This is a genomic window from Pseudomonas sp. 2995-1, assembly GCF_002742505.1.
Lineage (GTDB): Bacteria > Pseudomonadota > Gammaproteobacteria > Pseudomonadales > Pseudomonadaceae > Aquipseudomonas > Aquipseudomonas sivasensis.
Map to the genome: position 1 here is coordinate 173,014 of NZ_LJSA01000332.1, position 111,601 is coordinate 284,614.

The window sequence follows — 111,601 nt, forward strand, 5'->3', positions numbered from 1 at the left end:
CGTTCTGCTTCACCAAGCAGCAAGTACAGGAAACCGTCGACCACCTGACGTCCAAGGGCATTTCCGCCGTTGGCCTGCATGGCGACCTGGAACAGCGCGACCGTGACCAGGTGCTGGCGATGTTCGCCAACCGCAGCACCTCGGTGCTGGTCGCCACCGACGTCGCCGCCCGTGGCCTGGACATTGACGCGCTGGACATGGTGATCAACGTCGAACTGGCCCGCGATTCGGAAATCCATATCCACCGCGTCGGCCGTACCGGTCGTGCGGGCGAGACCGGCATCGCAATCAGCCTGGTGGCGCCGTCCGAAGCGCACCGCGCCCAGGCCATCGAGCAACTGCAGAAGTCGCCGCTGAACTGGGACCAACTGGACAACCTCAAGCCGCAAAGCGGCGGTCCGTTGCTGCCGGTGATGAGCACCCTGTGCATCGCCGCAGGCCGTAAAGACAAAGTACGTCCGGGCGACATCCTCGGCGCACTGACCGGCGAAGCCGGCATCCCGGGCGCCCAGGTCGGCAAGATCGCGATCTTTGACTTCCAGGCCTTTGTGGCTGTTGAGCGCGGAATCGCCAAGCAAGCGTTGCAGCGTTTGAATGACGGCAAGATCAAAGGCCGTTCGTTGCGCGTTCGGATCCTGTAACACCATCTCCGCACCAATGGAGATCCAATGTGGGAGGGGGCTTGCCCCCGATAGCGGAGTGTCAGTCAATATAGATGTGACTGAACCGCCGCTATCGGGGGTAAGCCCCCTCCCACATTAACTGCATTCCAAATCAGAATTTGTATGAGGACACCGTTTTGCGCTCGACCGAAGTTGTGATCATTGGCGCCGGCGCCGCAGGCTTGATGTGCGCGCTGACCGCCGCCGGGCGCGGGCGCAAGGTGATGCTGATCGACCATGCGAACAAGGCCGGCAAGAAGATCCTGATGTCCGGCGGTGGCCGCTGCAATTTCACCAATATGTACACCGAGCCGGCCAACTTCCTCTCGCACAACGCGCACTTCTGCAAATCCGCCCTGGCCCGCTACACCCAGTGGGACTTTATCGGGCTGGTGGCCAAGCACGGCGTGCCGTATCACGAGAAGAAGCTGGGCCAGTTGTTCTGCGATAACAAGTCCAGCGACATCCTCGGCATGCTGCTCGACGAATGCATCCAGACCGGCGTGAGCATGCACTTGGACACGTCGATCCAGGAGATTGCCAAGGTCGACGGCGGCTACCAGTTGCAAACCACGCTGGGTGAGGTGCGCTGCGAATCCTTAGTGATCGCCACCGGCGGCTTGTCGATTCCGACCCTGGGCGCCACCGGTTTTGGTTATCAAGTGGCCAAGCAATTCGGTCACGAACTGCTGCCAACCCGCGCCGGGCTGGTGCCGTTCACCATCACTGATCAGCTCAAGGACTTGTGCGGCGAGTTGTCCGGCACGTCCGTGGACTGCCTGGTCAGCTGCAACGATCAGAGCTTTCGCGAGAACATTCTGTTTACCCACCGTGGCCTGAGCGGTCCGGCGATCTTGCAGATTTCCTCCTATTGGGAATCCGGCGACACCGTGGAAATCAACCTGCTGCCCGACCACGACGCCCACACCTGGCTGCAACAGCAACAGGTCGAGCGCCCCAACAGCGAGCTGAAAACCCTGCTGGGTGAGATCTTCACCAAGAAGATGGCCAACCTGCTGGCGGACACCTGGTTTGCGTCCAAGCCGATGAAGCAGTACACCCACGCCGAAATCGCCGACATCGCGCAGAAGCTGGGGAGCTGGCAGCTGGTGCCAGCGGGCACCGAGGGCTATCGCACCGCCGAGGTGACGCTGGGCGGGGTGGACACGCGGGAAGTGTCGTCCAAAACCATGGAATCGCTGAAAAGCCCTGGCTTGTACTTTATTGGGGAAGTGCTGGACGTGACCGGCCATCTGGGCGGATTTAACTTCCAGTGGGCGTGGGCTTCCGGCTACGCGGCCGCGCAGTTTGTTTGACACCACGCAGTAAAAAATGTGGGAGGGAGCTTGCCCCCGATAGCGGTGCATCAGTCACCGATATTCTGGCTGACACACTGCAATCGGGGGCAAGTCCCCTCCCACATTTTGATTTGAGGGGTGCCTGCGAATAATTTGTTGTCAGATGTGATCACCACCCTTGCCGTGGCGTCACTGATGGCTCAATTTAACGGCATCGTCCCGGAAGACTCACGACTTCATGTCATCGACCTCGTTCAAGCAGTCTATGCGGCGCCTGTGGGCGCTGGATAAATTCAGTTACAGCATTCGGGTATTCATCGCCCTCACCGGCAGCATGGCGCTGTGCTGGTATCAGGATGAAATGACGCTGCTGATCCCGCTGTTCCTGGGGATTATCGCCAGCGCCCTGGCTGAGACCGACGACAGTTGGCAGGGCCGCCTCAATGCCCTGGCAGTAACGCTGGTGTGCTTCAGCATCGCCGCGCTGTCGGTGGAATTGCTGTTCCCTTACCCCTGGATTTTCGCCATCTCCCTGGCTCTGGCGACGTTCGGCCTGACGATGCTCGGGGCGCTGGGCGAACGCTATGGCGCGATTGCGTCGGCCACGTTAATCCTGTCGGTCTACACCATGATCGGCGTGGATCAGCGCGGCGGCGCCGTCAGTGATTTCTGGCATGAGCCGTTGCTGCTGGTGGCCGGTGCGGCCTGGTACGGCGCGTTGTCGGTGCTGTGGCAGGCGCTGTTTTCCAACCAGCCGGTGCAGCAGAGCCTGGCGCGGCTGTTCCGCGAGTTGGGGCGCTACCTCAAGCTCAAGTCGTCGCTGTTTGAACCAATCCGCCAGTTGGATGTGGAGGCGCCCCGCCTGGAACTTGCCCAGCAAAATGGCCGGGTGGTGGCCGCGCTGAATGCCGCGAAAGAAATCATCCTGCACCGCGTGGGCAATGGTCGACCGGGGTCGAAGGTCAGTCGCTACCTCAAGCTGTATTTCCTGGCCCAGGACATCCACGAACGCGCCAGCTCATCCCACTACCCTTACAACGCCCTGGCCGATGCGTTCTTCCACAGCGATGTGCTGTTCCGCTGTCAGCGCTTGCTGCGCCAACAAGGCAAGGCCTGCCAGGCCCTGGCCGAGTCGATCCAACTGCGCCAACCGTTCATCTATGACGACAGCTTCGCCGAAGCCCTGAGCGACCTGAACGCCTCCCTGGAACACTTGCGCATCCAGAGCAACCCGGCCTGGCGCGGCCTGCTGCGTTCGTTGCGCGCCCTGGCGGCCAACCTGTCCACACTTGACCGCCTGCTCGGCGACGCGAGCAACCCCGACGCCCTGGCCGACGCCACCGACAGCAACCTGTTGGACCGCGCGCCGCGCAACCTCAAAGAAATGTGGACGCGCCTGCGCACCCAACTCACGCCGACGTCGCTGCTGTTCCGACACGCGTTGCGCCTGTCACTGGCGCTGACCATCGGCTACGGTACCTTGCATGCCATCCACGCCTCCCAAGGTTATTGGATCATCCTCACCACCCTGTTTGTGTGCCAGCCCAACTACGGTGCGACGCGGCGCAAGCTCGGCCAGCGGATCATCGGCACCGCTATCGGCCTCACCGTGGCCTGGGCGCTGTTCGACCTGTTCCCAAGCCCCTTGGTGCAATCGATGTTCGCCATCGCTGCCGGCCTGGTGTTCTTTATCAACCGCACCACCCGCTACACCCTGGCCACAGCAGCAATCACCCTGATGGTGCTGTTCTGCTTTAACCAGGTGGGGGATGGCTACGGGCTGTTTTTGCCACGGCTGTTCGATACTTTGCTCGGCAGTTTGATCGCCGGCCTGGCCGTGTTCCTGTTCCTGCCGGACTGGCAAGGCCGTCGCCTGAACAAAGTGCTGGCCAACACCCTGACCTGCAACAGCATCTACCTGCGCCAGATCATGCAGCAATACGCCGCCGGCAAAAGCGACGACCTGGCCTATCGCCTGGCCCGCCGCAACGCGCACAACGCCGATGCGGCGCTGTCCACCACGCTGGCGAACATGTTGATGGAGCCGGGGCATTTCCGTAAGGAGGCGGATGTGGGCTTCCGTTTCCTGGTGTTGTCCCACACCTTGCTCAGCTACTTGTCAGGCCTCGGAGCCCACCGCGATACGCCATTGCCGGCTGAGGTGCGCGAGCATCTGATCGACGGCGCGGGTAAAACCCTCGCTGCGAGCATCGATGAAATCGCGACAGGTTTGGCCAACAAGCAACCCATTGCGATCCAGAGCGACGCCGAGGAAGCCCTGGCGGCGGACTTGGAGCAGATGCCGGATGAGATTGATGAAGGGCAGCGATTGGTGCAGACACAGTTGGCCTTGATTTGCCGGCAGTTGGGGCCGTTGCGCACCTTGGCGGCGCACCTGATCAAAGATACCAGCGCGGCTTAGGCCGCTATCGGGGGCAAGCCCCTCCCACACTTGATCGGATTCACACGGTCCGAATGTGGGAGGGGCGGTGCGACGATTCGACTTGCTCCCGATGAGGCCCGCACAGGCACTACATGCCATGGGCCTTCATCAACCGCGCATAACTGCCATCGACCTTCATCTTGGCAATCTCGCGGTCAAAGCTCGCCACGATCTGCGCGTGCTCAGGGTTCTTCAGGCTCACCAGAATATGCAGGCTGTTTTCACTCAGCGGCTGTGGCAGGAACTCCACCGTATTACGCACCCGGGCCGACTCCCGTGCCAGGTAAAAGCGCGCCACATATTCATCCTCCACCGTCAGCCGCACCCGCTGCGCCGCCAGCATGCGCACGGCCATGGCGAAGTTATGCACAGGCACTTTCTGCAACTGCGCATCCCCATCGAACGCCGCTGAATACGCATAACCACGTACCACCGCGATGGGATAGTCGTGCAGTTGCTGCAGGTTCTGAAACTCGATGGGGTCGTCACGGCGCTTGATAAAACGCACGCGGTTGAGCAGGTATTCGCCGGAGAATTGCCCCAAGTGCGTACGCGCGTCGTCGTACCAGGCGTTGACCAGCACGTCATAGCGCCCGTCACCCACGCCCATCAGCGCGCGAGCCCAGGGCACCTGCTCGAAATCGCTGGCATAGCCCGCGCGCGCCAAGGCCGTGCTGACAATATCAGTGGCCAAGCCCCCGTTGATCAGCGTGGCATCGGTAAAGGGCGGCCAGGCATCCGCGACCAGGCGCAGGCGCTGTGCACATGCAGGCGTTGCCAGCAGCAACACTCCAATCAAAGCAACGGCACGAGAGAATCGCGGCATGCTCAAAATCCTTGGCGGACAGGCGGTGGCCTTAGCTCAGGCTGCGCCTGAGGTTCTAACATTAGCTCAGATTACACAAAGAAACGGCCGCCGCCTGCACTCAATAGTGGCAAATTGATTTCATTCACAAAAATAGTTGATTTAGACACTGAAGCCCGTCGCGCCTACTATCCAGAACAGACATTTACGAGAGAACACACCATGACAGTCGATTGGGTCTGCAAACATCACACCGACCTGGGCAAGGAGCAGCTATACGCCATCCTGCGCTTGCGCTGCGAGGTTTTCGTTGTCGAGCAGAAGTGCGTTTATCAGGACATCGACGGGCAGGATCTGACGGGTGATACCCACCACCTGATGGCTTGGAAAGACGATGAACTGATGGCCTACCTGCGCCTGCTGGATCCGGAATCCCAAGGTGGCGATGTGGTTATCGGTCGGGTGATCGTCGCACCGGCGGCACGGGGTACCGGGCTGGGGCACGAGATGATGGAAGAAACTCTCAAGCAGATTGAGGAGACCTGGCCTGAGACGCCGATCTTCCTGTCAGCCCAGGCGCATTTGCAGGGCTATTACGGGCGGTATGGGTTTGTGGTGGCGGGTGAGGAATACCTGGAGGATGACATTCCACATATTGGTATGCGGCGCGCTTAAGGCCGCCATCGGGAGCAAGCCCCCTCCCACAGTTTGAATGTGTGAATACATTCAAACTGTGGGAGGGGGCTTGCTCCCGATAGCGCCAGACCAGCCACCGCCAAACTCAGGGATAACCCAGAACCCGCTTGATCTGGTCGAGATTCACCTCGATCCACCCCCGATCAATCGCGCCCCAGTCGCGAATCCGATAGTGCCCGGCATGGTTGCGGGCGCCGTCTTCCTGTTCGAATTCACACACGATATCCAGGTCAGCCAACGCCGCAATCGTGTCCTGCGCCGTTCGCCGGGGCATACCGGTGACGTCGGTCAGCGCCGGCACACTGCTGGCGAGCCCGCTGTCGATCAGGTACGCCACGTACAGGCGGCGGTAGAAGCTGCTTTTGGTCTTGCTCACATCCATGGTCAGTCGCCTTGTGCGGTCAGGGCTTGCCCTGCAGGTCGCGATACGTGAGGTACACCCGCAGGTCGAATTCCACCTGGTGGTAGCCCGGCATCATGTAATCGCAGAGTTTATAGAACGCCTTGTTGTGGTCCGATTCCTTAAAGTGCGCCAGCTCGTGCACCACGATCATGCGCAAAAATTCCGGAGCGGCGTCCTTGAACAGTGAAGCAATGCGGATCTCTTTCTTGGATTTGAGGTTGCCGCCCTGCACCCGCGAAATCGTGGTGTGCAGCCCGAGGGCGCGGTGGGTCAGATCCAGGCGGTTATCGAACAGCACTTTGTCGATCGCTGGCGCATTGCGCAGGTGTTCCTGCTTCAACGCCAGTGCGTAGGCGTACAGGGCTTTGTCGCTCTGCACCGCATGACGCTCGGGATAACGCTGCTCCAGGTAAGCGCCCAACTGGTCCTTGGCGATCAGTTGACGTACTTGCTCCTGGAGGGCTGCGGGGTAAGCCTGGAGGTATTTCAGCGCGGTCATTGAGGTCTGCAACAGGGTTCGAATGGGCGCCAGTGTAGCGAATTCAGCGCAGGCGGGCGCGTGACCAGTCGACCACTTCGTCGGCCATCAGGGGGTGCGCCGCCCACGGTCCCTGGATAAATGGGCAGCCATGGGCTTTGAGCCACTGAGCTTGCTCCTGGGTTTCCACACCCTCGGCCACCACCAGCACGTCAAAATGCCCGCACAGTTCGATAATGCTGCGTGCCATCGCTGCGTCCCTCACCGACCCCGGCAGGCGCGCGACTAATTGCGGATCGAGTTTGAGGGTGTCGAACTCCAAGTCACGCAGATGCGCCAGGGAACATTGTCCCGAACCAAAGTCATCCAAAGCGATGCGCACCCCGATTCGGCGCAGTAACTTGAGCTGCTTGGTGGCCTCTTCCAAGCTACTCATCAGGCAATCCTCGCCGATTTCCACCTCCAGCTGCCCAACCTGAAGCCCATGTCGCTCCATCACCTGCTGCAACTGGTTAGCCAGGTTGGGCATATTGAACTGGCTGCTACTCAGGCTGACGCTCAGCACCAATTCATCGTCGAAGGTGCTTTGCCACACCTGACGCTGGGCAGCGACCTGTTGATAAATCCACGCGCTCAGCTGGCTGATCAGTCGCGCTTCCTCCAGCAGCGGTAAAAACAGCCCAGGCGGTACATCGCCGACGCTGGGGTGTTGCCAACGCAATAACGCCTCGACACCGCGCAGGCGCCCATCAGCCAGAGAGACCTGAGGCTGGTAGACCAGGGTGAAATCCTTGTTTTGAATGGCCGTACGCACGCTGTCTTCGAGCATCAGCCGCGAGCGCGCGCGGCCGTTCATTTCCTGGTCGTAATAGCGATACTGCTGACGGCCCGCGCGCTTGGCTTCGTACATGGCGATGTCGGCCGCACGCAGCAAACCATTCAGGTCCGAACCGCAGTCCGGGAAGGTAGCAATGCCAATGCTCACGCCGAGCATCACATCCAAACCGTCAACCTGCTGACACACGGAGACTCGTTCGATCAGTTTTTCCGAAATTTTTGCCGCCTGCTCTGGGAACTCCAACTCCAGCAGCGCAGTAAATTCATCACCGCCCATGCGGCCGATAATGTCGTAGGAGCGCAAGCCGCCCTGTAATTGCTCCGAAACCCAGCGTAAAACCCGGTCGCCCGCATCATGGCCCAAAGAATCGTTGACGCGCTTGAAACCGTCGAGGTCCAGGTACAGCAACACCAAGGACTGCTCTGTGCGTTCACTGCGCAACAGCGTGTTCTCCACAGCCTGGTGGAAGCCGCGTCGATTCAGCAGCCCGGTCAGCGGGTCGGTAACGGCTTGGAATTCCAACTGCTGATGCAGGTGGCGCACTTCGGACATATCCAGCACCGTCACCACCATGGCCTTCTGTTCGGTGGGCAGCGGCGCGCATGACAACGCCGCCGGCACCTGCTGGCCACGGCCGGTGCGCAGAAGCGCATCGTGCAGGCGCCAGGTTTCGCCCTTGCGGTAACCGGCGTACATCTGCGAATCCAGCCACGTGGGCACATGGGGCTTTTGCATGAAACTCAGGAATTCCTGGCCCTGTAACTCTTGGATCGGGGCATTGAGCAGGCGCGAGATCGCCGGGTTGGCGTATTCGATCACGCCCTCCTCACTCACCACCAGGATGCCCTCGGCGGCGTTATCCAACACCGAGGCATTAAAGGCCCGGGCTGACTCCAGATCATGGCTCAGGCGCTGCAAGGCCCGGCGAATGCGCTGATGCTCCAGCAACGCCTGGACCTTGGGCTTGAGAATATGCGGGTCGAAGGGTTTGAACAGGTAGTCGATGGCGCCACTGGCATAGCCTTCCAGCACGGCGGCGGGCGACTGGGCGTTGGCACTCAGGAAGATAATAGGGGTCATGCGTGTGCGCTGGTTGCCACGCATCAGGCGGGCGACTTCAAAGCCGTCCATGCCGGGCATCATTACATCCAGCAATACCAGGTCCACTTCATGCTGCAGCAGCACCTCCAGAGCTTCCAACCCGGATTCCGCGGTGACCACCTGCCAGTCATCACGTTGTAGCAGCGCACGCATGCTGATCAGGTTTTCCGGGTAGTCATCGACGACCAGAAGAACCGAACTGCCATCGCCATGAGGTGGAGCGCATTCCATGCTGGGTCTCTTCCTTAGGTCTACTCCGGTCACTTCTGAGAGAAAACGCGGATAAACATTGAGGGCTCACTCTAGCCCTGGATACTGAAAATCAGAAGTGACGTGGATGCCATCATTGCGCCAAAGTTCACTCAGCCGACTAACGGTCAACCTCTACAGCCCACGGTTCATGGGAAACATGGCTTTTTGGCATTCATTTGGCGCCAATAAATTGCCAGTAAATGTTTAACAACAGGCCGGCCACCGCCTATAAAGAACCTGTAAGGCCCACGGGCCAAAGCCTTCACCCCCTGTAAAAGGCCAACGCCATGATCGACCTCTCCACTTGGAACCTGAGCATTCCGGTCGGCTCGCCCCCCGCGACTATCGACACCCCAAAGCTGCTCAGCGGCTTCAACGACCAGTACTTCCAGGCCGAAGGCAGCAACGTGCAGTTCTGGACACCCGTCACCGGCACCCGCACCGAAAACGCCATCTACCCACGCAGTGAGCTGCGCGAAACTTACGCCGACGGGCGCTTGCGTAACTGGACCTACCCCGAAGCCGACAACTTCCTGCGCGCCACCTTGGCCGTGAACCAAGTACCCTCAAGCGGCAAGATCGTCATCGGCCAGATCCACGCCTATGACAGCCAAAAACCGCTGATCAAGCTCGAATACCAGTTCAAGGAAAAGACCCAGACCGGCAACATCGTCGCCAAAGTGCGCATGCGCCCGGATGAAGGTGAAAGCCGCGTGGTCATCGTCGCGTCCAATGTGCCGCTGGAGAAAAGCTTTACCTACGTGATCAACCTCAACAAAGCCGGGCTGCTCAGCGTGTACGCCGCCGACAGTGAATGGAACGAGCGCATTGGCGCAGCGTGGGGCAGCAAGCCGCTGTACTTCAAGGCCGGCGCGTATGTGCAGGACAACAGTGGGGACAGCAAGGAAGGCGCGAAGGTGACGTTTGCGAAGTTGGATATTGATCACGAGTGAGGCGTGACCCAACGTTTTCGCGATATCACGCATAGCCAAATCATCTTGAAAACTGTCAGGCCTCACAGTCGCCAAGATTAACCTATTGGGGGAATCTAACGCCCATAACCGTGGGCCTCCCCCATGGATCTGGAGTCTTGAGATGCGCATCTCAATGAATGACATCCGTAAAAACTTCAATCGACGAAGAAATTCAAAATAGACGTCCGCCTGAGCGATAGCTCCGACGAGACCGATGAAGGAGAAGACCCAAGGTTCGACGATAAAAAAGCAGAGCTGACTTACTATCGCTCAGCAGGCGTGTACCGGACCGTCAACCTCAGGACATAAAGACCATTGAGCCGATCAGCGATAACACAAAGTCATCGAACCCTTTGGATTACTGAGCCCGGCATAAACTCGGCAGGTGTTTTCTGTTGCCCCAAGGATGATTCACTGACATCCCCAGCCTCTTAAACAATGCACCAGCTCCTGCGGTAAGGGCACTTGCTACCGCCGGAAGCCGCTGCGCAGTCCAACCTAAGCGCCCTTGCCACACGCAGTTTTCTGTTCGCTCTCTCGATTGACAGCCAACTAATCCGGCCCTTTTTGAATCGATAGCCCATCCGCTATTAACGACCTGCATCTCCCGCTACCTGGACCATCAAGGCGTGGCTGCCTTATAACAGGTGGAGGGCTGGAATTCGCACTAACATACATAGCAAAAAGTCATAAAAAACTGTTAATTATTACAGGTTTCAAAACCATTATTTCAATCCAAACTAATTATCACAAGATGGAAAAAAGGTTTATGCAGCGAACACGCCATCCTGACAAACCATGGCGCCCACCCCCTAGTTAGAGCAACATTAAATATCACTTACCCGTACAACTTTGTTGTTCGAAAAAACAAGGAGCATTCAAATGAGCGTCATTACCCCTATCATCGAAAGAATAAACGGCTCTACAGCATCGCCAAGCGCTACAGCTCTCGTTGACCGCTCTTTCAGAATCGAAGGCATTGGCTTTCCAAATGGGGAACTAGAGGTACGACTGGGCGCTGCCAGCAGCAAGCCACTGAAAACGATAAAAATCTCAGCGAATGGAATATTTTCAGATAGTGTAATGGCCTCAATCTCAGGCCCTGTTACTTTGACGCTGACTGAAACTGATGCGACCCCGAAACAAGTCTCGATAAATCTTGATATTCAGAAAAAAATCACTGAAAACTTAGCCGATGAAGAATTGAGATTCGCCCTTATTCAAGAATTTGTTACCAATAACAACTTTAAATTCATACACGAGGGCAACATTGAGCGATCTTTCAGCAAATCCATAGAAGCCATGACCAAGACTAACCTTAGAAAACATGTAATTAGTGACATTCAGCGCGAAGCACTCTTCGGGCCTAAAGTCTATGTTTTTAGATCAGAGCAGGCCGTGGCCGCATCGGTAAAAATTTCTTTGCGAGGAACAGATGATGTCCCTCTCAATTTCAACAAAATGAGTTTTTCATATATCGCTGTTGGCCCTTTATCATTCGAATGGTCGGATGGCAAAACCACTACCCCCATAAAAGCAGCAACAGAGGGTTTAGACCGGTTTACCTTCAGCACTTTAAACATGGAGTATATTGTCATAAGGAGCACGCCAACGGCCTCATTCTATTTTGTAGCAGGACACTTTGAAGCGGAGCCTGTATAACGTCCAAAATCAGCTAAATATAACAACCCGTCTCACGACGGGTTGTTATATTGCACAACTACAGGACACCGTAAATTTCATGCCCGCGAGCGAGGCTCCAACGAACATTACGCTTGCTCATCAAAAACCCGCATCGCCACGGGTTTATTCACGCTTGCGGTTCAATTCACCTTAGCGTTCAACTCACCTTTCAGGTAACGCTGGTACATCGCTTCCAGCGAGATCGGCTTGATCTTCGAGCCGTTGCCGGCAGTGCCGAAGGCTTCGTAGCGAGCGATACACACATCACGCATCGCGGTTACGGTGGCGCCGAAGAATTTACGTGGGTCGAACTCGCTCGGGTTGGTGGCCATCAGGCGACGCATTGCGCCGGTGGACGCCAGGCGCAGGTCGGTGTCGATGTTGACCTTGCGCACGCCGTGCTTGATGCCTTCAACGATCTCTTCAACCGGTACACCGTAGGTTTCTTTGATGTCGCCGCCGTACTGGTTGATGATCGCCAGCCACTCTTGCGGGACCGAGGAAGAACCGTGCATCACCAGGTGGGTGTTAGGGATGCGCTTATGGATTTCCTTGATGCGGTCGATGGCCAGCACGTCGCCGGTAGGCGGCTTGGTGAACTTGTAGGCGCCGTGGCTGGTGCCGATGGCGATGGCCAGGGCATCGACCTGGGTCTTCTTGACGAAGTCAGCGGCTTCTTCCGGATCGGTCAGCATTTGGCTGTGATCAAGCACGCCTTCGGCGCCGATGCCGTCTTCTTCGCCGGCCATACCGGTCTCCAGAGAACCCAGGCAGCCCAGTTCGCCTTCAACCGAGACGCCGCAGGCGTGAGCCAGGGCTACGGTTTGCTGGGTTACGCGCACGTTGTATTCGTAGTCGGTTGGGGTCTTGCCGTCTTCGCCGAGGGAGCCGTCCATCATCACCGAGCTGAAGCCCAGTTGGATGGAGCGCTGGCACACGTCAGGGCTGGTGCCGTGGTCCTGGTGCATGCACACCGGGATGTGCGGAAACTCTTCGATTGCGGCGAGGATCAGGTGACGCAGGAATGGAGCACCGGCGTATTTGCGGGCACCGGCCGAAGCCTGGACGATCACTGGGGAGTCGGTCTTGTCAGCGGCTTCCATGATGGCGCGCATCTGCTCAAGGTTGTTGACGTTAAAGGCTGGGACGCCGTAGCCGAACTCGGCTGCGTGGTCCAGCATTTGACGCATGCTGATAAGTGCCATTGTGTTGTCTCTCCCGGTCGAGGGTCGTTAATCGTGCAAGCCTGCCGTAGCGGCGGCTGCTATTCAAGTTATTGCCGGTCAGGTTTTGCATGCCTGGCCTGCTGAATCGTTATTGCAGTGTCCGGCTCGCCATTTGGAACCGAATCAATGTGGGAGGGGGCTTGCTCCCGATAGCGATCTATCAGTCGCTGACTTCGGTGACTGACCCACCGCAATCGGGAGCAAGCCCCCTCCCACATTTGGATCTCAATACATTCGAGACCGTGTTCTGTTTACTGGGCCTTGCAGCCCCGCCCGATCAAATCGTCGGTGGCAACCCAGTAAACCAGGCCTTCCTCACCCTTGGTGTGAAACGCCAACTGGTCGTTGCTGTACAGCACGCCCGAAGCGGCAACGTCCTGTTTAAGGCGGTAAACCTGGTCGGAACCGCCGAGGCGTACATCCACCTCGCTACGGGCCTGGTTGGCAAATCGCCAGTTGACCTCGGCCTTGCTGTCGCAGGTCCAAGTGGTCCACTTATCGGCAGGCTCTGCCTTGTTGAACATGTTCATGCTGCTGCAACCGGCCAGTAGGGCCAGGGCTGCCAGGGCGAAAACGCCTTTCATTGCCAATCCTCGCAGCGGCGCCAGAGGCCGCCGATGCTGTCGGTTAGTTGATCAGACCCGTCAAGGGCAACCCTGTTCCTGACCGTTGGGCGCGGAGTCGTATTTCTCCAGCCGCTCGTTGCCGATGCGCTTGTTGATCACCGGCATGGTCTCGGCTTGCCAGTCAGCCTGGTAGCAGCTCTTTTTCTGCACAGGCAACGGCTTTCCAGCCTCCTGCGCCGCGCTTGGCGTGCTGCCGCAGCCGGCCAGAAGGCCCGCTGCGATCAACAGTGCCAACGACTTGATCATGGGAATGCTCCTTTTCCTGATCACGGGCCTTAGCCTTTGGCTCGGGCTTCCAACACTTCAACGGCGGGCAGCACTTTGCCTTCGACGAATTCAAGGAACGCGCCGCCACCAGTAGAAATGTAGGAGATACGGTCAGCCACACCATATTTATCGATGGCCGCCAGGGTGTCGCCACCGCCGGCGATGGAGAACGCCGAGCTTTCAGCGATGGCATTGGCCAGCACTTTGGTGCCGTTGCCGAACTGGTCAAACTCGAACACGCCGACCGGGCCGTTCCACAGAATGGTCTGGGAGGCTTTCAGCAGTTCGGCGAAGTTGGCTGCGGTTTGCGGCCCGATGTCCAGGATCATGTCGTCGGCAGCCACGTCAGCGATGAGCTTGACGGTGGCGGCGGCGCTTTCAGCGAATTCCTTGGCAACCACCACGTCTACCGGCAACGGCACACTGACCTTGGCAGCGATGGCGCGAGCGGTATCCAGCAGGTCCGGTTCATACAGGGACTTGCCCACCGGGTGGCCGGCTGCGGCCAGGAAGGTGTTGGCAATGCCACCGCCGACGATCAATTGGTTGCAGATCTGGCTGAGGCTGTTGAGCACGTCCAGCTTGGTGGACACCTTGGAGCCAGCCACGATGGCAGCCATCGGCTGGGCCGGTGCGCCGAGGGCCTTGCCCAGTGCATCCAGTTCAGCAGCCAGCAGCGGGCCAGCAGCCGCAACCTTGGCGAACTTGGCCACGCCGTGGGTGGAACCCTCAGCACGGTGAGCCGTACCGAACGCATCCATCACAAATACGTCGCACAGGGCTGCGTATTGCTGGGCCAGTTCGTCACTGTTCTTTTTCTCGCCTTTGTTGAAGCGCACGTTTTCGAACAGCACGATGTCGCCGGCCTTGACGTCAACGCCACCCAAGTAGTCAGACACCAACGGCACTGTGCGGCCCAGGGCCTCACTCAGGTAATCGGCCACAGGCTTGAGGCTGTTTTCTTCCGAGAACTCACCTTCGGTCGGACGACCCAGGTGGGAGCAGACCATTACGGCCGCGCCTTTTTCCAGGGCCAGCTTGATGGTCGGCAGCGAAGCCCGGATTCGCGCATCGCTGGTGACAACACCGTCCTTGACTGGGACGTTGAGGTCTTCGCGAATCAGTACGCGCTTACCTTGCAGATCGAGGTCGGTCATCTTCAACACGGTCATGGGTCGCAGTTCCTGAATTGACTTATTTAAAGGGCAGGTTTTGATGAGGCAACGTGCAGATAGTGTTCTGCAACATCCAGCATGCGGTTGGCAAAACCCCATTCGTTATCGAACCAGGCCAGGATATTCACCAGCCTCGGGCCGGAAACGCGGGTCTGGCTGGCATCGACAATTGCCGAATGCGGGTCATGGTTGAAGTCACAACTGGCGTGGGGCAACTCGGTGTAGGCCAGTAAGCCTTTGAGCGGGCCGCTGGTAGCGGCATCGCGCAGAATCCGGTTGACCTCCACCGCATCGGTGTCGCTGACGGTTTGCATGGTGATGTCCAGGCAAGACACGTTTACCGTCGGCACCCGTACGGCTTTGGCCTGAATTCGCCCGGCAAGTTCCGGCAGCAGGCGTTCGATGCCACGGGCCAGGCCGGTGGACACCGGAATCACTGACTGGAACGCCGAACGCGTACGGCGCAGGTCTTCGTGGTGATAGGCGTCGATTACCGGCTGGTCGTTCATCGCCGAATGGATGGTGGTGATCGATACGTAATCGATGCCAATCGCCTGATCCAACAGGCGCAACAGCGGCACGCTGCAGTTGGTGGTGCAGGAGGCGTTGGACACCAGCAGCTCATGGCCGGTCAGGCAATCCTGGTTGATGCCGTAGACGATGGTGGCGTCGACATCCGCCTCGCTGGCCATTGGCTGGGAAAACAGCACACGCGGCGCGCCGGCGTCGAGAAAACGCTGGCCATCGGCGCGGGTGTTATAGGCACCGGAGCATTCCAACACCAGGTCGACGCCCAGCGCCGCCCAGTCGATGCCCTCGGGGGTGGCACTGCGCAGTACTTTTACGCAGTCGCCTTTGATATGCAGACAATCGCCCTCAACCCGCACTTCGCCAGGGAAGCGGCCGTGGGTGGAGTCAAAGCGTGTCAGGTATTCGATGCTGGCCATGTCGGCCAAATCGTTGATCGCGACAATTTCAAACCCGGCTGCCGCCCCTCGCTCGAACAGAGCACGCAAGACGCAACGACCAATGCGGCCGTAGCCGTTGAGTGCAACTTTGTAGGGACGCGGTTGGGGCATGGGGTTCTCGATCAAGGTTAGTTCGGTGCTGAATGCACTATCGCCATCGCGGGCAAGCCCGCTCCCACATTAGACCGCGATCCAAATGTGGGAGCGGGCTTGCCCGCGATAGCGCCAGTTCAGACAACGCAGACTGACTTAGTCTTCCAGCAGCTCTTCAGCCTGACCCAGGATGTTTTCCAGGGTGAAACCGAACTCTTCGAACAAGGCTGGAGCCGGCGCCGACTCACCGTAGGTGGTCATGCCGATCACGCGGCCTTCCAGGCCCACGTACTTGTACCAGTAGTCGGCGTGAGCCGCTTCGATGGCGATACGCGCGCTGACCTGCAACGGCAGGACCGATTGCTTGTAGCCAGCATCCTGGGCTTCGAACACGCTGGTGCACGGCATGGACACAACGCGCACGTTACGGCCTTGGGCAGTCAGCTTGTCGTAGGCCTGAACGGTCAGGCCCACTTCGGAACCGGTGGAGATCAGGATCAGCTCCGGCTCACCCACGCAATCTTTGAGCACGTAGCCGCCACGGCTGATGTCGGCGATCTGTGCGTCGGTACGCACTTGGTGCTGCAGGTTCTGACGGGAGAAGATCAGCGCCGAAGGGCCGTCTTTACGCTCGATGGCGTGCTTCCATGCCACGGCGGATTCCACCGCGTCGGCTGGGCGCCAGCAATCCAGGTTCGGCGTGGTGCGCAGGCTGGTCAGTTGCTCGACCGGCTGGTGCGTCGGGCCGTCTTCGCCCAGACCGATGGAGTCGTGGGTGTAGACATGGATCACACGCTTCTTCATCAGCGCAGCCATACGTACCGCGTTGCGCGCATATTCCATGAACATCAGGAAGGTTGCGCCGTAAGGCACCAGGCCGCCGTGCAGGGACACGCCGTTCATGATGGCGCTCATGCCGAACTCGCGCACGCCGTAGTACATGTAGTTGCCGCTGGCGTCTTCGGCCGAGACACCTTTGCAACCTTTCCACAGGGTCAGGTTGGAACCGGCCAGGTCAGCCGAACCGCCGAGGAACTCAGGCAGCAGTGGGCCAAAGGCGTTCAGGGTGTTCTGGCTGGCTTTACGGCTGGCGATGGTCTCGCCCTTGGCCGCGACTTCGGCGATGTAGGCCGAGGCTTTTTCCGAGAAGTCGGCAGGCAGGTCGCCAGCGAGGCGGCGAACCAGCTCATTGGCCAGCTCTGGGAATTCGGCGGAGTAGGCAGCAAAACGCTGGTCCCATTCGGCTTCGGCCGCCAGGCCTTTTTCCTTGGCGCTCCACTCGGCGTAGATGTCGGCCGGGATTTCGAACGGGCCGTGGTTCCACTTCAGCGCTTCACGGGTCAAGGCGATTTCCGCGTCACCCAGTGGGGCGCCGTGGCAGTCTTCTTTACCTTGCTTGTTCGGCGAACCGAAGCCGATGGTGGTCTTGCAGCAGATCAGGGTCGGCTGCGCGCTCTTGCGAGCGGTGTCGATGGCAGTCTTGATCTCTTCCGGATCGTGGCCGTCGACATTGCGGATCACCTGCCAGTTGTAGGCTTCGAAACGCTTAGGGGTGTCGTCGGTGAACCATCCTTCGACTTCGCCATCGATGGAGATGCCGTTGTCATCGTAGAAGGCGATCAGCTTGCCCAGGCCCAAGGTACCGGCCAGGGAAGCGACTTCGTGGGAAATGCCTTCCATCATGCAGCCATCACCCAGGAACACGTAGGTGTGGTGATCGACGATGTCGTGGCCAGGACGGTTGAATTGCGCGCCCAGGACTTTTTCAGCCAGTGCGAAACCTACAGCGTTGGCCAGGCCTTGGCCCAGGGGACCGGTGGTGGTCTCGACGCCAGGGGTGTAGCCGAACTCAGGGTGACCCGGAGTGCGGCTATGCAGCTGGCGGAAGCTCTTGAGGTCATCGATGGTGACGTCGTAGCCGGTCAGGTGCAGCAGCGAGTAGATCAGCATCGAGCCGTGGCCGTTGGACAGCACGAAGCGGTCACGGTCGGCGAAGGACGGGTTGCTCGGGTTGTGTTTCAGGTAATCACGCCAAAGTACCTCGGCGATATCCGCCATGCCCATCGGGGCACCGGGATGGCCGCTGTTGGCTTTTTGCACGGCATCCATGCTGAGGGCACGAATGGCGTTGGCACGCTCACGACGGCTGGGCATCGCTGTTCTCCTGAGGATTTTGAAGAGTGAATGATTAAAAGAAACGGAAAAAAGGACCGGCATTTTCCCTCAGCCACCGCCTGCGGGCAATGACAGATAGTCACTTGTGGCTGTTTTTCCTGTGCTTTGCGCAGCAATCGCCTGCATTGACCGCCTACTTGTTCGTCTAAAAGTTATAGCGGCTGCTTATAACCGCCACTTATCGATCAATATCAAAACTTTTTGATATTGACCTTGCGAGGATATCCACCCGTCACTAGACTGCTGCCCTTATGAATCTACCCGTGCCCTCACTGCGTCCCGACGACGGCGATGAACTTGCAGCCTTGTGCAAGGCCGCTGGCGACCCGTTGCGTCTGAACGTCTTGCGCGCACTGGCAAACGATTCCTTCGGCGTCCTGGAACTGGCGCAGATCTTCGCCATTGGCCAGTCCGGCATGAGCCACCATTTGAAGGTGCTGTCCCAGGCCGACCTAGTGGCCACACGCCGCGAAGGCAATGCAATTTTTTACCGCCGCGCCCTGCCCCACACCGACCTGCTCGGCGGCAAGCTGCACGCCTCCCTGCTCGAAGAAGTCGACAACCTGAGCCTGCCAACCGACGTACAGTCGCGTATCGGCCAGGTTCACGGGCAACGCGCAGCGGCGAGTCAGGATTTTTTCGCACGGGTGGCCGAGAAGTTTCGCGCGCAGCAAGACTTGATCGCCGGTCTGCCGCAGTACCGCGACAGCGTGCTGGCGCTATTGGACAAGCTGAGCTTCAGTGATGAGGCGACCGCGTTGGAAGTCGGGCCTGGGGACGGCGGTTTTCTGCCGGAGTTGGCGCGCCGCTTTCTTCAGGTAACCGCGCTGGACAACAGCCCGGCGATGCTCGAACTGGCGCGCCAGTTGTGCGAGCGTGAATCGCTGCGCAATGTGACCCTGCAACTGGCTGACGCTTTGAGCGGCACACAGATCAAAGCCGACTGCGTGGTGCTGAACATGGTCTTGCACCATTTCGCCGCCCCCGCCGACGCGTTAAAGCAAATGGCCGGGTTGCTGCACCCCGGCGGTAGCCTGTTGGTTACGGATTTATGCAGCCACAACCAGAATTGGGCCAGGGAGGCCTGCGGTGATCTCTGGTTGGGTTTTGAACAGGACGATCTGGCCCGTTGGGCCACCGCTGCGGGGCTCGTTCCCGGGGAAAGCCTCTATGTAGGCTTACGTAATGGTTTCCAGATCCAGGTTCGCCATTTTCAGCGACCGGCTGGCGACACTCACCATCGGTAATATCAGGAAAACATCGAGATGAGCGAATACTCCCTTTTCACCTCCGAGTCCGTGTCTGAAGGGCATCCGGACAAAATCGCCGACCAGATTTCTGATGCGGTGCTGGACGCCATCATTGCTGAAGACAAGTTCGCCCGTGTGGCGTGCGAGACTCTGGTGAAAACCGGTGTAGCGATCATCGCTGGCGAAGTGACCACCACCGCCTGGGTTGACCTGGAGCAGATCGTCCGTGACGTGATCACCGACATCGGCTACACCAGCTCAGACGTCGGCTTCGACGGCGCGACCTGCGGCGTGATGAACATCATCGGCAAGCAGTCCCCAGACATCAACCAGGGTGTCGACCGTGCCAAGCCGGAAGACCAGGGTGCCGGCGACCAAGGCCTGATGTTCGGCTATGCCAGCAACGAAACCGACGTGCTGATGCCTGCACCGATCACTTTCTCGCACCAGTTGGTACAGCGCCAGGCAGAAGCCCGCAAATCCGGCCTGCTGCCATGGCTGCGCCCGGACGCCAAGTCCCAGGTGACCTGCCGCTATGAAGGCGGCAAAGTCGTCGGTATCGACGCTGTTGTATTGTCGACCCAGCACAACCCGGACGTGTCCTACGCCGACCTGCGTGAAGGCGTGATGGAGCTGATCGTCAAGCACGTACTGCCGGCCGAGCTGCTGAGCAAAGACACCCAGTTCCACATCAACCCGACTGGCCAGTTCATCATCGGTGGCCCGGTGGGCGACTGTGGCCTGACCGGTCGCAAGATCATCGTCGACAGCTACGGCGGCATGGCTCGTCACGGCGGCGGCGCGTTCTCCGGTAAAGATCCGTCCAAGGTTGACCGTTCGGCCGCTTACGCAGGTCGTTATGTGGCCAAGAACATCGTTGCTGCCGGCTTGGCCGAGCGTTGCGAGATCCAGGTGTCCTACGCCATTGGTGTGGCCCAGCCTACGTCGATCTCGCTGAATACCTTCGGTACCGGCAAGATCAGCGACGACAAGATCGTTAAGCTGGTGCGTGAGATCTTCGACCTGCGCCCTTACGCGATCACCACCATGCTCGACCTGCTGCACCCGATGTACCAGGAAACCGCAGCCTACGGCCACTTCGGCCGCACCCCGGAGCAGAAGACCGTCGGCGACGATACCTTCACCACCTTCACGTGGGAAAAAACCGACCGCGCCAACGACCTGCGCACCGCCGCCGGCCTGTAAGTACGCGTTGCACCCAAAAGCCCTGCCGGGTTCGCCCGGCAGGGTTTTTTATTGCCTGCGCGATCACCTTCACATTTTTTGGATCCAAACCTTGCAGGCCCAATGATGGCCCTCTAGAATCCGCGCCCTCTCGGGCCCTCTACCTTATTTGGATATTGCCCTGCGCCAGCCCGGGATAGACACGCGCGCAGGCAATCGAACATTGAGGTTTTTCATGCGCATCTCCACGCTCGCCCCTGCTGCCCTTCTGCTCAGCCTGTTCGCCCTGCCGGCCCACGCCGCCGATCTGAGCGCACTGAGTGGCGCCCTGAGCTCCCAGTTGGGTGGCGGTAACTCCGGCGACTGCCAGAAGCAAGCCGCGGACCTGCAAACCAAAATCGATGCGGCCGAAGCCAGCAAAGACACCTTCAAAGTGAAGGCCTTCAAAGCGGCGCAAGACCAGATCAACAAAGGTTGTGACAAACTGTCTGAAGCCCAGGCCAAAGCCGATGCCAAGCAGCAAACCCAGGAAGCCAAGGCTGACAAGCCGGATGCCGTGAAAGCCTTGGGCGGTCTGTTCAAGTAAGCAGAAACACCCGGTAAAAAGCCCCGCACTGTCGGGGCTTTTTTGTGGCCGGGAGGTTCATTTAGGCTGGGCACCCTTTCCGAGCAAGGATGCTCATGATGCGTTTACTGATTGCTCTGTCACTCAGCGCGTTGCCCTTTTTGGCATGGGCCGAAGCCTGTACCGATGAGGCCAGAACCCAGGTCGACACCCTGGCCGAACAGGTCCGTCTGTGGGACGACAGCTACCACCGCCTCGGCCAATCACCCGTCCACGATGAACTCTACGACCAAGCCCGCCAGCGCCTGGCCCATTGGCGCCAGTGCTTCCCTCAAACCCTCGCAAAACCTGACAACCCGCTGGCCGGCGCTCGGGGCACCTTCCGGCATCCCGTTGCTCATACTGGCCTGGAAAAACTGCTGGATGAACAGGCCGTCGGTGCCTGGCTCGATAGCCGACAAGACGTGTGGATTCAACCCAAGGTCGACGGGGTTGCAGTGACGCTGGTGTATCGTCAGGGCCGGTTGGAGCAAGTGATCAGCCGCGGCGATGGCGCACTTGGTCAGGACTGGTCAGCTTCCGCCCGCAGGATCCCCGGCATTGTCCAGCAACTGCCGGAGCCCATCGACGTGGTACTGCAAGGCGAGCTCTATTGGCGCTTGGACGACCACGTGCAATCGACCACTGGTGGGCTCAATGCCCGCAGCAAGGTGGCCGGCCTGATGAACCGTCGACAGCTGAGTGACGCCGACGCCGCTGGTATAGGCCTGTTTATCTGGGCCTGGCCGGACGGCCCAAGCGTATTTACCGAGCGCCTGGCCACCCTGGCACGATGGGGTTTCACCGACAGCCTGCGTTACAGCCAGCCCATCCGAACTCTCACCGAAGCCGCGCACTGGCGCATGTATTGGTACAACCACTCACTGCCCTTCGCCAGTGATGGAGTGGTGCTGCACCAAGCATCACGAGCGCCCGGCAAACGCTGGCAAGTCAGCGCCCCCTACTGGGCGGTCGCCTGGAAGTACCCCACTTCCAAGGCGTTGGCTCTGGTACGCAAGGTGCAGTTCAAGATCGGCCGCACGGGGCGCATCACCCCCATTCTGGAGTTGGAGCCGGTGCGGCTGGACGATCGGCAGATCCGCCGGGTCAGCGTCGGCTCCTTGAAACACTGGCAAGCGCTGGATATTCGCCCTGGCGACCAAGTATCCATCAGCCTGGCGGGCCAGGTGATCCCTCGGTTGGACCACGTGATCCTGCGCAATCCCACGCGGATCGACCTGCCAGTGCCCGACCCGCGAGACTTTCACGCCCTGAGTTGCTGGCAACTGGACCCAGGCTGCGAAGAACAGTTGCTCGCACGCCTGACCTGGCTGAGCAGCAACCAGGGCCTGGCGTTACCGCACATGGGGCGCGAGACGTGGAACGTATTGATCCAGGCCGGTCTAATCGCAGGCTTTCTCGATTGGTTAACCCTGGATGCGGCAGAGCTTGCTAACATTGATGGCTTGGGTGAGCGCAGCCGCACCCGACTGCTCGACAGCCTTCACAGCGCTCGGCAACGACCCTTTGCACAATGGCTAAAAGCCTTGGGTGTGCCGCCTGCGGCCCGCAGCAACCTGGAAGGAAACTGGCAGACACTGGTTGCCAGAGACACCCAGGCCTGGTTGGAGATCGATGGCATAGGTCCGGCTCGTGCAGCGCAACTGAGCGCTTTTTTTCGCGACCCGCAGGTACAGTCCTTAGCTGAAACATTACGTGTGGCCGGAATAGACGGGTTTTGAACGCGCCCCCAGCCACCTTTAAACCACCGCAGAATTCACCCTGCCCTTTGCGAATCTGGAGCCCCACATGAAATTCCTCGCCCCTTTTGCCCTGCTGACCGTCGCAAGCTTCATGGCCACGCCGCTGCTGGCCGCCGAAGAAGCCACCCAACTCACCGGCTGCGCCGCTAAGCGCCAAGCCATCAGTACCCAGATCGAACAAGCCAAGGCCCATGGCAACAGCGACCAACAAGCCGGCCTGGAAAAAGCCCTGAGCGAAGTCACCGCCAATTGCACCGACGCCTCGCTGCGCAAGGAGCGGGAAAACAAGGTGCTCGACGCCAAGCACGACGTCAGCCGCCGTCAGGCGGACCTCGACAAGGCAATGAAAAAGGGCGACGCGGAGAAGATCAACAAGCGTAAGGACAAACTTGCCGAGTCCCGCAAGGAACTGCAGGACGCCGTGGAAGAACTTGACCAGTAAAACCGGTCAGTGGTCCCGAAACTGTTTATGGCAGGCACTGCAGGCATCTTCGACTTTCTGTACGGCAGGGGAAAGGTTACTGGCCTTGTAGGGCTGCACTTGGCTGGCGATCACCAATTCACCGGTGGCCGCCTCCAGGTCGCGGGCCAACTGCTGGAATTGCGCTTGTTTTTGCCACACGTCATCCTTGGCGCTGGTGTGATCTTCCTCGCGCACGCTCGGAAAGTGTTTCCAAGGTTCATGGGACAACGCATCGAGCTTGACCGCGCCCTCAGCGAACTTCGCCCCGTCGAACGCAATGCGTCCGCGCAACATGCCGCCCAGGTCTTCACCGGTCTTGAGCATCTGCTTGAAGATCGCCTTGCGCTGGCCCAAGGGCGAATTCGGATCGACACCGCCGCAGGCAGACACTGCCAGGCAGGCCAACAATACAACCGTCAATTTTTTTAAAGTCATGGTGGCTCAGGGTCACGGGAAACGGCGGCCAGTATCCTCGCCCCACCCGCAAAGACCAATAGCCCTATTAATAATAAGGGTTGCCCAACGGCGCTACGGCGCGGGCAACCGTTTCAGGAATTACATGTATGAGTCTCACATTGAAACCCTGGAGCCGCCGCCTGGCATGGGCTCTGCCGATGATTGCGCTGCTGGCCGGCTGCGACGCGGGCAAGGACACCGGCAAAGACACGGCCAAAGATGAAGTTGCCAAACCCCACGCCGTCGCCACCTATGTAAACGCACCTTGGGAAGCACTGCCGGCGGTGTCCGACAGCGACCTGCTGGCCGGCTTTGAGTCATGGCGCAGTGCTTGCCAACGCCTGAAGGCCGACCCTGTATGGGGCGCGACCTGCGCGGCAGCGGCCAGCGTGCCGGGCAATGCTGTGGCGGTGCGAGGCTTTCTCAAGGAGCGTCTGGATGTGTTCGGCTTGCGCTCGTCCGAGAACACCCCTAACGGTTTAATCACCGGCTACTACGAACCGGTCTACCCCGGCAGCCTGACCAAGACTGCCACCGCCCACGTGCCGGTGTATGGCGTGCCGGATGACCTGATCATCGTCAACCTGGAAAGCATTTATCCTGAACTGAAAGGCAAGCGCCTGCGCGGTCGTCTTGAAGGTCGCGTGCTCAAGCCTTATGACGATGCCAGCGCCATCAACGGCCAAGGCTCCACAGCTAAGCCGATCGCCTGGCTGACCAACCCGATGGACCTGCAATTTCTGCAAATCCAGGGTTCAGGCCGCATTCAATTGAAAGACGGGCGCCAACTGCGCGTCGGTTACGGCGACCAGAACGGCTATCCCTACCGCCCTATCGGCCGCTGGCTGGTGGAGCAAGGCGAGTTGAAAAAAGAAGACGTGACCATGGGCGCCATCAGCGCCTGGGCGAAGGCGCACCCGGAGCGAATCCCGGAACTGCTGGCGAGCAACCCCAGCTACGTGTTCTTCAGTGCTCGCCCCGACAGCAACGAAGGCCCACGTGGCTCGCTGAACGTGCCGTTGACCGCCGGCTACAGCGTGGCGGTGGATCGCAAAGTCATCCCGCTGGGCAGCCTGCTGTGGCTGTCGACGACAAAGCCCGATGGTTCGCCGATCGTTCGACCGGTCGCGGCCCAGGACACCGGCGGTGCAATTACCGGTGAGGTGCGTGCGGATTTGTTCTGGGGCACCGGCGATGCGGCAGGTGAGCTGGCGGGGAACATGAAGCAGCAAGGGCAAATCTGGATGCTATGGCCCAAGGGCGCAGCGTTGCCGCAGGTGCCGGAGATACTCTAGATCAACTGTGGGGGCGGTTGGACTTGCCGCCCCTCACAAGTGGATCTGCGTCACGGCTCAGATCGAGACAAAGAAGAAACTCGCAATCAACGCCATGCCCACGAACCACACCAGTGAACGCAGGATCGCCCAGTCGGCCACGTAGCAAATGATGTACAAGAGGCGGCTGGTGATAAACAGCACGGCCAGTACATTGATGGTCACCAGTTCGGCCGTACCCGCCAGGTGCGCGATAATCACCGCCGCCGCAAATGCCGGGGTGACTTCAAAGCTGTTGAGCTGGGCGTTGTGGGCGCGCCGAGCGAACCCATCGAGAGTCTCCAGAAAAGCGCGAGGGTCATGGTTCTGCCGAGGCCCGAACTTGCCCTGACTGAACTTGGCCAACCCTGTGCACAGGTAAGGCAAGAAAATTGCGATCAACACACACCAGAAAGCTACCGTCATCACTGATTCCTTTTTAGTTTTCTATTTTTAATTTGAAACAGAAATTAGAGTTTTAGCACCAATTCTGGCAAGCCGCACCCACCGCTATGAGCCGCCACACGCCAAAAGGTTCTACCGGTGTTTTGCGCCCTGCCTGCAACCTCAGGCCGTTGTGGCGGTCCATCCACCCACTCATGACTGATCTTTCCCACTCCAAGGACCCCGGATGCTTGAACTTGTCGCCGCCTTCATTTGCCTCACCACCCTGCTCACCTATGTGAACTTCCGTTTTATCGGACTGCCGCCCACCATCGGTGTGATGGTCACGGCCCTGCTGTTTTCCCTGATCCTGCAAGGCTTGAGCGTGCTCGGCTACCCAGGCCTTGAGGAGCGTATCCAGCAACTGATCGGCCAGATCGACTTCGGCGACTTGCTGATGAACTGGATGCTGTCATTCCTGCTGTTCGCCGGCGCTTTGCACGTCAACCTCAACGATCTGCGCAGCTACCGCTGGCCCATCGGCCTGCTGGCAACCTTCGGCGTGTTGATCGCCACCGTAGTGATCGGCAGTCTGGCGTACTACATTTTTGCCCTGTTCGGCTGGCACGTGAGCTTCCTCTACTGCTTGCTGTTCGGCGCACTCATCTCACCCACGGACCCGATTGCGGTACTCGGTGTATTGCGAACCGCCAATGCGTCGAAACCGCTGAAAACCACCATCGTCGGCGAGTCGCTGTTCAACGACGGTACAGCGGTGGTGGTATTTACCGTGCTGCTGGGCATCGCACAATTGGGCGAGACGCCTACCGTGGGCGCCACAGCCATGTTGTTTGTCCATGAAGCCGTTGGCGGCGTGGCGTTCGGGGGGCTGATCGGCTATCTGGTCTACCTGATGATCAAGAGCATCGAACAGCACCAGATCGAAGTCATGCTGACCCTCGCCCTGGTGATCGGCGGCTCAGCGATGGCCACCGAGCTGCACGTCTCCGCCCCGATTGCGATGGTGGTGGCCGGGCTGATCATCGGTAACCTCGGGCGCAAGCTGGCGATGAACGACATGACCCGTCGCTACCTGGACGGTTTCTGGGAATTGCTCGACGACATGCTCAACGCTCTGCTGTTTGCGCTGATCGGCATGGAATTGCTGCTGTTGCCGTTCAATTGGCTGCACGTATTCGCGGCCAGTTTGCTGGCAGTGGCGATCCTGCTCTCACGCCTGCTAACTGTGGCCCCGGCGATCCTGCTGCTGCGCCGCTGGCGTACCGTGCCGCGCGGCACCATCCGTATCCTCACCTGGGGCGGCTTGCGCGGCGGGGTTTCGGTGGCACTGGCGCTGGCCCTGCCACTGGGGCCGGAGCGCGATCTGCTGCTGAGCATCACCTACATCGTGGTGCTGTCGTCGATCCTGCTGCAGGGTTTGAGCATCGGCAAACTGGTCAAACGCGTGACCCGGGACGACCCCCAGGCCACGCCTGACGCTCACTGATCCTTGTCGATAGGTTGCGGATGCCTTGGGTCCGCAGCCTTCTTACCCGGCAAGCTGCCTTCACTGCGAATCTGCGCATGGCTGATCAAGGCAAAGATAAAGCTGCCACCGATGATATTGCCGGCCAGAGTCGGGCCGGCAAACACCAGCCAGAAATCCTTCCACGGCAACTCGCCGGCGAATACCAGATAAGACACTTCCGCAGACCCCACCACGATATGGGTGAAATCCCCCAGCGCCATCAGGTAGGTGATCAGGATAATGATCCACATCTTGGCGCTTTCCATCGACGGGATCATCCACACCATGGTGGCGATCATCCAGCCGGAGACGATGCCTTTGGCAAACATCTGGCCGGTGTCGTTCTCCATGATCTTGCGCCCGATTTCCAGGAAGGCCTGGTCGGTCTTTGTGTCGAAGATCGGCAAGTGCAGCATCACATACGCCACCAACAGGGTGCCGCAAAGATTACCCACCAGCACCACCGACCACAGCCGTAACAGGCGCCCGGCATTGCCAAAGGTCGGCTTGCTCATCACCGGCAGCACCGCGGTCAGGGTGTTTTCGGTGAACAGTTGCTGCCGCGCAAGGATTACCGCGAGGAAGCCCGCGCAGTAGCCGAAGCTGGCAATCACCTTGAAGGCTTCACCCTCGGGAAGACGTGAATTGAGCAGTCCCATGGCCATCAGCGACAGGCCCATGGTCAGTCCGGCCGCCAGTGCCGACCACCACAAAGCGGCAACACTGCGCTCCAGCTCCTGATCTCCCTGGGTGCGGATAATTTCATGCAGGACCGCAGCGCGGGGCGGCTGGTTGTCGTCGACGTCCTGTTGCTCTTCCTGGGATAAGTTGGGGGTCTTGCCGTCTTGTTGCGTGGCCATGGCGATACCTGAACGGGGGGGCGGTGTTCAGGTACGACCTATGGCCGATCAATAGCGTTCACTGGTCCGACGCAGGATTATTCGCTGACGCCGTCGTCCTGGAACTGGTCTTTGACGTACTTGATCTCGGTACGCCCGTGAGGCGCCGGCAATCCGTCTTCGCCGAGGTTGACGAAGACCATTTTCTCAACCGTGAGGATGCTCTTGCGGGTGATCTTGTTGCGCACTTCACAGGTCAAGGTGATGGAGGTGCGGCCGAACTCGGTGGCGGTGATGCCCAGTTCGATGATGTCGCCCTGGCGCGAGGCACTGACGAAGTTGATTTCGGAGATGTACTTGGTCACCACCCGTTGGTTGCCCAGTTGGACAATGGCGTAGATGGCTGCTTCTTCGTCGATCCAGCGCAGCAGGCTGCCACCGAACAGGGTGCCGTTGGGGTTGAGGTCTTCAGGTTTTACCCATTTGCGGGTGTGGAAGTTCATGGTCACTCCAAAGCGTCTTGCCGAATGATGGGCGACATCATGGCAGAGCCCAGGCCCAAGCTCTATGAGCCATTGCCTATCAAGCCCATGAACGATCTTCATGCCGCCGACAGAAAGGCTTGGGAAGTCTGGCGCACACGGCTATAATCGCCCCCGTTTCAAAACGGTCATCTTCGATTGATACCGTTCTCCCGCCACCTGTCCGAGGGGCGCTGCAGCAGGCTAGGCCTGTCAGGCTCGGATGGGGCGTTGTCCGGCCTGATTCCCCTGGCCTGATACTAAACGCACAACGGCGCCCATTCGCACACTACGAATGGAGGCTCTTCATGAGCGCTGTCAACACGCCTGCAGATTTCACCGACTACAAAGTCGCCGACATGTCCCTCGCTGCCTGGGGCCGTCGCGAAACCTTTATCGCCGAATCCGAAATGCCAGCCCTGATGGGTCTGCGCCGCAAGTACGCCGCTGAGCAACCACTCAAAGGCGCGAAGATCCTCGGCTGCATCCACATGACCATCCAGACTGCCGTGCTGATCGAAACCCTGGTTGCCCTGGGTGCCGAAGTACGCTGGTCGTCCTGCAATATCTTCTCGACTCAAGACCAGGCCGCCGCAGCTATCGCCGCTGCCGGTATCGCGGTTTATGCCTGGAAAGGCGAGACCGAAGAAGAGTACGAGTGGTGCCTGGAACAAACCATCCTCAAAGATGGCGCGCCTTGGGACGCCAACATGATCCTCGACGACGGCGGCGACCTGACCGAGCTGCTGCACAAGAAATACCCGGCGATCCTGGACCGTGTCCACGGCGTCACCGAAGAAACCACCACCGGCGTACACCGCCTGCTGGACATGCTGGCCAAGGGAGAGCTGAAGATCCCGGCCATCAACGTCAACGACTCGGTGACCAAGAGCAAGAACGACAACAAGTACGGCTGCCGTCACAGCCTGAACGACGCCATCAAGCGCGGCACCGACCACCTGCTGTCGGGCAAGCAAGCCCTGGTGATCGGCTACGGTGACGTGGGTAAGGGTTCGTCCCAGTCCCTGCGCCAGGAAGGCATGATCGTTAAGGTCTCCGAAGTCGACCCGATCTGCGCCATGCAAGCCTGCATGGACGGTTTCGAAGTGGTTTCGCCGTTCATCGACGGCGTCAATGACGGCACCGAAGCGAGCATCGACAAAGCCCTGCTGGGCAAGATCGACCTGATCGTGACCACCACCGGTAACGTGAATGTTTGCGACGCGAACATGCTCAAAGCCCTGAAGAAGCGCGCCGTTGTCTGCAACATCGGTCACTTCGACAACGAGATCGACACCGCTTTCATGCGCAAGAACTGGGCATGGGAAGAAGTGAAGCCGCAGGTACACAAGGTTCACCGTACCGGCGCTGGCGATTTCGACCCGCAGAACGATGACTACCTGATCCTGCTGGCTGAAGGCCGTCTGGTTAACCTGGGCAACGCAACCGGCCACCCGAGCCGCATCATGGATGGTTCATTTGCCAACCAGGTACTGGCCCAGATCTTCCTGTTCGGCCAGAAGTACGCCGACCTGTCGCCAGCCCAGAAAGCCGAGCGCCTGACCGTGGAAGTACTGCCGAAGAAACTCGACGAAGAAGTGGCCCTGGAAATGGTCCGCGGCTTCGGCGGCGTAGTGACACAACTGACCAAGACCCAGGCCGACTACATCGGCGTGACCGTCGAAGGCCCGTTCAAGCCGCACGCTTACCGCTACTGATTTGCCTGTGCCCGCTCTCTATCTTAAGGGGAGCGGGCTTTATGTGGGAGCGGGCTTGCTCGCGAATGCGGTGTTTCAGTCAACTTATTCTTCACTGACATACCGCATTCGCGAGCAAGCCCGCTCCCACATTGACGGTGTACACACTCCGGCTTCTGAGTTTCAAAGGGTATGACCATGTCCCAAGACCGTCGCTACAGCTTCGAGTTCTTTCCCACCAAGACCGATGCTGGGCATGAAAAACTGATGGCGACTGCCAAACAGTTGGCAAGCTACAACCCCGACTTCTTCTCCTGCACCTACGGCGCTGGCGGCTCGACCCGTGATCGCACGATCAACACCGTGTTGCAGCTGGAAAGCGAAGTCAAAGTTCCCGCCGCGCCGCACTTGTCGTGCGTGGGCGACAGCAAGGACGACCTGCGCGGCCTGCTGACCCAATACAAACAAGCCGGCATTCAGCGCATCGTCGCCCTGCGCGGCGACTTGCCCTCCGGCATGGGCATGGCCAGCGGTGAGCTGCGCTACGCCAATGACCTGGTGAGCTTCATCCGTGAAGAAAGCGGCGATCACTTCCATATCGAAGTGGCGGCTTATCCGGAGATGCATCCTCAGGCGCGCAATTTCGAAGACGATCTGCAGAACTTCGTACGCAAGGCCAACGCTGGCGCCGACAGCGCGATCACTCAGTACTTCTTCAACGCCGACAGCTACTTCTATTTCGTCGAGCGCGTACGGGCCATGGGTGTGAACATCCCGATCGTGCCGGGCATCATGCCGATCACCAACTACAGCAAGCTGGCACGTTTCTCGGACGCCTGCGGTGCCGAAATCCCACGCTGGGTGCGCAAGCAACTGGAAGCCTATGGCGACGACGTCAAGAGCATCCAGGCGTTCGGCGAACAGGTCATCAGCGAAATGTGTGAACGTTTGTTACAAGGTGGCGCGCCGGGGTTGCACTTCTATACCCTGAACCAGGCTGAGCCGAGCCTCGCTATCTGGAACAACCTTAAACTGCCACGCTAAGCCGGTTTAATAGCAGTTCCCGGCCCTCGTTATCACGGGGGCTTTTTTCGTCTACATGTCCCCGGAAAGGAAGCCAGCAGTAAATGAATACAGCGTCCCCGACTCCTCGCCCCCAGCTGATTTACCTGGTATTCGGCGCCGAGACCTACCATCAGGAAGCCGTATTCAGCATCGCCAGTGCCGTTGCCCAACTGGGCGGGCCTCAGGACATGCCGTTAGACATCCAAGTGTTCAGCGACAACCCGGCCCCGTACCGTGGCTTGCCAGTACAGGTCCACACATTGGACAGCGCCACGCGACAACGCTGGAGCGAACCCCACGGCTACCATTTCCGTACCAAACATGTGCTGTTGCGTCAGGTGCTGGAAACGGCGGAACTGGCGCTGCTGATCGACACCGATACATTTTTCCACGACTCGCCCATGGCATTGTTCGAGCGCGTAACACCGGGCACCGTGCTGTGCAACGCCTTCCAGGCCAAGTATGGCGACAACCGCGAAAGCGTACTGTATGAAGCCCTGGCCAAATACCTGGCCGACAAAGGCCTCGCCGACGATGATATGTGGCTGCTCAACTCAGGCGTGATGGGCTTGACCCGGCAGGACGCGCACATTCTGGACCGTTCGATCGAGTTGATGGATGAGCTGTTCCCCATGGCTCACGGCGCCTACACCCTCGAAGAGTTCTGCCTGTCAGTAGCCGCGTACCGCACGCTCAACGTGCGCCAGTGCCCGGACCTGATCCATCACTATTGGAGCCGCAAGCAGTTGTTCCGGGCCAAGGTCAAGGCGTGGGTAACCAAGCATGCCGCCGACCCTCTCTGCACCCAGGCCCTGGCCGATACACGCAAGGTCTCCGCCCACCTGCCCCGCCCACCACGCTTGCAGCGCCTGATGTACAAACTGATCACCCTGGCGCTGCCCAAGCGCAAGCAGCAGTTCATCCGTGAGATTCTCTACGGCTGCTACGAGCACGAAAATGAATTCGACAAGGCCTGCGGCCCAGTTTGGTGGGAAAAAGCCCTCCAAAACCAGGAAGAACGCCAGAAATGCCCGGTGGACGCACACCAACTCGAACACTGGTTCGCCAACCCCGTGGTGCGCCTGATTCTGGGGGAGCGACGCGCAGCCATCTATGAACACCTGATGACCTCGCCCACAAAATAGAGCGGCCCGCAGAAGCTTAAGCCAGAGCTTCTCTTTAACGCACGGGCGTCGTAACCTCAGGGCATGCCTGTCATTCTGAAGCTGTTGATCGCCGCGTTTTTCACTTGCCTGAGCCTGGCCGCTTACGGCGAGAAACTGCGCATTGTCACCGAGCCCTGGGCGCCTTATGTGTATGAAGAAGACGGCGCCATGCACGGGCTGGATTACGAAACGACGGTGATCGTATTCCAGCGCCTGGGGGTCGAAGTGCAATGGCAGTTCCTGCCCTGGAAGCGCTGTCTGGCCATGCTTGATCAAGGCCATGCCGATGGCGCGCTGGATATTTTCCACAGCCACGACCGCGACGCCCTGCTGCTGTACCCCAGCGAACCGCTGTCGGAAGTGGAGTTCGTAATGTTCTACGCCAACGACCGTCCGCATCCGGTCCAAAGCCTCGACGACTTGCGTGGCCTCACAGTCGGCACGTCGCCAGGCTACCTGTACGGATTACCCTTCAGCGACTCCACCTTATTCAACCGCGAGCCGGCCCCCAGCCATGAAGCCAACTTCGGCAAATTATTGCTGGGGCGCATCGACCTTGTGATCACCGACCGCCGGGTTGGCCAGCACGTGATCAAGACACTGGGCCTGGAAGGCAAGGTCAGCCAGGCCCCCGTTGTCGTCAGCCGCCAGCAGCAGTACCTCGCCGTACGTCGTGGCGCAGGCATGGACCTGCTGGTGCAACGCTTTGCCGCAGAGCTCAAACGCTTCAAACAGGAGCCGGCCTACACGGCATTGAGCGCCAAATATGGTGGATTCGAAGCGATTACGGCGTCCGGACACACCGTTGAGCAGCAGGAAAGCGGCGCACCGTGATTGCTCTGCTATACTCCGGCCTTCCCGCCAGGCTTACGCCCGGCCGCTGAGGTCTTGAAAAAGGCACCCAACCCCGCTACTGCGCAGCTTTCAGCCCGCGCGAGCCGGTGGAGTGCCCGCCAGACGCAGCAGGACCGGACGGGATTGCGCTCCCCTAAGCGCCATTCACGCCCGGCAAGATTATCCCTTTGGGCCAAGCCCTAACTAAAACAGGATTACTCATGTCCTTTGCTTCCCTCGGTCTCTCCGAGGCTTTAGTCCGCGCCATCGAGGCAGCGGGCTATACCGAGCCTACTCCGGTGCAACAGCGGGCCATTCCCGCCGTGTTGCAAGGTCGCGACCTGATGGTTGCGGCTCAGACAGGTACTGGTAAAACCGGCGGCTTCGCCCTCCCGATTCTGGAGCGGTTGTTCCCCAACGGTCACCCGGACAAATCCCAGCGTCACGGCCCGCGCCAACCACGCGTACTGGTTCTGACCCCTACCCGCGAACTCGCCGCCCAAGTGCACGACAGCTTCAAGCTGTATGCCCGCGACTTGAAGTTCGTCAGCGCCTGCATCTTCGGCGGCGTCGGCATGAACCCACAGGTTCAGGCCATGTCCCGTGGTGTTGACGTGCTGGTGGCATGCCCTGGTCGCTTGCTCGACCTGTGCGGCCAAGGCAGCGTCGATTTGTCCCACGTGGAAATCCTCGTGCTGGACGAAGCCGACCGCATGCTCGACATGGGCTTTGTCCATGACGTGAAAAAAGTCCTCGCCCGCCTGCCGGCCAAACGTCAGAACCTGCTGTTCTCGGCAACGTTCTCCCAAGACATCACCGCCCTGGCCGGCAAGCTGCTGCACAACCCGGAGCGCATCGAAGTCACGCCGCCGAACACCACGGTCGAGCGTATCGAGCAACGCGTCTTCCGCTTGGCCGCCAGCCACAAGCGCTCGCTGCTGGCCCACCTGATCACCCACGGTGCGTGGGAGCAGGTGCTGGTGTTCACCCGTACCAAACACGGCGCCAACCGCCTGGCTGAATACCTGGACAAGCACGGCCTCACCGCCGTCGCCATCCACGGGAACAAGAGCCAGAACGCGCGCACCAAAGCCCTGGCTGACTTCAAGGCTGGCAGCGTACGCATCCTAGTAGCGACCGATATCGCCGCACGCGGCCTGGATATCGACCAGTTGCCACACGTGGTCAACTTCGAGCTGCCAAACGTCGATGAAGACTATGTGCACCGTATCGGCCGTACTGGCCGTGCCGGTCGTTCGGGTGAAGCCATTTCCCTGGTTGCACCGGACGAAGAAAAACTGCTGAAAAGCATCGAGCGCATGACCAAGCAGAAAATCGCCGACGGCGACCTGATGGGCTTTGATGCCAGCGCTGTAGAGGCCGAAAAGCCTGAAGTCCGCGAACGTCCTGACGTGCGTAACCCACGCAACCCACGCGGTCCGAAGGGCGATGGCCCGAACGGCGGCGGTGGTGGCGGCGGTCGTCGCGACAAAGGCAAAGACAAAGGCGGCAAGGAAAAAGCGCCAACCAACGGCCGTGGCGAACGCCCAGCCCGCGAGCAGAAGCCTCGTGAAGGTACCCCAGCCCGTGAACAGCGTCAGCCGAGCCAACCGCCGCGCGCTGCAGCCGACCGTGCCCCGGACGAGTTCCTCGACGACGACGTGGATAACTTCGGTAACCGCGTCGACTACGTGCCACAGGCCAAACCGGCCCAAGGCCGTGGCCGTCGTCCAGGTGCTCCAGCACAGGGCGCGGGCGCAGGCACTGGCGCACCCCGTGGCGGCCAGCCACAGGGCGCGCGCCAGAACGGTCCGCGCAACAGCAGCGGCGGCACCACCGGCACCCCGCCTGCCAAACGCAGCGGCCCGCGTAGCGGTGCACCGCGAGACGGCCAGGCCCGCCGCGAAGATTCGCGCAGCAACAACCGCCGCCCAGCCCGTGACGACCAGCCTCGTTCGTCCGAGCCAGCCGTGCAAAACCCGCGCGGTGGCCCAGCGCCGAAGATCATCCACAAGGAGTCGAAAGCTGACCGCTTCCCGACACCTGAGCAGTTGGATCAACTGCCAGGCCGTCCTCGTGGTGAAAAACCAGCGCTGCTGACTCGCAACCGCTGAGTTTCAAAGCTCCATAAAAAATGCCCCGCCTCTTTCGAGACGGGGCATTTTTTTGGACTCAACAAAAACGAATGAGCCCTGCTGTGGGCAGAAATTACTTCTGCTTAACACCTTCCAGCGAGATGTCCAGGTTAACAGTCTGCGAAGACGGGCCTGGGCCTTTGATGCCGAAGTCGTTCAGGTCCAGCGTAGTGGTGGCGTTGAAGCCCGCACGCTCGCCGCCCCATGGATCCTTGCCTTCACCGTTGAAGGTAGCCTTGAAGGTCACAGGCTTGGTCACGCCGTGGAACGTCAGGTCGCCGGTCACGTCAGCAGTTTTTTCGCCGGTGGATTTAACAGCGGTAGATACGAACTTGGCGTCAGCAAACTTGGCAACGTCCAGGAAATCCTTGCTGGCGATGTGCTTGTCACGCTCAGCGTGGTTGGACCACAGGCTGGCGGTTTTCACGTCGACGGCGATTTTGCTGGCCTCAGGCTTGGCGGAATCCCAGCTGAACGTACCATCCCAGTCCTTGAAGGTACCGTGGATGAAGCTGTAGCCCAGGTGGCTGATTTTCCAGTCGATGAAGGCGTGTTGGCCTTCCTTGTCGATTTTGTAGTCAGCGGCCATCACCTGACCTGCAGACAGCAGCGCTGTACCGATTGCCAGAGCGGCGAGGGTCTTCTTCAACATGCTTTATATTCCTTGTGAGTCGAGGTTGAACATCAGGCTTTGCGCCCCAGCATTCGCGTGAGGGTCGCATCACGATCGATAAAGTGGTGTTTCAACGCAGCCACGCCGTGCAAGCCGGCGAAAACCACGAGCACCCAGGCCAGGTACAAATGCACCAAGCCCGCGTTGTCTGCCTGGTCCGGTAGACCGGAAACCACGGCAGGAATTTCAAACAGGCCAAACACCGGGATACCGACACCATCAGCGGTGGAAATCAGGTATCCGGCAATCATCACGGCAAACAGCCCGAGATAAAGGAACGCGTGGCCGAACGCGGCACCGATGCGGGTCAAGCGGCTGTAACTGGCCAACGGCGGTGGTGGCGGGCTGATCAGGCGCCAGACGATACGCACCAGCATGATGGCGAACAGCGTGATGCCAATGCTCTTGTGCAGGTCCGGCGCGTCTTTGCGCCAGGCGCTGTAGTAGTCGAGCCCAACCATCCACAAACCCAGGGCGAACAGACCGAACACAACCAGGGCCACACCCCAGTGCAAAATCATACTGACCCAGCCATAACGGGCCGGTGAGTTACGTAGCTGCATGTACTTAATCCCGTAAGAGCTGCGCCCAAGACTAGCGATTTACCTATCGAATTAAAGCGGAAAATTTTGCTTTGAAATATCGAGAAATACGATCTAGAGCGTATGCACAATAAGTTAACCAAGGATTAAGGACTATCCCTAACAAACGTGACAGTCCGTCCCGCGTTTACTCCGAATTCCCCACAATGGCTTGTGACCCAGGCCTCCATTGCATAGGCTTGCGCGATTGTTTCGCCTGCGCCGCTCGCAGGACCGCTTCGAGGAGATCACCGATGGGCTTGAACAACCAGTGGATGCAACGCGACCTCGCCGTGCTGTGGCATCCCTGCACCCAGATGAAAGACCACCAGCAGCTGCCGCTGATCCCGATCAAGCGCGGGGAAGGCGTCTGGCTGGAAGACTTCGAAGGCAAGCGCTACCTCGACGCTGTCAGCTCCTGGTGGGTCAACGTGTTCGGCCACGCCAACCCACGCATCAACCAACGCATCAAGGACCAGGTCGACCAACTGGAACACGTGATCCTCGCCGGCTTCAGCCACCAGCCGGTGATCGAACTGTCCGAACGCCTGGTCGCGATGACCCCCGAAGGCCTGACCCGCTGCTTCTATGCCGATAACGGTTCGTCGTGCATCGAAGTTGCGCTGAAGATGAGCTTCCACTATTGGCTCAACCGCGGTTTGCCGAACAAAAAGCGCTTCGTCACCCTGACCAACAGTTACCACGGCGAAACCATCGCCGCGATGTCAGTGGGCGACGTGCCGCTGTTTACCGAAACCTACAAGGCGCTGCTGCTCGACACCATTAAGGTGCCAAGCCCGGACTGCTACCTGCGCCCCGAGGGCATGAGCTGGGAAGAGCACTCGCGCACTATGTTCCTGGCCATGGAACAGACCCTGGCCGACAACCATGACACCGTCGCCGCCGTGATCGTCGAGCCGCTGATCCAGGGCGCTGGCGGCATGCGCATGTACCACCCGGTGTATCTGAAGCTGCTGCGCGACGCCTGCGACCGCTACGGCGTGCACCTGATCCACGACGAAATCGCCGTGGGCTTCGGCCGTACCGGCACGATGTTCGCCTGTGAACAGGCCGGCATCCGTCCGGACTTCCTGTGCTTGTCCAAGGCCCTCACCGGCGGTTACCTGCCGTTGGCGGCGGTGGTCACCACAGATGATGTCTACGACGCCTTCTACGACGACTACCCGACCCTGCGCGCGTTCCTGCATTCCCATAGCTACACCGGCAACCCGCTGGCGTGCGCGGCGGCCCTGGCGACCCTGGATATATTCGAAGAAGACAACGTCATCGAAAACAACAAGGCCCTGGCCCAGCGTATGGCAACCGCCACTGCCCACCTGGTCGATCATCCCCATGTGTCGGAAGTGCGCCAGACCGGCATGGTATTGGCCATCGAAATGGTCCAGGACAAGGCCACCAAAACCGCCTATCCGTGGCAGGAGCGCCGTGGTTTGAAGGTGTTCGAGCATGCCCTGGAACGTGGTGCGCTGCTGCGGCCATTGGGCAGCGTGGTGTATTTCCTGCCGCCGTATGTGATTACGCCGGAGCAGATCGACTTCCTCGCCACCGTTGCCAGCGAAGGCATCGATATCGCGACCAATAGCAAGGTCAGCGTCGCCGTGCCAAAAGACTTCCACCCAGGCTTTCGCGACCCGGGCTGATGGTTCCTACCTAAATTCTTCAGAGAACAGACATGAGACTGTCCCGCTTTTTCACCGACACCCCGCTGAGCCTCGGTGACCATGAACTGCCAGAAGCCCAGGCGCATTACATCAGCCGAGTGCTACGCATGGTCGAGGGCGACGCCGTGCAATTGTTCGACGGCTCCGGCCTGGAGTTTCGCGGCACATTGCTGGAGGTCGGGAAAAAACGCGTCACCGTACAACTCACCGAAAGCTTCACGGGCCAGACCGAATCGCCGCTGCACATCCACCTTGGCCAGGGCCTGTCCCGGGGCGAGCGCATGGATTGGGCAATCCAGAAAGCCACTGAACTGGGGGTCAACGAAATCACCCCGATTTTCAGCGACCGCTGCGAAGTGCGACTCAAGGACGAACGCGCTGACAAACGCCTGCTGCACTGGCGCCAGGTGGCGATCAGTGCGTGCGAGCAATGCGGGCGTTCGACGGTGCCGGTGATTCACCCACCGCTGTTGCTGGCGGACTGGCTGAAGCAGGTCGAGGCGGATCTGAAGCTGGTGCTGCACCCGGTGGCAGAGCCGATGGTCAGCCATGCCAAGCCTGCGAGCCTGGCGTTTCTGATCGGGCCGGAAGGCGGGTTGACTGACAATGAAGTCGACACCGCCCAAGCGGCCGGCTTCCATGCCGCCCGTCTCGGCCCACGGGTGCTACGTACCGAGACCGCGCCAGTGGTAGCGCTGGCCGTCGCCCAACAACTCTGGGGCGACTTCTAGCCCACAGCTGCAAAAACGATCGTAATGCGGGAGGGACTTGCTCCCTCCCACATTTAGATTCGGTTACCCCTTCTTACTCCACCGGATCACTCACCGGCTTGGCAATAATCGCCTTCAACTCGCTGGTCATCGGGAATTCCAGGTTCAAGCCCTTGGGCGGAATCGGCTGTTCAAACCAGCGCTGGTAAATCCCGTTGATCTCCCCCGAGCGGTACAGGTCGCCGAGGGTCTCGTTGACCACCGCAAGAAACTGCGGATCGTCCTTGCGCACCATGCAGCTGTAGATCTCCCGCGACTGCTCCTCGCCCACCACCACCCATTTGTGCGGGTCCTTGGCTTTGGCGCGTTCGCCGTAGAGGAGCGCGTCGTCCATATAAAACGCCACGGCGCGGCCCGTCTCCAGCATCTTGAACGCTTCGCCATGATCCTTTGCGCTGATCACGAACATATTGGTTTTGTGCTCGGCGTTGTAGCTCTTGAGAAAACGTTCGTTGGTGGTGCCGGCGGTGGTCACTACGTTCTTGCCGGCAAGGTCGGTGAATCCTTTGATGCCGCTGTCTTTAGCCGTCAGCAACTGGCCTTTCACATAAATAAACCCATAGGAAAATGCCACCTGTTTCTGGCGCTCAGCGGTCACTCCGGTGGAACCGCATTCCAAGTCAACGGTGCCGTTCTGCACCAGCGGAATTCGCGTCTGGGACGTCACGAGGTTGTACTTCACCTTGAGGTCGGCCACTCCGGTTTTCTGCTGGATGCGCTCGACAATCTTGCTCGACAGGTCCACCGAATAACCCATGGGTTTGCCGCTGTGATCCCCCACATAGGAAAACGGCACCGACGCATCGCGATAGCCCAGGGTGATGGACTTGGCGTTGGCGATCTTGCTCAACGTGCCGTTCAGCGCCGGTTCATTTGCCTGAACCTGAGCCCCAAACAACAGCCCCACGGTACAACCGGTCAACAGGATTTTTTTCATTGTTCTACTCCGTTGGTTATTTACGTACAGCGATGACACTGATTTCCACCAACACACTCGGTCGCGCCAGCTCCGCCTGCAGGGTGGTTCGCGTGGGCGCCATCCCCGGCGACAGCCACGCCGACCACACCTCGTTCATCGGCGCAAAACCGGTGCCGATGTCTTTGAGGTAAATGGTCGCATTGAGCAGATGGTCCTTGTCGCTGCCCGCCTGGGCCAGCAACCCGTCGATTTTGGCCAGCACTTCGCGGGTTTGTGTCGCGACATCCTGACCGTCGCCCGGTACCTGACCCGACAAGAACACCAAGTCCTTGAAAGTCACGGCACCAGAAAGACGCTCGTTACTGCTGATTCGATTGATGGTCATGGTTACATCCTCAAGCGGCGCGGGGCGTCAGGCCCTGCATATCAATGGAAAGGGCGTGCCGACCGATCAGCTCGGCCAACAGTTGGCCGCTGCCGCATGCCAGGGTAAACCCCAGGGCGCCATGGCCCAGGTTCAGCCACAGGTTGCGATAAACGCTGGCGCCAATCAGCGGCACACCGGTAGGCGTGGCCGGGCGCATGCCGGCCCATTCGACCGCACGGGCATAGTCGCCGCCCAGAGGGAACGTCTCGACCGCCTGGCGCTTGATCAGGGCCAGACGCTTGGGCTCCAGGCCCGCGTCGAAACCGACGATATCCACCATCGCCGCCACCCGCAGTTGTTCGCCGATGCGCGCGTAGACGATCTTGCGGTCGTAGTCGGTGATGCTCACATTCGGCGCCTGGTGCTGCGGGCCAATCGGCACGCTCAGGCTGTAGCCCTTCAGCGGATACAGCGGCAGCGAAAGCCCCGGCAACCCCAACTCGGCGCTGCGATACCCCGCGGCCAATACCAGGTGCTGGACCGGCATCACTTCATCCGCCAATTCGATGGCTTGTACCGCGCCGTCCGCGTGACGAATCCCGGTCACCTTGCGCCCCAGCAAAAATCGGCAGCGCCCAGAGGCCTCAAGCCGCGCCGCCAATCGTTGGCAGAACGCGTGACAGTCCGCGACTTCCTCGTTCGGCGTGTAGATGCCGCCGACAAACCCATCGCCCGCCAGCGCAGGCTCCAGCCGCGCGCAATCGGCGGCGGACCATACCTGCTGCTGCAAAATATCCGTGACCTTGCTGCGCGCATGCGCGAATGAACGGCTATCGCGGAAAGTCACCAGCTTGCCATTGCGCCGCCAGTCGAAACCGTCCAGGTGGTCATCCTCGCGCCATTGCTGCAACGTGCGTTGGCTCAAGGAGGCCAAGCGCAGCAGGTGCTCCGCATTACGCTTATTCACCGAACCTCGGCATGCGCCGATAAACGCCGCCATCCAACGCCATTGCTGGGGATCGAGGCGTGGGCGCAATTTCAACGGAGAGTCACCGCGCACCAGCCAGCCCAGCGCTTGCAGCGGCACTCCGGCATCAGCCAACGGCGCGACATAGCGGTAGGACAGTTGCCCGCCGTTGGCGAAACTGGTTTCGCTGCCCAGTCGGTCGCGAGCGTCGATTACCGTCACTTCATGGCCGGCACGCACCAGCGCATACGCACTTGCCAAGCCAATGACTCCACCGCCAATGATGCAAACCTGCCTGGCCATCCCCGCCCCCTCGCCATCGATTAAGTAGGCTCAAGCGTAGGGGCAGGTGACAGGCCGCCGACAATGAATAAAGATGGCTCACCTATAAACAAAGGTTATGGACTTGCCATGCGCCTGCGTCATATCGAAATCTTCCAGGCAATCCGCCAGACCGGCTCCGTCAGCGCCGCCGCGCAATTGCTGCACGTGTCGCAGCCGGCGGTAACCAAAGTGTTGCAGCACGCAGAGCTGCAACTGGGCTTCCCACTGTTCCTGCGCGTACGCGGCAAGTTGCAGCCCACGCCGGAAGCACTGGCGCTGGAGAGTGAAGTGGAGAAAGTCACCGCGAGCCTGCAAGGGGTGCGGCGTCTGGCCAAGAGCTTGCGTCGTGCGCCGGGGCAAAGTGTGCGCATCGGCGCAACCCCCGCGCTGGCGCTGTCGCTGCTGCCGCCGGCGATTCTGGATTGGAAGCGCGATTACCCGGACATGGCCTGTGAACTGTCCAGCGACCACAGCCGCGAACTGGTGCAAAAGTTGTTGATGCGCGAGATTGATCTGGCGCTGACGCTCAACTTCTCCGGCCATCCAGGGCTGACCACCCAGGTGTTGGCCAACGGTGTGCTGGTGGCGTTGGCGTCCAAAGGCTATTGGCCGGAGACTGAGCTGCATCAGCCCCTGCCATTGGCCGACTTGGCGGGCGCGCCGCTGATTGGCCTGTCCAGCGCCGACCCGCTGGCGGCAAAACTCGACAGCTACCTGGAGAATGTCGACCCTGCGCCCCGGGTGACGATCTCGGTGCAAACCTATTCGCTGGCGCGCGCGATGGTGGAGTCCGGCGCGGGGTTAACGGTGATCGACCCGTTCACCGCGCTGGGCGCCTCGACGGACACCACTTGCATCCGCACGCTCACCCCGCCGCTGCCGATCACCCTGTATGCCCTGACCCGCGCCGACGGACCGCCGCCGCATATGCTGGCCAATCTGTTGGAGATCTTGGGTAAGCGGTCATGCGAGTTGTTGGGACGCCTCTAAAGACATCGCCCCTCTCACATTCAAAGCACGTAATGCATGATCGCCACAAAGTGCAGCAGGCTGCCGCCGATCACAAACAGATGCCAGATCCCATGGGAATGCCGCAGGCGGTCCTCCAGGGCAAAAAAGATAATGCCCACGGTGTACAACACCCCGCCCGCCGCCAGCCAGGTAAACCCCGCCGTCCCCAGCGCGGCGATCAGCGGCTTGACTGCCACCAGCACGATCCAACCCATCACCGCATAAATCACAATGGACAGGATGCGCGCCTCAGAGCGCGGCTTGATCTCTTGCAGGATGCCAATCACCGCCAGCCCCCACACGATGCCGAACAGCGTCCAGCCCCACGGGCCGCGCAGGGTCACCAGGCAAAACGGCGTGTAGCTGCCGGCGATCAACAGGTAGATCGAAAAGTGATCGACCTTCTGCATGATCTCTTTTCGCCGACCTTGCACGCTGTGGTACACGGTCGACGCGCTGTACAGCACCATCAGCGTAAAGCCATAAATCGCCACGCTGACGATCTTCCAGGGGCTGCCATCCAGGCTCGCCACCACCAACATCCACACAGCGCCAATACACGCCGCGACTGCACCGAGCAAATGGCTCCAGGCGTTGAATCGTTCCCCGTGGTACATGTGTCACCGACCTCCTGTAACCGTTAACAGCTGGCGGCAAGCCTCCCGCCTTGGGCATAAGAGTGCAAGCGTCGCATGACGTTCCGGCGACGCCGCGCGGTTTTGCGGGCACAATCGACGGCATTCGAACAAGAGCCCACGGCCATGCTGATCGACGAAGAATTCACCCTCAAAAAGCTGGAAATCTTCCTGGCGTTCATGCGCACCGGCAACCTGGCCCGTGCCGCTGCCGAACTGCAAACCAGCAATGTCAGCGTGCACCGCGCCATCCACTCGCTGGAAAATGCACTGCGCTGCCCGCTGTTCAAACACGAGGGCCGCAACCTCACCCCGCTGGAAAGCGCCTACGTCCTCGAAGAACGCGCACAGAAACTGGTGGCCGATGTGGTCGACAGCGTGCGCCTGACCCGCGAAGCCGCCGGCTTCTCGGCCGAGCGCTTCAAGTTGGGCTCGCTGTATTCGCTGACGGTCAAGACCGTGCCGCAACTGATCATGGGCCTGAAGATTCGTCGCAGCGAGCTCAATATCGACCTGATCCTGGGCTCCAACTTCGACCTGCTCTACAAGCTCAAGAACATGGAAGTGGACGCGATCCTGATCTCCCTCGATGAACAGGCCAACGACCCCGACTGCGAGCAGATCGCGCTGTTCTCCGACGACATCTTCCTCGCCACTCCAGCGGATTCACCCTTCGACCGTGATCACGAAATCGACCTGGCCGACGTGCGCGACGCGACCTTCATCACCCTCACCCAAGGCTTCGCCACCCACCAGGATGGCAACCGAGTGTTCAAGCAAGCGGGGTTCGAGCCGAAGGTGGCGATGCAGGTCAATGACATCTTCACGCTGTTGAGCATGGTCAGCTCAGGCGTGGGCTATGCGTTGTTGCCGGGACGGATTGCGGCGGTGTATGAAAACCGCGTGAAGCTGATACCGCTGCAAGCCAGGTATCGGTTGCAGCAGCAGATTGGCGTGGTGTTTCTGAAAGCCAAGGAACGTGACCCAAATTTGCTGGCGTTGTTGGCGGAGTGTCGGATGTACGCCAATCGGCAGGCTTGAGATAGCCATCGGGGGCAAGCCCCCTCCCACACTTGAATGTGTTCGCAATTCAAAATGTGGGAGCGGGCTTGCCCCCGATGAGGCCCAACCAGACAACACAACTTCCGAAGCTAGCCAACCAACCCACGCACAATGAAGTACAGCAGCGAAGGCCCAAGCAAACACCCAAGCCCGGTGTGGAACGTGGCCGTCAATGCACCATAAGGCACCAACCGTCGGTCCGTTGCCGCCAGCCCAGCCGTCACGCCGCTCACGGTGCCGGCCAAGCCACCAAACACCATCGCCGAACGCGGGTTATCCAAGCCCATCCAACGCGCCGCCACCGGTGTACCGACCATCACCAGGATCGCCTTGATCAACCCGGTCGCAATGGACAGCGCCATCACATCCGAGGTCGCGCCAATCGCCGCACCGGTCACCGGGCCGACGATGTAGGTCACGGCACCCGCGCCGATGGTGGTCATGCTGATCGCGTCGCGATAGCCAAACACCCAGGCCATGCTGGCGCCGACGATAAACGGCAGGATCGTGCCCAGCAGCAGCGCAATCACACCGATCATCCCGGCCTTGCGCGCTTCGGTGGCTTGCACCTCAAACGCCGTGGCAACGATGGCGAAGTCGCGCAGCATCGCGCCGCCCATGAGGCCGATACCGGAGAACAGCGCCAGGTCCGCCAGGCCTTTTTGCCCGCCGGTAATGGTGCCGCCGACCCAGGCCAGGATCAGGCCGATGACGATGGCAATCGCCGAGCCATGGATACGCCCGAACGTCAGGCGCTTGGACAGCACCACAGAAATCCACATCACCACGCCAACAAAGGCAAACGCGGTGATCAGGCCGTTATGTTCCAAACCTTTTTCGATGAGGTCCCACATATCAGCGACCTCCCGCAGGCACGATCAACGGCTCTTCGGCGGGCAGAGGCTCGCCCTTGTGGGTACGGCTGATCAAGGCAATGGTGCAACCACAGACCACCACCGAACCAATGGCCGCCAGCACCGCGACCGGGCCGCCGTGCAAGGCGGTCACGACGTTTTGTTGCGCGGCCATCGCCACCACCACGGGGATATACATCGCGCCCCAAAAGCCGACGCCCATCTCGCATTCCTTGGTCATGCCGCCGCGTTTTTGCATCCACAGGCGGGCGCAGATCAGCAGGATCATGGCGATGCCCACCCCGCCCACGTTGGATTTGACGCCAAGCAACACGCCGAGCATGTCGCCCATGATCACACCTGCAAGCGTGCAGATCGCCAGCAATGCCACACCGTAAATAATCATTGTTGTTGTCCTCGAAGTGCTCGATCGAAATTGTTGTTTTTGTGATTCGACAGCCTTGGGTAGTGCTTTATCGGTGGCGGCGCTCCTCCTCTTCCAGCAGGGCCTGCAAGGTATCCAGGCGTGCGCCTTCACAGGCGATCACCGTGCCTTGTTCGAACACGCGGCGTGACAGGCCGGTGAGCACGGCGCCCGGGGGCAGTTCGATTTGCAGGCGCACGCCGCGCTCATAGGCGCTTTGCACGGTGCCGCGCCAGTCGACAACGCGGCACATGTTGAAGGCCAGGTCGTCGCAAAGGTGTTCGGGGTTGTGGATCGGCCGCGCGCGGGTGCTGCTCAGGTAGGTGATGCGCGGCGCATTGAGCGGGACAAAAGCCTGGGCCAGGGCCTCGGCCGGTTGCTCCAGCAGCGCGCAATGGGACGGCACACTGACGGCCAGGCGTTTGGCGATGCCGTTGCCCTTGATGCGCGCGGCAACACGCTTCATGGCCTCGTCGCTGCCGGCGATCACGCTCTGGTTATCGGCGTTGATATTGGCCAGGTATACCGGGGTTTCGGGGCTGTGGATGTCGGCGAGGATGTTTTCGACGGTGGATAACTCCACGCCGATGATCGCGGTCATGCCGTAGCCGTGTGGATAAGCGCTTTGCATCAGTTGGCCGCGCAGGCTCACAAGCTTTACCGCATCGGGAAAATCCAGCGCACCAGCGATGACCGCAGCCGGATAGGCACCGATGGACAGGCCCGCCACGTAATCCGGGGTGCGATCCAACAGACGGGCGTGGGCAACGCCGGCAATCAACAGACACAGTTGCACGGCGCGGGTACTGGCCAGGGCTTGCGCGGAATCGAGCAGGCGCACGTCTTCGCCCAGGGCATCGCTGGCTTCGGCCAGGATGTCGGCAGGCAGCGCCTGGAGCATGCCCATGCGCTGAGCACCCTGCCCCGGAAACACCAGCAGGCTGCTCATGCCACAACCTGCCAGGGGTCGATTACAAGGTGCGCACCGCTGGTGGTTTTGAGTAATACGCGGCGGGATGGCCCGGCCCACTCGCGCAACGCGACGGCGCCGAACGGGGTTTGCAATTGCAGGTCTACGCTGCACGCCGCCTTATCCAGTCGTTCCAGAAGAGCCCGCGCGTCATTGCGATCCAGCGGCTCAGGCGCGCGCAGAATCAAATCCAGATCACTCTCAGCATGCAGCGCCTCAATGCCGGTCGCCAATTCAAAACCCGCACTGCCGCTGACGCCCCAGCTTGTCTGGGCCAGCACCGGGCGCAACTGCTGCAATGCGTGCAACGCAGGTAAATCCCGCGTCGAGATCACGGCGCGCAACGCCTCCGGCACCACACGCCGACGCACCGCTGCAATCGGCATCACGGCGGCAAAACGCTGTTCGCGCAAACGTCCACGCACGCCGACCGCCACCTGGCCCGGCTCGGCGAGCGCGCGACGCACCACTACCGGGTGACCGGCGCTGATCGCGTCCACCGCCCAGGCCGGTGCGTCGATGGGCAGATGCGCCGGGCTCATGCCCCAGAGCAGGTCGTGCGCGTTCACCATTGCTCCCGCAACAACTCGCGCACGTGGCTGGAAGCGGTGCGATTAGTGGCGCCGAGGCGTCCGCTCAAATCGGGTGTGCCAATGTCCTTGATGGCACTCACCAGACATTCACTGACCCGCACCACATCGTCCGCTGTCGGTTGTTCAATCTGGCTCACCGACAAGGTCTCCCACAGCAATCCGAGGCTGGCATAGCTGTCGATGTCATAGGCCATGGGCGGCACGCTGGCGGCCAGGGCTTCCAGCTCTTCGACACTGCGCAGGGTCACCCGCGCAGCCGAGGCCTTGCCCATGGCGTGCACCATCACACCAGGATCGCGCAAGGCGATCAGGCGGTTGGCTTGGTAACCGTGGGCCAGGAACGCACCGGACATGGCCTTGCCCACCAGCAGCGCAATCACCGGGTGGCCGGCGAGGCGAGCGCGGGCATAGCTGTCGGCGGCAGCGGCCAGGGCCTGATGGATGCCGAGGGCCTCTTCGCGACGGCCGTAGGCTTGGCTGGGCACATCGACGATGGCGATGATCGGGCGCTTGTCGCCGCGGGCGATGGCTTCATCGACGGCCTTGGCCAGGCCCCAGCCTTCGAGCAGGCCGACTTCGCCATTGCGCGCCCGAGGGAAGCGGTTTTGCGCGTCAGTCACCACGGCGACAAAGCGCACCTTTTGCTCACCCAATACACCGTCGGCAACCCTCAGCGACGCGGGCAAACCGTCTACAGGTGGAGCGCCGGCGCTCAATGCGTTGAACCACTGCAAACCTCTCATGAGCGTTCTCCTTGATACAGCTCGCGCACCGTCGCCGGGTCGATTTGCGGTACGGCGTCCAGCTCGGCCAAGCGTGTGAGGTAATAATCAGCCTGGCGACTGCGTTGTTGGGCGGGCACGCCTTGCTGCAGCAACGCGCTGACCGTCTGTTGGATCTGCGCCACATCGTCGGCCACGTAACGGTCGGCCAGGCCGCTGTTGAAACGTTGCTCGCCACCCGTGAGGCTCCAGATAAAGGGACGGTCGCGGGAGTCGTATTCTTCCAACCCGGCTTCCTGTTCGATCACCTGCGGACCATTGAGGCCCAGGCGCGCTTCGCGGGTCACGACGAGGTAGCTGCACAGCCCGGCCGCGATGGACATGCCGCCGAAACAGCCAACGCTGCCCGCCACCACGCCGATCACCGGCTGGTACTGGCGCAGGTCGACAATCGCCGCGTGTATATCGGCAATTGCTGCCAGGCCGAGGTTGGCTTCCTGCAAGCGCACGCCGCCAGTTTCCAGGAGCAGCACCGCGCGGGTCGGGATGCCCTTGCGGTTGTCCTCAGCTGCCAACTCCAGGGCGCCAGCGATTTTCGCGCCGCCCACTTCACCGAGGCTGCCGCCCTGGAAGTTGCCCTCAATGGCTGCAATCACCACAGGCAAGTCGCCGATGCTGCCCTTGGCGATCACCACCCCGTCATCGGCCTGGGGCACCACACCTTGGCGGCTGAGCCAGGGCGACATGACCCGCTGGAACGGGTCGATCAGTTCGCGAAAGGTGCCGGCATCCAATAAGGCCTTGGCCCGCTGCCGCGCACCCAGTTCCACGAAGCTGTGTTTAGCGAGCAAGTCAGTCATGGCCGATCTCCTCGAAACCCTGCTCCAGGCGCAAACGCACCACGCCGGGGGTGGCGCCGAAGTCGTGGATATCAATGTTCAGGGCGGGTGGTGTCTGCTCTTGGAAGATGCGTTCGAACAGGTGCTGCCAGCGTTGTTCGGCGCCATTCACCGAGGTCTGTACTTGAATGGTCAACGTGCCGGCCGTGCCCGGTTCCAGCAGCACTTCCAAGTCGCCCGAGCCGACGCAACCCACCAGCGCACGGCCTTTTGGCGGCTGCCCGGCGGGGAATTCAAAGGATAAGGTTTCCATCACAACGCTCCGTCGAGGCGGTCGATAAACAGGCAGGCGGCCAACAGGTCGGCGGCGCCACCGGGGGAGGCATTCAGGGCCAGCAGTTGGTGGTCCAGCTCATGCAGTTGGCGGCGCCCGGCGAGGCTAGCGCTGCCGCCAGCATCGAGCACGGCCTGAGCGCCGCGCTGCATGGCATGCAGGCCTTGCAGGCCGGCGCGATAGAGCACGCAGGTGTCGGCCAGATCGGTCATGATCGCGAGCAAGGCGTCCAGGCGTGCGTTCTGTTCGCCGGCGTTTTGGCGGCGACTTTTGTGCAGTTGCGGCAGGCCGCGCTGCATCACCGAGGGGAAGCCAAGCTGCGCTTCTTCACGGGCACCGCGCGCGCCGTAGCGTTGCGCGACCTGGGCGCCGTGGCTCAGTGGCTGTGGGGCGTAGCGGTCGTTGAGCAGGGCTAATCTGGCCGCTTTCAGCGTTATAGCGCGGGGCTCCAAGGCTGCCGCAGCAGTGAGCAAGCCGAGCGCCCAGATCGCGCCGCGATGGGTATTCACACCCTGAGTGGTGGTGAGCATCGCTTGCTCACCCTCACGGCCAATACGACCGAGGGCTTCGCGCAGAGGCAAGCCGACCTCACCGATTTCAATCGCCGCTTCGGCCATTTCCTTGAACATCGGCCATAACGACAGCGCCGAGGCGTGCATCAGCCCCAGGTGCAAATCACTGTGGGCGCCGTTGCCGCGACGGTCCACCAGGGCGGGTTTAGGCGACAGGTCGGCTTCATCGATCAGCGCATCGACGGCCATATCCGCCAGGCGATCCGCAAGACTGAGTTCATGCAGTTTGAGAGCGCGCATTTACCAGCTCCTGAATTTGGCGGGCGGGTTGTACAGGCCACCGGACCACTCCACCAGGTCGGCCACGCTCTTGGCGGCCAACAGCTCGCGGGTGGCGTCGGTGCGGCGGATGCCCAAGTCTTCGGGCAAGGCGATCAGGCCTTCGCGGCGCATGCGCGCGGTGTCCTTCGGGTTGTGGCGCAGGCCGATGGCGGTCACCCCGGCGACGGCGGCGATCATCGCCTGGCGTTCTTCCAGGGAGCGCGCCTTGTACAGGTAGGCAATGCCTTCTTCGGTGAGCAGGTGGGTGACGTCGTCACCGTAAATCATGATCGGCGCCAGGGGCATGCCGCTTTTGCGTGCCACTTCCACGGCGTCGAGGGTGTCGACGAAGGTGGGTTTGCCGCCTTCCTGGAAGGTCTCGACCATCTGCACCACGAGCTTTTTGCCGCGCTCCAGCAGCGCGACCGGCGCATCGTCGTGACGCATATCCAACCACGCCGGCGTGCCATGGCGGCGACCGCGCGGGTCGTGGCCCATGTTCGGCGCCCCTCCGAAACCGGCGAGGCGGCCACGGGTCACGGTGCTGGAGTGGCCGTCGCCGTCGACTTGCAGGGTGGCGCCGATAAACAGGTCCACTGCGTACTGGCCGGCCAATTGGCAGAACATGCGGTTGGAGCGCATCGAACCGTCGCGGCCGGTGAAGAACACATCCGGGCGGGCGGCGATGTAGTTCTCCATGCCCAGTTCGGTGCCAAAGCAATGCACGCTTTCCACCCAACCGCTTTCGATGGCGGGGATCAGCGTGGGGTGCGGGTTGAGGGTCCAGTTGCGGCAGATCTTGCCCTTAAGTCCCAGGGATTCGCCGTAGGTGGGCAGGATCAATTCGATGGCGGCGGTGTTGAAACCGATACCGTGGTTGAGCGATTGCACATTGTGTTTTTCGTAGATGCCACGGATCGCCATCATCGCCATCAACACATGCACCGGTTTGATATGGCGCGGGTCGCGGGTGAACAGCGGCTCGATGTAGAACGGCTTGTCGGCCACCACCACAAAATCCACCCAACTGGCAGGAATGTCGACGCGAGGCAAATCGGTGACGTCATCCACCAACTGGTTGACCTGCACGATCACGATGCCATCGCTGAACGCGGCGGGTTCGATCAGCGCCGGAGTGTCTTCGGTGCTGGCGCCGGTGTAGATATTGCCGGCGCGGTCGGCCATGAAACCGGCGGAGAGCACCACGTTGGGGATCAGGTCCACCACCAGCCGTGCATAGAGTTCGATGTAGGTGTGGATCGCGCCGATTTCCAGCAGGCCGTCTTCCAGCAACTGGCTGATGCGCAGGGATTGGGTGCCGGCGAAGGAGAAATCCAGCTTGCGGGCGATGCCCTTTTCAAACAGGTCCAGGTGCTCGGACCGCCCGACACTGGGCATGATCATGTGCAAATCGTGAAGCTTGGCCGGGTCGGCCTTGGCCAGCGAGCGCGAGAGGAAGTCGGCTTGCTTCTGGTTGTTGCCTTCCAGCACCACGCGGTCGCCGGGGAGGATCAGCGCCTCAAGCGCCTCGACAATCTTGTCGCTGGGCAGCACCGCGCCGTCTGCGTACTTTTTGACCAGCCCGAGCCGCCGCTGCTTCTCGTCGCGCCGCCGCGTCCAGCGCGAGTCGGGGGTTATTGTTGTTGTCATGGTCGCTCCACGAGGTTAGCTGTCGTGAGGCTTACCTTAGGAGTGAATCCGTGAGCCATCAATCAAGCTTAGCGATGGATCGTTACGGTTAGAGTAATGGAACACCTGCAAACACTGACCTGAGCCCAAAGAAGATCAACATGTGGGAGGGGGCTTGCTCCCGATGGCGGTGGGTCAGCTAAGTGATGTTTCAACTGACACTCAGCCATCGGGGGCAAGCCCCCTCCCACATTTGCTCACTGGTGTCTGTGAGAGTGCGGTCCCAAAAAGGGACTGATCAGTCCCTGCTTGGGACCTTTTCCAGCGAAGGGCTGACCTGTTCCAGCGCCCGATCCACCAACAACTGCCCCAACTCGGCCATTTGCTGGATCCCGAGCAAGATGGCGCGCTGGGAAGTGTCCAGGTCGAAGGCCAGGTTGCAGGTGAGTGCGTTGAGGGAGGACAGGGTTTCGCTGGCGTTGAACAGCAGGGTTTCGGTGTTTTGGTGGGGGTTTACGGTGAAGAGGTTTGCGGGAGGATTGGGGGTAGGTTTGACCATGATTTACAACGCCGATATGTGATGGAGGCTGCGCTCTTTCGCTTGCACGCGAATTGAGGTGGCAGCGGTGCGCCGGTGTGCAAGACCGGGCATATCGGACCCCGGCAGACCCCGAAGGATCTCCCACGCACAGCCGCCATAACAAATACAGCAGGCATAAAAAACACCCGTTGAATGGCTATGGGCGTTGGTGCGCCGAAGACTAGGCGCGCGGACTGCACGCGACAAGTTCATGCACGGCCCAAAATCTTGCAGGAAAAATCCGAAGCCAGCAGGCCTACAACCTCATGTCGATGCTCACAGCCCCCAAAGCTTCAAGCGGGTAGCTGCGGTACTCATAAACCTCCCCACGGACAATGAGGTGGATGACTCCATCCACCTGGTTCACTTGCACATCAGGCTCTTTGGTTTTTAGAAATGGATGTGCCGAGACCAGTGACGTGAGTATTTCGCGATCATTACGCAGGTCCTTATGCACGTAGTACCTGTAGGAAAAGCCCACCGTCGCGCCGCCCCGCCCGTCACGCGCACCATAAATTGAGCTGCCATTGCCCAAGGAGTGTTTCAAAACCACTTCGTCCAGGTCAGGCGTACCGGATGACATGAACCAATTGCCCCCGATGTATATCAGGCAGGCCACCAGAAGACAGTTACGCAGGACCGGCAAGAGCCCCTTAGTAGCCCTGAGAAATTGCATACTCAATCCCCCTCTTTATCCAATATTGATCTCGGGGATCATCGCCAAAAGGGTCACCGCCCCACCATGATCCAAACTCCGGCGTGGTGGTTTTTGCGAATGTTTGAGCGACGCCTGCTGCCCGCAACAGAACAGGCTCGGGAATGCCGAGTTCCGTACCTGTCGCACCATAATTGAAATTACCAAAAAGCTTCGTACTGACGCCCTCGCTTCTTGTAGTTCCATGGACCGGCTGCACGAACCTGGGAATAAAACCACGAATAGGCGAATGCCGAACCGGGCTTGAGATGAGTGCCCTTGCACTTGGCTGTCGCCATGTTTTCAAGTATTGAAACACCAGGCGGCATTAACGGTACGATCATTTTCGGGGCCTTGGTGGCAGTGAGGAGCGTAGAACTTAGCCACCGCGCTCAGGCCTGGAAACCCGATAAATCCAAATGCAGAACTCGCCGACAATAACCGCACTCCATTCCTACAAGATGTTCAGGTTGTTGCTCGGAACCTGTCTCTCTAGCCTTTTTTCGTCCAAGCCCACCACGGGCGACCATCGTGAATCCGAACTCTAAACCCAATCTGCGTATGCACAACCCACCTCACCCAGGCGAAATTCTGCTTGAGGATGTAGTCCCGGCCCTCGGTATTGCTATCACCGAAATGGCCAGGCGCCTTGGCTTCGCCCGCGATACTTTTTCAAGGATCTTGCATGGCCACGCCCCCGTAAGCCCGGACCTTGCCGTCCGGTTGGAGCGAGTCGGCGTAAGTACTGCGCAGTTATGGTTATCGATGCAAAGCGCCTACGACTTGTGGCAGGCCGAGCATCGGGAGCAGCCGATGCTTGAGCCGTTTGCGCGGATTGATTAAGGAAAAATCCGACCGGACGCTCAACGTGCCATGACGTTAACCACCACATGCAAAATGAACGCAGGCCCGTAACAAGGTTTCCCCTGTTCATCCTCGATTCTCCAGACTGAAGCCACCGTACAAGTCTCCCTGGGTGCTGCAAATTCCACACTGATATGCACCGGCTGGCCCGGCAGCGTATCGGCAATCGGGAGCTCGCTGTGCAGGCTGCGCAGATGAATATCCATCACTACCTCCAACTGGCCTTGTGGATCTGCGCGGCGGGCAATAACGTATTCCCCATCAACACGCACCAGTCGTCGCCCGCGCCAGGGTCGTGTGCCCAGGTTCTGAATCTCCCAGGTTTTCTGAAAAACTTCCCCCGGCAACACGACGGTTTGATCAGGCGTCGTGACATCGGCATTGAACACCGCAACGTCCTCCGGATCATCAATACCTGCAGCCCGATTGGTGGTAGCCATTGAGCACGCATTACCGGGCGCACCTGTCAGGTCAGCGAAGTAGCGAAACAGCAGCAAGGGAGAAACCTGCAATGCCTTCGCCAGCTTGATCAGCGTGCGCACCGACGGGTCCCTGGAAGCTCCAGCCGATAGACCGTACAGGTAGGTTCTGGAAATTCCCGCCTCCTTGGCCAGCGCAGTCAGGGGCTTGCCCAACTCTCGGCTGCGCCGTGCAACCAGCGACCTGAGGGTATCTCGCGTTCTTATATTCATACGAAGTTTGCGGTTCCCATTTTTAGGTGAACGTCATTTCTTTGTCCGCCAAAAAAGACAACCTGTCCGCCGCCACGTGTCTTGAACCATGCACACTCGCCGCCTGCTGGCGAAGTTGTGAAGGACATGGATGGGGCCCTTTTAGTCAGTCATATCCAGTGTCGTAGTTTCTCGCCTGCTTGCGAACCCAGTGTTTGTTGCATTCCTTTACATCTACCTTTGGATATAGCCATGAACCACATCAAAGCGTGCTGTAAATCCGTTGCTCAAACAGGCTTTGGCACCCTGCAAATATCAGAAGCGATGCTGCTGGATTACAAAAAAATCGTTGAGGGATACTCCGCAATATCGCCAGCCACCAAGGCCTCGTTTTCCTTCGCGAAAGACACCGATGGATTTTTCCCCTTTGGCGCTGAGTACTCGAGCCTTGAGGATCAGCCAGACCTGTGTGAGCGATTTTGTTACTGGCCTGCGCATTCATCAAAACGAAGAGCGTTTGAATTCACACGAAGTGAATTTTTTGCCGCCGTTAATGCTTTTGAACAACAGATCAGCGAGCTTGCCCAAGAATTGATGGACGGAATTTGCGCGGAGTTTGGAGCCACTTCGTTGAACTCTTTGCGTGCAACGTTCTATCTGCAACTGTGTGTCTATGGAGCTAATTCCGGGTCGGGTCAGCGCCAGTTTGCTCAGGACCCTCATGAGGATGGTCATCTGTTGTCATTTATCAAGCCGACTCGTGATGGCCTCGTCCTGGTTCGAGGCAGCTCGCTGGAGCCGGTACGCCTCTTGGAGAACGAGGTTGCAATCTTGGCCGGATCGTTACTGACTGACCTCTCAGACTATGCAATTCCCGCTGCATACCACGCGGTTCTGACTCCTCGGAGACCAATGCCACGCAGCTCTCTCATTTACTTCGTCAACCCTGATGCAGAGCAGGAACTGAGAGGCTTTTTCCGCCACCAGCCGATCGACTTGAAAAGCGCCGCCAACGCGCGCCATACCGGTTTCGGTAATCAACCCCTTCAATTGAACTGATACCCAGGCGGTCGAGCACTTCATGACTCCAGACCTCAACGTCTTTTATCTCGAAGGTCTTCTACTGGGCATCGGACTGTTCGCCGCTCCTGGACCGAAGGACACCCTGGTTATTCGCCAGGGTGTCAGTCGCAGCCCTGTCTGGGGTGTGGTGGCGGTATGCGTGTTCGCCGATATCATCCTCATCGCTCTTGGGGTCATGGGCTTGGGCTCGTTGCTCGGCAGCAAGCCAGGTTTGGTGGCGTTACTGCTGCTGTCGGGAGCGGCCTATCTGTTGTGGTTTGGCTGGCAGCGGTTATTGGCTTGTGTGCGTAACCAGTCGATGCCAGATACTCAAAGCAACCTCACCTCACAGCGCGGATTACTGCGCACGGCGGTGATACTTGGATTCGCCAATCCGTATGCTTGGCTGGATACCGTGGTGCTAATTGGCTCTATTGGTGCGGCAAAGCCCGTCAGCCAACAAGCGTTCTTTGCCGGCGGAGCAATGACCGCGTCGCTGGTATGGTTTGTGGTTTTGGCGTTGGGATGCCAAAGGTTGACGGGGCTATTTCGTTCGGCAAAGGTCTGGCGTTTGTTGGACGCCGGCGTGGTGATTTTGATGGTGTACCTCGCGGGTATGCTGATTGCTGATTTTCATCTGCTGCAGCGTCTCTGAACGGGAAAGCGCCCTCACCACAGGGGCCTTTCATTTCTCATGGAGAATGCGCCACTCAGGCCAACCCGGACTCCACCAGCAGCGCCTCAAGTCCCATCAAATCCGGCACCTTCGCCACATGCTCCCCCACCTGCACCGCTGCCAGTTCCAGCGGGCACAGCGGCACGTCCACATAGCTCAACTCGCTATCGAGCTTGTACGACCGCGGAATACCCTGGATCACCAGCGCAATAAACTTCAACGTCGTCCGCCCGCCCAGCGCATTCAACACCACGATCCGCGAGCGTTCGCCGGTCACGCTGGCCTCGCCGCACACGGCTTCGAAACTGATCAACGGAATCTGCCGATCCCGCCACGTCACTTGCCGCAAATACCACGGCGGTGCGTCGCTGGCCGGTTCGCCGCGTTGGAAGTCGATCAACTCGGCGATGGCGACGTTGGGCAGTACCAGGTGACGGTCGGCCAGGGGCAGCAGCAGGCCGGTGAGTTGGCTGGTGCGGTGGTCAAGCATGGGACTTGCTCCAATAGGCGATGCTTTCCAGCAGCACCGACTCTTGATACGGCTTGCCGAGGTATTCGTTGACGCCGATCGCCATGGCGCGGTCGCGGTGTTTCTGGCCAGTGCGGGAGGTGATCATGATGATCGGCAGGCGCATCAAGCGCGGGTCGTTGCGCACTTGCGTGGCCACTTCAAAGCCGTCCATGCGCGGCATTTCGATGTCGAGCAGCATCAAGTCCGGGGTGTGTTCTTCAAGCACAGCCAGGGCGTCGATGCCGTCTTTGGCAGTGAGCACGTTCATGCCGTTGCGCTCCAGCAGCCGGCTGGTGACTTTGCGCACGGTAACCGAGTCGTCCACTACCAGCACCAGCAAGGGGCGTTTTTTCAGCGGGTCGTTGAGGATCAGTGGCGCATCCACCGACTGCGCCGGCAAGGCCGGTTGGCGGGCGCGGATATGCGCCAGCAAGTCGATAATCAGCACCACGCGGCCGTCGCCGAGGATGGTCGCGCCGGACAAGCCTTGCACCCCCGCGAACTGCGGCCCCAGGCCCTTGACCACGATTTCCCGCGTGCCGGCCATGGCATCCACATGCACCGCCACACGCCGCTCATTGCACTGCACCAAGAGCACCGGCACCGGCTGGTACTGGCCCAGCAGTTTCGGACGGGCCACGGTATGCAGCAGGTCGCCGAGGTAAAACAGTTCGTAGCGCTGGCCTGCGTATTCATAACGCGGCGGATCTTGCTGGTAGTGCCCCGCCAGCTCATGGGGCAGCACACGCACCAGCCCTTCGATGGTGTTGAGCGGGATTGCGTATTGGTCGTCGGCGCACTGCACCATCAGCGCGCGGTTGACCGACACGGTGAACGGCAGACGAATCCGAAAATGCACGCCCTCGCCCGGCGTCGACTCAATGAACATCGAGCCGCCGAGCTGGCGCACTTCTTCATGCACCACGTCCATGCCCACGCCACGCCCGGAAATCTGCGTGATCTTTTCCGCAGTGGAAAACCCCGGCTGCAAGATGAACTGCAACACGTCGCGGTCGCTGATCTCTTGATGAGGGGCGAGCAACCCGCGCTTGATCGCCTTGCGCCGCACCGCTTCTAGGGGCACGCCGGCGCCGTCGTCGCGCATGTCGAAAACGATATCGCCGCCTTCGTGGGTCAGGTCCAGGGTGATGCGGCCCTTTTCCGGCTTACCGGCCAGCAGCCGCACATCGCGGGACTCCAGGCCATGGTCAACGGCGTTGCGCAGCATGTGCTCCAAGGGCGCCGCCATGCGTTCAAGCACGTTGCGGTCCATCTCACCCTCGGCATTGCCGACGATGAATTCCACGTCCTTGCCCAACTCGCCCGCCACCTGGCGCACGATGCGTTTGAGGCGCGGCAACATACGCTCGAACGGCACCATGCGCGTGCGCATCAGGCCTTCCTGCAACTCGGTGTTGATGCGTGCCTGTTGCTGCAACAGGTCGTGCGCATCCTCGTTGCGACGGTCGAGGGTGTCCTTCAGGTCGAGCAGGTCGGAGGCGGATTCGGACAACGCGCGGGACAGTTGCTGCAACTGCGAATGGCGGTCCATCTCCAACGGATCGAAGTCTTCGTAGCCCAGGCGTTCGGCCTCGGCCTGTTGGCGGCTGAGGATGCGACCTTGGGTTTCGGTGTCGAGGCGGCGCAGTTGATCACGCATTCGCTCAATGGTGGTTTCCACCTCGTTCAACGCAATGCGCGCGTCGTTGACCTGCTGTTCGATGCGGCCACGGAAGATCGAGGTTTCACCCGCCAGGTTGACCAGATCGTCCAGCAGGTCGGCGGAGATTTTCACCATGTCGGCGGTAGGATCAGCGACCGCTTCGGCCTTGCCTGCGGGCAACGCCACCGGCACCACTGGCTCTACGCTGGGGTGCACCAGGCTTTTGATGCGTTCGATGAGCTTGTCCACTGAGCCCACCGGCATCCCATCCGTCACGGCGTCGATCATCTGCGCCAGGCGGTCATGGCAGCCTTGCAGCAGCGCGAACAGCTCAGCCGACGGCGCGAGCAAACCGGCGGACAGCCCTTCGTACAGAAACTCAAGCTCATGGGCCAAGTCACCAATCGGCCCGATCTCGACCATGCGCGCGCCGCCCTTTAGGGTGTGCAGGTCGCGCAACAGGGTTTCGACTTCCTGGCGATTGTTCGGCTCGGCCTGCCAGCGCAGCAACGCGCTGCCCGAGCTGTCGAGAATGTCGGCCGCTTCTTCGAGGAAGATATCCAGCAATTCCGGGTCGGCGCCCGCCGTTTCAGGCGCTGGCGCCTGGGTCGCGGGCGTACTGCTCTGTCGCAGCTCACGAAGCTTGGCAACCAGCTCGACGCTGTCGCTCAAGGGCTGGTGGTGGTGCAGTTCTTCCAGCTGCAAGGCCAGGTGTTCATGGCTGGCCATCAGCACTTGAGACAACTCGGCGCTGTAGCTGTAGCGACGGTCAACCAGGCCTTCGTAAAAGCATTCCAACTCATAGGCCAGATCGCCCACCGGGCCGATTTCAGCCATGCGCGCGCCGCCCTTGAGGGTGTGCAGGTCGCGCTGCAACGAGGACAACGGTGCAGCGTTTTCGGGTTCCAGCAGCCAGCGCTTGAGGGACTGCCCGGCGCTGTCGAGAATGTCCACGGCTTCTTCGAGGAAGATCTCGACGATCTCATCGTCCATCGCCGTTTCATGCTCCAACTGCGCGGTGGCGGCACCGAGTTCAGCGATGCTTAGGGCGCGGTTACCGTCACTTTTGATCAGGCCGGTGGCGGACGGGTCCAGGGCTCCGTCCAGCAATTCGCGCAGGGCCTCGACCCGTGCCGGGGCCAGGCTGATTTCCTGCCCGGCGGCCAGTTGGTCAAGCATGTTGATCAGCGCTTCATGGGCCTGTTCGGCCTCCCGGAAAAACCGCTCGCTGACGGCCAGACTGCTCTCTTCCACCGCGCCATAGAGGTCGAGCAAGGCTTCGCACAGTTCGTCGATAGGATGCAGGTCGGCGATGTGTGCCCCTTCTCCCAGCGTGGTCAGTTCATCCAGCAACGCCGTGAGCTCCTGGCGCTCGCCAGGGTGCTGTTGCCAACGACGCAGCAGGCTTTCGGCGTCGAGCAGGATATCCATGCCCTGGGCCAGGAAGTTGGCGATCAGTTGCGGGTCACGCTTGATGCGCAAGCCGGTGTTGGGCGCGTCGAGCAGCGTTGCCAACTGATGGTCAAGCAGGGCTTGGGTGCGGCCAATCAAGTCGGCCGCGCCCCTGATCGGCACCAGAGGGTCGCGATCCAGTTGGCGTAAGCCACGCTGGAACAGAGCTTCGGCTTCCAGCAGTAACTCCACCTCGTCCAGGTCCAGCGGCAGACGATGGGCCTTGTATTCGCGTGTCAGGTGATCCAGTGGGCGCACCAGCTCGGCAATCGGCAACACGCCGGCCATGTACGCACTGCCCTTGAGAGTGTGCAACGCGCGTTGCAGCTCATCGCTGACCTGCAGCGGCACATGCTCGGCGGCCTGTTGCAGGAAGTGGTTGAGGCTGTCCAGATGGCTCTGGGCTTCGTTGCGGAAAATTTCCAGCAGCATCGGGTCGTGGGGTTCGCCAGCAGATAGGGCGCCGCCGCTGGCATAGGCGTGGGCGCGAGCGGCCAAGGCGTCGACCTCGTCGCGTTGGTGTTGGTCGTCCGTCGCAAAGTCGGAGATCAACTCCGGCAGCAGGGCCACGGCGTCATCCAGCACCTGCTGGATCTCGGGGCCTAGGGCCACACTGCGTTCCAGCACACGGTTCAGCAGGTTTTCAACAGCCCAGGCCAACTCGGCCAGGACCAGGGCGCGCACCATGCGGCCACTGCCTTTCAACGTGTGGAAAGCGCGGCGCATTTCGCCTTGGGCGGTTTTGTCCGCGCTGTTGGGCAGGTGGCGGTGCAGCACTTCGAGAACTTCGTCAGTCTCTTCAAGGAAGACTTCGCGTAGTTCATCGTCGATAGGCGCTTCATCGGCTGGCGGCGGCAGCAGACTACCGGGGCGTTGCAGGGCCGGCGGGTTGAGGCGCGAGGTAGGGTTGGCCAGTGCGTCAAACTGCGACTGACTGGGCGTGACCTCGCTCGACAACGCACCATCGGGGGCGACCAACGCCTGGCGCCAGGGTTTCTCGGCGGGCAGATAGCCCAGCGTCGCCAGGCTTTGGGTGGCCAGTTCCAATACCCGCTCGCCAGCAGCGTCGGGGTCCTGGAGCATGCGTTCGAGGTAGTACTCCAAGCTGCTGATCACATCGGCAAAATGCTCCAGTTGCGCCTCTGCCGGCGGGCCTTCGTTGACCATCAACTGCTCATCGACGTAGTCGGTGCAGCCGCGCATCAGGCTCGCTGCACGCGGTAGCGGAATCATCGCCAACGCGCCACGCACCTGGCTCAGCAACTCCGGCAGCGATTCCAGGCGCTGACGGTCCCAGTCGGCTTCCATGCAGTCGATCACCAGCTCTTTAGCCTGCTTCAGGCACTGGCAGCACTCACGGATCACCAACTGGTGAATCTGGGTTAGGTCGGTAGTGGGCAGGCGGCTTTCTTCGCGGCTTTCCGGCTCGACGGTGCCGGCCATTCCCGCCAAGGTGGCTTCGACGTAGAGCAGCGCGCCAGCGACATCCATCAGCACGGCGTCGTTGGGTTCGCGTTGGCCTTGGGCCAGGCTCAGTACTACCGCAAGCTGGTCGATGATGACTTTGCGCGGCTGACCGAACCCCAGCACCGCCAAGGTATCGGCGATCTGCCGCAGCGGCGCCAGCAGCGCATCAAGGTCGCTGGTGTGTTGGCGGTCGCTGCGCACGAACAGGTCGAGGCGTTCCTTGACCCGCACCAGTTCCTCGCACAACGCACCGAGCACTGAGCCCATGGCATTGCGGTCCGGCCCGGCCAGGCGGGCGCGCTCGGCGTCGACCACCGTGCTGTCGGGCAAGGCTTCATCCAGGCCGTAGCGCTCTTTCAGGCTTTGCATGCGCGGCGTTGGCCGGGTGACTTTAGCGACGTAGAACAACAGGCTCTTGAGCAACTCATCCGGCGCAGATTGGTTGATGCCGCCTATGCCCTGGGCGAGCAGGCGCTTGAGTTGTTTGTCACTGGCCTTGAGCAAGCTGCGCAAAGCCGGGCTGTTGGCGACCACACCGGTGAGCATGCCCTCGACCAGCGCCGAAGCCACTTGCCACAACGGCAACAACGGCGCGCCCTGGCAGAGGGCTTCGAGGCGTGCGAACACCCGCGCCATGTCTTCCAGATTGCTTGGGCCGTGGTCTTCACGCAGCAACCCGGCCAACGCCTGTTGCAGCAACTGGTGCCATTGACGCAGTTGCTCATGCAGCTCAGGCGGCGCGCGCTGGGTCAGGGTTTCATCGGGCAGCGGCGCGATCGACAGCAATTGTGGGCTGAACAGGCTGGTTTCCGAGAGCAGGCTTTCACCCCGTGCGCTGCGTAGGTCGTTGAGCAGCGGCAGCACCACCAACGGCAGATCGCGGCGTGCGCTGTGCACGCGGTCGAGGTACAGCGGCAGTTGGCCGAGGGCCTGTTGCAGAAGACGGATGCTTTCATCGCGCTGACTGACCCGCCCGGCCTTCAGCGCAAGGGCCAGTTCTTCGATCTCTTCGGCCAGCAGCGCTGCGCCGTAGAACTCGACCATTTGCAGCGCACCATGCACCTGGTGAATACCGGCCAGGCATTGGCTGATCACGTCATCGTCATGGGTTTCGACAAACGCATCCAGCGCCGAACGGGCCTGTTTCAGGGTTTCGGCAATGTCGCCCTTGACCCATTCGAGGGCCACGTAGTCGTGCCGATCAACCATAACTGCTCCGCTTAGAATTCGTGGGTTGCCTGGATCTCCAGACAGATGGAGATCACATGTGGGAGGGGCGGTGCGACGATTCGACTTGCCCCCTCCCACACTTTGACTGCATTTCAATCATCAACCTGTTTGGCCGCAGGCAAGGTGAAACCCGAGACCGACCTGCGCAACTGGCTCGCCATCTTCGCCAAATTGCCGATGCTTTCGGCAGTGGCGGTGGAACCCGACGACGTCTGCGTAGTGATTTGCTGGATCACGTTCATGGTCAGGGAGATCTGCCCTGCCGACGACGTCTGTTGCTGCGCCGCATTGGAGATGCTCTGGATCAGCGCCGCCAAGGTCTTCGATACGCCTTCGATCTCTTCCAATGCCACGCCCGCGTCTTGGGCCAGCCGTGCACCGCGCACCACTTCGGTGGTGGTCTGTTCCATGGAGATGACCGCCTCGTTGGTGTCGGTCTGGATCGCCCGCACCAGGGTTTCGATCTGCCGCGTGGCAGCCGATGAGCGCTCGGCCAGTCGCTGCACTTCATCGGCCACCACCGCAAAACCGCGCCCGGCATCCCCGGCCATGCTCGCCTGGATGGCGGCGTTGAGGGCGAGGATGTTGGTCTGGTCGGCGATGTCGTCAATCAGGCTGACGATGTCGCCAATCTCCTGGGACGATTCACCCAAACGCTTAATGCGCTTGGCGGTGTCCTGGATCTGTTCGCGGATGTTGTCCATGCCGTGGATGGTGTTGTGCACCACCTCGTTGCCCTTGTTGGCGATCTCTACCGAGCGCTCCGCCACTGCCGAAGATTCGGCGGCGTTGGCCGACACTTGGTCGATGGATTGGGCCATCTGGTTGATCGCGGTGGAGGCTTCGGCGATCTGCTGGGCCTGATGCTCGGAGGCCTGGGCCAGGTGCATGGCAGTGGCCTGGGTGTCTTGCACAGCACCGGCGACCTGGCCGGCGGTGAGGTTGATCGTCGCGACCAAATCGCGCAGTTGGTCCACGGAATAGTTGATCGAGTCGGCGATGGTGCCGGTGAAGTCTTCGGTCACCGAAGCCGTCACAGTGAGGTCACCGTCGGCCAGGTCTTCGATTTCATCCAGCAAGCGCATGATCGCGTTTTGGTTGCGCTCGTTCTTCTCGGCAGTCTCGTGCAGTTGACGGTTGGTCTCACGCACCATCACCAAGCCAATCAGGATGATCGAGGCCAGCGCCAACAGACCCAGCACATAACCGCCGATGGTGTCGAAACTGCGCCCGCTGGCGAGGTTTTCGAACCCGATAGCCAAGTGCGAGGCTTCATCAAGCAGGGTTTGCGACAGGTTGAAAATATTGCTCGCCGAGGCGCGCACCTGGAACAGCTGCGGCGAGGTTTCGAGGATTTCATCCACGGAGCCAGAGACAAACTCGAACAGCTCGGCAATGTCCGCCAGTCGCGCGCGGGCATCGTGGTCTTCGACTTGGGTGATGCGCAGCCCAGGGTTGCCGTTGAGCATGCCATTGAGGACCTGACCAAAGCGGGCGGCATCACGGCCAAAGGTGTCGGCGGCCTGCGCGGCGGTTTCGTCGCCGGCCAGCACGGTGTTGACCGCACCCAAGATACGTTCGGCCAGCAGCGACTGGCGTTGGGCCAAGGCCACCTGGCTGGCCGGGGCGCCACGTTGCAGCAGGATGTCGACGACCTTCTCCGACTCCATCTGCAATTGCGGCACGGTTTCAGCGAGGGTCGCAGCCACTTGGTGCAGGGACAGTACGGTCTGCTCGCTGGCGAGGATCGCGTCGGTGTTTTTCAGCAGCGCTTCCCAATCGGTCTGCACAGCACGCATCTCGGCACGGACCGCACTGGGGGCCGCGGGCAAGCCGGTTTGCGGGTCACCTTTTTTCAGGTAGCCCCAGCGCTGGGCAAAATCGTTTCGCGCATCTCCCAACAGCTTGAAAGCAGCGGCCTTGCCGGCGGCGGCTTCGGTGGCGTTCTTGGCAATGCGTTGGGACAGCACGCGCAGTTCACCGGCGTGGCCGATGTACTGTTTGTCGTAGGTAGACTGGGTGTTGAGGTACGCGAAGTTGGCGAACAGCAGCATGATGAACACGATCAGTGCGATAAACAGCACGATGATCTGTGAACGGCTGCGCGAGCCGGCCTGGGGTTTAGGCGTGGTAGCGGTGGTCATGCGGCGACATCCATGAAGCCTGGGGCCTGGGCCAGGGCGAAGGGGCTGAAGACCTGCCACAGCGGATCACCCTCGAAGTGACCCTGGATAAACGGCGCGCCAGGGCTGGTGTTCGCCAGCAAGGCGTCTTGTGCAAAATGCTGCATCCCCACCACCTCATCCACCAGCAGCCCGACAAACAGATCGTTGTATTCCACCACCAGCACACGCCGTTGCTTGCGCGCCTTGGACAGCGCAAGGCCGAGGAAGCCACCCAGGTCCATCACCGGCAGCAGGCGCCCGCGCAGGTTAGCAACCCCTTTGACCCAAGCCTTGACCCCAGGCATTAAAGTGCAACGTGGTTCATGCAGGACTTCGGCTACTTCGCCCATGGGCGCCACATACCAATGTTGCCCCAGGCGAAAGCCGATACCGCTCCAGCGTTGCAGGCGGGTTTCCTGGGACGGCAGGTCGGCGGCCAGCAGGCGGCAGCGGCGGTCGATGTCCAGCAGCAGCTCAAAGGCGGTTTGCGACTCGGTCATGATGGCGTGCCGTCAGCCGGCCAACACCTTGTTCAGGGTGGCGATCAAGGTTTCTTCGTCCACAGGCTTGGTCAGGTAGTCCTTTGCACCCTGGCGCGCGCCCCAGATCTTGTCGGTTTCCTGATCCTTGGTGGTGATGATGATGATCGGGATGCCGTTGGTTTCCGGCTCCTTGGACAGTTGGCGAGTAGCCTGGAAGCCATTGAGGCCAGGCATCACGATGTCCATCAGCACTGCGTCGGGCTTTTCCTGGCGAGCCAGGGCCACGCCGTCCGCACCGTTCTCGGCCTTGAGGACTTGGTGGCCGTGCTTTTCCAGCATGCCGGTGAGTTTGTACATTTCGGTCGGCGAATCGTCGACGATCAGAACACGTGCCATGGTTTTCCCCACTACATTGGTCGGCGCCGGCCCTCGTGGGGCGGCGTCAGTGTGCTTGTTCTACTGCGGCGAACCCCGGCACATAGGCCTTGATTGCACCCAGCAGTTCTTCCTTGCTGAAAGGCTTGGTCAAAAACTGATCGACACCCACGATGCGCCCCTTGGCCTTGTCGAACAGACCGTCCTTGGAGGACAACATGATCACCGGAATCGACTTGAACGCCGGGTTGTTCTTCACCAGGGCGCAGGTCTGATAACCATCCAGGCGCGGCATCATGATGTCTACAAAGATAATGTGCGGGTGATGATCAACAATCCGCGCCAGGGCATCGAAACCGTCGATGGCCGTAATGACCTCGCACCCCGAGTTCTTCAACAGCGTCTCGGCGGTGCGGCGGATCGTTTTCGAATCGTCGATCACCATCACTCTCAAGGCGTTGGAATGCTGTTCCATATCTGCTCTACCATCGCCACAGCGAGTCGGTTTTCGGTGTGTACTGCCTGATGTTGCACAGGATGATCGCCGCAGGCCTTGGATTTCAAGGGCTGCTGCGCTGTGGCAGTCTTTTTAGCACAGTCTCGGAGAGCAATCTATCGAGGCACCCGCCAGGTGGTTTTTCCTTGACCCACAACAGCCGCAGCGCCACTCTGACGCCACTTTTATGCGCCCAATTTGCTAGAGGAAATCCCCCATGAGCGTTCGCGTCGGCATTGTCATGGACCCTATCGCCAGCATTTCCTATAAAAAGGACAGCTCGCTGGCCATGCTTCTGGCCGCCCAGGCCCGCGGCTGGACCCTGTTCTATATGGAGCAGCGCGATCTGTACCAGGGCGACGGCGAGGCCCGCGCGCGCATGCGCCCGCTGCAGGTGTTCGCCAACCCGGAAAAATGGTTCGAGCTTTCGGACGAAATCGACAGCCCCCTGAGCGACCTGGACGTGATCCTGATGCGCAAGGATCCGCCGTTCGACATGGAATTCGTCTACTCCACCTATCTGCTGGAGCAGGCCGAGCGCGCCGGCGTTCTGATCGTCAACAAGCCGCAAAGTCTGCGCGACTGCAATGAAAAGCTGTTCGCCACGCTGTTCCCGCAGTGCACACCCCCGACCGTGGTCAGCCGCCGCGCCGATGTGCTGCGTGAATTCGCCGCCAAACACGGCGATGTGATCCTCAAGCCGTTGGACGGCATGGGCGGTACGTCGATCTTCCGTCACCGCGCTGGCGACCCGAACCTGTCGGTGATCCTGGAAACCCTGACCGCCCTGGGCACCCAGCAGATCATGGGCCAGGCTTACCTGCCAGCGATCAAGGACGGCGACAAGCGCATTCTGATGATCGACGGCGAACCGGTGGACTACTGCCTCGCGCGTATCCCGGCGGCAGGCGAGACCCGAGGCAACCTGGCGGCAGGTGGGCGCGGCGAAGCACGGCCTTTATCGGATAAGGATCGCTGGATAGCTAGCCAAGTTGGCCCGACCTTGCGGGAAAAAGGCCTGCTGTTTGTAGGCCTTGACGTAATTGGTGAAAATCTCACCGAAATCAACGTCACCAGCCCGACCTGTATTCGCGAGATAGACAATGCATTTGGCACGAACATCGGCGAAATGCTGATGGCCGCCATTGAGCGCAAGCTCGCAGCCAAGTGATATAGAACAGCCGGACACACACCAACATTGCGTTATCATGCGCCACCTGTGAAACGCGCGATGTTGGTTCTTTTGTCATGACACTCCCGTCCGATCTGCCCCCCGAACTCTCCCACAGCGGCGTGCGCCCGGCTGATCGGCTCGGATTTACCCTGTTTCTGGCTGCCTTGATTCATTTGGCCTTGCTCCTTGGCGTGGGCTTCACCATGGTCGAACCCAAGCAGATCACCAAGACCCTGGAAATCACCCTGGCCACGTTCAAGAGTGAAAAGAAGCCCGAGAAGGCAGATTTTCTAGCCCAGGACAATCAACAGGGCAGCGGTACTCTCGACAAGAAAGCCATCCCCAAGACCACCGAACTGGCGCCGTTCCAGGACAACAAGGTCAATAAAGTCACGCCACCTCCTGCGCCGAAGCCCGAGGTCAAGCAGGCTACGCCCAAGCCTACGGTGGCCACCATCGCACCCAAACCGCAAAAAGCCCCGGTCCAACGCGAAAAGACCAAGACCGAGCCGCAGCCGGAGCCCGTCAAACCGGCGCCTACCTTCGACAGCTCGACCCTGTCCGACGAAATCTCCAGCCTGGAAGCCGAACTGGCTAACGAACAGCAGTTGTACGCCAAGCGCCCACGCATCTACCGCTTGAATGCCGCCTCGACCATGCGCGACAAAGGTGCCTGGTATAAAGACGAGTGGCGTAAGAAGGTCGAGCGCATCGGTAACCTCAACTACCCGGAAGAAGCGCGGCGCCAGCAGATCTACGGCAACTTGCGTCTATTGGTATCGATCAACCGCGACGGCACCTTATATGAAGTGCAGGTGTTGGAGTCCTCCGGCCAACCACTGCTGGACCAGGCCGCCCAACGCATCGTGCGCCTGGCCGCGCCCTTTGCCCCGTTTACCGGCGACCTGAATGACGTGGACCGCCTGGAAATCATCCGTACCTGGAAGTTTGCCAAGGGCGATCGGCTCTCCAGCAACTGATCAGACATGTCCTGCCACAGGTAACTCCAGCTTGTCAGTTCGCCCCTCCAACGCCACACTAGCGGACATGAAAAATGTCAGCCCGACCTACCTCAAGCACCAATTCCTGATCGCCATGCCCCATATGGCCGACCCGAACTTTGCGCAGACCTTGACCTACATCGTCGAGCACACGGCCAATGGTGCCATGGGGTTGGTGGTGAACCGCCCGCAAGCGCTGAACCTGGCCGATATCCTTGAGCAACTGCGTCCGGAGATCGATCCGCCGGCCCGTTGCCAATCGGTGCCGATCTACATCGGCGGGCCGGTACAAACTGATCGCGGCTTTGTGCTGCACCCGACCGGGCCGACGTTCCAGGCCACGGTGGACCTGGACGGTGTGTCGCTGTCCACCTCCCAGGACGTGTTGTTCGCCATCGCCGACGGTGTAGGCCCAGAGCAAAGCGTGATCACCTTGGGGTACGCCGGTTGGGAAGCAGGGCAACTGGAGGCCGAACTGGCCAGCAATGCCTGGCTGACCTGCCCCTTCGACGCCGACATCCTGTTCAACACGGCCAGTGAACTGCGCCTGGAAGCGGCCGCCGCCAAGTTGCGGGTCAACCTCAGCCTGCTGACCAGCCAGGCGGGGCACGCCTGATGGCCTTGCGTCTGATCCTCGGTTTTGACTACGGCACCAAACAGATCGGCGTAGCGGTCGGCCAGGTGATCACCGGCCAGGCCCGCGAGTTGTGCACCCTCAAGGCCCAGAACGGCATACCGGACTGGAATCAGGTCGAAGCCCTGATCAAGGAATGGAAGCCCGACGCGGTGGTGGTCGGCCTGCCCCTGAACATGGACGGCACCCCGAGCGAAATGTGCCTGCGCGCCGAAAAATTCGCCCGTCGCCTCAATGGTCGTTACAACATCCCCTTCTATACCCACGATGAACGCCTGACCACCTTTGAAGCCAAGGGTGAACGCCGCGACCGTGGCGGCCAGAAGGGCAGTTACCGCGACAACCCCGTAGACGCCATCGCCGCCGCCTTGCTGTTGCAGGGCTGGCTGGACGAAAACACCGCTTTATTTGAATCCTGACTGACGCGGCTTGCCGCGTCTTCTTACGTTTGAGCCCGGAACTTGCCTACAGCAAGGCCTTGAAGGAGCCACCATGAGCCTGCCCAATCCCGCCGAACTGATCAGCCAGATGGCATTACGCCTCAAAGCGCACCTGGAGCACCGCGGAATCAGCGAACCGCGCTTTATCGGCATTCGCACCGGCGGTGTGTGGGTCGCTCAGGCGTTACTGGACGAACTGGGCAGCGACTCGCCACTGGGCACCCTCGACGTGTCCTTCTACCGTGATGACTTCAGCCAGAACGGCCTGCACCCGCAAGTGCAGCCCTCGGCCCTGCCGTTCGAAGTCGAAGGCCAGCACCTGGTGTTGATCGACGACGTGCTGATGAGCGGCCGTACCATCCGCGCAGCCATGAACGAACTGTTCGACTACGGCCGCCCGGCCAGCATCACGCTGGTCTGCCTGCTGGATCTGGACGCCGGAGAGTTGCCTATCAGCCCGGATGTGGTTGGCGCGACCCTGTCGCTGCAAGCCCAGCAACGGGTAAAATTGTCCGGTCCAACGCCGCTCGAACTCGAACTGCAAGACCTCGCCCTTTAAACCGCCTTGTAAAGAGTCCCCGCGATGACGCCTCTAGATGCCAAGCGCCCGCTGCAGCTCAATGCTCAGGGCCAGTTGCAACACTTTTTGTCCCTCGACGGTTTGCCCCGCGAACTGCTCACCGAAATCCTCGACACCGCCGACTCATTCCTCGAAGTCGGTGGCCGGGCGGTGAAGAAAGTCCCGTTGCTGCGCGGCAAAACCATCTGCAACGTGTTCTTCGAAAACTCCACCCGCACTCGCACCACCTTTGAGCTGGCGGCCCAGCGTCTGTCGGCCGACGTGATCACGCTGAACGTGTCTACTTCGTCGGCGAGCAAGGGCGAAACCCTGCTCGACACCCTGCGTAACCTGGAAGCAATGGCCGCCGATATGTTCGTGGTGCGCCACGGCGACTCCGGCGCCGCGCATTTCATCGCCGAGCACGTGTGCCCGCAGGTAGCGATCATCAACGGCGGCGACGGCCGTCACGCCCACCCGACCCAAGGCATGCTCGACATGCTCACCATCCGTCGGCACAAGGGCAGCTTTGAAAACCTATCGGTGGCCATCGTCGGCGACATCCTGCACTCGCGGGTAGCACGCTCGAACATGCTGGCCCTGAAAACCCTGGGTTGCCCGGACATCCGCGTGATCGCGCCGAAAACCCTGCTCCCCATCGGCATTGAGCAGTACGGCGTGAAGGTCTACACCGACATGGCCGAAGGCCTCAAGGATGTAGACGTGGTGATCATGTTGCGCCTGCAACGCGAGCGTATGTCCGGTGGTTTGCTGCCGAGCGAGGGTGAGTTCTACCGCTTGTTCGGCCTGACCACCGCGCGCCTGGCCGGCGCCAAACCGGATGCCATCGTGATGCACCCGGGCCCGATCAACCGAGGGGTGGAGATTGAGTCGGCGGTGGCCGATGGCAACCAGTCGGTAATTCTCAACCAGGTGACCTACGGCATCGCCGTGCGCATGGCGGTGTTGTCCATGGCCATGAGCGGGCAAACCGCGCAACGTCAATTCGAGCAGGAGAACGCCCAGTGAAGCTCAGCATTCTTGGCGCTCGCGTTATCGACCCGGCCAGTGGCCTGGATCAAGTCACCGATCTTCATCTGGAAGCCGGCAAGATCATCGCCATCGGCGCCGCCCCCAGCGATTTCAGCCCCAGCCAGACCATCGACGCCAAAGGCCTGGTGGCCGCGCCTGGGCTGGTGGACCTGAACGTCGCCCTGCGCGAGCCGGGTTACAGCCGTAAAGGCAGCATCGCCAGCGAAACCCGCGCCGCTGCGGCCGGTGGCGTGACCAGCTTGTGCTGCCCACCGCACACCAAGCCGATCCTCGATACGTCGGCCGTGACCGAGCTGATCCTCGACCGTGCCCGCGAAGCTGGCAATTGCAAAGTGTTCCCCATCGGCGCCCTGAGCAAAGGTCTGGAAGGCGAACAACTCGCCGAATTGATCGCCCTGCGCGACGCTGGTTGCGTGGCCTTCGGCAACGGTCTGGAGAGCTTTCGCAGTACCCGCACCTTGTGCCGCGCCTTGGAATACGCGGCCACCTTCGATCTGACGGTGATCTTCCACTCCCAGGACCGCGACCTGGCCGAAGGCGGCTTGGCCCATGAAGGCGCCGTCGCCAGTTTCCTCGGCCTGCCGGGTATTCCGGAAACCGCCGAAACCGTCGCTCTCGCCCGTGACCTGCTGCTGGTGGAACAAAGCGGCGTACGCGCGCACTTCAGCCAACTCACCAGTGCCCGGGGCGTGGCCCTGATTGCACAGGCCCAGGCTCGCGGTCTGCCGGTGACTGCGGATGTGGCGCTGTACCAATTGATCCTCACGGATGAAGCGCTGATCGACTTCTCCAGCCTGTACCACGTGCAACCGCCCCTGCGCACCCTGGCCGACCGTGACGGTTTGCGTGCCGCGGTCAAATCCGGTGTGGTTTCGGCGATTTCCAGCCACCACCAGCCCCACGAGCGCGATGCCAAGCTCGCACCGTTTGGCGCGACCGAGCCGGGGATCAGCAGTGTGGAGCTGTTGCTGCCACTGGCGATGACGCTGGTGGAGGATGGCCTGCTCGACTTGCCGACGCTGCTCCAGCGCCTGAGCGCCGGCCCGGCCGAAGCCTTGCGCCTGCCGGCCGGCAACTTGGCCGTGGGTGCCGCAGCGGATCTGGTGCTGTTTGACACGGCCAGCTCCACGGTTGCCGGGGAGCACTGGCTGTCCAAGGGTGAAAACTGCCCGTTCATCGGCCATAGCCTGCCGGCGAGCGTGCGCTACACCTTGGTGGATGGGCGCATCAGCTACCAGGCCTAAAGCGGGCACGCAAAAAAAGTGGGAGGGGGCTTGCCCCCGATTGCAGTGGGTCAGCAATAAATGAGCTGACTGATCCACCGCTATCGGGGACAAGCCCCCTCCCACATTTAGTTCTCTATAGAGCCAGAGAAATCAGCGTCCCCCGTTGCGCTCTGCATTGCGGATCGAAACCTGGGTATTCAACGTCCAGAAGTCATACAGCACCCCCACCAGGAACAAGCCACCGGTCAGCAGGTAGATCAGGCCGGTGATCCATTTGCCCTGGTACATGCGGTGCACGCCGAACACCCCCAGAAACGCCAACAGAATCCACGCCACGTTGTATTCGATGGGACCGGCGGTAAAGCGCAGGTCGGCTTCACGGTCCATGGCCGGGATCAGGAACAGGTCGATCAGCCAGCCGATACCCAGCAGGCCAAGGGTAAAAAACCAGATCGTCCCGGTGACAGGTTTGCCGTAATAAAAACGATGCGCGCCGGTAAACCCGAAAATCCAGAGCAGGTAACCGATCACCTTGCTGTGGGTGTCTTGTTGCGGCCCAACCTGTTGATAGGTGTTCATGACGTACCTCTTTTGCTTCGATAGATAAATTTTTTCATTTTCTTTGTGACTTTTTTACGGGCGCCCGACGTACGGCAAATGGTATCTTCACTGCCCTGAAAGCCTTATGCCACCTGACTTGTGTAGGACAATTGCGGCGAATCGTCGCGTATTTCCTGATTTTGACGTCAAGGTTCAGTCGACAAACGGCCTGAGAACGACACAAAAAGCTGTTATAAAGTTGCGCGCAAACCCATAAGAGCCACGCCTAATGCGACCATTTTTAAAGACATGGCTAACCATTTGCCTATTAATGCCATTGGCCGCCCACGCCACCAATCGTGAGCAACGACTTCCGAACGTTAACGGTTTCACCCCTAAAGTCCACAGCACGCCAAGCACTGCCAAATCGGTAAAGCCGACCGTCAGCCGCCCGACTCAATTGAGCAAGGCGCACGGTAAAGCAGTTCCCGGCCTCGTGGCAGTCAACACCAAGCAAAGCAGCAACGTCCTCAGCCGCGCCGTAAACGTGCTCGGTACACCTTATCGTTGGGGCGGCAGCAGCCCAAGTAAAGGGTTCGACTGCAGCGGCCTGGTGAAATATGCGTTCAACGACGTAGCCGCCGTGGATCTGCCGCGCACTTCCAATGCCATGGCCGCCGGCCACGGGCAGAAGGTTGATCGCAAGGACCTGAAACCAGGTGATCTGCTGTTCTTCAAATTGAAGAGCCGCCAGGTCAATCACGTTGCCATCTACTTGGGCAATGACCGTTTTATCCACGCACCGCGTCGTGGCAAGTCGGTCAGCATCGACACGTTGAAAAAGCCGTTTTGGGACAAGAACTACGTGATTGCCAAGCGGGTTCTGCCGAAAGAGCAGAACACCTTGCGAGTGGTTCAACGCTGATTTCAAGCTGAAATGCAGTCGTCAATGTGAGAGGGGGCTTGCTCCCGATAGCGGTGGATCAGTCAGTTTATCTGTACCTGACCTACTGCAATCGGGAGCAAGCCCCCTCCCACGTTTGGATCTCCTTATATATTCCGATCTTAGATATCCCCAGGCGCCCTCGCCTTCTCCAGCGCCTCTTCCCGGCTGATCACGCCCTGCGTGACCAACGCTTTCAAACTCATATCCAATGTCTTCATCCCCAACGCCCCGCCGGTCTGGATGGCAGAGACCATCTGCGCCACCTTGTCCTCACGAATCAGATTACGAATGGCTGGCGTGCCCAACATGATTTCATGGGCCGCCACGCGCCCGCCGCCGAGCTTCTTCACCAGCACCTGTGACACCACCGCCTGCAACGACTCCGACAACATTGAGCGGACCATGGCCTTTTCGCCGGCCGGGAACACGTCGACCAGCCGATCCACGGTCTTTGCCGCGGAGGTAGTGTGCAAGGTGCCAAATACCAGATGCCCGGTTTCAGCCGCCGTCAGGGCCAGGCGGATGGTTTCCAGGTCACGCAGTTCGCCCACCAGGATCACATCGGGGTCTTCACGCAGCGCCGAACGCAGGGCTACCGAAAAACTGTGGGTGTCGCGGTGCACCTGGCGCTGGTTGATCAGCGCGATTTTCGGCCTGTGGATAAATTCGATGGGGTCTTCCAGCGTAAGGATGTGCTGGCGCCGATGCTGATTGAGGTAATCGATCATTGCCGCCAGAGTGGTGGACTTGCCGGAGCCAGTGGGTCCGGTCACCAGCACCAGGCCACGTGGCAATTGGGCGATGCGTTGGAACACCGCCCCGAGACCCAGGCTATCCAGGCTCTGGACTTCGGCCGGAATAGTACGAAACACCGCGCCCATGCCGCGATCCTGTTGGAATACGTTGGCCCGGAAGCGCGCTACACCCGGCAGCTCGAAGGCAAAATCCGTTTCAAGAGATGTTTCGAAATCCTTTTGCTGGTATTGATTGAGCAAAGGGCTCAATAAATCCGCGACTTGCGGGGCAGAAAGCACCGGCCAATCCATCGGCCAGACTTCGCCATCGATTCGCCACATCGGCGCCAGCCCCGCCGACAGGTGCAGGTCGGAGGCGCCACGGCGCACGCCGGCCACCAGTAATTCAGTGATATCCATAGGGCTTTCCATTTCCAGTAGAATGCCGCGGACTCCATATCCACGGGCGCATCTTGAATGTCGACGATAGCAGACAACATCGGCCTGGTTAGCCAGCGCATCCGCGCCGCAGCCGACGCCGTGCAACGTGACGCAAGCAGCATCCACCTGCTGGCCGTGAGCAAGACCAAACCCGCCCAAGCAGTGCGCGAAGCCTATGCCGCCGGGCAGCTCGAATTCGGCGAAAACTATCTGCAGGAAGCCCTGGGCAAACAGGCTGAATTAACCGACCTGCCCTTGAGTTGGCACTTCATCGGCCCCATTCAATCGAACAAGACGCGCGCTATCGCCGAGAACTTCGCTTGGGTGCATTCCGTGGACCGCCTCAAAATTGCACAACGCCTGTCCGAACAACGCCCGGCCGACCTGCCGCCGCTGAACATCTGTATCCAGGTCAATGTCAGCGGCGAAGCCAGCAAGTCCGGCTGCACGCCCGCCGACTTGCCGGCCCTGGCCAATGCCATCAGTGCCCTGCCGCGCTTGACGCTGCGTGGCCTGATGGCAATCCCCGAGCCGACTGAAGATCGGACCGAGCAAGATGCAGCGTTCGCTACCGTTCGCGACCTGCAAAACAGCCTGAACCTGCCGCTCGACACGCTTTCCATGGGCATGAGCCACGACCTTGAGTCGGCCATCGCCCAAGGCGCCACCTGGGTGCGGATCGGTACCGCCCTGTTTGGCGCCCGTGATTACGGCCAGCCGTGAAATGGCTGACCTCCCTCTGAATAAGGACCTGTCATGAGCAACACGCGTATTGCCTTTATCGGCGCCGGTAACATGGCGGCCAGCCTGATCGGCGGCCTACGGGCCAAGGGCCTGGACGCCGCGCAGATCCGCGCCAGCGACCCGGGCGCCGACACCCGTGCGCGCGTCAGCGCCGAGCACGGTATCGACACCTTTGCCGACAATGCCGAGGCCATCCAAGGCGTCGACGTGATCGTGCTGGCGGTCAAGCCACAAGCCATGAAGGCCGTGTGCGAAAGCCTGCGCCCAAATCTGCAACCGCATCAGTTGGTGGTGTCCATCGCTGCCGGCATAACCTGCGCCAGCATGAAGAAGTGGCTGGGGGCCCAGCCCATCGTGCGTTGCATGCCCAACACTCCGGCTCTGCTGCGCCAAGGCGTCAGCGGTTTGTATGCCACCGCCGAGGTCAGCACCGAACAACGTGACCAGGCCCAAGAGCTGCTGTCCGCCGTGGGCATTGCTCTGTGGCTGGATCAGGAACAACAACTGGACGCGGTCACCGCCGTCTCCGGCAGCGGCCCGGCGTACTTCTTCCTGCTGATTGAAGCCATGACCGCCGCCGGCGTGAAACTCGGCCTGCCACGGGAAGTCGCTGAGCAACTGTCCGAGCAGACCGCCTTGGGCGCCGCGAAGATGGCCGTGTCCAGCGATGCGGATGCCGCCGAGCTGCGCCGTCGCGTGACCTCACCAGGCGGCACGACGCAGGCCGCCATTGAATCGTTCCAGGCCGGGGGCTTTGAAGCCCTGGTGGAAAAAGCATTGGGTGCCGCTGCGCACCGATCGGCCGAAATGGCCGAACAACTGGGCAACTAAGGAGCCAATATGATTGGTTTGAACACCGCAGCCGTCTACGTGCTGCAAACCCTCGGCAGCCTCTACCTGCTGATCGTGCTGTTGCGTTTCGTGTTGCAACTGGTACGTGCCAACTTCTACAACCCGCTCTGCCAGTTCATCGTCAAGGCGACCCAGCCGCTGCTCAAGCCGTTGCGCCGGGTGATCCCGAGCCTGTTCGGCCTGGATATGTCGTCGCTGGTGCTGGCGATCCTGGTGCAGTTGGCCTTGATGGCGCTGACACTGCTGCTGACGTACGGCACCACCGGCAATTTCATACAGTTGCTGATTTGGGCAATCATCGGCGTGACCGCGCTGTTCCTGAAGATTTTCTTCTTCGCCTTGATCATCAGCGTGATCCTGTCCTGGGTCGCCCCGGGTAGCCACAACCCTGGCGCCGAACTGGTGAACCAGATCTGCGAGCCCGCCCTGGCGCCATTCCGCCGCATGCTGCCGAACCTGGGCGGCCTGGATATCTCGCCGATCCTGGCATTCATGGTGCTCAAGCTGCTGGACATGCTGGTGATCAACAACCTGGCCACCATGACCGGGATGCCTGAGATTCTGCGCCTGCTGATCTGACGCAAACAAATGAGGGAGGGGCTTGCTCCCTCCCTCCCTCATTTCGCAGCGCGCAGGCCTTTGCTTGCCGCTGGGTGCAGTGGTCTTTAGACTTACGCCTCATTTAAACGAGAGCAGGGTCGATGCCAGCTGCCTTCCCCCCCGATTCTGTTGGTCTGGTCGTGCCCCAAGTGGCGCACTTCAGCGAACCCCTGGCCCTGGCCTGCGGCCGTTCTCTGCCCGCCTACGACCTGATCTACGAAACCTATGGCCAACTGAACGCCACGGCGAGCAACGCCGTGCTGATCTGCCACGCCTTGTCCGGTCATCACCACGCAGCAGGCTTCCACAGTGCCGACGAGCGCAAGCCCGGCTGGTGGGACAGCTGTATCGGTCCCGGCAAGCCCATCGACACCAACAAATTCTTCGTGGTCAGCCTGAACAACCTCGGCGGCTGCAACGGCTCCACTGGCCCCAGCAGTATCAACCCGGAAACCGGCAAGCCGTTCGGCGCCGACTTCCCGGTGCTGACCGTGGAAGACTGGGTACACAGCCAAGCGCGTCTTGCCGATTTGTTGGGCATCAACCAGTGGGCCGCCGTGATCGGTGGCAGCCTGGGCGGGATGCAGGCACTGCAATGGACCATCACCTACCCTGATCGCGTACGCCATTGTCTGGCCATCGCCTCGGCCCCCAAGTTGTCGGCGCAAAACATCGCCTTCAACGAAGTGGCGCGCCAGGCGATCCTCACCGACCCCGAGTTCCACGGCGGTTCGTTCCAGGAAGTGGGCGTGATTCCCAAGCGCGGCTTGATGCTGGCGCGGATGGTCGGGCATATCACCTACCTGTCCGATGACTCCATGGGCGAAAAATTCGGCCGTGGCCTCAAGAGCGAGAAGCTCAACTACGATTTCCACAGCGTCGAATTCCAGGTCGAAAGCTACCTGCGTTATCAGGGCGAGGAGTTCTCCGGGCGTTTCGATGCCAACACCTATCTGCTGATGACCAAGGCCCTGGACTATTTCGACCCGGCGGCCAACCACGACGATGACCTGGCGAAAACCTTCGAAGGCGCCACGGCCAAGTTCTGCGTGATGTCGTTCACCACCGACTGGCGCTTCTCCCCGGCCCGCTCCCGCGAGCTGGTGGATGCACTGATGGCCGCACGCAAAGACGTGTGCTACCTGGAGATCGATGCGCCGCAAGGCCACGACGCCTTCCTGATTCCGATCCCGCGTTACTTGCAGGCGTTCGGCAATTACATGAACCGGATTACAGTGTGAGAACGCCATGAGAGCCGACCTGGAAATCATCCAAGAATGGATCCCCGCCGGCAGCCGCGTGCTTGACCTGGGCTGCGGCGATGGCGAACTGCTGAGCTGGCTGCGCGACAACAAGCAAGTCACCGGCTATGGCCTGGAAAACGACCCGGACAACATCGCCCAGTGCGTGGCCAAGGGCATCAACGTGATCGAGCAGGACTTGGACAAGGGCCTGGGTAACTTTGCCAGCAACAGCTTCGACATCGTGGTGATGACCCAAGCCCTGCAAGCGGTGCACTACCCTGACCGCATCCTCGACGAAATGCTGCGCGTGGGTCGCCAGTGCATCATCACCTTCCCTAACTTCGGCCACTGGCGCTGCCGCTGGTACCTGGCGACCAAGGGTCGCATGCCGGTGTCGGATTTCCTGCCTTACACCTGGTACAACACGCCGAACATCCACTTCTGCACCTTCGAAGACTTCGAAGCGCTGTGTGGCGAGCGTGAAGCCAAAGTGATTAACCGACTTGCCGTCGATCAACAGCACCGTCACGGCTGGGCGAGTAAACTATGGCCCAACCTGTTGGGCGAAATCGGTATCTACCGGGTCAGCAGTCCTGGCCTGACCGACCACAAAATTGCCGTCTAATCATTTTCCAGAGGGGCGCTCATGAGTCGCTTGGCTATTTTTCTACTGACCGCTTGCCTGGGTGCCAACGCCTTGGCAGCCGACGCTATCGATGCAAATCGCAAGAAAGACTTCGGCGATATCACCGTTCACTACAACACCTTCACCTCCAGCTTCCTGCAACCGGAAACCGCCCAGAAAGTCGGCGTGGTACGCAGTAAGGAAAAGGGCTTGATCAATGTGACCGTGATCAAGGGCGTGACCCCCGTGGCCGCACAAGTAACGGGCACCATCAAGGATCTGGGCGGCAAGAGCGAGATCCTCACCTTCAAGCAAATCAACGAAAAAGGCGGGATCAATTATCTCGCGCCCTACGCCGTGACCCAGCGGGAATACAAGACGTTTACCATCAACGTTGAAACCGGCGGCAAAGCCCATAGCTTCCAATTCAACCAGGAACTGTTTCCGGCGGAATGATGAACCTTACCCAGCTCGTACTCGCCAGCCATAACGCCGGCAAACTCAAAGAACTGCAGGCCATGCTCGGCGACTCCGTGCAACTGCGCTCGATTGGCGAGTTCAGCCAGGTCGAGCCGGAAGAGACAGGCCTGTCGTTCGTCGAGAACGCCATCCTCAAGGCGCGCAATGCCGCACGTATCTCGGGCCTTCCGGCGCTGGCGGATGACTCTGGCCTGGCGGTGGATTTTCTCGGCGGAGCCCCTGGTATCTATTCGGCGCGCTACGCCGATGGCAAAGGTGACGCGGCCAACAACGCCAAGTTGCTGGACGCCCTCAAGGACGTGCCGGACGCCGAACGCGGCGCGCAGTTCGTCTGCGTGCTGGCCCTGGTGCGCCATGCGGACGACCCGTTGCCGATCCTTTGCGAAGGCCTGTGGCACGGGCGCATCCTGCATGCGGCCAGCGGTGAGCATGGTTTTGGCTATGACCCGCTGTTCTGGGTGCCAGAGCGCAATGTCTCCAGCGCCGAACTGAGCCCGGCCGACAAGAACCAGATCAGCCACCGCGCCCGCGCAATGGATTTGCTGCGCCAACGCCTGAGCCTGAAATGACCCACGACACGCAGGCGCTGCCGCTGATCCACGGCGGCGCGCAAACACCTCGGGCGGCCTTGCCCGTGCTGCCGCCCCTGGCGCTGTATATCCACATCCCGTGGTGCGTACGTAAATGCCCGTATTGCGACTTCAACTCTCACACCGCAAGCAAAGTGCTGCCGGAAGAAGAGTACGTGGACGCACTGTTGGCCGACCTCGATCAGGACCTGCATGCCGTTTACGGCCGGGAACTGAGTTCGATCTTCTTCGGCGGTGGCACCCCAAGCCTGTTCAGCGCTGCAGCACTGGGTCGCCTGCTCAAAGGCGTGGAAGCGCGCATCCCGTTTGCCGGCGATATCGAGATCACCCTGGAAGCCAACCCCGGCACGTTCGAACAAGAGAAGTTCGTGGCGTACCGCAAGCTGGGGATCAACCGCCTGTCCATCGGTATCCAGAGCTTCCAGCAGGAAAAACTTCAGGCCCTGGGCCGTATCCACAATGGCGACGAAGCTGTACGCGCTGCCGGGATGGCGCGCCAGGCCGGATTTGATAACTTCAACTTGGACCTGATGCACGGTTTGCCCGATCAGTCCCTGGACGACGCCCTCAGCGACCTGCGCCAGGCCATCGCGCTCAAACCCACGCATTTGTCCTGGTATCAATTGACCCTGGAACCCAACACGGTGTTCTGGAACCAGCCGCCGGCGCTGCCAGAAGACGACACCCTCTGGGACATCCAGGAAGCAGGCCAGGCACTGCTGGCCGAGCACGGTTACGCCCAATACGAAGTGTCAGCCTATGCCCAACCGGGCCGCCCGGCGCGGCATAACCTGAATTACTGGAGCTTCGGCGACTTTATCGGCATCGGCGCCGGCGCCCACGGCAAGCTCAGCCATCCGGACGGGCGCATCGTGCGCACCTGGAAGACCCGCGCGCCAAAGGACTACCTGAACCCGGCCAAAAGCTTCCAGGCTGGGGCGAAGGAGCTGACCAATGACGAGCTACCTTTCGAGTTTCTGATGAACGCTCTGCGCCTCACCGACGGCGTCGACGCCAGGCTCTACGCCGAGCGCACGGGCCTCGACCTGGCGAGCCTTGACGAGGCACGTCGCGAGGCAGAACAAAGTGGCTTAATGCAGGTCGAACCGTCACGCCTGGCGGCCACTGATCGCGGGCAACTCTTTCTCAATGACCTGTTGCAGAAGTTTTTGAGCTGACGCTCTAAGGAATTCGAATGGATTTGGTACTCGACCTGCTCGCCACCGTATCCCGCTGGAGCCGCAGCAACCTGTCGGAAATCTCCCTAGCGCTCGTGGGCTGTTTGCTGGTGCTGTTCGGCGCAGATATCAAGGGCTGGGTCGAAGCACGCCTGGGCAGCATCGCCGGCGCCTTGCGCGTCCCGCTGATGGCATTGGTGTGCATGGTCGGCAGCGGCGCTGCATTGATCTACGCCACACCGTGGATTGTGCGGGGCTTGAGCCAGTTCAATAACTACAGCCTGGCGCCGGTGTTGGTGGTGGTGCTGGTGTTGATTGGCGTCGTCGCCGATCGCCGCTGACCTCAAATCCAACACAAAACAACTGTGGGAGGGGGCTTGCCCCCGATAGCGGTGGATCAGTCACTTTGATGTCGACTGATCCACCGCTATCGGGGGCAAGCCCCCTCCCACATTGAATTGCATTTCAAGCCAGTGGCGAGTTACGCCAACTTCTCAAACTTCAAATCCCAAACCCCATGCCCCAACCGCTCGCCGCGACGTTCGAACTTGGTGATCGGACGCTCAGCCGGGCGCGGCACGCATTTGCCATCTTCGGCCAGGTTGCGGTAGCCAGGGGCAACGTCCATTACTTCCAGCATGTATTCGGCATACGGCTCCCAGTCGGTGGCCATGTGCAGGATGCCGCCAACCTTGAGCTTGCTGCGCACCAGTTCCGCGAAGGAAGCCTGAACGATGCGGCGTTTGTGGTGGCGGGATTTATGCCATGGGTCCGGGAAGAACAGCATCAGGCGGTCAAGGCTGTTGTCGGCGATGCAACGGTTAAGCACTTCAATCGCGTCGCAGTCGTAGACCCGCAGGTTAGTCAGGCCTTGAGTCAGGACGCCGTTAAGCAGTGCGCCGACACCTGGGCGGTGTACTTCCACGCCAATGAAGTCCTGGTCCGGCGCGGCAGCGGCCATTTCCAGCAGGGAGTGGCCCATGCCGAAGCCGATTTCCAGTGAGCGCGGGGCCGAACGGCCAAACACTTGGTCGTAGTCCACGGGCGCATCGGCCAAGGGCAATACGAACAGTGGCGTGCCCTGCTCCAGACCCTTTTGCTGCCCTTCGGTCATACGACCGGCGCGCATCACAAAGCTCTTGATGCGGCGATGCTTGGACTCGTCGCCTGCTTCTTCCACGGTGTTCGGCGTTTCGTTTGATTCAGTCATCAATGGCTCTTACTTGATCAGACCATCCAGCGGCGAAGAGGCGCTGGCGTAGAGTTTTTTCGGCATGCGCCCGGCGAGGTAAGCCAGGCGGCCTGCGACGATGGCGTGTTTCATGGCTTCGGCCATCATGATCGGTTGCTGAGCATGGGCGATGGCGGAGTTCATCAGCACAGCGTCGCAACCCAGCTCCATGGCGATGGTCGCGTCGGAGGCAGTGCCTACGCCCGCATCCACCAGTACGGGGATCTTGGCTTCTTCGAGGATGATCTGCAGGTTGTACGGATTGCAGATACCCAGGCCGGAACCGATCAGACCGGCCAGCGGCATCACGGCGATGCAGCCGATTTCCGCCAATTGACGGGCGATGATCGGGTCATCACTGGTGTAGACCATCACGTCGAAGCCTTCCTTGACCAGCGTCTCAGCGGCCTTGAGGGTTTCGATCACGTTGGGGAACAGGGTTTTTTGGTCGGCCAGCACTTCCAGCTTCACCAGGTTGTGACCATCAAGCAGCTCACGGGCCAGGCGGCAGGTGCGCACGGCTTCAATGGCGTCATAGCAACCGGCTGTGTTCGGCAAGAAGGTGTAGCGATCCGGCGACAGCACTTCGAGCAGGTTCGGCTCGCCCTCGATCTGACCGAGGTTGGTGCGGCGTACGGCGAAGGTCACGATTTCAGCGCCCGAGGCTTCGATGGCCAGGCGGGTTTCTTCCATGTCGCGATACTTGCCGGTGCCGACCAGCAAGCGGGACTGGTAGGTACGACCGGCCAGGACGAAGGGCTTGTCGCTACGAACGATGCTCATGGGAAATCCTCGAAATGGGGTGAGGTTCTGCAGAATTCGGGCAGGCGACTAGCCGCCGCCGATGGCGTGGACCACTTCAACCTGATCACCTTCGGTGAGCGCAGTCTCGGCGTGGAGGCTACGCGGAACGATATCCAGGTTGAGCTCCACTGCGACGCGACGCCCGGTCAGGTCCAGACGGGTCAGCAGGGCCGAAACGGTTTCACCGTCGGGCAGTTCAAAGGATTCGCCGTTCAACAGAATGCGCATGCCGCGGGCCGCCATCGTTTTTAGGGGCCAGCATTCTAGCTTGATTGGCGTTGCCGGCCCAAGTCCCTTGGTCAGACGACCTGCAAGCGCCAGGCAAACAAACCGAGGAAGAACCAGCCGAGCAAGAACGCCAGGCCACCGAACGGGGTGATGATGCCGAGCTTGCTGATACCGGTCATGGTCAGCGCGTAGAGGCTGCCGGAAAACAGCAGGATACCGATGACAAACGAGATACCGGCCCAAGTCACCAGGCGGCCGGGAAGATGGGCGGCCAGCAACGCCACGCCGAACAGCGCCAGTGTGTGCACCAGTTGGTAGGTCACTCCGGTATGGAAGATCGCCAGGTACTCGGCGCTCAGACGGTTTTTCAGGCCGTGGGCGGCAAACGCGCCCAAGGCCACACCGGTGAAGCCGAAAAACGCGGCCAGCATCAGAAAGCTACGCAGCATAGGGAACTCCAGTCAGACTCATCGGGCAGGGTCTGTATAATGGCCCGCTCAACGGGTTCGGCCAAGCCATCTCTATGCTGCGTCTCCTATTCAAACGCTTTCTCAACGTCGTGAAATGGTTTGCCATCGGCAGTGTTTTGCTGGTGCTGCTGTTTCGTGTCGTCCCGCCGCCCTTCACCGCCCTGATGGTGGAGCGCAAGGTCGAATCCTGGTTCGACGGCGAACCCATTGACCTGCAGCGCACCTGGGTGCCGTGGGACGAGATCTCCGATGAGCTCAAAGTGGCGGTGATGGCCGGTGAAGACCAGCGCTTCCCGCAGCATTGGGGCTTTGATTTCGGCGCGATCCAGGCGGCGATCCTGCACAACGAGCGCGGCGGTTCGATTCGCGGCGCCAGTACGTTGAGTCAGCAGGTGTCGAAGAATCTGTTCCTGTGGGCTGGCCGCAGTTATTTGCGCAAAGGGCTGGAGGCCTGGTTTACCGGGTTGATCGAGGTGCTGTGGCCCAAGCAGCGGATTCTTGAGGTGTACCTCAATAGCGTGGAATGGGATGAAGGCGTATTCGGCGCGGAGGCGGCGGCGCGGCATCACTTCGGCGTAAGCGCCAAAGACTTGTCCCGGCAGCAGGCCAGCTATTTAGCGGCGGTGTTGCCTAACCCACGGGTATGGAGTGCCAGCCACCCGACCGCTTATGTGGCGCGGCGGGCGGCGTGGATTCGCCAGCAGATGAGCCAGCTAGGCGGAGATGGTTATCTGGTGGAACTGAACAACTCGCGCAAAGCGCCTTGGTCCGACTGATACAACACAAAAAAATGTGGGAGGACGCTTGCTCCCGATAGCGTTGGATCAGTCATTTTAATGTCGACTGACACTCTGCTATCGGGGGCAAGCCCCCTCCCACATTTTTAAGCGGCGCTTTTAAGCGGCGATCGACAACTTCAGCTTGTTCATCGCGCTTTTCTCAAGCTGACGAATTCGCTCGGCCGACACGTTGTACTTCTGCGCCAAGTCGTGCAGCGTGGCTTTTTCTTCCGCCAGCCAGCGCTGGTAGAGGATGTCACGACTGCGGTCGTCCAACACTTCCAGCGCTTCGTGCAGGTTGTGGTTGGAATTGTCGCTCCAGTCGGCGTCTTCCAGTTGACGCGCCGGGTCGTACCGGTGGTCTTCCAGATAGTTGGCCGGCGATTGGAAGGCGCTGTCATCGTCCGCTTCGGCGGCCGGATCGAAGGCCATGTCATGGCCGGTCAGGCGACTTTCCATTTCGCGCACTTCACGGGGCTCCACACCGAGGCTTTCGGCCACGCGGTGGACTTCCTCGTTGTTCAGCCACGCCAGGCGTTTTTTCTGGCTACGCAGGTTGAAGAACAGTTTGCGCTGGGCCTTGGTGGTCGCGACTTTCACAATGCGCCAGTTGCGCAGGATGAACTCGTGGATTTCCGCCTTGATCCAGTGCACGGCAAACGACACCAGGCGCACGCCCATCTCAGGGTTGAAGCGCTTTACAGCCTTCATCAGGCCGACGTTGCCTTCCTGAATCAGGTCAGCCTGGGCCAACCCGTAGCCGCTATAGCTACGGGCGATATGTACGACAAAACGCAGGTGGGCGAGCACCATCTGCCGAGCCGCCCCCAAATCCTGCTCATAGTAGAGACTCTCGGCCAGTTCACGCTCCTGCTCGGGCGTCAGCAATGGAATGCTGTTGACCGTGTGCACATAGGCTTCCAGGTTCGCACCAGGGACCAAGGCATAAGCAGGTTGCAAAGAAGTGGTCATACGAAAAAACCTCCGACTCACATAACTCGTGCAGTTCAGCACTGCGAAAATTGACCGGGAACCGTAGGACAAGTTCCCTAAACCACTGATACGGTCAATACAAACGAAACCACATTAATCTGACATTAACTACTTCGGTGCCAGCTCACGTAAATGCCGTGCGACCGCAATCCAGGCACCGATATAACCCAACAATACCGCGCCAAGCAAGAGCGACAGACCATCGGCCACCGGTACCCCGGCCAGGGCAAAATCACTGCCGTACAAGCCGGCAAGCCCAACGACTGCATCGTTCAGCCAGTTCAGGCCGAACGCCAGCACGCCCCAGGACAAAATCCCCGCACCCAGGCCATAAAGCGCGCCCATGTACAGAAAAGGCCGACGCACATAGCTGTCCGTGCCGCCGACCAGTTTAATCACTTCTATCTCGATGCGACGGTTTTCAATATGAAGACGAATGGTATTACCTATCACCAAAAGTAATGCAGACACCAACAGCACCGTCAGGCCGAACACAAAACGGTCGCCAAGCTTGAGGATCGCCGCCAGGCGCTCTACCCAGACTAGATCAAGTTGCGCCTGTTGCACCTTCGGCATCTCTGCGAGTTTTTGCCGCAGGGCTTCAAGGGCCGGCTTGTCGACTTCATTCGGGGTCACCAGCACGACGCCTGGCAGTGGGTTCTGCGGCAGCTCTTTAAGCGCCTCGCCCAGGCCGGACTGCTGTTGGAACTCCTCAAGGGCCTGGTCGCGGCTAACGTACTCGGCGTCCGCGACGCCCGGCATATTCTTGATATCGTCCCGTAGCGCTTCGCCTTCCTTGGTACTGGCATCCAGGTTCAAGTACAGCGAAATCTGCGCCGCACGCTGCCAGGAACCGCCCAAACGCTCCACATTATTAAGCAGCAGCGACAAGCCCATCGGCAGGCTCAAGGCCACAGCCATCACCAGGCAGGTGAAAAAGCTGCCGATCGGCTGTTTGCCCAGACGGCGCAAGCTGTCCAGCAGGCTGGCGCGGTGGCTTTCGATCCAGGCGCGCAGCAAGGTGCTGAAGTCCGGGCCGTCGTCATCGTCGTGTTTTTTCTTTTTCGGTTGCGGGTCGGCCGGTTTTGGCGCAACGCGCTCGGAAACCTTAGGGCTACGTGTGGCACTCATACGCCAGCCTCCCCGTCACCGATCAGGCGACCGCGCTGCAGGGTCAGCATGCGGTGGCGCATGCGGGCGATCAACGCCAGGTCGTGGCTGGCGATCAATACGCTGGTGCCCAGGCGGTTGATGTCTTCGAACACCCCCATGATCTCGGCCGCCAGACGCGGGTCGAGGTTACCGGTAGGTTCGTCCGCCAGCAGCAAGGCCGGGCGATGGACGATGGCGCGGGCGATGCCGACGCGCTGCTGCTGACCAGTCGAGAGATCGCCGGGGTAGAGGTCGGTCTTGTCCGACAGCGCCACGCGCTCCAGGGCCGAGTCCACACGCTTGACGATTTCGGCCTTGGACAACCCAAGAATCTGCAGCGGCAGCGCAATGTTGTTGAACACCGTGCGATCGAACAGTAACTGGTGGTTCTGGAACACTACGCCGATCTGGCGGCGCAGGAACGGGATCTGCGCATTACTGATGGTGGCCAGGTCCTGGCCGGCGAGCAGTAACTTGCCGGTAGTCGGGCGTTCCATGGCCAGCAGCAGGCGCAACAGCGTACTTTTGCCGGCCCCCGAGTGACCGGTGACAAACAAGAACTCGCCGCGACGCACTCGAAAGCTCAGCTCATGCAAGCCGACATGCCCGTTGGCATAGCGTTTACCGACCTGTTCGAATCGAATCATGAACGCTCCCGCTCGGCAAACAGTGCCTGTACAAAGGGTTCGGCTTCAAAGGTGCGCAGGTCGTCGATGCCTTCACCGACGCCGATATAACGAATCGGCAACCCGAACTGCTTGGCCAGGGCGAAGATCACACCGCCTTTGGCCGTGCCGTCGAGCTTAGTCAACGCGAGGCCGGTCAGTTGGACCGTCTGGTTGAATTGTTTGGCCTGGCTGATAGCGTTCTGGCCGGTACCAGCGTCCAGCACCAGCAGCACTTCGTGCGGCGCGTCAGCGTCGAGCTTGCCGATAACGCGGCGGACTTTCTTCAGCTCTTCCATTAGGTTGTCTTTGGTGTGCAGACGACCAGCGGTATCGGCGATCAGCACATCGATGTTACGAGCCTTGGCGGCTTGCACGGCGTCGAAGATCACCGAGGCGGAATCGGCACCCGTGTGCTGGGCGATCACCGGAATCTTGTTGCGCTCACCCCAGACCTGCAATTGCTCAACGGCAGCGGCGCGGAAGGTGTCGCCGGCAGCGAGCATGACTTTCTTGCCTTCCGATTGCAGTTTCTTGGCCAATTTGCCGATGGTGGTGGTCTTGCCGGCGCCGTTGACGCCCACTACCAGGATCACGAACGGCTTGTTCGGGGTGATCACCAGCGGCGCTTCCACGGGTTTGAGCATCGCAGCCAGTTCGGCCTGCAAGGATTTGTAGAGTGCATCGGCATCGGTCAGCTGCTTGCGCGCGACCTTTTGGGTCAGGCTCTGGATGATCACCGCGGTGGCTTCGACGCCCACGTCGGCGGTCAGCAGACGGGTTTCAATGTCTTCCAGCAGTTCGTCATCAATGACCTTCTTGCCCAGGAACAGGCTGGCCATGCCTTCGCCGATGCTGGCGCTGGTCTTGCTCAGGCCTTGCTTGAGACGAGCGAAGAAGCCGGTCTTGCTTGTTTCGGCGGGTGGGGCGATCGGCTCTGGCTCGACAACCTCGATAACTTGGGCAGGCTCAGCGGCCACAACAGGCGCATGAACCGGGACTTCCACGGCAAGTGGCGCTTCGGCAACCACCTCGACCGTCTCAACCACCGCAGGAATCGGCGGGGCCACGTGCTCAGCCTGTATGTCTTCGACCAACGCCACGGGCTCTTCGGCCACTGGCAATTCAGGCCACGGCTTGTGCTCAGGCTCAGGCTCAGGCTCGGCCTCAACCACTGGCTGCAACACCGGCTCAGCCATCGGCAACACCACCGGCGCAGGCACTTCGGCAACCGGCTCGGCTTCTACTATAGGTTCGGGGATCGGTTCAGCTTGAACCTGTGGCTGTTCGACAACGGTTTCCTGCGGCTTTTTGCGCAGCCATCCGAACAGGCCTTTCTTCTCGCCAGCCGCAGCTGGGGTCTTCTTGTCGTCGTTGGAACCAAACATGGAGACGGCTATCTCAAGGTAGCGAAGTGCCAGAGCGGCACGTCGGTAAATAAAATTCGATGCGTAACAGACTGTTTTTTAGCCAGCTCGTTCATGCGCAACATTTTGTAAGGCCTAAATAGGGCCTCAACAAGACTGCCGCAGTGGCCGTCCGTATATTCGACCAGTATCCTAGCACCTCCTCGCCCGCTGACGCTAAGACCAAGCGGGCAGCCCAACAGGTTTAAAAACGAATGAATGCTCTAGCCCGCCGCGCCGCAGGCCTGCTGTTCAGCACAGTTTGTCTGCCTCTTACAGCCTTGGCTGCCGACCCACAACCCACCCATGAATTCACCCTGGACAACGGCCTCAAGGTCGTCGTGCGCGAAGATCATCGCGCCCCGGTGGTGGTTTCCCAGGTTTGGTACAAAGTGGGTTCGAGCTACGAAACCCCGGGCCAGACTGGTTTGTCCCACGCCTTGGAACACATGATGTTCAAGGGCAGCGCCAAAGTCGGCCCCGGCGAAGCCTCGCTGATCCTGCGCGACCTGGGTGCCGAAGAAAACGCGTTCACCAGCGATGACTACACCGCTTATTACCAAGTCCTGGCCCGTGACCGCCTGGGCGTGGCCTTCGAACTTGAAGCCGACCGCATGGCAAGCCTGCGTCTACCGGCCGACGAGTTCAGCCGCGAAATCGAGGTTATTAAAGAAGAACGTCGCCTGCGCACCGACGACAACCCGATGTCCAAGGCCTACGAGCGCTTCAAGGCCATGGCCTTCCCGGCCAGCGGCTACCACACGCCGACCATCGGCTGGATGGCCGATCTGGACCGCATGAAGGTCGAAGAACTGCGCCACTGGTACCAATCCTGGTACGTGCCGAACAACGCCACCCTGGTGGTAGTCGGCGACGTAACTCCGGACGAGGTGAAGAACCTGGCCCAACGCTACTTTGGCCCGATCCCTAAGCGTGACGTACCGCCCGCGAAGATCCCGATGGAGCTGGCTGAACCCGGCGAGCGCCTGCTGACGATGCACGTGCAGACCCAATTGCCGAGCGTGATGCTCGGTTTCAACGTTCCTGGCCTGGCGACTGCCGAAGATAAACGCTCGGTGCAAGCCCTGCGCCTGATTTCGGCCCTGTTGGATGGCGGCTACAGTGCGCGCATCTCGGAGCAGTTGGAACGCGGTGAAGAGCTGGTTTCGGCCGCCTCCACCAATTACGACGCTTATACCCGCGGCGACACCCTGTTCATGCTGTCGGCCACCCCAAACCAGCAGAAGAAAAAGACCGTTGCCCAAGCCGAAGCCGGCCTGTGGCGACTGCTCGAAGAACTCAAAGCCAAGCCGCCAACCGCCGAAGAACTGGAACGCATCCGCGCTCAGGTCATTGCCGGCCTGGTCTATCAGCGTGACTCCATCACCAGCCAGGCCACGGCCATCGGCTCCCTGGAAACTGTCGGCCTGTCCTGGAAGCTGATGGACAGTGAACTCGCCGACCTGCAAAGCGTGACGCCTGAAGATATCCAGAAGGCCGCGCGTACTTATTTCACCCGCGAGCGTCTGAGCGTCGCCCATGTTCTGCCTGAGGAGACTGCTCATGAGTGATCGCAAAAGCCTGATCCTGCCTGGCCTGATCGCCGTTACCCTGATCGCGGCGAGCGCCGTGTATTTCCTGCGCCCAAGTGAATCGGTCGCGAGCCCGGCGCTTGAAAAAGCCCAGTCAGCCAACAAACTGCAATCCTTGGCGGAGTTGGACGGCAAGGCACCCACCAACCGCAAGCTCGACGTGCAAACCTGGACCACCGCCGAAGGCGCCAAGGTGCTGTTTGTTGAGGCGCATGAACTGCCGATGTTCGACATGCGCATCCTGTTCGCCGCCGGCAGCAGCCAGGATGGCGATGTGCAGGGCCTGGCGTTGATGACCAACGCCATGCTCAACGAAGGCATACCGGGCAAGGACGTCAGCCAGATCGCCAGTGGTTTTGAAGGCCTGGGCGCCGACTTCGGCAATGGCGCTTACCGCGACATGGCACTGGTATCCCTGCGCAGCCTGAGTGCCAGCGATAAACGCGACGCCGCCCTGGCGCTGTTTGACGACGTGATCGGCAAGCCGACCTTTCCGGCCGACTCCCTGGCCCGCATCAAGAATCAGATCCTCGCCGGCTTCGAATATCAGAAGCAAAACCCCGGCAAACTCGCCAGCCTGGAGCTGTTCAAGCGCTTGTACGGCGATCACCCTTATGCGCACCCGAGCGAAGGCACACCTGAAAGCGTGCCGAAAATTAACCTGGCGCAGTTGCAGGCGTTCCACGCCAAGGCGTACGCCGCCGGTAATGCGGTGATTGCGGTGGTAGGCGACCTGACCCGCGCCGAAGCTGAAGCCATGACCGCAAAGGTGTCCGCATCGCTGCCTAAAGGCCCGGCCCTGGCGAAGATTGCCCAGCCGACTGAACCAAAGGCCGGCCTGAGCCATATCGAGTTCCCATCCAAGCAGACTCACTTGCTGTTCGCCCAACTCGGCATCGACCGCGCCGACCCGGACTACGCGGCCTTGTCCCTGGGTAACCAGATCCTCGGCGGCGGTGGTTTCGGCACCCGTTTGATGAGCGAAGTACGTGAAAAGCGTGGCCTGACCTACGGTGTTTACTCCGGTTTCTCACCGATGCAGGTACGCGGTCCGTTCATGATCAACCTGCAGACACGCGCCGAAATGAGTGGCGGCACCCTGCGCCTGGTCGAAGACGTCGTGGCCGATTACCTCAAGAACGGTCCGACGCAAAAAGAGCTGGATGACGCCAAGCGCGAGCTGGCCGGCAGCTTCCCGCTGTCTACCGCCAGCAACGCCGATATCGTCGGTCAGCTGGGCGCCATGGGTTTCTATAACCTGCCGCTGAGCTATCTGGAAGATTTCATGAAACAATCCCAGGCCCTGACCGTAGAGCAGGTCAAGGCTGCAATGAATAAACACTTGAGCGCCGATAAGATGGTCATCGTGACCGCCGGCCCGACGATTGCGCAAAAGCCACTACCGCCCCCCACTGATAAACCCGCCGAGCAGCCGCTCGGGGTTCCGGAGCATTAATGGCCAGTTCATCTCGCCCGAAAAAACCTGTCCACAACGTACACAACGGTGTGGGCCAACTGCGCATCATTGGCGGTGAATGGGGCAGCCGCAAGCTGAGCTTCCCCGATGTCGTGGGCCTGCGCCCAACGCCGGATCGCGTGCGTGAAACCCTGTTCAACTGGCTCGCGCCGTATATCGCGGGCGCTAAGGTCTTGGACCCGTTCGCCGGCAGTGGCGCACTGTTCCTGGAGGCGTTGTCCCGTGGCGCGTCTCAGGCACAGGCGCTGGATGCCAGCAATGTGGCGGTCTCCAGCCTCAAGGAACACCTGGGCACCCTGCGTTGCACCAATGGCCAGGTACAAACTGCCGATGCTCTGCGCTACCTGGAAACCCAGGCGGCCAGCGAGTACGACGTAGTGTTCCTCGACCCGCCGTTTAACCAGAACCTCTTGCCGACCGTGTGCACGCTGCTGGAAGAACGCCAATGGCTGGCGCCCGACGCTTGGATCTACACTGAAAGCGAGACTGCGCCATCCTCCTTGGGACTGCCGGGCGCGTGGCGACTGCACCGGGAGCAGAAATCCGGGCGGGTGTATTACGCGTTGTGGCATCGGTTGCTCGAGAACTGAGAGCAATCCAGCTTTTGTGGTGAACGGGCTGGCCCCGCGCGGGGCTGCGGAGCGGCCCCAATAAAAACACCGCGCACCATCAGCTAGAACTCGGTCGCTTGGTCTGGGGCCGCTCCGCAGCCCCGCGCGGGGCCAGCCCGCTCACCACAGAAGCCTGCTCACCACAGCAAACGCGCTTGCCACAGAGATCTGCATGACCCCTTCCTCTGAAAAATTCACCCCCGCCTTCGGCCTCGGCAACCCTCACCTGCAAACCCTGTGGGGGCCGCTGTGGCGCCCTACCACCCATATCGAACGCCAACGCGAACGCCTGTGGCTGGAAGACGGCGACTTTCTCGACCTCGACTGGCATGGCCCGCATGACGCGCAGGCGCCGTTGGTGCTGGTGCTGCATGGGCTGACCGGCTCGTCCAATTCCCCCTATGTAGCCGGCCTGCAAAAAGTCCTCGCAGCGCAAGGCTGGGCCAGTGCGGCCTTGAACTGGCGTGGTTGCTCGGGCGAGCCCAACCTGTTGGCCCGCAGCTATCACTCGGGCGCCAGCGAAGACCTGGCCGCCGCCATTGCGCATCTACGCGCCAAGCGGCCGCTGGCGCCGCTGTATGCGGTGGGTTATTCGCTGGGTGGCAATGTGCTGCTTAAGCACCTGGGGGAAACCGGCGAGGCATCCGGGCTGCAAGGCGCGGCGGCGGTGTCGGTGCCGTTTCGCCTGGACCAGTGTGCGGACCGCATCGGGATAGGCTTCTCGCGCGTTTACCAGAAGCACTTCATGCGCGAGATGCTCGCGTATATCCGCGTCAAGCAGCGTCAGTTTTTGCAGGATGGTCGGGAGGACGGGTTGAAAACCCTGGATGCGCTCGGCTCACTGGAGAAGATGCGTACCTTCTGGGACTTCGATGGCCGGGTCACGGCGCCGCTGCACGGTTTTTTGAGTGCCGAGGACTATTACCGCCGCGCGTCGAGTCGCTACTACCTGGGTGCTATACGCACGCCGACGTTGATTATCCAGGCTGCCGACGACCCGTTCGTATTCGCCCACAGCTTGCCCGAGGCCAGCGAGCTGTCGGCGTGCACCGAGTTTGAGCTGACGGCCAAAGGTGGGCACGTGGGCTTCGTCGATGGCTCACTGAAACGCCCCAGCTACTACCTGGAGCGGCGTATTCCCCAATGGTTACTGTCAAAACACGGTTAAACATGTGGGAGGGGGCTCGCCCCCGATTGCGGTGGAACAGTCAATAATGTGTCGACTGATACTCCGTAATCGAGGACAAGCCCCCTCCCACATTTGGATTGGGTTTACACGACCGGTAAATCAGTCGCCAGTCGCAATTGCCCGCGCAGGATCGGTAATCCACTCGCTCCACGACCCCGCATACAACTTGCCCAACGGATAACCCGCCAGACTCAGGGCGAACAGGTTGTGGCAGGCCGTCACACCCGAGCCGCAGTACGCCACCAGATCTTCCGGCGAGCGGCCTTGCAACTGCGCGGCGAAGCGTTGCCTGAGTTGGTCGGCCGGCAGGAAACGTCCATCGCTGCCCAGGTTTTCGTTGAACGCCGCACATTGCGCACCGGGGATATGCCCGGCAATCGGATCAATAGGTTCAACGTCACCGCGAAAACGCGCTTGGGCACGGGCATCGATCAAGGTCAGGCCGGGTTGGCCCAAGCGTTTTTGCAGGTGTTCGGCGTCCAGCAACAGATGATTGTCCGGCGTACCCGCGAAGGTGCCAGGCTCTGTCACCGGCGCGTCCAGGCTCAACGGGAAACCAGCTACATGCCAGGCCTTGAGGCCGCCATCCAGGATAAACACGCCATCGCGCTTGCCCAGCCAGGCCAGCAGCCACCAGGCGCGGGCGGCAAATGCGCCGGGGCCGTCGTCATAGAGCACCACGTCGGTAGTGGCATGGATGCCCCAGGCCCGCAATTGCTCGGCAAAAGTGTCCGCCGCCGGCAATGGGTGGCGACCGGTCACTCCCTTGATTACCGGGCCGCTGAGATGGCGTTCCAGGTCGGCATATTGCGCGCCGTCGATATGCCCTTCGGCGTAGCTGCAAAGTCCGTAATCCGGGTCTTCCAGGGCAAAACGACAGTCCAGGATCACCAGCCCGGTCGACTTCTGGCGCTCGGCCAATTGCTGGGGACTGATCAGTTGGGCAAGCGGCATGACGAACTCCTACGAATGCAGTGGGAAAGGCCTACTTCACTTCTTCCAGTGCCTGGTTCAGCGGCACGTAAAACTCTTTGAACAGCGCATCCACGTCCTCTTTCGCCTGAGGCGTGACAAAACCGGCCTCCAGCACCAGCACCTGATACACCCCGCGCTTGATGGCTTCGGCACTCAAATGGGCAGAATTTTCATTGGTGGTGCACAGAAAACGCACCCACGAGGTGAGGATGATCCAGGCGTTGAGGGTCAGTGCTTCGGTTTGAACAGGGTCCATATTGAGGATGCCAGCGTCGACGAACCCCCGGTAGATCGCATTGCCTTGGGTCAGGCAACGCTGGGAAAAGCGCCGATAACCGGTGGCGAGCTCGGGATCGCTCTCCAGCAGATGTTCAAGGTCGCGATGCAGGAAGCGATAGCGCCACATCCCGGCCAGCAGGGCCTGCAGGTAGAAACGTTTGTCTTGAACCGTCGCGGCGCGCCCCTGTGGCGGACGCAGAAAACTGTCTACCAGCGCTTCGTATTCACGGAACAGCACGGCGATGATCGCCTGCTTGTTGGGGAAGTGGTAGTACAGGTTGCCCGGCGAAATTTCCATATGGGCTGCGATATGGTTGGTGCTGATACTGCGCTCACCCTGCTGGTTAAAAAGCTCCAGGCTGGTTTGCACAATGCGCTCGCTGGTCTTTACTCGTGGTGCCATAGGGGAATCAGCTTCTATACACGTGATGGCGCATCTTACGACCTATCCTTGCCAGGATAAATCTGCATGTTGCCGCAATGTTATTTGACAATTTAGAGCAATGACTCTAAAAATCCAGACAGACCAATAACAATCGGTGCTGCGCCATGTCTGCCAACGCTGCCTACCTGCAAGATTCCCAGGTGCTGGATCAGCTCCAGGGCCTGTTCGACGCTCAACGTCGCGCCTACGCCGCCAACCCCATGCCGCCGGCAGCACAACGCCAGCAATGGCTCAAGGCCCTGCGCGACCTGCTCAGCGACGAGCGTCAGGCGCTGATCAACGCAATCAGCCAGGACTTCAGCCACCGCAGCGCCGACGAGACCCTTTTCGCCGAATTGATGCCAAGCCTGCATGGCATTCACTACGCCAGCAAACACCTCAAAGGTTGGATGAAACCTTCCCGCCGTGCTGTAGGCATTGCCTTTCAACCGGCCTCAGCCAAGGTCATTTACCAACCGCTGGGCGTGGTCGGGGTGATCGTGCCGTGGAACTACCCGCTGTACCTGGCCATTGGGCCGTTAGTCGGCGCGTTGGCGGCAGGTAACCGGGTGATGCTCAAGCTCAGCGAGTCCACTCCCGCCACCGGCGAATTACTCAAAACCCTGTTGGCGAAAATCTTCCCCGAGGATCTGGTGTGCGTGGTGTTGGGTGAAGCCGACGTGGGCATGGCGTTTTCCAAGCTGCGCTTCGACCACCTGCTGTTCACCGGCGCCACCAGTATCGGCAAACACGTGATGCGCGCAGCGGCCGAGCACCTCACGCCGGTCACCCTGGAGCTGGGCGGCAAGTCGCCAGCCATCGTTTCCGCCGATGTACCGCTCAAGGACGCCGCCGAACGCATCGCCTTCGGCAAAGCATTGAATGCCGGGCAAACCTGTGTGGCGCCGGATTACGTGCTGGTGCCGGAAGACCGTGTCGAGGGCTTCGTCGAGGCTTACAGCAAAGCCGTTCGCGGATTTTATCCGACCCTGGCAGACAACCCGGACTACACCGCAATCATCAATGAACGGCAATTGGCTCGGCTCAACAGCTACGTCAAGGACGCCACCGATAAAGGCGCGACGCTGATTCCGCTGTACGAGCAAGGCCAGGCGCGCCGCATGGCCCACAGCCTGCTGCTGGATGTCAGCGACGACATGACTGTGATGCAGGACGAGATCTTCGGCCCAGTGCTGCCGATCGTGCCGTATCGCGGTATCGACCAGGCGTTTGCCTACATCAACCAACGCCCTCGCCCGCTTGCTCTGTATTACTTCGGCTACGACAAGGGCGAACAGAACAGAGTGCTGCACGAGACCCATTCCGGCGGCGTGTGCCTGAACGACACCCTGCTGCACGTGGCCCAGGACGACATGCCATTTGGCGGCATCGGCCCTTCGGGCATGGGCCATTACCACGGGCATGAAGGTTTCCTGACCTTCAGCAAGGCTAAGGGTGTGCTGGTGAAGCAGCGCCTGAACGCCGCTAAGTTGATCTACCCGCCTTATGGCAAGGCTATTCAGAAGCTGATCCAGAAGCTGTTCGTTCGCTGACACCGCCACCCACGGGATAACAATAACAATGAACCCTAGCCTGACTGATTCACCCACGCTGTCGCGGCGCGGCGTCTTGAAAATAGGCCTGTGCGCCAGCGCCTTCCTCGCCACCGCCGGGCTTGGCGCCAGCCTCAGCGGCTGTTCCAGCAGCACACCGGCCAGCGGCTTTGCCCTGTTGCGCAGCAGCGATCTGCCGTTTTTACGCGCGGTCATTCCGGTATTGCTGGAAGGTGTAGCCAGCGCCCAGGAAGTTGCCAACGGCGTTGAAGACACTCTGAAAAAACTCGATTTCAGCCTGCAGCGCCTGTCGCCCGAGATGTTCAAGCTCACCCAGCAGCTGTTCGACGTATTGGGCATGGCCATCACCCGAGGTCCGTTGACCGGTATCTGGGGCAGTTGGGAGAACGCCAGCACAGAGCAGATCCACAACTTCCTGCACCGCTGGGAAAACAGCTACCTGAACCTGCTGCGCATGGGCCAGGGCTCATTGCTCAAGCTGGTGATCATGGCCTGGTACTTCCAGCCCGCATCCTGGGCCCATTGCGGCTATCCCGGCCCGCCGAAGATCTGATCCGCATCCCCTCAACAATAAAAACAAGAGACGATCCTGATGCCCGTACCCGATCTGTTCCGCGAAGGCCTGGCCCGTGGCTGGAAAACCCACAACGGCGCCGCCCTCGACAATGACCTGACGCTGGAAGCCGACATCGCCATCATCGGCAGCGGCGCCGGTGGCGGCACCACGGCCGAGATCCTCAGCGCTGCCGGCTATAAAGTGCTGCTGATCGAGGAAGGCCCACTCAAGACCAGCAGCGATTTCAAGTTGCTGGAGGACGAGGCCTACACCAGCCTGTATCAGGAAGGCATCGGCCGCATGAGCAAGGACGGCGCGATTACTATCCTGCAGGGTCGGGCAGTGGGCGGCACCACGTTGATCAACTGGACCTCCAGCTTCCGCACCCCGGACGCCACCCTCTCTCACTGGGCCAGTGAATACGCGGTCAAAGGCCACAGCAGCGCCGAGATGGCGCCGTGGTTCGAAAAAATGGAACAACGCCTGGGCATCGCGCCTTGGGCCATGCCGCCGAACGCCAACAATGACGTGATCCGCAAAGGCTGCGAAAAACTTGGCTACAGCTGGCATGTGATCCCGCGCAATGTGCGTGGCTGTTTCAACCTGGGCTATTGCGGCATGGGTTGCCCGGTCAATGCCAAGCAATCGATGCTGGTGACCACCATACCGTCCACCCTGGAGAAAGGCGGCGAGTTGCTCTACCTGGCCCGCGCCGAACACCTCAAATACAGCGGCGACACCATCAGCAGCCTGGAATGCGTGGCCATGGATGAGCGCTGCGTATCGCCGACCGGGCGCAAGATCACAGTCAAGGCAAAACACTACGTGCTGTCGGGCGGCGGTATCAACAGCCCGGCGTTGCTGATGCGCTCGGACGCACCCGACCCGCACTCGCGCTTGGGCAAGCGCACCTTTTTGCACCTTGTGAATTTCTCCGCCGGGTTGTTCGACGAGGTGATCAACCCATTCTACGGTGCACCGCAGTCGATCTACTCCGATCACTTCCAATGGCAGGACGGCACGACCGGCAAAATGTCCTACAAGCTGGAAGCGCCGCCCTTACACCCAGGATTGGCCAGCACGCTGTTCGGCGGCTACGGCACCGGGAATGCGCTGGACATGAGCCAATTGCCGAATACTCACGCCATGCTCGCCCTTTTGCGCGACGGTTTTCACCCCGACAGCCCTGGTGGAACGGTAGATTTGCGCGGCGACGGCACTCCCGTTCTCGATTATCAAGTTTCACCCTACGCCTGGGACGGCCTGCGCCGGGCCTTTCACAGCATGGCCGAAATTCAGTTTGCAGCGGGCGCCAAGTCGGTCAAGCCGCTGCATCACGATGCGCGTTACGTAAACACCTTGGCGCAAGCCCGCGAACTGATTGACGGTTTGAACCTGGAACTGCATCGCACGACCCTGGGCAGCGCCCATGTGATGGGCGGTTGTGCGATGGGCGAAGACCCGAAAAACGCCGTGACCGACAGCCTGGGTCGCCATCACCAATTACGTAATCTGTCGATCCACGATGGCTCGTTATTCCCCACCAGCATTGGGGCCAACCCCCAATTGTCGGTGTACGGATTGACCGCCCAACTGGCCACAGCATTGGCCGAACGTCTGAAAACAGCATGAAAAAACGCTCGATCAGCGGCATGTATCTACATAAGTCGACTTGGCCGACCGGGATGGCTGCGATACCATCCGGTTCCCCAACGGACTCCGCCAGGACGACGCGATGAACCGAGTGTTGTACCCAGGAACCTTCGACCCGATTACCAAAGGCCATGGCGATCTGGTCGAACGCGCCTCTCGCTTGTTCGACCATGTGATCATCGCGGTCGCGGCCAGCCCCAAGAAAAACCCGCTGTTTCCCCTGGAACAGCGCGTGGAGCTGGCGCGTGAGGTCACCAAGCACCTGCCTAACGTCGAAGTCGTGGGCTTTTCGACGCTGCTGGCGCACTTCGCCAAAGAGCAGAACGCCAATGTGTTCCTGCGCGGCCTACGTGCGGTATCGGACTTCGAATACGAATTCCAACTGGCCAACATGAACCGCCAACTGGCGCCGGACGTTGAGAGCCTGTTCCTCACGCCTTCGGAACGTTATTCGTTCATTTCCTCGACTTTAGTCCGTGAAATCGCTGCTTTGGGCGGAGATATCACCAAGTTCGTGCACCCTGCCGTGGCGGACGCGCTGACGCTGCGCTTCAAGAAGTAGCCGAGGTTTGCCGGTTTACCTGTAGTGAGCGGGCTTGCCCCGCGCCGGGCTGAGAAGCCCCCAATAAGAGCACTGCGTAGCTTTAGGTGAACCCCGGTCGCCTGGATTGGGGCCGCTTCGCAGCCCAGCGAGGGGCAAGCCCGCTCACCACAAAAATCAAAAGCCACAAGTCAGACCGGCTCGCACTGCGGGCGCCAATGCGGCACAATTGCGCGCATTAGTTTTCAGATGCCCTGGCTGACAGCCCTGGCAGGAGTTTCCATGTCCCTGATCATCACCGACGATTGCATCAATTGCGACGTCTGCGAACCCGAGTGCCCGAACGCTGCCATTTCCCAAGGTGAGGAGATCTACGTGATCGATCCGAACCTGTGCACCCAGTGTGTCGGCCACTATGACGAACCTCAGTGCCAACAGGTGTGCCCGGTGGATTGCATTCCGCTGGATGAGGCGCGTCCGGAGACTGAAGAGGAACTGATGGAGAAGTACCGGAAGATTACCGGTAAGGCCTGAGGTTCTTCAGCGCCTGTCAGGGCCTTATCGGGGGCAAGCCCCCTCCCACACTTGTAATGCATTTCAAATGTGGGAGGGGGCTTGCCCCCGATGGTTATATCCGCCATCACACAACAATCAGCTCTGGCACTTGGGGCAAAACACACTCGCCCGCTGCCCCAGCACCACGTTGCGCAGCTCAGTCCCACAGACCTTGCACGCCTCGCCACCCCGGCCGTAGACGAACAACTCCTGCTGGAAATACCCCGGCTGCCCGTCCCCGCCGATAAAGTCCCGCAACGTGGTGCCGCCCCGCTCAATGGCAGCCGCCAGCACGCGTTTGATCTCAATCGCCAGCTTCAAATACCGCCCGCGTGAAATACCACCCGCCTCACGACGCGGATCAATCCCCGCCGCAAACAGCGCTTCCGTCGCATAGATATTGCCCACGCCCACCACCACCGCGTTGTCCATGATGAACGGCTTAACCGCCATCGACCGCCTGCGGGACAGTTGAAACAAGCGCTCGCCATCAAACAGGTCCGTCAACGGCTCCGGCCCCAGACGGATCAGCAACTCATGGTTGTGCGGATCCTGGCTCCAGAGCATCGCGCCAAAGCGCCGTGGGTCGGTGTAGCGCAGGGCCATGCCCGATTCCAGCTCGATATCCACATGCTCATGCTTGGCCGCTGGCATACCGACTTCCACCAGGCGCAAATTGCCTGACATGCCCAAGTGGCTGATCAAGGTGCCCACCTCGGCATTGATCAACAGGTACTTGGCCCGCCGCTCTACCAGCACGATGCGCTGCCCGGACAGGCGCACGTCCAAGTCTTCCGGGATTGGCCAGCGCAGGCGCCGCTCACGTACCACTACGCGGCTGACGCGCTGGCCTTCCAGGTGCGGCGCAATCCCGCGCCGGGTGGTTTCGACTTCTGGTAACTCGGGCATGTGTACCTCTTGAAGGGGGGAGTCAGTGCGCGCCCAGTTCGCGGATCGACAACTTCATACTCTCGAAGTCGTAATCCGACAGGCCCACGTAGTCCAGCACCAGAGGGCCGATGGCGTTCCACTCATGGTCAACCGACTGGTTGCCCAGCACCCGGTAGGACGAACAGATGTGCTCGGCCATCTTCAGGATTGCCAGCAGGTTCTTCACCTGCGGGTTGCGCGACGACTCATCGCTGAAAACCGCCAGGGCGTTGTGGTGGTTGGCGATGGCATCGGTCACATGTTCCGGCAGGCGCCAGGACTTGGCGGTGTAGTAGCCAACCACCGCATGGTTGGTGTTGAACGCATTGTTCTCGGTGTCGACCACGCGGCAGTCAGGGCCGGCATTGGCGTAGGCCTGCTCCAGCACGGTCATATAGTTGGGGAAGCGCTTGAGCATCAACGGCACCCCGCAATCGTGGAACAAGCCCAAGGCATAGGCCTCGTCTACGGTCTGGGAACCCGTGCGCTTGGCCAGTGTGAGGCAGGTCATGGCCACATCCTGGGCGGTGTCCCAGAAGCGGTTGAGGGTGACGATGGTGTCGTCGCTCATCTCGCCCCTGATCGACTGCGCGTTGATCAGGTTGATGATCGACCGGCTGCCCAACAGGTTCACTGCGCGCTGGATCGAGGCAATCTTGTTGCTCAGGCCGTAATACGGTGAGTTGACAATCTTCAGCAACGCGCCGGACAGGCCGGGATCCTGGGAGATCAACCGTGCGATCACTTCCAGGTCCGGGTCAGGCATGTACTGCTCCATTTGCAAATCCACCATGATTTGCGGTTGGGGCGGTACGCTGATGCCTTGCAGGGCCTGCTGGATCTGTTCGGCGGAAAGCTCTTGGGACATAAGTACACACTCTGGGCTAGGCGAGGATTCTACCCCCTAAGCAAAGCTGACCGACACCTCAAAAACCGGATGGAGCCGGACCAAATTTGGGTGCTGGCCACATGTCCGGCGGCGCCGCGATTTCCTACGCAACAAGGTATACTCCCGCTCTTTTTTCCGGAGCGACGTCATGTCCCTGCCAAGCCTGCGTCTCAAAGCCAACGCCGATCGTCGTTTGCGCAACGGCCACCTGTGGGTCTACAGCAACGAAATCGATGTGGCCGCCACACCTCTTCACGGCTTCCAGGCAGGCGACCAGGCTATCCTGGAAGCGGCCGGCGGCAAGACCCTGGGCATCGTGGCCATGAGCCCGAATAACCTGATCTGCGCACGCCTGCTGTCGCGCGACATCAAGTTGCCGCTGGACAAGTCGCTGCTGGTGCACCGCATCAACGTTGCCCTGTCCCTGCGTGATCGCCTGTTCGACAAGCCGTTCTACCGCCTGGTCTACGGCGATTCCGACCTGCTGCCGGGCCTGGTAGTCGACCGTTTCGGCGACATCCTGGTGGTGCAGATCGCTTCGGCGACCATGGAAGCCCATAAGGAAGACGTGATCGCCGCACTGACCCAAGTGCTCAAGCCGAGCGGCATCCTGTTCAAGAACGACTCCGCCGCGCGCGACGCCGAAGGCCTCAACCGCTACGTCGAAACCGTGTTCGGCCTGGTGCCTGAGTGGGTCGCGCTGGAAGAAAACGGCGTGAAATTCGAAGCCCCAGTGATCCAAGGCCAGAAAACCGGCTGGTTCTATGACCACCGCATGAACCGCGCACGCCTGGCCCCATACGCCAAAGGCAAACGCGTACTCGACCTGTACAGCTACATCGGCGGCTGGGGCGTGCAAGCAGCAGCCTTTGGCGCCAGTGAAGTGTTCTGCGTCGACGCTTCCGCCTTCGCCCTCGACGGCGTAGAGCGCAACGCTGCGCTGAACGGCGTTGCCGAAAAAATGACCTGCATCGAAGGCGACGTCTTCGAAGCGCTGAAAGAACTGAAAGCCAGCGAAGAGCGTTTCGACGTGATCGTCGCCGACCCACCGGCCTTCATCAAACGCAAAAAAGACATGAAGAACGGCGAAGGCGCCTACCGCCGCCTGAACGAGCAAGCCATGCGTCTGCTCAGCAAGGACGGCATCCTGGTCAGCGCCTCGTGCTCCATGCACCTGCCGGAAGACGACCTGCAGAACATTCTGCTGACCAGCGCCCGTCATCTGGACCGCAATATCCAGATGCTTGAGCGTGGCGGCCAGGGTCCGGATCACCCGGTGCACCCGGCAATTGTCGAGACGCGGTACATCAAGAGCATTACGTGCCGGTTGTTGCCGAATAGCTAACAGGCAAGCACAGATAAAAATGTGGGAGGGGGCTTGCTCCCGATAGCCGTGTGTCAGCCAGCTAATAGGGGGCTGACACTACGCAATCGGGGGCAAGCCCCCTCCCACATTTGTTTTGTGGTTGCCGTGAAAACTTTTCCTACCCAAGCAAGCCACGTCTACTCAGGAAATTTCTCTCAACGCTTTTGATTGAATTCCACTTTTCGCAGACTAGTATCGGTTTCTGGTTTTACTCCGGAAAACAAAAACAATGTCTGGGCCGTCTCTCTCCCGCTTCATCCTAATCACCTGCATTTCCCTGATCAGCTTCTTCCCGATCAATATCCTGCTGCCCTCTTTTCCCGCCCTGTCTGCCCAGTTCGATACGCCCAGCGCAGACATCGCACTGTCCATCAGCCTGTTCACTTTGGTGTTTTCGATCTCCCAACTGGTCACTGGCCCGCTGTCGGATAAATGGGGCCGCAAGGAAGTGCTGCTCGGCTGCATCACGCTGTCGATCCTCGGGGCGATAGGCTGCGCAATGGCCCCGGATTACCTGACGTTCCTGCTGTTTCGCACGGTGCAGGCCATGGGCTGCGGCTTCTTCGTGTTGGGCCATGCACTGGTGGAAGACCTGTTCGATGAACAGGACCGAGCCCGGGTACGCCTCTATTACATGACCCTGAGCGGCTCGTTTGTCGCCCTAGCGCCACTGATCGGCTCCTGGCTGCAAACCACCTTCGACTGGCAAGGGAGCTTCTATGGGTTTGCGCTCATGGCATTGGGCATGTTGATCCATGCGTTCTGCATTCTGCCTTCCCAGGCTGCCAGCCCGCACCGCGTACCCGTTTCGATCCCGGGCACGCTCAAAGCAGTCGCCGCCAATCGCGACTTTCTGCGCTATTGGTGGATCGCCGCCCTGGTGTTTGCCTGCTATTTCGCCTTGATCAGCGTGACACCGCTGATTTTCATGGATGCGCTGAAGCTGTCCGAGTACCAATATGCGTTGGTGCTGATGGTGTATGGCGTGGCCTACCTGCTCGGGGGCGTCGCAGCCTCGCACCTGCAAAAACGCATGACGCTGTCCCGGCAAATCAACATCGGTCTCGGACTACTGCTCGTTGCTGGCGCACTGTTAACCCTGATCGTGAGCCTGAAAGCCATCAGCACCGTGACCTTGCTCATCCCAATGCTGATCAGCGCCCTGGCCGTCACCCTGGTTCGGCCTGCTGCGATTTCCGCAGCGATGCTGTTGTTCTCAAGCAGTGCGGGCACCGCCGCATCGGCCGGGAACAGCATCATGTTTCTCACGGCGGCCATCAGCAGCGCCGCACTGGCCCAGGCCGGCGATTATCTGCTCATCACCATCGCCATCGGGTTCCTTGTGCTCAGCCTGTGGGGGCTGATGACCAACAGCCGTGCGGGCCGCTAAGGCTCCCGAATCACCGGCGTAAGCAGCATATCGCTGGTCTGCAACTGCAAATAACGGGGTTTGACCAGCGAAACCTTTCCTTCGCGGATATCGTGGATCAGCGTCTCCGTGTCGACATAACCGTCCGGCAGCTGCGTCCACAACAACGGACCACGATCGTCCCATTCGCCCTTCTCATCCAGCACGAAAATGCGTGGCGGCTTGGAGTCGTGACGATAACTGGTGCTCGGCATTGCCAGCACTTCGGGTTGGCCATCCTGATCCAGGTCGACCGCCCACAGCACGCAACCCAACTCGCAAGGGGAGTCCGTGCTCAGGCTGAGCTCGGCAAATTGCTCGCTACCTTTGGGCTCCGGGCCGATCCATTCCAGTTCGGGCTTGGGCCGCTCCGCCTGTTCCTTTGCATAGCGCTCGGTGAAACTCAGCGCCGTGTCGTCCATCCGCTCACGCAAGGCGCGGCGTGAATCCGGGTCCAGAATGCGTTCCTGATCCAAGTCGACCTGCAACTTTGCAAACGCCTCCTCGCCTGCTTTCTCCAGGCCAAACCGCAAGTAGTCCGCATCGAACGCTTCAGCCTTGGTGCGCCCGTCGAGCAAACGCCGGACCTGATCGTCGACGCTCAAACGTACCGGATCGAGGATCGGCGTATTGACCAACACCACCAGCCCACAAAACAGCAACGCCAGGGCCGGGTTGGTCACCCGCAAGTTGGCGAGCCAGATCGGCGAACGCAACACCACCGCCCAAACGGCCGCCAGGCCATACAAGCCACACAATAGCGCCGCCGCCAGCGCAATGAAGCGTTGTGGCGACAAGGCATATTGCTCCACCCGCAGCCAGCTCGAATAAAACGCGATGGCGGCGAGAATCGGCAGACACAGCAGGCTCAACTCGATAAAACGCGTTAACCATTTGGGGTACGGCCGAGGCTGAATACCCTCCTGAAAAACACCGTTGAGCAAGAACAGCTGCGCACCTGCCAGCACCAGCAGAATGGGCGTTGAATAACCCGTCGCCCAAATTCGTTGGAGCCCGGTGAACGGTAAAGTCAGGGTAAACAGCAGACTGATCAGGGCGATCAACGGCAACAACAAGCCACAGGCGCTGAACAGCATGCCGCGCATCTGGCCGATGACTTTCTCGCTGCGCGCCGCCAGGTACATGCCCAGGGCGAACACCAACGGCAAGCTGATGCACAGGAATCGCTGGCTCCAGAAGTGATGCTCAAAAAATTCGATGCCCAGCATCAGGAACAGTCGGCCCCATAGCTTGAGCAACAACATGAACACCCCCACCAGGATCAGGGCGTACAGCACGATGAACACGCTGTTCCAGGCCTGCTGAAACAGGTCCTCATAACGCCAGCGCTGCCCTTTTTCGGCGGGCCAGGCGAACAGAAACGTGGCACAGACATAACTCAACAACATCACGCTGATAAACCAGGAATTGATCGCCCAACGGCTATTGCCGACATGGTCGAGGCCGTAACAGACCCACAGCGTCATGCCGCCCATCAACAGGGTGAACGCCAGCGTAGGTAGCAGCGACCGCCACCGCAGGGCTTTTTCCCCCAGCAACTGCAAGGTGGTACCGCCGACCAACACAACGGTGTAGGTGACAAAAAACAGAGTTTCGCTCAAGCGATAGAGCTGATCGGAGTAATTGAAGACGATTCCTTGGATCAGACCGATCAGCAGGTAAAACCCAAGAAAACGATGGATACCGGGCATTCCAATTCCTTTGGAGGGGGGTGGGGGGCAAAGGGTCGCTAGTCTAAACAAAGCCCACGGACATGAGTATTGCCCCGTTCCCTCCAGCCGCCAGCGGTGTAGAATCGGCCCTATTCATCGCCAGTCATCCCCCGGCGGGTTTATGAGCTCAAGGCCAATGCGCACGGCGATCCCGTCACGTTTGCGGCAACTTCCGGACACCAGGGCCATTTTTCGGGTGTTCCAGACGTCACTAGAAGCTCACTCCCCTTTGATACCGATTAGCCGCCCGGAGTGCTCCAATGCCTGATTACCGCTCGAAAACATCCACCCACGGCCGCAACATGGCCGGCGCGCGCGCACTGTGGCGTGCCACGGGGATGAAAGATGACGACTTCAAGAAGCCGATCATCGCGATTGCCAACTCTTTTACCCAGTTCGTACCGGGCCACGTCCACCTCAAGGACCTGGGCCAACTGGTCGCCCGCGAGATCGAACGCGCTGGCGGCGTAGCAAAAGAATTCAACACCATCGCCGTGGATGACGGCATCGCCATGGGCCATGACGGCATGCTGTACTCGCTGCCAAGCCGCGAGATCATCGCCGACTCCGTGGAGTACATGGTCAACGCCCACTGCGCCGACGCCATCGTCTGCATCTCCAACTGCGACAAGATCACCCCCGGCATGCTGATGGCCTCCCTGCGCCTGAACATCCCGGTGATCTTCGTCTCCGGCGGCCCGATGGAAGCCGGCAAGACCAAGCTCGCCTCCCATGGCCTGGACCTGGTCGACGCCATGGTCATCGCCGCCGATTCCAGCGCTTCTGACGAGAAGGTTGCGGAATACGAGCGCAGCGCCTGTCCGACCTGCGGTTCGTGCTCCGGCATGTTTACCGCCAACTCGATGAACTGCCTGGTCGAAGCCCTGGGCCTGGCGTTGCCGGGCAACGGTTCGACCCTGGCGACCCACAGCGACCGCGAGCAGCTGTTCCTGCAGGCCGGCCGCACCATCGTCGAGCTGTGCAAGCGTTACTACACCGAGAACGATGACTCGGTATTGCCGCGCAACATCGCCAACTTCAAGGCGTTCGAAAACGCCATGACCCTGGACATCGCCATGGGCGGTTCCACCAATACCATCCTGCACTTGCTGGCCGCCGCCCAGGAAGCCGAGATCGATTTCGACCTGCGCGACATCGACCGCCTGTCCCGTCACGTGCCGCAACTGTGCAAAGTCGCGCCGAACATCCAGAAGTACCACATGGAAGACGTGCACCGCGCCGGCGGGATCTTCTCGATCTTAGGCTCTCTGGCCCGTGGCGGCCTGCTGCACACTGACCTGCCGACCGTGCACAGCAAGTCCCTCGCCGAAGGCATCGCCAAGTGGGACATCACCCAGACTGACGATGAAGCCGTGCATACCTTCTTCAAGGCCGGCCCGGCGGGCATCCCGACTCAGACTGCGTTCAGCCAGTCGACCCGTTGGGACACCCTGGACGACGATCGTGAAAACGGCTGCATCCGCAGTGTCGAACACGCCTACTCCCAAGAAGGCGGCCTGGCCGTGCTCTACGGCAACATCGCCCTCGATGGCTGTGTGGTGAAAACCGCCGGTGTGGATGAGTCCATCCACGTCTTCGAAGGTCGCGCCAAGATCTACGAAAGCCAGGACAGCTCGGTTCGCGGCATCCTCGCCGACGAAGTGAAAGAAGGCGACATCGTGATCATCCGCTACGAAGGCCCGAAAGGCGGCCCGGGTATGCAGGAGATGCTCTACCCGACGTCCTACCTGAAATCCAAAGGCCTGGGCAAAGCCTGCGCCCTGCTGACCGACGGCCGCTTCTCCGGCGGCACCTCGGGCCTGTCCATCGGCCATGCTTCGCCAGAAGCCGCTGCCGGTGGCGCGATTGGCCTGGTGCAGGATGGCGACAAGGTGCTGATCGACATTCCGAACCGTTCGATCAACCTGTTGATCAGCGATGAAGAACTGGCTGCACGCCGCGTCGAGCAGGACAAGAAAGGCTGGAAGCCAGTGGAGAAGCGTCCGCGCAAAGTCACCACGGCGCTGAAGGCTTACGCCCTGCTGGCCACCAGCGCCGATAAGGGTGCTGTGCGTAACAAGGCGATGCTCGACGGCCTGTAAGCCTCGCCCCTATAAAAATGCCCCGCCAAGTGCGGGGCATTTTTTTGCCTGGAGCAATTCTCCAAAACACTGAGGATCACAATGTGGGAGGGGGCTTGCTCCCGATATAGATGGGTCAGTCAACACATGCACCGACTGGCACCCTGCTATCGGGAGCAAGCCCCCTCCCACATTTACCGGCGTAGAGCCGTGGTTATTGAATCTCATCCGGCTTGACGATCACCCAGTTCTTATCCGCCGTCACCGGCAACCCTTCCTTGGCCTGCGCCGCAGCATGCTTGGCCATCATGCCGTTGAGTTGGGTCATGTATTTGTCTTTGCGGTTGATCCACAGGTGCACGCCGCCCTTGGCGACGTCTACATCGTGGAACAGCATGTAACCGTCGCTGGTCGGCGTGTCGCCGCCGACGATCACCGGTTTTTTCCATTCGTCGATGTAGGTGAGAATCGCCGCGTGTTTACCGGCCATCCAGGTCGCCGGGGTCCACAGGTAGGGGGTCAGCTCCAGGCCGAGGTTGGCTTTCTCATCGTATTTGCCGGCGGTGATCTGCTTGCGGGCGGTGGTCAGCTCGCCGGTCTTGCGGTCCTTGAGCAGGGTGGTCACGCCGATGACGTTTTCAGGTTTGACGTTGTAGCCGTACTTCGGATCCGCCGCGACCATGCGCACCAGTTCCTCGGAAGCGGCCGTCATCACGTACACCTCGATGCCGTTTTCCATCAGCTTGTTGTACAGCTCGGTCTGGCCGGTGAAGACTTTCGGCGGCTGCACCTCGGACTTCTTCACCACGTCGCCTTCGAAATAGCTGACCGGCACGGGCTTGCCGGACGCCATCAGCTCATCCACCTGAACCTTGAGTTCCTTGAGGGTGAAGCCGGAAAACACCTGGGCGACCCAGGGGTAGCAGACCATGTCGTCCACTTCGCACAGTCGATAGTAGTAACTGAACAGGCTTTCCTTATGGTCGGCCGTGTCTTTGAACGGCATCAGCTTGAGCGAAGGATCAAGGCTGTCGCGGGTGATCAGGCCCTTGTTTTCCATGTAGGGCAGCAGGGACTCTTCGAGGTCGTAGCGGTAGCTGGTGTTGTCCATGTCGAACACCGCGTAGTTACCCTTGTTGGCGTTGGCGGCGATCATGTCGTTCAGTTGCTTGGCCGCAGGTGCGGGCCAGTGTTTCAACTCCGTGGCGGCAAACGCCTGGCTGGCGAGTCCCAGGCAAAGTGCGGCGGATACCAGTAGTTTCGGCGCGAGCTTCATAGACGTTGTCTCCCTGAGTGAAAGACATCGACGCTAACAAATCCTCGTGACAGTTCCCATGTTGAGCGCGACCGCGCGCGTCCTGATCCCGCCAACGGCATACGCCTGAGCGTCAAAGGCTTATTCCAAAAACGACAGTCACCATTCCATATTGGTATTAAATCAATATATTTCAAGCTGTTAGGATTTCCGGTTCGCAATCGCAGGCTCACGCGATTGGCTGCCTTCTCAACGGAGCTTCAATGAATCTGCCCCTGATTCTCAACTTACTCGTGTTCGTGGCCCTGCTATTGGGCCTGGCACAAACCCGTCGCACAAACTGGAGCCTCGCCAAGAAGGTTCTGTTTGCCCTGGTCCTGGGCGTGGCGTTTGGTGTGGCGCTGCACAGCATTTACGGTGCCGGCAACCCGGTGCTCAAGGCCTCCATCGGCTGGTTCGACCTAGTCGGTAACGGCTACGTGCAGTTGCTGCAAATGATCGTGATCCCGCTGGTATTTGCCTCGATCCTCAGCGCTGTGGCGCGCCTGCATAACGCAGCGTCCTTGGGCAAGATCAGCTTCCTGACCATCGGCACGCTGCTGTTCACCACCGCGATTGCGGCATTGATCGGTATCGGTTTGACCAACCTGTTCGGCCTCACCGCCGAGGGCCTGGTGGCCGGCACCCAGGAAATGGCGCGCCTGCAAGTGATCCAGAGTGATTACGCAGGTAAGGTCGCCGACCTGAACATCCCTCAATTGCTGCTCTCGTTTGTGCCGTCAAACCCGTTTGCCGACTTGGCCCGCGCCAAGCCAACGTCAATCATCAGCGTGGTGATCTTCGCTGCATTCCTGGGGGTTGCCGCGCTGCAACTGCTCAAGGATTACGTGGAAAAAGGCCAGAAAGTGCTCAACGCCATCGACACCCTGCAAGCCTGGGTGATGCGTCTGGTGCGCCTGGTGATGAAACTGACCCCGTACGGCGTATTGGCGCTGATGACCAAAGTGGTCGCCGGTTCCAACCTGCAAGACATCATCAAGCTCGGCAGTTTCGTGCTGGTGTCGTACCTGGCCCTGGGCCTGATGTTCGTGGTGCATGGCCTGCTGCTGTCGCTGGCCGGGATCAACCCGCTGCGCTTCTTCCGCAAGGTCTGGCCAGTGCTGACGTTTGCCTTCACCAGCCGTTCCAGCGCGGCGGCTATCCCGCTGAGCATTGAGGCGCAGACTCGCCGCCTTGGCATTCCGCAATCCATCGCCGGTTTCGCTGCTTCGTTCGGCGCGACCATCGGCCAGAACGGTTGCGCCGGCCTCTACCCGGCCATGTTGGCGGTGATGGTGGCGCCGACCGTGGGCATCAACCCGTTGGACCCGCTATGGATCGCGACCCTGGTGGCGATTGTGACCCTGAGTTCGGCCGGTGTTGCTGGCGTGGGTGGCGGTGCGACGTTTGCCGCGCTGATCGTGCTGCCGGCCATGGGCTTGCCGGTCTCACTGGTGGCGCTGCTGATTTCCGTGGAGCCGCTGATCGACATGGGCCGTACGGCGTTGAACGTGAATGGTTCGATGACGGCAGGGGCAATTACCAGCCAGATCATGGGGCAGACGGACAAGGCGTTGTTGGATGCAGATGAGCATGCGGAGTTAGCGCAGGCCTGATAGACCGTCATCGGGGGCAAGCCCCCTCCCACATTTGGAATGCACTTCAATGTGGGAGGGGGCTTGCCCCCGATGCTTTTAGACTTTTTCCCAGACTTCGAAGTTGTAAGCCGGCTTATCACCTTC

112 protein-coding genes and 1 riboswitch (2 of these 113 running past the window's edge) are annotated in these 111,601 nt (G+C 60.4%); of the genes, 56 read left to right on the forward strand and 56 right to left on the reverse strand.

Annotated features, from left to right (window positions below):
• The 3 genes from dbpA to yccS all read left to right on the forward strand — a co-directional run.
• A protein-coding gene (gene dbpA, locus AOA61_RS09740; protein WP_233897098.1) for an ATP-dependent RNA helicase DbpA crosses the window boundary here: on the forward strand, positions 1–641 show its 3' end. It extends 697 nt beyond the left edge of the window; only the last 641 of its 1,338 coding nucleotides appear in the window; its start codon lies beyond the left edge, outside the window; its stop codon occupies positions 639–641.
• Between the two features lie 158 nt (positions 642–799).
• Positions 800–1,978, forward strand: coding sequence for an NAD(P)/FAD-dependent oxidoreductase (locus tag AOA61_RS09745; protein ID WP_099601672.1), 1,179 nt, complete (start codon positions 800–802; stop codon positions 1,976–1,978).
• A 220-nt stretch (positions 1,979–2,198) separates the two neighbouring features.
• Positions 2,199–4,382 (forward strand): YccS family putative transporter, encoded by a 2,184-nt coding sequence (gene yccS, locus AOA61_RS09750; protein WP_099601673.1) that lies wholly within the window; start codon positions 2,199–2,201, stop codon positions 4,380–4,382.
• A gap of 109 nt (positions 4,383–4,491) precedes the next feature.
• Here the strand turns inward: yccS and AOA61_RS09755 are convergent, their stop codons facing one another.
• Complete coding sequence (locus AOA61_RS09755) at positions 4,492–5,229, reverse strand: ABC transporter substrate-binding protein (RefSeq protein WP_032884040.1); 738 nt, start codon at positions 5,227–5,229, stop codon at positions 4,492–4,494.
• Between the two features lie 201 nt (positions 5,230–5,430).
• Here AOA61_RS09755 and AOA61_RS09760 point away from each other — a divergent pair, with 201 nt between their 5' ends.
• Entirely contained in the window at positions 5,431–5,883 is a 453-nt protein-coding gene (locus AOA61_RS09760) for a GNAT family N-acetyltransferase (protein WP_095185098.1), read from the forward strand.
• A 106-nt stretch (positions 5,884–5,989) separates the two neighbouring features.
• On the opposite strand, the gene AOA61_RS09765 is transcribed toward AOA61_RS09760, so the two are convergent.
• Genes AOA61_RS09765 through AOA61_RS09775 form a run of 3 tightly spaced genes read right to left on the reverse strand, consistent with a single transcriptional unit; the run spans position 5,990 to position 8,955 of the window.
• Entirely contained in the window at positions 5,990–6,286 is a 297-nt protein-coding gene (locus AOA61_RS09765) for a helix-turn-helix domain-containing protein (protein ID WP_032884042.1), read from the reverse strand.
• 19 nt (positions 6,287–6,305) lie between these two features.
• Entirely contained in the window at positions 6,306–6,806 is a 501-nt protein-coding gene (locus AOA61_RS09770; RefSeq protein ID WP_032884043.1) for a M48 family metallopeptidase, read from the reverse strand.
• Between the two features lie 43 nt (positions 6,807–6,849).
• On the reverse strand, positions 6,850–8,955 hold the full coding sequence (locus AOA61_RS09775) for a bifunctional diguanylate cyclase/phosphodiesterase (RefSeq protein ID WP_099601674.1): 2,106 nt from the start codon (positions 8,953–8,955) through the stop codon (positions 6,850–6,852).
• 308 nt (positions 8,956–9,263) lie between these two features.
• Between AOA61_RS09775 and AOA61_RS09780 the strand changes: the two genes are divergently transcribed.
• On the forward strand, positions 9,264–9,929 hold the full coding sequence (locus tag AOA61_RS09780) for a polysaccharide lyase family 7 protein (RefSeq protein ID WP_032884045.1): 666 nt from the start codon (positions 9,264–9,266) through the stop codon (positions 9,927–9,929).
• Positions 9,930–10,832: 903 nt separating this feature from the next.
• Positions 10,833–11,612, forward strand: coding sequence for a hypothetical protein (locus AOA61_RS09785; RefSeq protein WP_099601675.1), 780 nt, complete (start codon positions 10,833–10,835; stop codon positions 11,610–11,612).
• A 161-nt stretch (positions 11,613–11,773) separates the two neighbouring features.
• On the opposite strand, the gene fba is transcribed toward AOA61_RS09785, so the two are convergent.
• From fba to tkt, 6 genes are all read right to left on the reverse strand, one after another.
• Positions 11,774–12,838 (reverse strand): class II fructose-bisphosphate aldolase, encoded by a 1,065-nt coding sequence (fba, locus tag AOA61_RS09790; RefSeq protein ID WP_032884050.1) that lies wholly within the window; start codon positions 12,836–12,838, stop codon positions 11,774–11,776.
• Between the two features lie 272 nt (positions 12,839–13,110).
• Positions 13,111–13,443, reverse strand: a complete 333-nt coding sequence (locus AOA61_RS09795) for an MliC family protein (protein ID WP_017531025.1) — start codon at positions 13,441–13,443, stop codon at positions 13,111–13,113.
• 60 nt (positions 13,444–13,503) lie between these two features.
• On the reverse strand, positions 13,504–13,731 hold the full coding sequence (locus AOA61_RS09800) for a hypothetical protein (RefSeq protein ID WP_032884051.1): 228 nt from the start codon (positions 13,729–13,731) through the stop codon (positions 13,504–13,506).
• Between the two features lie 29 nt (positions 13,732–13,760).
• Complete coding sequence (locus AOA61_RS09805; protein ID WP_032884052.1) at positions 13,761–14,924, reverse strand: phosphoglycerate kinase; 1,164 nt, start codon at positions 14,922–14,924, stop codon at positions 13,761–13,763.
• Positions 14,925–14,950: 26 nt separating this feature from the next.
• On the reverse strand, positions 14,951–16,006 hold the full coding sequence (gene epd, locus AOA61_RS09810; RefSeq protein ID WP_032884053.1) for an erythrose-4-phosphate dehydrogenase: 1,056 nt from the start codon (positions 16,004–16,006) through the stop codon (positions 14,951–14,953).
• A 138-nt stretch (positions 16,007–16,144) separates the two neighbouring features.
• Positions 16,145–18,142, reverse strand: coding sequence for a transketolase (gene tkt, locus AOA61_RS09815; protein WP_099601676.1), 1,998 nt, complete (start codon positions 18,140–18,142; stop codon positions 16,145–16,147).
• 272 nt (positions 18,143–18,414) lie between these two features.
• Here tkt and AOA61_RS09820 point away from each other — a divergent pair, with 272 nt between their 5' ends.
• From AOA61_RS09820 to AOA61_RS09840, 5 genes are all read left to right on the forward strand, one after another.
• Positions 18,415–19,410: a metalloregulator ArsR/SmtB family transcription factor gene (locus AOA61_RS09820; protein ID WP_099601677.1), complete on the forward strand. Its 996-nt coding sequence runs from the start codon at positions 18,415–18,417 to the stop codon at positions 19,408–19,410.
• Positions 19,411–19,428: 18 nt separating this feature from the next.
• Entirely contained in the window at positions 19,429–20,619 is a 1,191-nt protein-coding gene (gene metK / locus AOA61_RS09825) for a methionine adenosyltransferase (protein WP_032884058.1), read from the forward strand.
• 214 nt (positions 20,620–20,833) lie between these two features.
• Positions 20,834–21,184: a DUF1090 family protein gene (locus AOA61_RS09830; protein ID WP_032884059.1), complete on the forward strand. Its 351-nt coding sequence runs from the start codon at positions 20,834–20,836 to the stop codon at positions 21,182–21,184.
• 95 nt (positions 21,185–21,279) lie between these two features.
• Positions 21,280–22,944 (forward strand): NAD-dependent DNA ligase LigB, encoded by a 1,665-nt coding sequence (ligB, locus tag AOA61_RS09835; protein WP_099601678.1) that lies wholly within the window; start codon positions 21,280–21,282, stop codon positions 22,942–22,944.
• 67 nt (positions 22,945–23,011) lie between these two features.
• Positions 23,012–23,407, forward strand: coding sequence for a DUF1090 domain-containing protein (locus AOA61_RS09840; RefSeq protein WP_095185109.1), 396 nt, complete (start codon positions 23,012–23,014; stop codon positions 23,405–23,407).
• 6 nt (positions 23,408–23,413) lie between these two features.
• Here AOA61_RS09840 and AOA61_RS09845 read toward each other — a convergent pair whose 3' ends face one another.
• A complete protein-coding gene (locus tag AOA61_RS09845) occupies positions 23,414–23,863 on the reverse strand; it encodes a cytochrome c (protein WP_099601679.1) in 450 nt (149 codons plus the stop codon).
• 128 nt (positions 23,864–23,991) lie between these two features.
• Here AOA61_RS09845 and AOA61_RS09850 point away from each other — a divergent pair, with 128 nt between their 5' ends.
• On the forward strand, positions 23,992–25,179 hold the full coding sequence (locus AOA61_RS09850; RefSeq protein WP_099601680.1) for a murein transglycosylase A: 1,188 nt from the start codon (positions 23,992–23,994) through the stop codon (positions 25,177–25,179).
• 57 nt (positions 25,180–25,236) lie between these two features.
• Here AOA61_RS09850 and AOA61_RS09855 read toward each other — a convergent pair whose 3' ends face one another.
• Complete coding sequence (locus AOA61_RS09855; protein WP_032884065.1) at positions 25,237–25,623, reverse strand: MAPEG family protein; 387 nt, start codon at positions 25,621–25,623, stop codon at positions 25,237–25,239.
• Between the two features lie 205 nt (positions 25,624–25,828).
• On the opposite strand from AOA61_RS09855, the gene AOA61_RS09860 reads away from it, so the two are divergent.
• A complete protein-coding gene (locus tag AOA61_RS09860; RefSeq protein ID WP_032884066.1) occupies positions 25,829–27,088 on the forward strand; it encodes a sodium:proton antiporter in 1,260 nt (419 codons plus the stop codon).
• On the opposite strand, the gene AOA61_RS09865 is transcribed toward AOA61_RS09860, so the two are convergent.
• Both AOA61_RS09865 and AOA61_RS09870 read right to left on the reverse strand, forming a co-directional pair.
• Entirely contained in the window at positions 27,082–27,969 is an 888-nt protein-coding gene (locus AOA61_RS09865) for a formate/nitrite transporter family protein (protein ID WP_032884067.1), read from the reverse strand. The two genes, AOA61_RS09860 and AOA61_RS09865, sit on opposite strands and share 7 nt — an antisense overlap.
• A 77-nt stretch (positions 27,970–28,046) precedes the next feature.
• Positions 28,047–28,451, reverse strand: a complete 405-nt coding sequence (locus tag AOA61_RS09870) for an acyl-CoA thioesterase (RefSeq protein WP_032884068.1) — start codon at positions 28,449–28,451, stop codon at positions 28,047–28,049.
• Positions 28,452–28,649: 198 nt separating this feature from the next.
• Positions 28,650–28,756: riboswitch (S-adenosyl-L-homocysteine riboswitch) on the forward strand.
• A 21-nt stretch (positions 28,757–28,777) separates the two neighbouring features.
• On the opposite strand from AOA61_RS09870, the gene ahcY reads away from it, so the two are divergent.
• The 5 genes from ahcY (at position 28,778) to AOA61_RS09895 (ending at position 35,345) form a co-directional block, all read left to right on the forward strand.
• The gene (ahcY, locus tag AOA61_RS09875) at positions 28,778–30,187 is read left to right on the forward strand and encodes an adenosylhomocysteinase (protein ID WP_032884071.1); all 1,410 of its coding nucleotides are present in this window, start codon (positions 28,778–28,780) and stop codon (positions 30,185–30,187) included.
• A gap of 177 nt (positions 30,188–30,364) precedes the next feature.
• The gene (gene metF, locus AOA61_RS09880; protein ID WP_032884515.1) at positions 30,365–31,210 is read left to right on the forward strand and encodes a methylenetetrahydrofolate reductase [NAD(P)H]; all 846 of its coding nucleotides are present in this window, start codon (positions 30,365–30,367) and stop codon (positions 31,208–31,210) included.
• Positions 31,211–31,293: 83 nt separating this feature from the next.
• Positions 31,294–32,376 carry a hypothetical protein gene (locus AOA61_RS09885; RefSeq protein WP_032884073.1) on the forward strand — a complete coding sequence of 361 codons (1,083 nt, stop codon included), beginning with the start codon at positions 31,294–31,296 and terminating at the stop codon, positions 32,374–32,376.
• Between the two features lie 63 nt (positions 32,377–32,439).
• Positions 32,440–33,231, forward strand: a complete 792-nt coding sequence (locus AOA61_RS09890; protein WP_032884074.1) for an ABC transporter substrate-binding protein — start codon at positions 32,440–32,442, stop codon at positions 33,229–33,231.
• Positions 33,232–33,452: 221 nt separating this feature from the next.
• Positions 33,453–35,345, forward strand: coding sequence for a DEAD/DEAH box helicase (locus AOA61_RS09895; RefSeq protein ID WP_032884076.1), 1,893 nt, complete (start codon positions 33,453–33,455; stop codon positions 35,343–35,345).
• A gap of 94 nt (positions 35,346–35,439) precedes the next feature.
• On the opposite strand, the gene AOA61_RS09900 is transcribed toward AOA61_RS09895, so the two are convergent.
• Together AOA61_RS09900 and AOA61_RS09905 are read right to left on the reverse strand one after the other, a co-directional pair.
• A complete protein-coding gene (locus AOA61_RS09900; RefSeq protein ID WP_099601681.1) occupies positions 35,440–36,018 on the reverse strand; it encodes a YceI family protein in 579 nt (192 codons plus the stop codon).
• Positions 36,019–36,050: 32 nt separating this feature from the next.
• Positions 36,051–36,602 carry a cytochrome b gene (locus AOA61_RS09905; protein ID WP_032884081.1) on the reverse strand — a complete coding sequence of 184 codons (552 nt, stop codon included), beginning with the start codon at positions 36,600–36,602 and terminating at the stop codon, positions 36,051–36,053.
• 272 nt (positions 36,603–36,874) lie between these two features.
• Here AOA61_RS09905 and AOA61_RS09910 point away from each other — a divergent pair, with 272 nt between their 5' ends.
• Positions 36,875–38,281 (forward strand): adenosylmethionine--8-amino-7-oxononanoate transaminase, encoded by a 1,407-nt coding sequence (locus AOA61_RS09910; protein ID WP_099601682.1) that lies wholly within the window; start codon positions 36,875–36,877, stop codon positions 38,279–38,281.
• 32 nt (positions 38,282–38,313) lie between these two features.
• A complete protein-coding gene (locus AOA61_RS09915) occupies positions 38,314–39,033 on the forward strand; it encodes a 16S rRNA (uracil(1498)-N(3))-methyltransferase (protein ID WP_032884087.1) in 720 nt (239 codons plus the stop codon).
• Positions 39,034–39,106: 73 nt separating this feature from the next.
• Here AOA61_RS09915 and AOA61_RS09920 read toward each other — a convergent pair whose 3' ends face one another.
• Genes AOA61_RS09920 through AOA61_RS09930 form a run of 3 tightly spaced genes read right to left on the reverse strand, consistent with a single transcriptional unit; the run spans position 39,107 to position 41,628 of the window.
• Complete coding sequence (locus AOA61_RS09920) at positions 39,107–40,009, reverse strand: transporter substrate-binding domain-containing protein (protein ID WP_095185115.1); 903 nt, start codon at positions 40,007–40,009, stop codon at positions 39,107–39,109.
• A 16-nt stretch (positions 40,010–40,025) separates the two neighbouring features.
• Positions 40,026–40,376, reverse strand: coding sequence for a RidA family protein (locus AOA61_RS09925; protein ID WP_032884091.1), 351 nt, complete (start codon positions 40,374–40,376; stop codon positions 40,026–40,028).
• Between the two features lie 10 nt (positions 40,377–40,386).
• Positions 40,387–41,628, reverse strand: a complete 1,242-nt coding sequence (locus AOA61_RS09930) for a D-amino acid dehydrogenase (protein ID WP_095185116.1) — start codon at positions 41,626–41,628, stop codon at positions 40,387–40,389.
• Between the two features lie 108 nt (positions 41,629–41,736).
• Between AOA61_RS09930 and AOA61_RS09935 the strand changes: the two genes are divergently transcribed.
• Positions 41,737–42,639: a LysR family transcriptional regulator gene (locus tag AOA61_RS09935; protein ID WP_099601683.1), complete on the forward strand. Its 903-nt coding sequence runs from the start codon at positions 41,737–41,739 to the stop codon at positions 42,637–42,639.
• A gap of 20 nt (positions 42,640–42,659) precedes the next feature.
• Here the strand turns inward: AOA61_RS09935 and AOA61_RS09940 are convergent, their stop codons facing one another.
• A complete protein-coding gene (locus AOA61_RS09940) occupies positions 42,660–43,277 on the reverse strand; it encodes a hemolysin III family protein (protein WP_032884097.1) in 618 nt (205 codons plus the stop codon).
• 144 nt (positions 43,278–43,421) lie between these two features.
• Here AOA61_RS09940 and AOA61_RS09945 point away from each other — a divergent pair, with 144 nt between their 5' ends.
• Complete coding sequence (locus AOA61_RS09945; RefSeq protein WP_032884099.1) at positions 43,422–44,336, forward strand: LysR substrate-binding domain-containing protein; 915 nt, start codon at positions 43,422–43,424, stop codon at positions 44,334–44,336.
• A 110-nt stretch (positions 44,337–44,446) separates the two neighbouring features.
• Here the strand turns inward: AOA61_RS09945 and madM are convergent, their stop codons facing one another.
• From madM to AOA61_RS10005, 12 genes are all read right to left on the reverse strand, one after another.
• Positions 44,447–45,211, reverse strand: coding sequence for a malonate transporter subunit MadM (gene madM, locus AOA61_RS09950; RefSeq protein ID WP_032884101.1), 765 nt, complete (start codon positions 45,209–45,211; stop codon positions 44,447–44,449).
• A 1-nt stretch (position 45,212) separates the two neighbouring features.
• Positions 45,213–45,617: a malonate transporter subunit MadL gene (madL, locus tag AOA61_RS09955; RefSeq protein ID WP_027606068.1), complete on the reverse strand. Its 405-nt coding sequence runs from the start codon at positions 45,615–45,617 to the stop codon at positions 45,213–45,215.
• A 67-nt stretch (positions 45,618–45,684) separates the two neighbouring features.
• Entirely contained in the window at positions 45,685–46,584 is a 900-nt protein-coding gene (mdcH, locus tag AOA61_RS09960) for a malonate decarboxylase subunit epsilon (RefSeq protein ID WP_099601684.1), read from the reverse strand.
• Positions 46,581–47,177: a malonate decarboxylase holo-ACP synthase gene (locus AOA61_RS09965; RefSeq protein WP_099601685.1), complete on the reverse strand. Its 597-nt coding sequence runs from the start codon at positions 47,175–47,177 to the stop codon at positions 46,581–46,583. The genes mdcH and AOA61_RS09965 overlap by 4 nt, the downstream gene beginning before the upstream one ends.
• A complete protein-coding gene (gene mdcE, locus AOA61_RS09970; protein WP_099601686.1) occupies positions 47,171–47,941 on the reverse strand; it encodes a biotin-independent malonate decarboxylase subunit gamma in 771 nt (256 codons plus the stop codon). The genes AOA61_RS09965 and mdcE overlap by 7 nt, the downstream gene beginning before the upstream one ends.
• On the reverse strand, positions 47,938–48,780 hold the full coding sequence (locus AOA61_RS09975) for a biotin-independent malonate decarboxylase subunit beta (protein WP_032884108.1): 843 nt from the start codon (positions 48,778–48,780) through the stop codon (positions 47,938–47,940). The genes mdcE and AOA61_RS09975 overlap by 4 nt, the downstream gene beginning before the upstream one ends.
• Positions 48,773–49,072, reverse strand: coding sequence for a malonate decarboxylase subunit delta (locus AOA61_RS09980; protein WP_032884109.1), 300 nt, complete (start codon positions 49,070–49,072; stop codon positions 48,773–48,775). Before AOA61_RS09980 ends, AOA61_RS09975 begins: the two co-directional genes overlap by 8 nt.
• The gene (locus tag AOA61_RS09985; RefSeq protein ID WP_095185122.1) at positions 49,072–49,905 is read right to left on the reverse strand and encodes a triphosphoribosyl-dephospho-CoA synthase; all 834 of its coding nucleotides are present in this window, start codon (positions 49,903–49,905) and stop codon (positions 49,072–49,074) included. Before AOA61_RS09985 ends, AOA61_RS09980 begins: the two co-directional genes overlap by 1 nt.
• Positions 49,906–51,576 carry a malonate decarboxylase subunit alpha gene (gene mdcA / locus AOA61_RS09990; protein WP_095185123.1) on the reverse strand — a complete coding sequence of 557 codons (1,671 nt, stop codon included), beginning with the start codon at positions 51,574–51,576 and terminating at the stop codon, positions 49,906–49,908. It abuts the gene before it with no gap.
• Between the two features lie 277 nt (positions 51,577–51,853).
• Positions 51,854–52,114 carry a DUF6124 family protein gene (locus AOA61_RS09995; RefSeq protein ID WP_099601687.1) on the reverse strand — a complete coding sequence of 87 codons (261 nt, stop codon included), beginning with the start codon at positions 52,112–52,114 and terminating at the stop codon, positions 51,854–51,856.
• A 277-nt stretch (positions 52,115–52,391) separates the two neighbouring features.
• Positions 52,392–52,811, reverse strand: coding sequence for a hypothetical protein (locus AOA61_RS10000; RefSeq protein ID WP_099601688.1), 420 nt, complete (start codon positions 52,809–52,811; stop codon positions 52,392–52,394).
• Positions 52,789–53,148 (reverse strand): polymorphic toxin type 44 domain-containing protein, encoded by a 360-nt coding sequence (locus tag AOA61_RS10005; protein WP_306668094.1) that lies wholly within the window; start codon positions 53,146–53,148, stop codon positions 52,789–52,791. Before AOA61_RS10005 ends, AOA61_RS10000 begins: the two co-directional genes overlap by 23 nt.
• A gap of 236 nt (positions 53,149–53,384) precedes the next feature.
• On the opposite strand from AOA61_RS10005, the gene AOA61_RS10010 reads away from it, so the two are divergent.
• Positions 53,385–53,672, forward strand: coding sequence for a HigA family addiction module antitoxin (locus AOA61_RS10010; protein WP_032884516.1), 288 nt, complete (start codon positions 53,385–53,387; stop codon positions 53,670–53,672).
• 20 nt (positions 53,673–53,692) lie between these two features.
• On the opposite strand, the gene AOA61_RS10015 is transcribed toward AOA61_RS10010, so the two are convergent.
• Positions 53,693–54,385: an NBR1-Ig-like domain-containing protein gene (locus AOA61_RS10015; protein ID WP_032884114.1), complete on the reverse strand. Its 693-nt coding sequence runs from the start codon at positions 54,383–54,385 to the stop codon at positions 53,693–53,695.
• A 231-nt stretch (positions 54,386–54,616) separates the two neighbouring features.
• On the opposite strand from AOA61_RS10015, the gene AOA61_RS10020 reads away from it, so the two are divergent.
• Together AOA61_RS10020 and AOA61_RS10025 are read left to right on the forward strand one after the other, a co-directional pair.
• Positions 54,617–55,423, forward strand: coding sequence for a 2OG-Fe(II) oxygenase family protein (locus AOA61_RS10020; protein WP_099601689.1), 807 nt, complete (start codon positions 54,617–54,619; stop codon positions 55,421–55,423).
• Positions 55,424–55,445: 22 nt separating this feature from the next.
• A complete protein-coding gene (locus AOA61_RS10025; RefSeq protein ID WP_032884116.1) occupies positions 55,446–56,081 on the forward strand; it encodes a LysE/ArgO family amino acid transporter in 636 nt (211 codons plus the stop codon).
• A 55-nt stretch (positions 56,082–56,136) separates the two neighbouring features.
• On the opposite strand, the gene AOA61_RS10030 is transcribed toward AOA61_RS10025, so the two are convergent.
• The 6 genes from AOA61_RS10030 to pilG all read right to left on the reverse strand — a co-directional run bounded on the left by AOA61_RS10030 (position 56,137) and on the right by pilG (position 65,922).
• A complete protein-coding gene (locus AOA61_RS10030) occupies positions 56,137–56,592 on the reverse strand; it encodes a chemotaxis protein CheW (RefSeq protein ID WP_032884118.1) in 456 nt (151 codons plus the stop codon).
• Positions 56,585–62,404 (reverse strand): Hpt domain-containing protein, encoded by a 5,820-nt coding sequence (locus AOA61_RS10035; RefSeq protein ID WP_099601690.1) that lies wholly within the window; start codon positions 62,402–62,404, stop codon positions 56,585–56,587. The genes AOA61_RS10030 and AOA61_RS10035 overlap by 8 nt, the downstream gene beginning before the upstream one ends.
• Positions 62,405–62,517: 113 nt before the next feature.
• Complete coding sequence (locus tag AOA61_RS10040; protein WP_032884120.1) at positions 62,518–64,569, reverse strand: methyl-accepting chemotaxis protein; 2,052 nt, start codon at positions 64,567–64,569, stop codon at positions 62,518–62,520.
• Positions 64,566–65,090 (reverse strand): chemotaxis protein CheW, encoded by a 525-nt coding sequence (locus AOA61_RS10045; protein ID WP_032884121.1) that lies wholly within the window; start codon positions 65,088–65,090, stop codon positions 64,566–64,568. Before AOA61_RS10045 ends, AOA61_RS10040 begins: the two co-directional genes overlap by 4 nt.
• 12 nt (positions 65,091–65,102) lie before the next feature.
• Positions 65,103–65,468: a twitching motility response regulator PilH gene (gene pilH / locus AOA61_RS10050; RefSeq protein ID WP_014720320.1), complete on the reverse strand. Its 366-nt coding sequence runs from the start codon at positions 65,466–65,468 to the stop codon at positions 65,103–65,105.
• A 46-nt stretch (positions 65,469–65,514) separates the two neighbouring features.
• A complete protein-coding gene (gene pilG / locus AOA61_RS10055; RefSeq protein WP_095185125.1) occupies positions 65,515–65,922 on the reverse strand; it encodes a twitching motility response regulator PilG in 408 nt (135 codons plus the stop codon).
• 238 nt (positions 65,923–66,160) lie between these two features.
• Here pilG and gshB point away from each other — a divergent pair, with 238 nt between their 5' ends.
• The 7 genes from gshB (at position 66,161) to AOA61_RS10090 (ending at position 72,048) form a co-directional block, all read left to right on the forward strand.
• Positions 66,161–67,114 (forward strand): glutathione synthase, encoded by a 954-nt coding sequence (gene gshB, locus AOA61_RS10060; protein WP_032884123.1) that lies wholly within the window; start codon positions 66,161–66,163, stop codon positions 67,112–67,114.
• Between the two features lie 77 nt (positions 67,115–67,191).
• Positions 67,192–68,097 (forward strand): energy transducer TonB, encoded by a 906-nt coding sequence (locus tag AOA61_RS10065; RefSeq protein WP_032884124.1) that lies wholly within the window; start codon positions 67,192–67,194, stop codon positions 68,095–68,097.
• 67 nt (positions 68,098–68,164) lie between these two features.
• A complete protein-coding gene (locus AOA61_RS10070; RefSeq protein ID WP_032884125.1) occupies positions 68,165–68,734 on the forward strand; it encodes a YqgE/AlgH family protein in 570 nt (189 codons plus the stop codon).
• The gene (gene ruvX / locus AOA61_RS10075; protein WP_099601691.1) at positions 68,734–69,171 is read left to right on the forward strand and encodes a Holliday junction resolvase RuvX; all 438 of its coding nucleotides are present in this window, start codon (positions 68,734–68,736) and stop codon (positions 69,169–69,171) included. Before AOA61_RS10070 ends, ruvX begins: the two co-directional genes overlap by 1 nt.
• A 73-nt stretch (positions 69,172–69,244) precedes the next feature.
• A complete protein-coding gene (gene pyrR / locus AOA61_RS10080; RefSeq protein WP_095185129.1) occupies positions 69,245–69,751 on the forward strand; it encodes a bifunctional pyr operon transcriptional regulator/uracil phosphoribosyltransferase PyrR in 507 nt (168 codons plus the stop codon).
• A 24-nt stretch (positions 69,752–69,775) separates the two neighbouring features.
• Positions 69,776–70,780 carry an aspartate carbamoyltransferase catalytic subunit gene (locus AOA61_RS10085; RefSeq protein WP_015886339.1) on the forward strand — a complete coding sequence of 335 codons (1,005 nt, stop codon included), beginning with the start codon at positions 69,776–69,778 and terminating at the stop codon, positions 70,778–70,780.
• Positions 70,777–72,048 (forward strand): dihydroorotase, encoded by a 1,272-nt coding sequence (locus tag AOA61_RS10090; RefSeq protein WP_099601692.1) that lies wholly within the window; start codon positions 70,777–70,779, stop codon positions 72,046–72,048. The genes AOA61_RS10085 and AOA61_RS10090 overlap by 4 nt, the downstream gene beginning before the upstream one ends.
• Positions 72,049–72,180: 132 nt before the next feature.
• Here AOA61_RS10090 and AOA61_RS10095 read toward each other — a convergent pair whose 3' ends face one another.
• On the reverse strand, positions 72,181–72,609 hold the full coding sequence (locus tag AOA61_RS10095; RefSeq protein ID WP_027606088.1) for a TM2 domain-containing protein: 429 nt from the start codon (positions 72,607–72,609) through the stop codon (positions 72,181–72,183).
• A 250-nt stretch (positions 72,610–72,859) separates the two neighbouring features.
• Between AOA61_RS10095 and AOA61_RS10100 the strand changes: the two genes are divergently transcribed.
• Complete coding sequence (locus AOA61_RS10100) at positions 72,860–73,495, forward strand: C40 family peptidase (protein ID WP_032884130.1); 636 nt, start codon at positions 72,860–72,862, stop codon at positions 73,493–73,495.
• Positions 73,496–73,635: 140 nt separating this feature from the next.
• Here AOA61_RS10100 and AOA61_RS10105 read toward each other — a convergent pair whose 3' ends face one another.
• Positions 73,636–74,670, reverse strand: a complete 1,035-nt coding sequence (locus AOA61_RS10105) for a type IV pilus twitching motility protein PilT (protein WP_099601693.1) — start codon at positions 74,668–74,670, stop codon at positions 73,636–73,638.
• 57 nt (positions 74,671–74,727) lie between these two features.
• On the opposite strand from AOA61_RS10105, the gene AOA61_RS10110 reads away from it, so the two are divergent.
• The 9 genes from AOA61_RS10110 (at position 74,728) to AOA61_RS10150 (ending at position 81,345) form a co-directional block, all read left to right on the forward strand.
• Positions 74,728–75,414 (forward strand): YggS family pyridoxal phosphate-dependent enzyme, encoded by a 687-nt coding sequence (locus tag AOA61_RS10110; protein ID WP_032884134.1) that lies wholly within the window; start codon positions 74,728–74,730, stop codon positions 75,412–75,414.
• Positions 75,415–75,447: 33 nt separating this feature from the next.
• Positions 75,448–76,266, forward strand: coding sequence for a pyrroline-5-carboxylate reductase (gene proC / locus AOA61_RS10115; protein ID WP_032884136.1), 819 nt, complete (start codon positions 75,448–75,450; stop codon positions 76,264–76,266).
• A gap of 9 nt (positions 76,267–76,275) precedes the next feature.
• Positions 76,276–76,866 (forward strand): YggT family protein, encoded by a 591-nt coding sequence (locus AOA61_RS10120; RefSeq protein WP_099601694.1) that lies wholly within the window; start codon positions 76,276–76,278, stop codon positions 76,864–76,866.
• A gap of 122 nt (positions 76,867–76,988) precedes the next feature.
• Positions 76,989–78,128: a homoserine O-acetyltransferase gene (locus AOA61_RS10125; protein WP_099601695.1), complete on the forward strand. Its 1,140-nt coding sequence runs from the start codon at positions 76,989–76,991 to the stop codon at positions 78,126–78,128.
• A 7-nt stretch (positions 78,129–78,135) separates the two neighbouring features.
• Positions 78,136–78,756, forward strand: a complete 621-nt coding sequence (metW, locus tag AOA61_RS10130; RefSeq protein WP_010207236.1) for a methionine biosynthesis protein MetW — start codon at positions 78,136–78,138, stop codon at positions 78,754–78,756.
• A 21-nt stretch (positions 78,757–78,777) separates the two neighbouring features.
• Complete coding sequence (locus tag AOA61_RS10135; RefSeq protein ID WP_032884139.1) at positions 78,778–79,212, forward strand: DUF4426 domain-containing protein; 435 nt, start codon at positions 78,778–78,780, stop codon at positions 79,210–79,212.
• Entirely contained in the window at positions 79,209–79,805 is a 597-nt protein-coding gene (rdgB, locus tag AOA61_RS10140; RefSeq protein ID WP_025859581.1) for an RdgB/HAM1 family non-canonical purine NTP pyrophosphatase, read from the forward strand. Before AOA61_RS10135 ends, rdgB begins: the two co-directional genes overlap by 4 nt.
• Positions 79,802–81,004: a radical SAM family heme chaperone HemW gene (gene hemW, locus AOA61_RS10145; protein ID WP_032884140.1), complete on the forward strand. Its 1,203-nt coding sequence runs from the start codon at positions 79,802–79,804 to the stop codon at positions 81,002–81,004. Before rdgB ends, hemW begins: the two co-directional genes overlap by 4 nt.
• Before the next feature lie 17 nt (positions 81,005–81,021).
• Positions 81,022–81,345, forward strand: a complete 324-nt coding sequence (locus AOA61_RS10150) for a DUF3392 domain-containing protein (RefSeq protein WP_032884141.1) — start codon at positions 81,022–81,024, stop codon at positions 81,343–81,345.
• Positions 81,346–81,485: 140 nt separating this feature from the next.
• Here AOA61_RS10150 and trmB read toward each other — a convergent pair whose 3' ends face one another.
• The 4 genes from trmB to AOA61_RS10170 all read right to left on the reverse strand — a co-directional run bounded on the left by trmB (position 81,486) and on the right by AOA61_RS10170 (position 83,716).
• The gene (trmB, locus tag AOA61_RS10155) at positions 81,486–82,214 is read right to left on the reverse strand and encodes a tRNA (guanosine(46)-N7)-methyltransferase TrmB (RefSeq protein WP_032884142.1); all 729 of its coding nucleotides are present in this window, start codon (positions 82,212–82,214) and stop codon (positions 81,486–81,488) included.
• A gap of 9 nt (positions 82,215–82,223) precedes the next feature.
• Complete coding sequence (locus tag AOA61_RS10160) at positions 82,224–83,018, reverse strand: thiazole synthase (RefSeq protein ID WP_032884143.1); 795 nt, start codon at positions 83,016–83,018, stop codon at positions 82,224–82,226.
• Between the two features lie 48 nt (positions 83,019–83,066).
• Positions 83,067–83,267, reverse strand: coding sequence for a sulfur carrier protein ThiS (gene thiS, locus AOA61_RS10165; RefSeq protein WP_032884144.1), 201 nt, complete (start codon positions 83,265–83,267; stop codon positions 83,067–83,069).
• Positions 83,268–83,338: 71 nt separating this feature from the next.
• Positions 83,339–83,716: a DUF423 domain-containing protein gene (locus AOA61_RS10170; protein ID WP_032884146.1), complete on the reverse strand. Its 378-nt coding sequence runs from the start codon at positions 83,714–83,716 to the stop codon at positions 83,339–83,341.
• A 74-nt stretch (positions 83,717–83,790) separates the two neighbouring features.
• Between AOA61_RS10170 and mtgA the strand changes: the two genes are divergently transcribed.
• A complete protein-coding gene (mtgA, locus tag AOA61_RS10175) occupies positions 83,791–84,513 on the forward strand; it encodes a monofunctional biosynthetic peptidoglycan transglycosylase (RefSeq protein WP_099601696.1) in 723 nt (240 codons plus the stop codon).
• Between the two features lie 120 nt (positions 84,514–84,633).
• Here the strand turns inward: mtgA and rpoH are convergent, their stop codons facing one another.
• From rpoH to ftsY, 4 genes are all read right to left on the reverse strand, one after another.
• On the reverse strand, positions 84,634–85,488 hold the full coding sequence (gene rpoH, locus AOA61_RS10180) for an RNA polymerase sigma factor RpoH (RefSeq protein WP_003176698.1): 855 nt from the start codon (positions 85,486–85,488) through the stop codon (positions 84,634–84,636).
• 129 nt (positions 85,489–85,617) lie between these two features.
• Complete coding sequence (gene ftsX, locus AOA61_RS10185) at positions 85,618–86,640, reverse strand: permease-like cell division protein FtsX (RefSeq protein WP_032884149.1); 1,023 nt, start codon at positions 86,638–86,640, stop codon at positions 85,618–85,620.
• The gene (gene ftsE / locus AOA61_RS10190) at positions 86,637–87,308 is read right to left on the reverse strand and encodes a cell division ATP-binding protein FtsE (protein ID WP_003213784.1); all 672 of its coding nucleotides are present in this window, start codon (positions 87,306–87,308) and stop codon (positions 86,637–86,639) included. The genes ftsX and ftsE overlap by 4 nt, the downstream gene beginning before the upstream one ends.
• Positions 87,305–88,714: a signal recognition particle-docking protein FtsY gene (gene ftsY, locus AOA61_RS10195; protein WP_099601697.1), complete on the reverse strand. Its 1,410-nt coding sequence runs from the start codon at positions 88,712–88,714 to the stop codon at positions 87,305–87,307. The genes ftsE and ftsY overlap by 4 nt, the downstream gene beginning before the upstream one ends.
• A 233-nt stretch (positions 88,715–88,947) precedes the next feature.
• Between ftsY and AOA61_RS10200 the strand changes: the two genes are divergently transcribed.
• From AOA61_RS10200 to AOA61_RS10215, 4 genes are all read left to right on the forward strand, one after another.
• The gene (locus AOA61_RS10200) at positions 88,948–90,303 is read left to right on the forward strand and encodes a pitrilysin family protein (protein WP_032884151.1); all 1,356 of its coding nucleotides are present in this window, start codon (positions 88,948–88,950) and stop codon (positions 90,301–90,303) included.
• Positions 90,296–91,780 carry a pitrilysin family protein gene (locus tag AOA61_RS10205; protein ID WP_095185136.1) on the forward strand — a complete coding sequence of 495 codons (1,485 nt, stop codon included), beginning with the start codon at positions 90,296–90,298 and terminating at the stop codon, positions 91,778–91,780. Before AOA61_RS10200 ends, AOA61_RS10205 begins: the two co-directional genes overlap by 8 nt.
• Entirely contained in the window at positions 91,780–92,391 is a 612-nt protein-coding gene (rsmD, locus tag AOA61_RS10210) for a 16S rRNA (guanine(966)-N(2))-methyltransferase RsmD (protein ID WP_099601698.1), read from the forward strand. Before AOA61_RS10205 ends, rsmD begins: the two co-directional genes overlap by 1 nt.
• Before the next feature lie 193 nt (positions 92,392–92,584).
• Positions 92,585–93,580: a hydrolase gene (locus AOA61_RS10215; RefSeq protein ID WP_099601699.1), complete on the forward strand. Its 996-nt coding sequence runs from the start codon at positions 92,585–92,587 to the stop codon at positions 93,578–93,580.
• A 120-nt stretch (positions 93,581–93,700) separates the two neighbouring features.
• On the opposite strand, the gene AOA61_RS10220 is transcribed toward AOA61_RS10215, so the two are convergent.
• Together AOA61_RS10220 and AOA61_RS10225 are read right to left on the reverse strand one after the other, a co-directional pair.
• On the reverse strand, positions 93,701–94,555 hold the full coding sequence (locus tag AOA61_RS10220; protein WP_095185137.1) for a sulfurtransferase: 855 nt from the start codon (positions 94,553–94,555) through the stop codon (positions 93,701–93,703).
• 31 nt (positions 94,556–94,586) lie between these two features.
• Positions 94,587–95,258, reverse strand: coding sequence for a TetR/AcrR family transcriptional regulator (locus AOA61_RS10225; protein WP_095185138.1), 672 nt, complete (start codon positions 95,256–95,258; stop codon positions 94,587–94,589).
• Positions 95,259–95,404: 146 nt separating this feature from the next.
• Between AOA61_RS10225 and AOA61_RS10230 the strand changes: the two genes are divergently transcribed.
• The 5 genes from AOA61_RS10230 to AOA61_RS10250 all read left to right on the forward strand — a co-directional run bounded on the left by AOA61_RS10230 (position 95,405) and on the right by AOA61_RS10250 (position 100,137).
• The gene (locus tag AOA61_RS10230) at positions 95,405–96,832 is read left to right on the forward strand and encodes a coniferyl aldehyde dehydrogenase (RefSeq protein ID WP_099601700.1); all 1,428 of its coding nucleotides are present in this window, start codon (positions 95,405–95,407) and stop codon (positions 96,830–96,832) included.
• 28 nt (positions 96,833–96,860) lie between these two features.
• Positions 96,861–97,406 carry a twin-arginine translocation pathway signal protein gene (locus AOA61_RS10235; RefSeq protein WP_099601701.1) on the forward strand — a complete coding sequence of 182 codons (546 nt, stop codon included), beginning with the start codon at positions 96,861–96,863 and terminating at the stop codon, positions 97,404–97,406.
• Positions 97,407–97,445: 39 nt separating this feature from the next.
• Positions 97,446–99,041, forward strand: a complete 1,596-nt coding sequence (locus AOA61_RS10240) for a GMC family oxidoreductase (protein WP_099601702.1) — start codon at positions 97,446–97,448, stop codon at positions 99,039–99,041.
• Between the two features lie 103 nt (positions 99,042–99,144).
• Positions 99,145–99,624, forward strand: a complete 480-nt coding sequence (coaD, locus tag AOA61_RS10245) for a pantetheine-phosphate adenylyltransferase (protein ID WP_003176711.1) — start codon at positions 99,145–99,147, stop codon at positions 99,622–99,624.
• Between the two features lie 261 nt (positions 99,625–99,885).
• The gene (locus tag AOA61_RS10250) at positions 99,886–100,137 is read left to right on the forward strand and encodes a YfhL family 4Fe-4S dicluster ferredoxin (protein ID WP_032884168.1); all 252 of its coding nucleotides are present in this window, start codon (positions 99,886–99,888) and stop codon (positions 100,135–100,137) included.
• Between the two features lie 117 nt (positions 100,138–100,254).
• On the opposite strand, the gene mutM is transcribed toward AOA61_RS10250, so the two are convergent.
• Positions 100,255–101,067: a bifunctional DNA-formamidopyrimidine glycosylase/DNA-(apurinic or apyrimidinic site) lyase gene (gene mutM / locus AOA61_RS10255; RefSeq protein ID WP_095185142.1), complete on the reverse strand. Its 813-nt coding sequence runs from the start codon at positions 101,065–101,067 to the stop codon at positions 100,255–100,257.
• 22 nt (positions 101,068–101,089) lie between these two features.
• Entirely contained in the window at positions 101,090–101,956 is an 867-nt protein-coding gene (locus AOA61_RS10260; RefSeq protein ID WP_032884170.1) for an HDOD domain-containing protein, read from the reverse strand.
• A 169-nt stretch (positions 101,957–102,125) separates the two neighbouring features.
• On the opposite strand from AOA61_RS10260, the gene AOA61_RS10265 reads away from it, so the two are divergent.
• Both AOA61_RS10265 and AOA61_RS10270 read left to right on the forward strand, forming a co-directional pair.
• On the forward strand, positions 102,126–103,322 hold the full coding sequence (locus AOA61_RS10265) for a class I SAM-dependent rRNA methyltransferase (RefSeq protein WP_053127951.1): 1,197 nt from the start codon (positions 102,126–102,128) through the stop codon (positions 103,320–103,322).
• Positions 103,323–103,572: 250 nt separating this feature from the next.
• Positions 103,573–104,733 carry an MFS transporter gene (locus AOA61_RS10270; protein ID WP_099601703.1) on the forward strand — a complete coding sequence of 387 codons (1,161 nt, stop codon included), beginning with the start codon at positions 103,573–103,575 and terminating at the stop codon, positions 104,731–104,733.
• Here the strand turns inward: AOA61_RS10270 and AOA61_RS10275 are convergent.
• Positions 104,730–106,463, reverse strand: a complete 1,734-nt coding sequence (locus AOA61_RS10275; RefSeq protein WP_032884173.1) for a DUF4153 domain-containing protein — start codon at positions 106,461–106,463, stop codon at positions 104,730–104,732. The two genes, AOA61_RS10270 and AOA61_RS10275, sit on opposite strands and share 4 nt — an antisense overlap.
• Before the next feature lie 281 nt (positions 106,464–106,744).
• Between AOA61_RS10275 and ilvD the strand changes: the two genes are divergently transcribed.
• On the forward strand, positions 106,745–108,586 hold the full coding sequence (ilvD, locus tag AOA61_RS10280) for a dihydroxy-acid dehydratase (protein ID WP_032884175.1): 1,842 nt from the start codon (positions 106,745–106,747) through the stop codon (positions 108,584–108,586).
• A 193-nt stretch (positions 108,587–108,779) separates the two neighbouring features.
• Here ilvD and AOA61_RS10285 read toward each other — a convergent pair whose 3' ends face one another.
• The gene (locus AOA61_RS10285; protein WP_095185144.1) at positions 108,780–109,841 is read right to left on the reverse strand and encodes a phosphorylcholine phosphatase; all 1,062 of its coding nucleotides are present in this window, start codon (positions 109,839–109,841) and stop codon (positions 108,780–108,782) included.
• A 242-nt stretch (positions 109,842–110,083) separates the two neighbouring features.
• Here AOA61_RS10285 and AOA61_RS10290 point away from each other — a divergent pair, with 242 nt between their 5' ends.
• Complete coding sequence (locus AOA61_RS10290) at positions 110,084–111,475, forward strand: L-cystine transporter (RefSeq protein WP_099601704.1); 1,392 nt, start codon at positions 110,084–110,086, stop codon at positions 111,473–111,475.
• Positions 111,476–111,553: 78 nt separating this feature from the next.
• On the opposite strand, the gene AOA61_RS10295 is transcribed toward AOA61_RS10290, so the two are convergent.
• Positions 111,554–111,601 carry the 3' end of a dihydrofolate reductase gene (locus AOA61_RS10295; protein WP_099601705.1) on the reverse strand. Its footprint extends 465 nt past the window's final position, so the window shows 48 of its 513 coding nt (coding positions 466–513); its start codon lies beyond the right edge, outside the window; its stop codon occupies positions 111,554–111,556.

Coding starts and splice junctions, on each gene's coding strand:
- yccS (WP_099601673.1), top strand. CDS start 2,199: ATGTCATCGACCTCGTTCAAGCAGTCTATGCGGCGCCTGTGGGCGCTG.
- AOA61_RS09755 (WP_032884040.1), bottom strand. CDS start 5,229: ATGCCGCGATTCTCTCGTGCCGTTGCTTTGATTGGAGTGTTGCTGCTG.
- AOA61_RS09760 (WP_095185098.1), top strand. CDS start 5,431: ATGACAGTCGATTGGGTCTGCAAACATCACACCGACCTGGGCAAGGAG.
- AOA61_RS09765 (WP_032884042.1), bottom strand. CDS start 6,286: ATGGATGTGAGCAAGACCAAAAGCAGCTTCTACCGCCGCCTGTACGTG.
- AOA61_RS09770 (WP_032884043.1), bottom strand. CDS start 6,806: ATGACCGCGCTGAAATACCTCCAGGCTTACCCCGCAGCCCTCCAGGAG.
- AOA61_RS09775 (WP_099601674.1), bottom strand. CDS start 8,955: ATGGAATGCGCTCCACCTCATGGCGATGGCAGTTCGGTTCTTCTGGTC.
- AOA61_RS09780 (WP_032884045.1), top strand. CDS start 9,264: ATGATCGACCTCTCCACTTGGAACCTGAGCATTCCGGTCGGCTCGCCC.
- AOA61_RS09785 (WP_099601675.1), top strand. CDS start 10,833: ATGAGCGTCATTACCCCTATCATCGAAAGAATAAACGGCTCTACAGCA.
- fba (WP_032884050.1), bottom strand. CDS start 12,838: ATGGCACTTATCAGCATGCGTCAAATGCTGGACCACGCAGCCGAGTTC.
- AOA61_RS09795 (WP_017531025.1), bottom strand. CDS start 13,443: ATGAAAGGCGTTTTCGCCCTGGCAGCCCTGGCCCTACTGGCCGGTTGC.
- AOA61_RS09800 (WP_032884051.1), bottom strand. CDS start 13,731: ATGATCAAGTCGTTGGCACTGTTGATCGCAGCGGGCCTTCTGGCCGGC.
- AOA61_RS09805 (WP_032884052.1), bottom strand. CDS start 14,924: ATGACCGTGTTGAAGATGACCGACCTCGATCTGCAAGGTAAGCGCGTA.
- epd (WP_032884053.1), bottom strand. CDS start 16,006: ATGCCCCAACCGCGTCCCTACAAAGTTGCACTCAACGGCTACGGCCGC.
- tkt (WP_099601676.1), bottom strand. CDS start 18,142: ATGCCCAGCCGTCGTGAGCGTGCCAACGCCATTCGTGCCCTCAGCATG.
- AOA61_RS09820 (WP_099601677.1), top strand. CDS start 18,415: ATGAATCTACCCGTGCCCTCACTGCGTCCCGACGACGGCGATGAACTT.
- metK (WP_032884058.1), top strand. CDS start 19,429: ATGAGCGAATACTCCCTTTTCACCTCCGAGTCCGTGTCTGAAGGGCAT.
- AOA61_RS09830 (WP_032884059.1), top strand. CDS start 20,834: ATGCGCATCTCCACGCTCGCCCCTGCTGCCCTTCTGCTCAGCCTGTTC.
- ligB (WP_099601678.1), top strand. CDS start 21,280: ATGATGCGTTTACTGATTGCTCTGTCACTCAGCGCGTTGCCCTTTTTG.
- AOA61_RS09840 (WP_095185109.1), top strand. CDS start 23,012: ATGAAATTCCTCGCCCCTTTTGCCCTGCTGACCGTCGCAAGCTTCATG.
- AOA61_RS09845 (WP_099601679.1), bottom strand. CDS start 23,863: ATGACTTTAAAAAAATTGACGGTTGTATTGTTGGCCTGCCTGGCAGTG.
- AOA61_RS09850 (WP_099601680.1), top strand. CDS start 23,992: ATGAGTCTCACATTGAAACCCTGGAGCCGCCGCCTGGCATGGGCTCTG.
- AOA61_RS09855 (WP_032884065.1), bottom strand. CDS start 25,623: ATGACGGTAGCTTTCTGGTGTGTGTTGATCGCAATTTTCTTGCCTTAC.
- AOA61_RS09860 (WP_032884066.1), top strand. CDS start 25,829: ATGCTTGAACTTGTCGCCGCCTTCATTTGCCTCACCACCCTGCTCACC.
- AOA61_RS09865 (WP_032884067.1), bottom strand. CDS start 27,969: ATGGCCACGCAACAAGACGGCAAGACCCCCAACTTATCCCAGGAAGAG.
- AOA61_RS09870 (WP_032884068.1), bottom strand. CDS start 28,451: ATGAACTTCCACACCCGCAAATGGGTAAAACCTGAAGACCTCAACCCC.
- ahcY (WP_032884071.1), top strand. CDS start 28,778: ATGAGCGCTGTCAACACGCCTGCAGATTTCACCGACTACAAAGTCGCC.
- metF (WP_032884515.1), top strand. CDS start 30,365: ATGTCCCAAGACCGTCGCTACAGCTTCGAGTTCTTTCCCACCAAGACC.
- AOA61_RS09885 (WP_032884073.1), top strand. CDS start 31,294: ATGAATACAGCGTCCCCGACTCCTCGCCCCCAGCTGATTTACCTGGTA.
- AOA61_RS09890 (WP_032884074.1), top strand. CDS start 32,440: ATGCCTGTCATTCTGAAGCTGTTGATCGCCGCGTTTTTCACTTGCCTG.
- AOA61_RS09895 (WP_032884076.1), top strand. CDS start 33,453: ATGTCCTTTGCTTCCCTCGGTCTCTCCGAGGCTTTAGTCCGCGCCATC.
- AOA61_RS09900 (WP_099601681.1), bottom strand. CDS start 36,018: ATGTTGAAGAAGACCCTCGCCGCTCTGGCAATCGGTACAGCGCTGCTG.
- AOA61_RS09905 (WP_032884081.1), bottom strand. CDS start 36,602: ATGCAGCTACGTAACTCACCGGCCCGTTATGGCTGGGTCAGTATGATT.
- AOA61_RS09910 (WP_099601682.1), top strand. CDS start 36,875: ATGGGCTTGAACAACCAGTGGATGCAACGCGACCTCGCCGTGCTGTGG.
- AOA61_RS09915 (WP_032884087.1), top strand. CDS start 38,314: ATGAGACTGTCCCGCTTTTTCACCGACACCCCGCTGAGCCTCGGTGAC.
- AOA61_RS09920 (WP_095185115.1), bottom strand. CDS start 40,009: ATGAAAAAAATCCTGTTGACCGGTTGTACCGTGGGGCTGTTGTTTGGG.
- AOA61_RS09925 (WP_032884091.1), bottom strand. CDS start 40,376: ATGACCATCAATCGAATCAGCAGTAACGAGCGTCTTTCTGGTGCCGTG.
- AOA61_RS09930 (WP_095185116.1), bottom strand. CDS start 41,628: ATGGCCAGGCAGGTTTGCATCATTGGCGGTGGAGTCATTGGCTTGGCA.
- AOA61_RS09935 (WP_099601683.1), top strand. CDS start 41,737: ATGCGCCTGCGTCATATCGAAATCTTCCAGGCAATCCGCCAGACCGGC.
- AOA61_RS09940 (WP_032884097.1), bottom strand. CDS start 43,277: ATGTACCACGGGGAACGATTCAACGCCTGGAGCCATTTGCTCGGTGCA.
- AOA61_RS09945 (WP_032884099.1), top strand. CDS start 43,422: ATGCTGATCGACGAAGAATTCACCCTCAAAAAGCTGGAAATCTTCCTG.
- madM (WP_032884101.1), bottom strand. CDS start 45,211: ATGTGGGACCTCATCGAAAAAGGTTTGGAACATAACGGCCTGATCACC.
- madL (WP_027606068.1), bottom strand. CDS start 45,617: ATGATTATTTACGGTGTGGCATTGCTGGCGATCTGCACGCTTGCAGGT.
- mdcH (WP_099601684.1), bottom strand. CDS start 46,584: ATGAGCAGCCTGCTGGTGTTTCCGGGGCAGGGTGCTCAGCGCATGGGC.
- AOA61_RS09965 (WP_099601685.1), bottom strand. CDS start 47,177: ATGGTGAACGCGCACGACCTGCTCTGGGGCATGAGCCCGGCGCATCTG.
- mdcE (WP_099601686.1), bottom strand. CDS start 47,941: ATGAGAGGTTTGCAGTGGTTCAACGCATTGAGCGCCGGCGCTCCACCT.
- AOA61_RS09975 (WP_032884108.1), bottom strand. CDS start 48,780: ATGACTGACTTGCTCGCTAAACACAGCTTCGTGGAACTGGGTGCGCGG.
- AOA61_RS09980 (WP_032884109.1), bottom strand. CDS start 49,072: ATGGAAACCTTATCCTTTGAATTCCCCGCCGGGCAGCCGCCAAAAGGC.
- AOA61_RS09985 (WP_095185122.1), bottom strand. CDS start 49,905: ATGCGCGCTCTCAAACTGCATGAACTCAGTCTTGCGGATCGCCTGGCG.
- mdcA (WP_095185123.1), bottom strand. CDS start 51,576: ATGACAACAACAATAACCCCCGACTCGCGCTGGACGCGGCGGCGCGAC.
- AOA61_RS09995 (WP_099601687.1), bottom strand. CDS start 52,114: ATGGTCAAACCTACCCCCAATCCTCCCGCAAACCTCTTCACCGTAAAC.
- AOA61_RS10000 (WP_099601688.1), bottom strand. CDS start 52,811: ATGCAATTTCTCAGGGCTACTAAGGGGCTCTTGCCGGTCCTGCGTAAC.
- AOA61_RS10015 (WP_032884114.1), bottom strand. CDS start 54,385: ATGAATATAAGAACGCGAGATACCCTCAGGTCGCTGGTTGCACGGCGC.
- AOA61_RS10020 (WP_099601689.1), top strand. CDS start 54,617: ATGAACCACATCAAAGCGTGCTGTAAATCCGTTGCTCAAACAGGCTTT.
- AOA61_RS10025 (WP_032884116.1), top strand. CDS start 55,446: ATGACTCCAGACCTCAACGTCTTTTATCTCGAAGGTCTTCTACTGGGC.
- AOA61_RS10030 (WP_032884118.1), bottom strand. CDS start 56,592: ATGCTTGACCACCGCACCAGCCAACTCACCGGCCTGCTGCTGCCCCTG.
- AOA61_RS10035 (WP_099601690.1), bottom strand. CDS start 62,404: ATGGTTGATCGGCACGACTACGTGGCCCTCGAATGGGTCAAGGGCGAC.
- AOA61_RS10040 (WP_032884120.1), bottom strand. CDS start 64,569: ATGACCACCGCTACCACGCCTAAACCCCAGGCCGGCTCGCGCAGCCGT.
- AOA61_RS10045 (WP_032884121.1), bottom strand. CDS start 65,090: ATGACCGAGTCGCAAACCGCCTTTGAGCTGCTGCTGGACATCGACCGC.
- pilH (WP_014720320.1), bottom strand. CDS start 65,468: ATGGCACGTGTTCTGATCGTCGACGATTCGCCGACCGAAATGTACAAA.
- pilG (WP_095185125.1), bottom strand. CDS start 65,922: ATGGAACAGCATTCCAACGCCTTGAGAGTGATGGTGATCGACGATTCG.
- gshB (WP_032884123.1), top strand. CDS start 66,161: ATGAGCGTTCGCGTCGGCATTGTCATGGACCCTATCGCCAGCATTTCC.
- AOA61_RS10065 (WP_032884124.1), top strand. CDS start 67,192: ATGACACTCCCGTCCGATCTGCCCCCCGAACTCTCCCACAGCGGCGTG.
- AOA61_RS10070 (WP_032884125.1), top strand. CDS start 68,165: ATGAAAAATGTCAGCCCGACCTACCTCAAGCACCAATTCCTGATCGCC.
- ruvX (WP_099601691.1), top strand. CDS start 68,734: ATGGCCTTGCGTCTGATCCTCGGTTTTGACTACGGCACCAAACAGATC.
- pyrR (WP_095185129.1), top strand. CDS start 69,245: ATGAGCCTGCCCAATCCCGCCGAACTGATCAGCCAGATGGCATTACGC.
- AOA61_RS10085 (WP_015886339.1), top strand. CDS start 69,776: ATGACGCCTCTAGATGCCAAGCGCCCGCTGCAGCTCAATGCTCAGGGC.
- AOA61_RS10095 (WP_027606088.1), bottom strand. CDS start 72,609: ATGAACACCTATCAACAGGTTGGGCCGCAACAAGACACCCACAGCAAG.
- AOA61_RS10100 (WP_032884130.1), top strand. CDS start 72,860: ATGCGACCATTTTTAAAGACATGGCTAACCATTTGCCTATTAATGCCA.
- AOA61_RS10105 (WP_099601693.1), bottom strand. CDS start 74,670: ATGGATATCACTGAATTACTGGTGGCCGGCGTGCGCCGTGGCGCCTCC.
- AOA61_RS10110 (WP_032884134.1), top strand. CDS start 74,728: ATGTCGACGATAGCAGACAACATCGGCCTGGTTAGCCAGCGCATCCGC.
- proC (WP_032884136.1), top strand. CDS start 75,448: ATGAGCAACACGCGTATTGCCTTTATCGGCGCCGGTAACATGGCGGCC.
- AOA61_RS10120 (WP_099601694.1), top strand. CDS start 76,276: ATGATTGGTTTGAACACCGCAGCCGTCTACGTGCTGCAAACCCTCGGC.
- AOA61_RS10125 (WP_099601695.1), top strand. CDS start 76,989: ATGCCAGCTGCCTTCCCCCCCGATTCTGTTGGTCTGGTCGTGCCCCAA.
- metW (WP_010207236.1), top strand. CDS start 78,136: ATGAGAGCCGACCTGGAAATCATCCAAGAATGGATCCCCGCCGGCAGC.
- AOA61_RS10135 (WP_032884139.1), top strand. CDS start 78,778: ATGAGTCGCTTGGCTATTTTTCTACTGACCGCTTGCCTGGGTGCCAAC.
- rdgB (WP_025859581.1), top strand. CDS start 79,209: ATGATGAACCTTACCCAGCTCGTACTCGCCAGCCATAACGCCGGCAAA.
- hemW (WP_032884140.1), top strand. CDS start 79,802: ATGACCCACGACACGCAGGCGCTGCCGCTGATCCACGGCGGCGCGCAA.
- AOA61_RS10150 (WP_032884141.1), top strand. CDS start 81,022: ATGGATTTGGTACTCGACCTGCTCGCCACCGTATCCCGCTGGAGCCGC.
- trmB (WP_032884142.1), bottom strand. CDS start 82,214: ATGACTGAATCAAACGAAACGCCGAACACCGTGGAAGAAGCAGGCGAC.
- AOA61_RS10160 (WP_032884143.1), bottom strand. CDS start 83,018: ATGAGCATCGTTCGTAGCGACAAGCCCTTCGTCCTGGCCGGTCGTACC.
- thiS (WP_032884144.1), bottom strand. CDS start 83,267: ATGCGCATTCTGTTGAACGGCGAATCCTTTGAACTGCCCGACGGTGAA.
- AOA61_RS10170 (WP_032884146.1), bottom strand. CDS start 83,716: ATGCTGCGTAGCTTTCTGATGCTGGCCGCGTTTTTCGGCTTCACCGGT.
- mtgA (WP_099601696.1), top strand. CDS start 83,791: ATGCTGCGTCTCCTATTCAAACGCTTTCTCAACGTCGTGAAATGGTTT.
- rpoH (WP_003176698.1), bottom strand. CDS start 85,488: ATGACCACTTCTTTGCAACCTGCTTATGCCTTGGTCCCTGGTGCGAAC.
- ftsX (WP_032884149.1), bottom strand. CDS start 86,640: ATGAGTGCCACACGTAGCCCTAAGGTTTCCGAGCGCGTTGCGCCAAAA.
- ftsE (WP_003213784.1), bottom strand. CDS start 87,308: ATGATTCGATTCGAACAGGTCGGTAAACGCTATGCCAACGGGCATGTC.
- ftsY (WP_099601697.1), bottom strand. CDS start 88,714: ATGTTTGGTTCCAACGACGACAAGAAGACCCCAGCTGCGGCTGGCGAG.
- AOA61_RS10200 (WP_032884151.1), top strand. CDS start 88,948: ATGAATGCTCTAGCCCGCCGCGCCGCAGGCCTGCTGTTCAGCACAGTT.
- AOA61_RS10205 (WP_095185136.1), top strand. CDS start 90,296: ATGAGTGATCGCAAAAGCCTGATCCTGCCTGGCCTGATCGCCGTTACC.
- rsmD (WP_099601698.1), top strand. CDS start 91,780: ATGGCCAGTTCATCTCGCCCGAAAAAACCTGTCCACAACGTACACAAC.
- AOA61_RS10215 (WP_099601699.1), top strand. CDS start 92,585: ATGACCCCTTCCTCTGAAAAATTCACCCCCGCCTTCGGCCTCGGCAAC.
- AOA61_RS10220 (WP_095185137.1), bottom strand. CDS start 94,555: ATGCCGCTTGCCCAACTGATCAGTCCCCAGCAATTGGCCGAGCGCCAG.
- AOA61_RS10225 (WP_095185138.1), bottom strand. CDS start 95,258: ATGGCACCACGAGTAAAGACCAGCGAGCGCATTGTGCAAACCAGCCTG.
- AOA61_RS10230 (WP_099601700.1), top strand. CDS start 95,405: ATGTCTGCCAACGCTGCCTACCTGCAAGATTCCCAGGTGCTGGATCAG.
- AOA61_RS10235 (WP_099601701.1), top strand. CDS start 96,861: ATGAACCCTAGCCTGACTGATTCACCCACGCTGTCGCGGCGCGGCGTC.
- AOA61_RS10240 (WP_099601702.1), top strand. CDS start 97,446: ATGCCCGTACCCGATCTGTTCCGCGAAGGCCTGGCCCGTGGCTGGAAA.
- coaD (WP_003176711.1), top strand. CDS start 99,145: ATGAACCGAGTGTTGTACCCAGGAACCTTCGACCCGATTACCAAAGGC.
- AOA61_RS10250 (WP_032884168.1), top strand. CDS start 99,886: ATGTCCCTGATCATCACCGACGATTGCATCAATTGCGACGTCTGCGAA.
- mutM (WP_095185142.1), bottom strand. CDS start 101,067: ATGCCCGAGTTACCAGAAGTCGAAACCACCCGGCGCGGGATTGCGCCG.
- AOA61_RS10260 (WP_032884170.1), bottom strand. CDS start 101,956: ATGTCCCAAGAGCTTTCCGCCGAACAGATCCAGCAGGCCCTGCAAGGC.
- AOA61_RS10265 (WP_053127951.1), top strand. CDS start 102,126: ATGTCCCTGCCAAGCCTGCGTCTCAAAGCCAACGCCGATCGTCGTTTG.
- AOA61_RS10270 (WP_099601703.1), top strand. CDS start 103,573: ATGTCTGGGCCGTCTCTCTCCCGCTTCATCCTAATCACCTGCATTTCC.
- AOA61_RS10275 (WP_032884173.1), bottom strand. CDS start 106,463: ATGCCCGGTATCCATCGTTTTCTTGGGTTTTACCTGCTGATCGGTCTG.
- ilvD (WP_032884175.1), top strand. CDS start 106,745: ATGCCTGATTACCGCTCGAAAACATCCACCCACGGCCGCAACATGGCC.
- AOA61_RS10285 (WP_095185144.1), bottom strand. CDS start 109,841: ATGAAGCTCGCGCCGAAACTACTGGTATCCGCCGCACTTTGCCTGGGA.
- AOA61_RS10290 (WP_099601704.1), top strand. CDS start 110,084: ATGAATCTGCCCCTGATTCTCAACTTACTCGTGTTCGTGGCCCTGCTA.